Consider the following 115343-nt stretch of genomic DNA (forward strand, 5'->3'; position numbering starts at 1 on the left):
GGCAGGAAGCACAGTGCGACGTCGAGCTGATCCTCCAGCAGCTTCGTCCTGAGCGCACCGCTGGGTAGTGGCCCGATAAGGTCGAGTGCTACTTCTGGAAACCGGGTACGAAAGGCGAGTAGCAGCCTCGGTAGCAGCAGGTGGCTCGCACGGCCGCTATAACCCAGGCGCAACTGACCGATCTCACCGCGATGTGCCCGCTGGCAAGCGTCTACGGCTCGGTTCAGTTGACCCAGGAGACCTTCGACCTCAGCGTAGAACGTCTGGCCAGCGTGGGTCAGGGTAACGCGGCGGGTGTGGCGCTCGAATAGCTGAACGCCCAGTTCCTCCTCGAGTTGCCGGATGCGCTGGCTCAAGGGCGGCTGGGCCATGTGCAACCGCTCGGCGGCTCGGGTGAAGCTGAGCTCCTGCGCAACGGTGAGGAAGCTCCGTAGGTGTCGTAGTTCCATAGCGTAGAGGGCGTTTCCAATTAAGACCGCTGTGATATGAATTGATGCGAAATTCTATATTGGACAGCATAAACAACGCTACCTAGAATCGCGCCTCAACGAACGCCCTCTGCGTTCATCGACGGAGACTTATGGCGGATCTGAAGGGACGCACCGTGCTGGTAACGGGCGGAAATAGTGGCATCGGTTTGGCGATCGCCCAGCGTCTGGCTCGAGAGGGTGCGGGCATCCTTCTCAGCGGCATCGTTGCGCAGGACGAGGGCAACGCTGCCTCCGCCCAGCTCGCCGCCACTCATGGTGTGGTGGCACGCTATCTGCGCGCCGACATGCGTGTTCCGGCCGAGATCGAGCAACTGATCCGGCAGGCCGAGCAGCACGGCGGCGGCGCGATCGACATCCTCGTCAACAACGCCGGCATGCAGCACACCAGCGCGATCGAGAGCTTTCCCGTCGACATATGGAACGATATGGTGGCGGTCAATCTTTCGGCGAGTTTTCATACCATCCGCCTCTGCCTGCCCGCCATGCGCGCGCGAGGTTGGGGGCGGATCGTCAACGTGGCTTCGATCAGTGGGTTACGCGGGCGTGCCGGAAAGAGCGCCTACAACGCAACCAAGCATGGCTTGATTGGCCTGACCAAAGCGGTGGCGTTGGAGACAGCGGACACTGCCATCACCTGCAATGCGATCTGCCCGGGTTGGGCGCACACAGCGCTCGTGCAGCGCCAGGTGGAGGCGTTGGCGCAGCGGGAGCAGATCGACGTCGAGGCCGCCACTCGCATGCTGATAAGCCTGCGCCAACCTTCCGGGCGCTTCGTTCGCACGGAGGATTTAGCGGCAATGGTGGCTTTCCTGTGCGGCGAGCAGGCGCAGGAGGTGCGTGGTGCCGCATGGACCATGGACGGCGGAACGACCGCGCTCTGAGCATTTACATACAAGCAGGACGCTATGTCTAAACGCATTGACGCATGTGATCAAACGCATGACCCCGTACTCAGCAGTTGGGTGGAATCTTCCGTAGGCCACGGTGCATTTCCGATCCAGAACCTCCCGATGGGTGTGTTCTCAGAAGATGGGCGCACACGGATTGCAGTGGCCATTGGCGACGAGTTGGTGGATCTGCGCGCTGCTGCGGACGCCGGCTTTCTGGCGCAGTTGCCGGAGAGAGCTCAGCAGGCTGCCCGGGCCACTACGCTCAACGATTGGATGGCGTTGCCCGCCAGTGCGCGCACTCAGCTGCGTGCCATCGTCTCGGACCTGTTGAGCGCGAGCAGCGAAGCTGGTCACGGCGCCCGTGCCGCGCGTGCCTCACTGTTGCGACAGCAAGAAAAGGTCGAGATGTTGTTGCCCGCCGAGGTGGGTGACTACACGGACTTCTACGCTGGCATTCATCACGCTATGAACTGCGGGATGATCTTCCGCCCAGAGCAGCCGCTGCAGCCGAACTACAAGCACTTGCCGGTGGCCTACCACGGCCGGGCCTCAACGCTGCGACCTTCGGGCACGCCGGTCCGACGACCTCGCAGCCAGGTGCGCGACGAGTCAGCACACGAACCGCGTCCCCGCCTGCAGCACACCAGCCGGCTGGACTACGAGATGGAACTGGCGTTGTGGATCGGCCCTGGCAATGACCTGGCGCAGTCCATCGACATTCGCGACGCCGCAGGACATGTCGCCGGCTACGGACTGCTTAATGATTGGTCTGCGCGCGATATACAAGCCTGGGAGTCGCTTCCACTGGGACCGTTCCAGGGGAAAAACTTCATGACATCACTTTCACCCTGGGTGGTGACCAGCGATGCGATGGTGCCGTTTCGCTCCCCCCGGATGCCTCGTGACGCGCAAGATCCTCGACCGTTGGCATATCTGCACGATGACGAGGACGAGAGTCGTGGGGGTATCGACATCGCCCTTCGCGTGTATCTGCTCACACGTGCCATGCGTGAGCAAGGTGCTGAGGCCTGCCTGCTGTCAGAGGGGCGTTCGACCGCGCTGTGGTGGACGCCGGCCCAGATGGTCACTCACCACACTGTCGGCGGATGCAACCTGCGACCCGGTGACCTGTTGGGTACCGGCACGATCTCTATGGCGCAAGGAAAGGACTGTGGGTGTCTGCTGGAAATGACTGAAGGCGGGCGCAGGCCGATCCATTTGCCTAATGGCGAGGTTCGCGCATTCCTGGAGGACGGGGACGAGGTTGTCATGCGGGGTGAGTGCCGGCGTGATGGATTCGTCTCGATAGGCTTCGGCGAATGCCGAGGGACTGTTGTGGGTTGAACGGTCCACGCTCTTTCATAAAAATGGACCGGCCCATGTTGCCGGTATTCAAGGAGACTAGAACATGAAGCGAATGTTGATTGGCGTTCTTGCCGCCCTCGGGCTGACGATGGCTGGCGCACCGGCGCTAGCGCAAAGTCAGCCGGCGCGAGCCATTAAGCTCATCGTGCCTTATTCGGCTGGTGGCGTCACTGACCAGTATGGTCGGGCCTTTGCAGAATCGGTCGGCAAGAAACTTGGCCAGCCTATGGTCGTAGAGAACAAGCCTGGCGCCAACGGCACCCTGGGCGCCGTGCAGATGCTGAGCACCGACCCAGCCGGCCAGACCATCACCATGGTGCCCATCGGTGTCTTCCGCATGCCCCATATCACCGGAACACCCTACGATCCCATGAAGGATCTGACCTATCTTGGCAGCCTTGTTGGTTTCAACTTCTACATCGTCGTCAATGCCTCGTCCCCGTGGAAGTCGTTGGACGAGTTGATCGAGTATGCCCGTCGCAAGACAGGGCCCGTCTCGTACGGCACGCCAGGGGCCTACAGCAGCCAGCATATCGCGATGGCGCAACTAGGCGAGCTGGCACGCGCGGACTGGACCCACATTCCCTACAAGGGCGATGCCGATTCGATCGCCGCCCTGTTGGGCAACCATGTGCAGGCCATCGTGAGCGCTAGTACCGTTCTGCCCTATGTGGCTGCTGGCCAGATGCGTGTGTTGGCTGCGCTCGGAGATCAGCGAACGGCGGATCTGCCAGATGTACGGACTCTCAAGGAACAAGGCTACGCGGTGGTTCACACGTCACCGGTGGGCTTCGCGGGTCCCAAAGGAATGGACAAAGCGGTAGTCAAGCGATTCGACGACGCCATCACGGCCACCCATGCCGACCCTGAATTCCAGGCCGCGATCAAGAAGATGGGCTTAGTGCCCCAGCACATGAATCAAGCTGCCTACACCGACTACGCGCGCCAGATATACAACGGCGAGCGCGACGCTCTCAAGAAGCTCGCCCAGACGGTCAAGTAAGCGATAAGGTTTGCACTTGACGCGGCACCGTGAGCGCTCCACAGCCGGGGCGCTCATTGGTGTTGGGGCGCACATCCCTGGTGCCATGTCACGGCGAGAGAATCCAGGCAGGAAATTGCCGAATTAGTTTCTGAGCAGCTTGCCTGGCTTCCGCAACCCCTTGCTCCGCAATGGATGACAAGGGTGATGCCTTTCTGCGAACGATTCCCACAGAGCGGATAGGCCCATCAATGATTCGGCACATGCGCATGCCCTTGAGGTCTAGCAAGGGCAGTATTCCAAGATACGGCTGAACAATGATGCCCAAGCCTTCGCGCACGAATCCGGCCGCGGTCCCCACTTGGTCCAAAGAGAGTTTTGGTTCGAACACCAGCCCGCGCTGAAGCAACGCCGCCTTCACATATTCTTTGGCCGTGCTCGCGTCGGTTCCACTAATTAGAGGCAGGTTAACGAGGTCCTCCATCCGAGTACGGGCTTTGACGTGTTTCCACGTTTCAGGAGCCAAAAGAACAAAGCGGTCGCGCAGGATTTCCTCGTACTCAAGTTCCGCGTGTGAAGGAGCAGCAGACGCCAATGCGAAATCCACCTCATACGTCAGCAAACGCTGAATGCTGGAGGCGTTGGTTCCGTCATAGATAGTGAACTTTGGGTTGCCGAATTTCTCTTCTAGTCGAGCACAAACGGTGGGGAGCAAGCTATTGGCAACCGAAGGCAACGCTGCAATGGCAAGTTGATGGAATTCATGCTCAGCTTGGCTTTGAAGCCTTTCTATACCGCTGTCGAACTCGCCCACCACGCGTCGTGCAATAGCCGTAAGGCGCCCGCCTGCCGCCGTCAGACGTACTGAACGAGTCGATCGTTCGAAGAGCGTGATTCCAAGCTCGTCCTCCAGATCCTTCACCGCTTTGCTCAGAGACGGTTGCGTCACGAAGAATTTCTCGGCGGTTCGACTGAAGTTCAAAGACTCGGCAAGAGCCAGAAAGATGCGTAACTGGCGTGGAGTGACATTCATGCACTACCTCTATCAATGGATCAAAAAAAAGAATTTCACCAATCAATTGTGCCCGCATACATTCTGGCCATCAAACAAAACACTGGTCGCCGAGAAAAAGATCAGTGCAAGCAAGGAGAGAGAATTGTTGAAGCTTACGAACAAAGTGGCACTCATCATGGGATGTGGCTCAGTGGCGCCAGGCTGGGGAAACGGGCGAACGATGGCTGTGCTCATGGCGCGCCAGGGTGCTTCTATCTTCGGCACGGATCTGCGTTTGGAAAATGCCGATGACACTAGAACGAGAATGCACGAAGAGGGCTTTCATATTGACGTTGCTCAATGCGATTCAACCAAGGCAGATGATGTGCAACGGGCCGTCCAAGCCTGCATGGAAGTTCATGGCCGCATTGACATTCTTGTGAACAATGTTGGCCTCTCGCAACCGGGCGGCCCGGTCGATATGACAGAAGAGGTTTGGGATGCTCAGATGCAAGTCAATCTAAAGGGAGCATTCCTTGCTTGCAAGCATGTGATTCCGATCATGCAGAAAAATCGCTCAGGATCGATCATCAGTGTTTCTTCGGTGGCAGGCCTGCGTTACGTGGGCAAACCTCAAGTGGCCTATGCCGCCGCCAAGGCGGCCTTGATTCAATTCACAAAGACCACCGCCGTCATTCATGCGGCAGATGGGATTCGCCTGAACTGCGTGGTGCCAGGCCTGATGCACACGCCTCTGTTGGAGTCTTTGGTGGCGAAATATTCGCAAGGTGACCCGGAAGGATTTTTGGCCCGGCGCAACAACCAGATCCCTATGAAATACATGGGAGATGCCTGGGACACGGCGCATGCAGCCCTTTTCCTGGCCGCCGATGAAAGCCGCTACGTGACGGGCACAGAAATCGTTGTCGATGGGGGGCTGATCGCCAGTACGCCCTGACACTCTTGCCGTCCCGAAGTCATCGCCACCAGATCTTCAGAGAGGGTGGGCGTGTACAAATTTGAAATCGTTGGAGACAAAAATGAAACTCAATCCTCGCACCTTTGGTGCTCTTCTAATCGCTTCTTGCATAGGCGTCACAAGCACGATTGGTGCGCAGCCAATGCCGATCAGACTGCTCGTTCCTTTTGCCCCTGGCGGCGCTGTGGATCAGACCGCACGCACCATTAGCAACGCACTGGGTGAAAAGCTAGGGCAGACCATTGTTGTTGAAAATAAACCAGGTGCAGGTGGGTCACTTGCTGCGGCCGAACTGGTGCGGGCTAAGCCGGACGGCACCACGTTGATGTTGACATTGGATACCCAGGCCGGTAACCATCAGACGATCAAAGGGCTGCGGTATGACACGTTCAAGTCTTTCGATTACTTGAACTTGATGGTGACAACACCACAGATTCTGGTGGTGCGCCAAGACTTGCCTGTCAAGAACTTTGAGGGGCTCATCACTTACCTTCGGAGTCATCCAGGAGCGACATACGGGACTTCTGGAATCGCTTCCGCAGGTCATGTCAACAGTGCACAGATGGCATTGGCGCGCAAACTGCAGACAACGCACGTCCCCTATAAAGGTGCGGCTCCAATGATCGTCGACCTGTTGGGCGGCCATATTGACTTTGCGTTTGCCGGGGTATCTGTATTGCTACCGCATATCAATTCAGGGAAAGTTCGAGCGATCGCCGTTGGCTCATCAAAGCGCTCAGGCCTGCTTCCAGATATCCCCACCTTGAGCGAATTCATTCCAGGGCTTGAGTATCCCACTTGGGTTGGATTGTCCGCGCCAATAGGCATGCCCCCTGAAGTGCGCAACAAGATTATCAAAGCAACACAAGAGGTCTTGCGCGACCCAGAGATTGTCAAACGCTTTTCTGAGAATGCGTTTGACGTTGTGAACAGCACTCCGGAATTGTTTGCTGCACGGCTCAAGAAGGACTCGGATATCTTGGGAGAATTGATCCGTCAGAAGGTGATCTCAATTGACTAGGACGTGTTGTTTCGAAATTTATTTCATTCTCACGTCTATCTGCTAGCTGAAAAATGATCACCACCCTGAACCCCGCAACTGGCCAGCCTCTCGGCGAGTACAGTGAGCAAACTACAGAGGCGCTGGAGGCCACGCTCTCCGCTGCATTTTTAGCGCAACGGAATTGGGCAAAAGTTCCCATTCAGGAACGCACTCGGCTGCTCACAAGTGTGGCTATTGCGCTCCGGAAAAATAAGCATCACTTTGCGAACCTGATCACGCAAGAGATGGGTAAGCCAATCGTCGAGGCTGAAGCTGAAATAGAGAAGTGCGCCTGGACCTGTGATTTCTACGCAGAAGCCGCGCTAGCCTATTTGGCAGACATACCCGTCAAGAGCAATGCGAGCGAAAGCAGGGTGGTCTTCTCCCCGCTGGGCGTGGTTCTCGCTGTTATGCCCTGGAACTACCCCTTCTGGCAGTTCATTCGTTTTGCCGCACCGGCGCTTGCCGCCGGAAACGCCACTTTGCTTAAGCACGCGAACAACGTTCCGCAATGTGCTCTAGCGTTGGAGGCAGTTTTTCGCGAAGCGGGCGCTGCCGAAGGTTTGGTCAGTGCGCTTCTCATTGATGCCTCAACGGTTAGCTCCGTCTTGTCAGATAGCCGCGTTGCAGCAGTTACATTGACCGGGTCAACGGCTGTAGGCAAACTAGTTGCGTCGCAAGCAGCAAGCCTCATGAAAAAGCAGGTGTTGGAACTCGGTGGGTCCGATCCCTTCATCGTGTTGGCAGATGCCGACCTTGAAGCGGCGGCCGCGGCAGCTGTCAAAGCGCGTTTTTCCAACACGGGCCAAAGCTGCATCTCTGCAAAGCGCTTCATCGTGCAAGAAGACGTCGCGGACCGCTTCGTAGAACTTTTCTGCGAAGGAGTTCGAAAGCTGAAAGTGGGGGATCCTCTCAGCCGGGAGACCACAGTCGGGCCCATGGCGCGAGCAAGTTTGAGAGAAGAGCTGCATGCTCAGGTCTCGCGCACTCTTGAGGCTGGCGCTGTCTTGGCTCAGGGTGGCCATTTCGTGGAAGGGCCTGGGTTCTTCTACGAGCCAACTGTGCTGGATCATGTTTCTGACTCCATGCCCGCCGCGACCGAGGAGACTTTCGGGCCGGTTGCAGCAGTGATGCGAGTTCGGAGTGCGGATGACGCAGTCGCTCTAGCCAACAACACAGAGTTTGGCCTGGGTGCATCGATCTGGACTTCAAACGTGGAGCATGGCGTGCAACTGGCTCTGCAAATAGAAGCTGGGGCAGTGTTTGTCAACGGACTTGTAGCCTCGGATCCGCGACTTCCTTTTGGGGGCGTCAAGCAATCTGGCTACGGACGTGAATTGGGCGAGTTTGGGATACGTGAGTTCAGCAACATCAAAACACTCTGGATAGGCCCCGCACAGCAGTGACGATCTCGAAAACAACCTTCAATAGGAGCACCCACACATGATCACTACTAGTTCAAACTCTGTTCTTCTTCAACCCGACACCATCAAATCTCACGACCGTGGCGGTGGCGCTAGAACGACCCCCTTGGTTGGGAAATCGATCGGTGCCACAGCATTTATCACCGGATACACAGAGTTCAACGGAGGCGCGGAGATCCCCTTTCACCACCACAATACAGAAGAGAGTGTGGTTCTCATTGCAGGCGATGCCATTTTTGATATTGACGGCCAGTCCATCCCCGTCAAGCAAGGCGATGTCACCTTCATTCCGCCAAACGTTCCTCATAGATTTCGGAATGCGTCATCGACAAACCCCATGAAGATACTGTGGATTTACGGGTCGATGAACGCGAGTCGGACGCTGGTGGAAACCGGAGAAACCCGCCCCATCTCGCTTGAGCACAGCGCCTAGCGGAGCCGCGTAGCAAGATCTCCAGCCTGAACTTGCACCCCATAGCGCGCTGAATTCGGTTGCTTTTTAAGCCAACTCATCCAAGCTCACGGTCGGCGTATGGGGAGATGCCGCCGAGGTCATGCGTAAGGGCCAGCGCTTGACGCTGCACCATGGGCAATAAGCGTTCCACTGCGGCTGGCGAAAACCGGTACAAGGGAATCACCAGCGAGATAGCGCCCAGAAGCCTGGTTCCGCGTGCAAAAACCGGGCACGCAATCGCTGCGCTTTCAGGATCCCGTTCCTTGCTGGTCACCGCGTACCCTTGCTTGCGGATCTGGTCGTAGGGCTTGCCTGTCATCGCCTCATCCAACGCGAGAATCACCCGGCCTGCCGCGCCCTTGTCGAGCGGGAACATTTCACCCTCCAGCACATGTGTTCTCACAGTGCGCTGCGGCTGCACATGATGCAAGCACACGCGCCGGTCTCCCTCCCGAACATACAGCCCCGCGCATTCCTGCGAATCCGCAGCGAGTTGTCGCAGTAGCGGCAACGCGAAATCAGCCAGGCGAAACGACTGGCGATACATCTCCGCAAGTGGAAGCACCTTGGGGCCAACCACGTAACGCCCATCAGAGAGGCGCTTTACGAATCCAGCGGCGATCAAAGAATCCAGCAATCGCAAGATAGTGCTCTCGTAGAGCCCTGTGGTCGTTGCCAGGACAGCCAGAGATTGGCCCTCCGGTGCGTGCTCGAATGCCTGCAGCACTGCCAGCGCGCGGTTGACTGCAGCGACACCTTCGGCCTTTTCGGGTTTGACGCTTTTTGTCATCGTGTGAGCGTTTTAGTGGTTGACATCGGATTGATATGAAATTCTAATACTCAAAAAAATAGAAACCTCTTCTATTTATTTGAGGAATGAGATGAGCATACATGGAAGGGCGTACATCGTGGGCGCCTTTGAGCATCCCACCCGCAAGGCGCCGCACACGTCGGTGGCTCAGCTGCACGCGGAAGTCGCACACGGCGCGCTGGTGGATGCCGGGTTGACGAAGGACGACGTAGACGGGTACTTTTGCTCGGCAGATGCCCCCGGCATGGGGCCGACCTCCATGGTCGAATACCTTAACCTTCGACCTCGTCATGTCGACTCGACAGACATTGGCGGAGCGTCCTACATCACATTGGTATCCCATGCGGCCCAGGCTATCGCTGCGGGGAAATGCAACGTCGCGCTGATCACTTTGGCAGGGCGCCCTCGTAGCGAAGGAGTCGCGACAGGCACGACTCCCCGGGTGAGAAATCCCTCCCAGCCCGACTTCCAGTGGGAGTTTCCATACGGCATTGCCAATGCCAACGGGTACGCCTTGTGCGCCCGGCGACACATGTATGAGTACGGCACAACGAGTGAGCAGCTTGCCTGGATCAAGGTGGCCGCATCACATCATGCGCAACACAACCCGAACGCGATGCTTCGCAAGTTGGTGACGGTTGACGAGGTACTTCAATCACCAATGGTGGCAGACCCCTTGCACCGTTTGGATTGCTGTGTTGTGAGTGATGGTGGAGGCGCTCTCGTCATAGCCAGGCCCGAGATTGCGAGGAAGTTGAATCGCCCGCGGGTGAAGATTCTTGGGACTGGCGAGACCGTAAAACACACCAATGGAGGGGACATTGATCTCACGTACTCGGGGGCGAAGTGGTCGGGCGCCCGAGCCTTCGCTGAGGCCGGTGTCACACCGCAGGACATTCAGTACGCGTCGATCTATGACAGCTTCACCATCACCGTGTTGATGCAGCTAGAAGATTTGGGTTTTTGTGCTACAGGCAAAGGGGGGGATTTCGTCGCAGATGGCAACCTGATTTCCGGCGTAGGGCGCCTTCCGGTCAACACCGATGGTGGGGGACTATGCAACAACCATCCTGGCAACCGCGGAGGCATGACGAAAGTGATTGAGGCAGTTCGTCAACTTCGGGGTGAAGCCCATCCTGCTGTTCAAGTGGCGAACTGTTCTCTTGCGTTAGCCCAGGGTACGGGGGGTATGTTAGCCACGCGGCACGGTAGCGCCACCCTAATTTTGGAACGGGAGTGATCTCCAGATGTCTGAACCCACCAAATATTTAGCACCTTCCCCGATTCCCACGCCCGAGACCGAAAGTTTTTGGACCACTGCCCGTGAAGGCGTTTTCCTCGTGCCGCGTTGCCGAACGTGTGAGCGTGCGCATTGGTATCCACGCGCCATTTGTCCCCACTGCATGGGTAGCGATGTGACGCTGGAACCATCCACGGGTTTGGCGAAGGTGTACTCCTACACCGTGACGCGGCACGCAAGTCATCCGTTTGTATTGGCATATGTGACGTTGTCAGAGGGACCGTCGATGCTGACCCATTTGGTTGGTAAGGACCCTGACGCATGGAGCATTGGTGACGAAGTGCAAGTGCAGTTCCAGGCGACAGATGGCGACTATCCAATTCCAGTATTTGCTCCATATGTGGCGTCAACCCTTAAGGAGCGCTCTGCATGATCAATAAGATTTTTCCGAATCTGGAATCTGCTCTTGACGGCATTGGCGATGGCGCCGTCATCATGATCTCCGGGTTCGGTGGCGCCGGCCTTCCCTTCGAGCTGGTGAACGGCTTGCTCGAACGTGGACCACGCGATCTCACCATTGTGAGCAACAACGCAGGCAGTCAAGGCAAAGGAATAAGCAACCTGGTGCTTGGAGGACTGGTTAGCAAGGTCGTTTGTTCCTTTCCGCGTCAGCCCGGGTCCAACGCGTTCGACGACTTATACCGTGCTGGCAAGCTGGCCCTTGAGCTTGTACCGCAAGGCACTCTTGCAGAGCGTATTCGAGCAGCCGGTGCTGGCATCGCTGGGTTCTACACCCCCACTGGCGTGGGAACTGAACTCGCTCAGGGGAAGGAAAGCAAAGTGATCAACGGCGAAGAATTTCTTCTCGAATATCCGATTCATGCCGACTTCGCGCTGATCAAAGCAGACATGGCTGACAGGTGGGGAAATCTCACCTACAGAAGATCAGGACGCAACTTCGGCCCGCTCATGGCTGCAGCCGCACGCTGCACGATCGCGCAGGCATCGCAACTGGTGGAACTGGGCGGAATTGATCCCGAGGCGGTCATCACCCCAGGAATCTATGTGCAAAGGGTAGTGCACGTCGAAGGTAGAAAAGCATGACCTCAGCATTCACGTACACCCCTAGAACATCCGCTCAGATCGCTGAGGCCATAGTTAAAGATATCCCTGAAGGCGCGTACGTCAATTTGGGAATCGGCTTGCCGATGATGATTGCCAACTGCCTTCCCGCCGATCGAGAAATCATCATCCAAAGCGAGAACGGAATTTTGGGCATGGGTCCACTTGCGCAGGGTGATGAGGTAGATACCGAGCTTGTCAATGCTGGCAAGCAGAACGTGACATTGCTTCCGGGTGGAGCCATCTTCCACCACGGTGATTCATTCTCAATGATTCGGGGTGGCCACCTGGATATTTGCGTACTGGGCGCATTCCAGGTTTCCAGCCGCGGAGATCTCGCGAACTGGCGAACGCTTGATCGCGACGCTATCCCTGCGGTTGGGGGGGCGATGGACCTTGCCAGAGGCGCAAAGCAAGTGTTCGTCATGATGGAGCACCGCACCAAACGAGGCGAATCCAAGCTCGTGGAGCGCTGCTCGTATCCGTTGACCGGTGTCGGTGTGGTCGACCGGATCTACACCGATCTGGCCACCCTTGAGGTGACTCCCCACGGACTGAGAGTCTTAGACCGGGTACCCGGTCTGTCGCATTCAGAACTTGAAGAAATTTCCCAACTAAATCTAATGGAGACATGAAGCATGAGCAACCGCGTAACCCGTCAGCTATTTTTGCGTGCGATCTCAATCACTTTGGCCGGAGCCGCACTGAGCGTACCGCTGTCGGCGAAGGCCGCAGACTACCCAACTCGGCCCGTGCGTATCGTGGTCGGATTCACACCGGGTGGAAGCGGTGATGCCGTAGCGCGCCTCATTGCGCAGTCCTTCAGTACGATCATGGGCCAATCGTTTATCGTGGAGAACAGGGCAGGAGCGAATGGAAACCTTGCAACCGACATGGTGCGGCGCGCAGAGCCTGATGGCTATACGCTTTTCTACACGTCCATTGGTCACGCAACCAATCCATCGTTGTACAAAGACGCTCGCTACGACCCCGTCAAGGATTTCACGCCAATCGGTCAAGTGCTGAGTGCGCCTAACGTTCTCGTGGTTCCGGCCAACTCGCCGTTCAAGACGGTTCAGGACCTGATCAATTTTGCAAAGGAAAATCCTGGGAAGCTGAACTTTGCCTCCTCGGGTGTGGGTGCCTCCGTGCATCTTTCCGGTGAGATGTTCAAGTACTACGCCAAGATTGACATGATGCACATCCCTTACAAGGGATCTGGAAACCTCATGCCTGATCTGATTTCCGGTAACGTGTCGCTCGCGTTTCCCAATCTGCCAACGGCAGTTCCTCTGGTGAAGAGAGGCCAGCTGCGCGCTCTAGGCATCACTATGAACAAGCGCAGCGCAGCAGCACCTGACATCCCCACCATTGCGGAGTCAGGACTGCCCGCATATGACATGTCTACTTGGTACGGGCTGATTGCCCCGGCCAATTTACCTGCGGACATTCAAAAGAAGCTCAATGAGGCACTGCTCAAGACCTTGAACAATCCGGAGATCCGATCAAAACTCATTGCGCAAGGGATGGACCCCAAACCAAGCTCCCCTGAAGAGTTTGCGAAATTCGTTGGAGACGAAACTCAGCGCTGGGCAACCCTGCTGAAGTCTATGAACATCTCAGCCAATTGAATGCAGAGCGCTGAACTACCCCGTTGACAATCAAGACGGTGTGTTCGACGCGGTAGTATGGGGTGACTTCTCACTAGAATAAACCCTGGAGGATCTGCGCCATGGAGCATCGCGTTATCGACCTAGGGGGAGTGCGGATCACCCGTGTGGTGGAATCCGAGGGGCCGTTGCTGCGCCCCGCAGAGATCTTTCCCGATTCGACCCCGGAAATCATCCAGGCCAATCTCGATTGGCTGGTACCCCGTTTCTACGACGCGCAGACGGATCGCCTGATCATCAGCATTCAGTCGTTTCTTCTGGAGACCGAGGGCCGGCGGATCCTGGTCGATACCTGTGTCGGTGATTGCAAGGATCGCGCGCGATCCGATTTTCACCAGCAGAGCTGGGGTTGGCTAGATGGATTGCGCAGCGCTGGCGTATCGCCAGAGCAGATCGACATAGCGGTGTCCACGCACCTCCACGTGGACCATGTGGGTTGTCACACCCGCCTCGAAGGCGATCGCTGGGTGCCGACTTTCCCAAACGCCCGCTATCTGTTCACCCACCCCGAATGGGAGTACTGGAAAAACAACGAGGGGCACCCAGCGCTCGTGCGCTCGGGCGACTACATCGGAGACTCAGTCTGGCCGCTGTTCCACGCCGGCGTGGCCGATCTCGTGCCCATGGATCACGAAATCATCCCTGGCGTGCGCTTGGTGCCGCTGCCCGGCCACACACCGGGGCACGTTGGCATCGCAGTCGAAGGCACGCTCAAAGATGCGTTCCTTACAGCGGATCTGTTCCACCACCCGCTGCAATGTTGTTATCCCCACTGGAACACCCGGTTCTGCCTCGCGCCGGAGGAGTCCCGAGCCACCCGCCAAGCGGTCATGGAGCGTTGCGCGAACGAAGGTACGCTACTGATGCCCGCGCATTTTCCTGCACCTAACGCGGGTCGGCTGAAGCACGCTTCCGCGGATGATCCTAAGGGGCACACTGATCACGTGTATTGCTACACGTTCGAGGATGAGTGATTTCGGGTGTTCGGATTTTTGTCGAGGGAGCAGTGGCAGGGGCCCCGAAAGTGAGGTCTGCGATGTTCAACGGCCTTCAAAACGCGGTTGGCGCTTTTCTGCGAATGCACGGCGCCCTTCAATCCGGTCCTCGGAGTTGCGCAGGACGCCGAAAGTTTGCTGTTCTAGTTCGAGTCCGGCAGCAAGCGGTAATTGGCCTCCAACCTGCGCAAGCTTCTTCACGGCTACAACGGCGAGCGGTGCATTCGCGGCAATCTTGCCGGCCATGGAGCGCGCGACGTTCAACAGGTCCTGAGGTTCGACCACCTTGCTTATTAGGCCGATGCGAAGGGCTTCCGAGGCATCTATCCGCTCGCCTGTCAACAGCATCCACATGGCGTCGGACTGTCCAATCGCACGTACGATGCGTTGCGTACCGCCGCCACCGGGAATGCTGCCAATGCAGACTTCCGGCAACCCGAACATTGCGTTGCTTGAGGCGATGCGAATGTCGCAAAGCATGGCCAGTTCGAGCCCGCCGCCCAGCGCAAAACCATTGATAGCTGCGATCATCGGTTTTTGCGTCTGTAGCGTTGAAACGACTGGAATGCCGGTTTGGGGTCCAAAGTGGAGTTCAGCGAAACTCTCCTGTGGGGGCATGGTTTTCTTAAGATCAGCACCCGTGCAAAAAGCCCGCTCCCCCGTACCCGTGAGAATGCCCACCCGCACATCCTTGCGTGCCGAGATCTCGCACCATGCATCGTGCAATTGCTGTGCAGACTCCGGATCGATAGCATTCATCGCTTCGGGGCGATTCAGCGTCACGGTTGCGATGAAATCCTGTATTTCGATGCTTACCGGCATGTCATTTCTCCTCTCGGGCCGCTGGCAGTGATTCGCCAGGAAAACGATCCAATGAAATTCCCGCTTCTACCAATATTTCGTGTGTGTGCTCTCCGACCAGGGGCGCAGGTCGACGTGGTGGCGTTACCTCGCCCACAGCTCTCAAGGGCGTTCGTGCAAACATCAAATCTCCGGCCTCCGGATGCCGCACCGTTTCCCGCAGATTGGCGCTGATGAAAGCCGGCGAGTTGACTACTTCCGAGTAGTCGTTGATTGGCGCGCAAATAATGTCAGCTGCTTCAAAAAGAGTCAGCCAATCGCTTCGCGGGCGCTGAGTCATGCGCTCTTCCAGGAGCTGGATCAACTCCTGGCGGTGTGCGATCCTTCCCGAAAGATCGAGGAAGCGGGAGTCGACAAGAAGATCTGTACGCTCAAGCACCTTGCACAGTGCTTCCCACCGCGAGGGGTGATAGGCCGCGAGCATGACCCAGCCGTCCTCGCAGCGGACCGCTTCATTTGGTGAAGCGTAGGGTGCGGCGCTTCCTATGCGTTCTGGCGTGACGCCATCAGCGAAATAGGTGGCGAATGCCATCTGTTGCATAGCGACGGCGGAGGCGAACATGCCGATGTCGATCCATTGTCCGGACCCGTCGAGATTGCGTCGTGCCAGCGCTCCAAGCACGCCAATGCTGGCGATGTAGCCGGTCACCATATCTACGATAGGAACCTGCACCTTGCAAGGCGGCGAGCCAGGAAGACCCGTCACACTCATCAGGCCCGAGACGGCTTGCAGGACGCCATCGACACCGGGCTTGTGCTTCCATGCACCCTCTTGACCGTAAGCAGAGATAGAGCAATAGATGACGCTCGCATTGCGTTGACGAACGTCTTCGTAGCCAAGCCCGAGCCGTTGCATTACGCCTGGTCGAAAGCTTTCAACGACTATGTCCGCTTCGGCGGCCAGCTGAAGGGCAGCTGCTCGATGCTGCGGGTCTTTCAGGTCAAGTGCGATGCTGCGCTTGTTTCCGTTGAGCGCCATAAAGCCCAGGCTCTGCCCTTCCACGAAGGGGGCCAGCGCGCGGCACAGCTCCCCTTGTGGAGCTTCTATTTTCACGACATCGGCGCCGAGGTCAGCAAGCGTCTGAGTGCAAAGTGGTCCGGCCGCGACTTGCGTGAAATCGACGACCCGCATTCCGGAAAGAGAGCTCCGAAGCATGTTGTTGTCCCCTCAGCCGCCGCGGAGATTGTTCTCGCGGATCACCTTCGTCCACTTCGCCGTGTCTTCCGTCAGTGCACGCTGCGCCTCTGCCGGCGACAGAAGCAGAGGTTCAAAACCACTCTTGAGGAAGGATTCGGTCAGCGCCGGCGTACGCAGCGTCTTGTCGATCGCGACGCGCAACTGGTCGATGATCGGTTGAGGGGTCCCCGTCGGTACGGTGACATGCCACCAATAACCAGCGCTAAAGCCTGGCACACCACTCTCGCTGATGGTCGGGATTTCGGGTGCCAGCGCGGAGCGCTGGGCACTGGCGACACCAAGGATTTTCAGCTTGCCTTGACGAGCAAACGCCAAGGCGGATGGCAGGCCCAATATTGCCAGCGGCACGTGGCCGCCAATCAGATCGGTCAGCGCTTGAGAAGTACCCTTGTACGGAACATGCACCAGTGAGATGCCGGTCTTTTCGGCCAAGTAGATGCCTGCCAGGTGATGTGGGGAGGCAGTACCAGGTGATGCATAGTTGATTGGCGCCGCGCCTTTGGTTTGAGCAATGGCAAGTAACTCTCGCATCGTCTTGGCAGACAGGCTCGGACCCGCTGCCAGTACGATCGGAACTGTCGCCAGCGTGGCAACAAAGGATAGATCCGTGTTCGGGTTGAACGGGAGCTTTTCGTACAGCAATGGGAGCGTGGGGTCACTGCTTCCACCTACTCCGACTGTGTAGCCGTCTGGGCGAGAGCGAGCCAGCTCGGCAAGGCCAATGGTCGTGCCTGCACCTGCCTTGTTATCGATCACGAAGGGTTGTCCCATTGACGTGGCAACCCGTTCAAACACCGCACGCGCTACGGTGTCGGTTCCGCCGCCCGGAGGATAAGGGACGATGACCCGTACTGGCCGCACAGGGTAGCTGTCTGCCAACGCGGGGCTGAGTGGCGCAAACATTGCCGCCGCAGCGGCCATTGAGAATTCTCTTCTTTTCATGGGATGTCTCCTGAATATTGGATATCAGACAGAGGCACTGCTCAAGCTACGCCCACCGCAGACGTACATTACTTGCCCGGTGACATAGCCTGAGTCTGGCGATGCGAAGAACCGCACCGCGTTCGCGATGTCTTCAGCCTGCCCGATGCGCTGCATGGGCACGGTTTGTTTAAGCGCTTCTTTCGTCCCTGGAGTCAACGTGTCAAACAGGGGTGTTTCGACAATTCCCGGGGCGATGGCATTGGCGGTGATTCCGTTGCGCGCAAACTCTAGCGCCAGACTTCTCGTCAAGCTGACGACACCACCCTTAGATGCGGAGTAGCTGGTTTGCCCTCGATTTCCAAGCCAGGCGCGTGAAGAGATATTGATGATTCGGCCGAACTTCTGTTCCAGCATCACTGGTACCACTGCCTTACAACAGATGAACTGGGATGTCAGATTCGTCTCTATGACACGCTGCCAGAAGTCCAGCTCCATCTTCATCACAAGCTTGTCACCACCGATGCCGGCATTGTTGACCAGCACGTCGATTCGGCCGTTGCGCGCGAGGATTTCTGCGGTTGCCGCTTGCACCTCTTCCATTGAGGTCACACTGACCTGGCGTGCTGAAACGTCAGCGCCGGCACCGCGAAGCTCAGCTGCCGCAACTTGCAGCGCTTGCTCGTCGACATCCCACAGCGCAATACGGCAACCTGCTGCTGCGAGCCCGTGCGCGATGCCCAGGCCAATACCCTTTGCGCCCCCGGTCACGATGGCTGTGAGCCCGGTCAACCCGGTAGAAGTAGCGTAGTCTGTCATGAGTAAATTCTCTTTCAGACTGCGAGGATATGAATGGAGCACGCAGCGTGATCAACACCCCAGATACCTCCGCCGGTGACTTGGCTCAAGCCGATGCGGGCTCCGGAGACCTGACGCTTGCCGGCACGCTGTTGCAACTGTTCGCAAAGTTCAACAATCTGAGCGACGCCGGTGGCGCCCGGGGGGTGGCCTTTGGCGATGAGGCCACCGCTGGCGTTGACCGGAATGCGTCCGCCCAGGGTTGTCGCGCCGCTAGCCAACAATTGGGCCGCTCCGCCGCGTTCGCAAAGGCCGAGCGCTTCGTAGTACAGCAGCTCGGAGATGGTGAAGGCGTCGTGCAGTTCGATGAGGTCCAGATCGCTCGCGCCGATCCCCGCCTGCTCATAGGCCAGCCGTGCCGCGCGGCCCGTTATTTCGGCTTCGGTCATGTCGACCTGATGAACTTCGAAAAGGCCAGACTTGACCACTGAAGCCAATACACGGACCGGCTTGGCAACGCCCCGTGTCTCGCGCGTGGTGAGTACCATCGCCGCGGCACCGTCCACCACGCCCGGGCAGCATTGCAACAACGTCAGCGGGTCGGCCACCATGCGGGAGGCGAGGACCTCTTCACGAGTCACTTCGCGGCAGAACTTCGCAATCGGGTTGAGCATTCCATGGCGGCGGTTCTTAACGGACACGTCGGCGAGTACGTTGCCGGAGATGCCGTGCTCATGCAGGTAGCGTTTCGCACGCATGGCATACAACGCAGGCATGATCATCCCGCGGCGGTTGTTCCAATCTTTCTCGTTCAATGGCAAGGCGCCGCCGCCGAGGCCACTCAGGTGATCCATGCCGAAGACCAGCACGGTGTCGTATTGGCCGGCCCGGAGCGCCTGCAGCGCCAGATGAAAGGCAGTAGCGCCGCTTGAGCAGGCGTTATCGATGTTGTAGACCGCCTCGCCGCCCGTTCCTAATTCACGCAGAGCGCGTTGGCCGGGGAGATGGCCGCCCAGAGCATTGCCGCAGTAGAACGCCTGCACGTCGCGCAGGGTAACGCCTGCATCCCTTAGGGAATCGAGGATGGCCGATTGGGCAAGCGCCTCTTCGGTAAGGTCGGGAAAGCGCCCGAAGTCGGAAATCCCTACACCCGCGATCAGAGCTTCCTTCATTTTGACACTCCTTGCACCGGTTCGAACGCATAGTCTGCAGTGCCGTCTGCTAGCGTGAACGCAACCGCTCTAACGACGTCGCCAATCGCCGGCGTCGCATCGCTCGGCCACACCAGTCGACCGAATACTCTCAAGCCGTTCTCGAAATCCACCATGCCAAGCGAGTAGGAAGGTGCCTTCCCCGGATGGACGGTGGTGAAGGTATAGAGGCTGCCGGCCACACCCATTGGGGTGGGCTCAGCAGCTTGTCCGCCATGAAGAAATTCGGGCGGTGGGAACCGCATTTCTCCCGAATCGGGGTTTCGCGCCGCCATCAACGTTAAGCCGGTTGCATCGGCTCGAAAGTGCGTATCCGGGTACTTTTTGATTTCCATGGATTGCCTCGATGTGTTAGATTGACTAGAGTCCAGTGTATGAACGGACGCTCAATGGAAACAAGGCAGTTTTTCACCTCTGACTTTTTAGCCAATCTAAATTAATGAACCGTAGGCGCCTCCCCTTGCTTGGATTGCGGGCATTCGAAGCCACGGCGCGGCATCTAAGCGTTTCCCACGCCGCCGCAGAACTGTGTGTCACACCGGGAGCCGTCAGCCAGCAGGTGAAATTACTTGAGGATTTAGTGGGGGTGCCGCTGCTGAGGAGAAAGGGGCGTTCCGTCGAATTGACGGATGCAGGGCAGGTGTTGTGCCCTGCGCTTACTCAAGCTTTTCAGACCATTGAGCTGACGCTCAACGTGATTGCCCGCGGCTCTCGCCACGATACGTTGAAGTTATGCCTGCTGCCAACCCTCGCTGAGAAATGGTTGGTGCCGCGTCTGTCCCGCTTCCATGGCTCTCACTCGCATCTCGACATTCAACTCATGACCAGCTTTCGCGAGATACGTTTCGAGGCGGAGGATGTCGATATGGCGTCCTTCATGGGTAAGGATTTGCCCGATGGCCTGGAGGGCTTGCGGCTGTTCGACGACGCTTTTCAGCCAGTGTGCAGCCCGGCATACCTGCGCGATAACTGCCAACTCACCGAAACGGCCGACTTGGCGGAGGCAACGCTGCTGCACTCCGTACGTCGCATGGACGACTGGCCGCGCTGGCTGAGCTTGGCCGGCGCGCCGCAATTGCGACCTCAACGCAGCTTATCGTTTGAAAACTCCTCGCTTGCAATCCAGGCGGCCATTGATGGACTTGGCGTTGCGATGGTTCAGTGTGCATATGTCAAGGAGCCTTTGAAGGTCGGCGCTCTGGTGGCGCCTTTCGATTTGATTGGGCAAGGCGACAACGGCTACTACTTGGTCTGGTCGACCTCTCGGAGCAAGTCGCCGGCCTTCCAGTCCTTTTTGCAGTGGGTGAGGCAGGAGGTGGGTCGAGGAGCGAATTAACCTTCAATGCGGCGAGATGGTGCGGGCGATGCTAGCCAGCATCGCATCGCGGTGGTGATCTAGCTGGCGATCATGGTTCGCGTTGAAGTTCCGCAATCCAAGTTCGAGGATCTTGGCTGCGTCAACTACCGGGATACCGCAATCGTGCAGATCGGGACGCCATCCCAGCGTCTGGAAATCGCGCTCCACCTGTCGGGCAACCAAGTCGGCGAGGTTGAGGTCTGCGCCCGATAGTTTTAAACCCAGCGCCTCGCCCAGAGCCAGGGTTACATCGGGAACTGACGCACCGAGTCCTCTAATCATGGCGGGCGCAAATGCCGCATAGCCCCGGGACTGCGTCACCCCTTCGTAGTGGTTGAAAACGGCGACCGCGCACGCGTAGGCCGCACGCGCCAGCAACTGGCAAGACCACGGCCGACCACCATCTTCCTCGTCGCGGTTCTGCAGCAAGCCTGCGGCACATAGATCGATCAGGTCGGCTGCGTCGGTGTGAGTGCTCAGCCGTGGATAGGCTGTTCGGGCAAGGTGCCAAGCCTGAAGCCGGCTGCCCTTCACGAGTGGATTCGCGGTGGTGAGTGCACCCATGCACATCAGTGACCACCAATAGATCTCGAAACTTGTAGAACGCGCCAACGAGAGTGGTGCCGTCGCGAGCGCTTCGGAATCCCAGAAAACAGCCTGAGGACGAGTCTTTGGGTCGAAGAATTCCAGGTGATGCGCAGACCCGGTGTAGCGCACCGCCGAGCCGCCGCGATTCTGGGCGGACGTTGGTGAAGTCAACACGTTGAAGATCGGCATCTTTGGGGCAAAGAGACGCTGACTCGTCGGCGGCTTGCCGTCGCGATGGACGGTTGCCATGTCGAGAAGAGTCCGCTTCTCGCCGAGCAGCATCGCCACCACCCTGACCCCCTTGATCACGCTCCCCGCGCCCACTGCGATAAGTGCATCCGCACCGGTCTCGCGTGCCATTGCTGCGGCGGCCTCAACGCATTCAGCGGGGGCGCCTTCGGAGATTCCTGCAAAGACGCCTACGATACGCCCGCTAGCCAGGGACTCGATTCGCTGCGTCAGATTGGTTCGTTCATGCACACTGCGCCCACAAACGATCAGCGCGCGCGAAATCCTGCGGCCCTGTAGCTCATTGGGCAACGCTGCCAGCGCGTTCGAGCCCGAGTAGATTTTCAAGGGATAAACGCGTGCTCGGAAATTCTGGATGGTGGATTCTTCTTGGTGCATATTGAAGCGACGACCTATGGAGTTTCACAGCCCAAGAATACGGAAAGGGCGATCGCTTCACAATTCAAATTCGATCGACGTTTCGTTGAGAAAATCTATACGGAACGATTGATCGTTTACCAGAAGGGAAACTCCCCGCGCCGTCCAACCGCACTCGTTCCTCGCGGTTCGCGGGCAATGCTTCAATACGCGGCCTGACTTCGGGGTTCCACACATGGGCAGCGAGCGCTGGGGTTGATCATGGAACTGCTATGCATCGACCATGCTTTCGCAGTCACTCCGGCCAGGTACGCTTAGCCACGCCGCTCGGTAAAGAGATCCAGTAGAACGATCAGATCAATCTACACAGCCGTCCCCCTGTGCCATGCAACCGTTGCAGCTCACGATACGAGCGGGATGAGGAGCAGGCCAGTGATCAAAATTCGAACTCAGCCCGTCGATTTTCCAGGAACTCCTGCCAGCCACCCAACCCTATAAGGCCATAGACTCGATGGGATTGGCTTCGTCCAGGCGAATCGCAGAGATCAGCGCACGTAGTCCGCTGGAGACGTGTCGATGGCTCGGGTAGTAAAGACGTAGGCCAGGATACGCCGGGCACCATTCCGTCAGTACGCGTTCCAGCCGACCGTCTCGTAGCGGTGCCTCAACAAGGTGCTCAGGCACGAAGGCGATTCCCGCGCCATCGATTGCTGCGTCTACCATGAGCGGTTGATCGGTGAGTGTGATCCTCCCAGAGACATTGATCGATTCGGCCGTTCCATGCCGCTCGAACTCCCAGCGATACATGGCGCCGCTGTCGAAGCGGAACCGAATGCAGTCGTGGGCGTGAAGATCTTGTGGAACAGCGGGGCGACCCCGTGCTTTGAAATAACTCGGTGCCGCCACCGCTGCAAATCGTACGTCACCCGTCAAGCGGATCGCTACCATGTCCTGCGGGACGGCCTCTGCGAGGCGTATGCCGGCATCGAACCCGCCGGCCACGATGTCGCTGAGCTTTCCGTCAGACACGATGTCCAAATGTACCAATGGGTGATCGTGCAGGAATCGCATCAGCACAGGCCAGATAACCCAGCGAATCGCGCCCTCGCTGGCATTGATTCGCACCGTTCCGCTGGGCGTTGCGCGGAACTCGTCAACTTCTCGCATTGCTTCGGAGATGGAGGACATTGCAGGACGCAGTTTGACGGCAAGTCGCTCGCCAGCATCCGTCAAAGATACGCTGCGCGTAGTTCTATTGAATAGTCTGACTGCCAGACGCTGCTCTAGAACCTTGATTGAATGGCTGATCGCTGACGGCGTCACGTCGAGTTCGATGGCCGCTCCCCGAAAGCTGCGGTGCGCGGCCACGGCGAGAAACACGCTCAGCGCCAGGAAGTCGCTGGCCCTTGATTGGTGAGCATCTTTCATCTTTATATAAAGAATTGATGGGATTGTTTTGATATTAGGCGATATATAGACTCGCCACAACAGCAACCCAAGGACTCAACATGTCACAGGAAATTTTGATTACCGGCGCCAGTTCTGGCTTTGGCCGCGGTGCCGCTCTCGAGCTTGCGCGTCTCGGCCACAGAGTCGTGGCGACTGCAGAGACTTGGCCGCAGGTACGGACGCTACGCGCCGACGCCGCTGCCGCGGGCGTCACCCTGGAAGTGATCAAGTTGAACCTGCTCGACAAGATCGACATTGCCCGCGCAGGGTCTTTCGACCCGGACGTATTGGTGCTCAACGCCGGTGTAATGGAAGGAGGCTCTGTCGTCGACATCCCGATGCAACGCGTGCGTGAGTCGTTCGACATTAATGTGTTCGGCCATCTGGAACTGGTTCAAGCCATCGCGCCGAAGATGGTGGCCCGCAAGGCAGGCAAGATTGTGTGGACCTCCTCAATGGGGGGCATTTTGGTGGTGCCATTTCTAGGTGCATATTGTGCAACGAAGCACGCCATTGAGGCCATCGCTGGCTCCATGAGGGCCGAGCTTGCGCCCTTTGGTGTCAAGGTCGCGACTGTTAATCCCGGCGTCTTCGGGACTGGCTTCAACGACACGGGCGCAGAGAGCTACGTGCAGTGGTATGACGCCGCCACCGCGATCGTTCCAATGCCCGACTTCAGCGGAAGCTTAGTCGATCAGGCTGATCCGCAGGAGATGGTCGACGCTATGGTGGACATCATTCCCGCCAAGGACCACTTGTATCGAACCATGCGGCCACTCGCGACGATTGATGCGGCCAAGCAATGGCAAGCCACGGAGTGGTCGCAAAATGCCTAATGTCTCGCTGGACAAAGCCTTGCATATTGTGGCGCAAGGGCGCGAGGCCGCCGAAAAAAATGGCTTGAAAGCCGTCTTCGCGATTCTTGATACCGGCGCCAACCTTGTAGCGTTCTCGCGTATGGATGGCGCGTGGCTGGCATCGAACGAGCTGGCTATGGCGAAGGCGCGCACATCAGTGATGTTTCAGATGCCGAGCGAAGTGTTGAACGCGCCGTTGCAGGTGGGCCAGTCTGTGGCACATTTCGACCATATCCATGCGGGCGGTTTGTTGTTGATGGGCGGAGGCCTTCCGTTATTTGATGAAGATGGTGTGCTAGCTGGCGCGCTCGGGGTGTCCGGCGGGACGCCCGAAGAAGACGCTGCTCTGGCGCGTTCAGCCGCCGACTGAAAGGGCACAACTCCGTCCCGTCCGCGATACGCCTGGACGCTACTAACTACTGCGCTTCGACGAAGTTTTAGCGAAATATAGAAAGCACACCATTGATTGAGGGCGATGGGCTCGATTTCTTGAACGAGATTCGGTCTATTTACTCAGCGCTCGCAAGCGCCGCAACGAATATTCGTTGGCGGCGCTTTTCTTTTCAGAGCCTGGCCTTAGTGGTTTATCCTCTGTTTGTGACGGGGAGCTGAGTTTTCACCGTACCCAAAGTGGCGGGCGGGACCAGTGGCGCCAGATAGGCCTTACTCGCTCGATTGGGCGAAGCCCTTCCAATGCACGTACCCAGACGCATTCCGATGACGAATTCGACCTCGCTCATGACACAACACGCACATCTTGTCCGTATCCTGGAAAACCGCTTCGAGGCGCATCACCCCCGTCATCCGAAGGTGAAGTGGGCCAGCGTTTTGGCACGATTGAATGCTCATCCAGCCAAGATAATGACTTTGTCCGAGATGGAACGTACGGGCGGTGAGCCCGACGTGGTTGGTGGACCGGAGCATGATGGCGCCTATCGGTTCTTCGACTGCGTGGCCGAAAGCCCTCAGGGCCGCAGAAGTCTTTGTTATGACGCGGAAGCCTTGGCAGCTCGTAAGGAAAACAAGCCTGCCGGTAGCGCGTGCGAGATAGCTGTCTCCATGGGAGCCTCTCTATTGACCGAGGCGCAGTACCAGGAGTTGCAGCAGTTTGGTGAGTTTGATTTGAAGACATCGAGCTGGCTGGCCACTCCAGCCGAAGTCAGGAAGAACGGTGGTGCCCTGTTTGGAGACCGGCGCTACGGCAGGGTCTTCACTTATCACAACGGCGTTCAGTCTTACTATGCTGCTCGTGGATTTCGGGTCTTGATCAGTATTTGACAGCCACCCAGCTCAAGACGACCTGCTATTGAAAACGCCTGAGGGATTTATGAAAATTGCGATTCTTGACGACTTCCAACGCGCGGTACCTACGCTTGAATGCTACAAGCTGCTCGCGGATCACGAAGTCCACGTCTTCACCGAATCTATGGGCGAAGACGCGCTAGTAGAGGCCTTACGCGGCTTCCAGGCCATTGTGCTCATTCGTGAGCGCACAACCATTTCCGCTGGGCTTCTTAGCCGGTTACCCGATCTAAAGCTCATCTCGCAGACCGGCAAGGTTAGCGGCCATGTGGATGTCGACGCCGCCACCAGCCGAGGCGTTGCGATTGTGGAGGGTGTGGGGGACCCTACCGCTCCCGCTGAGTTGACGTGGGCATTGATCATGGCGGCCTATCGCCGGATTCCCCAGTACGCGCAACAGATGAAGGCTGGCCGCTGGCAACATTCGTCCGATGACGCTCAGTATGACCGCATTGGCCGGACACTCAAAGGCGACACACTGGGTATCTGGGGTTATGGAAAAATCGGTCGCTTGATTGCGAGCTACGGCAAAGTGTTTGGTATGCACGTTCTGGTGTGGGGGCGAGAGCCGAGCCGAGTGCAGGCCGTGCAGGATGGATATCAAGCGGCTGAGACGAAGGAGCAGTTCTTTTCTCAAGCGGATGTCTTAACCCTTCATCTGCGGCTGAATGATGCGACGAAGGGTATCGTGGGCGTGGCCGATCTGGCGTTGATGAAACCTACTTCGTTGCTGGTCAACACGAGCCGAGCTGAATTGGTGGGGCCGGGAGCGCTTCAGCAGGCATTGGCTTCCGGTCGCCCAGGGTACGGCGCGTTTGATGTCTTCGAGACGGAACCCGCAAGCACCGAAGCGCTCGGCTTGCAGGCCGATAACGTGATCGCGACGCCCCACCTTGGCTATGTCGAACAAAAAGGGTACGAGCTCTACTTTGGTTCAGCATTCCGCAACGTCGTTGATTTTTTTGCGGGTACCCCAAAGAACGTTCTGAACCCACAGAGCCTCTCGTCATGAAGAACCATTGACTGACGAAGTGGTTGAGAAGTTGCCAATGGCGCCCTGAAAATCAGGCAAGTGAAGGCAACTTTCAGGCCGTGTGCAATGTCGCTGCTGGAAAGGATTTCATATCTGGCCAGATGTGTTGTGCAGCGTCTAAAAATGCAACGATCAGCGGGTCTCCACGGCGGCTTGAAAGATGAGCGAGGGTCAACGGCATCTGGTCGGGCTCAATGGAAGACAAGGCCAAATAACCCTCTGCCTTTCCGCGCAGGGCAAATTCTTCGCGCATGAGCATCAGGCCAACCCCTTCACGCATCATGGCGTGTGCCAGCGTCGCGTTGTTGAAATGAATCATGGCGTTGACCTTCAGCCCACGAGCAGCAAAGATGCGATCCTGGATGATCGCGCCCGCCATGTCGTTGCTGGAAGGGACAACCCAGGGCAAATCCGCTAACTCTGCCATGTCAGATGCGCCCTCGAGCATGTCTTTCCAGGCTATGGGGCCCGCAATCCTGAAGCGTACGTTCTGAAGGAGATGGTATTGAAAATCCGGATGGGTGGGCTGTGCCAGACTCAGGCCAACGTCCAGCTCGCCATTCTCCAGGCCTTGCCGGACACCTGACGAGGGTCTGGCATCCAGATGCATGTCTATCAAGGAATGCTCTCTGCGCAGCCTTGCAGCTACTTCAGCTATGCGGGTGGAGGAAGGGTCTCCGCTGACGCCTATAGCCAAACTGCCTTTCACTTCACCGCGCAACTCGCGCGCAAAGGCTGTAAACACGGCAGCTTCGTTCAAAAGCGCCTTGGCCTTGGGAAACAAGTGTTGACCTGATTCGGTTAGCTCGAGACGGCGATTGGCGCGTATAAATAGCTGCGTATCGAGCCGCTCCTCAATGGCCTTGACATGCGCACTGGCCGACGACTGACTCATATTCAGTCGCTCGGCACCTCTTGTTAGGTGGCGTTCTTCAGCGACGACCACAAAAGTTCGAAGCTGCAGTAGATCAACGGGCAGGGTGCTCATGAAAAATTCTACCCTCGTAACGCTGCATGGATGGTAAAAGGCCGATAGATCGTAAAAGCAGCATACAACGATCGGAAAAAGCGCGTAGACCACACGGCGCTAGATAAATACACTCGCTAAAGCCTATTCGGCTTGAGCGTGTATTCAGGGTCCCGTGGCGGCGAGAGGCGAGTGGATCGCGCAGCGAACTGTAAGTTGTAAGGAGATTCTCGCTCCAGTATCCGTTCGGGCCGAGCCTGTCGAAGCCTTGCACAACGCTTCGACAGGCTCAGCCCAAACGGTTGGTTGTGAGTCCTACCGCATTTAAAACAGAATGAAAAGCTGTTCATTGAGAGCCGTTAGAGCAAGCTCGCCAATCAACACCAATGGTCACGACCGGGTTAAACACCGTGGTTTGTGACCAGATCCCTGGACCAAGGCCACGCACGGAAAGCTGGCTTGATATCGCTCATAGCCTTCTGAACGTGCCCCTATCGTTGAGACAAGACCTGTGAAAAAACTTCTTGAAGAAAAAACTGCCCTGGTGACTGGTGGAGGCTCCGGCATTGGCCGGGCGACCTCCCTGGCATTTGCGCGTGAGGGGGCATCTGTCTGCGTTGTCGATAGGAACATCGAGGCGGCCCAGGAAACAGTAGACGAAATCCGGCGACAGAACGGCAGAGCTCTCGCGGTACGGGCAGATGTAGCGGTTGAGAAAGACGTCAAGGCCATGATCTCTGAAGCGGCGGACGAATTCGGGCATGTGGACTGCTATTTCAACAATGCGGGCATAGGAACCGTGGAGTCAAACAGCCGTGGCAAGTCGCTCGCGCAACTAGATCTTGCGGATTGGCAGCGAATGCTGGATGTGAATCTGACGGGTGTTTTCCTTTGCATGAAATACGAATTACTGGCGATGGGCGAGAGAGGGGGGAGCATCGTCAACAACGCGTCCATTGGCGGCCTGCAGGCCCTTCGAAACGCTGCTGCGTACACCGCAACCAAGCATGGCGTGATAGGGCTGACCAAGAGCGCGGCCATCGAGTATGGAGACGTCAACGTCAGAGTCAATGCGGTATGCCCCGGCCACATATTGACGCCGCTCATCATGAAATCGTCCAACCTTAACCCGGACCTACCCCGTATGAATCCGATGAATCGTCTGGGAACGATGGAAGAAATCGCTGAACTGGTGGTCTGGCTGAGTTCTTCGAGAGCGTCCTTCAGCAATGGAGCCGTATTCGTGGCAGACGGTGGGCGCCTGGCTGCAGCCTGACGGTTCGGAAAATCCGCATAAATCCATTGAAAAAACGGCATGGACCTGATGAGCCCGCTCTTCTAGACTGCGACTTCGCGTAGTGAAATAACAGGAGACAACATGCCAACAAGAAGAATTTTTCTACAGCAGTCCGGTGTATCTGCACTCGCTTTCCCAGCAATTGCAAAGGCGCAGAATTCCAAGCGGCAGATGACCCTGGTGGTCCCCTATCCGCCGGGGGGCTCTAACGATGTCATTGGGCGTGTCATTGCCCAAGGTCTGGCGGCCCAATTGGGTGAATCGGTGGTCGTTGAAAACCGTGCTGGTGCCAACGGCACCATTGGGGCTCAATATGTGGCTCAAGCCCCTGCGGATGGCCGAACGCTTCTGTATTCACAGGGCAACCTGCTGATCAATCAGGAATTCATGATGAGAAACGGATTCAAGGTTCTTGAGTCCTTGGCCCCGGTGGCGAGAACCTGCTTCATACCCAGCATCATCTCGACGTCTGTCAATTTTCCAGCCAACAACTTGCGTGAGTTGATTGAGTTGGCTAAGAAAGCTCCTGGAAAATATTCATTCGTCTACTACGGTGATTTGGGAATCACGGCATTGACCAGTGCGGCGAAAATTGAGCTTCTGCGCATTCCCTACAAAGGTGGCAGTGCGGTCACCGACGTGATCGCCGGAACGGTGGATTTGATGACCAATTCGTTCACAGCCGGACTCCCTTTGGTGCGGGGTGGAAAGTTGAAAATCATGGCCGTCAACGCCGAGAGTCGTTTGGCGGAATTCCCGGATGTGCCCACTATCAAGGAAGTCCTGCCAGGATATCTTGAGGTGGACTACCAGGGGATTTTTGCACCCAAGAATACGCCGCGAACGGAGTTGGCCGCACTGGAAGAACAGGTGCTCAAACTATTGGCGAAACCGGAAATGAGGCAAGCCATCAGCGAGCGAAATGCGGTGCCCAACCCTATGCCATCCAAAGAGCTTGTCGCTTTCATGATGGATGACCGGGCTCGGATCTCCAAAACGATCGCAGCCGCAGGCATTCAAGCCGAATAGAAACGCGGGCGCGATGGGTGATACGGATGTCTTTGAACTCATCTGAGTTGCCCGGTCCAGCGCCCCCCAAAAACTCAGCGGAGAAATCTTCAATGGAACGTTCTTTCGGACGTGCCAGTGGAATACCTATTCCTCAATGCAAAGAGAACCGCTCCTTGCTTTAGGAAACCACTAGATTAGATGGAAATTGTTGAAATGATTGAAAAGTCCAAGGCTGCTGAAGAGAGCCCAGCGCCAGAGGTTGATGTCGATGCCCTGATTGTCGGTGCCGGTTTTGCAGGCTTGCTGGCCCTCTATAAGTTGAGGCAAGCCGGATTCACTGTACTTGCGCTGGAAGCCTCGGAGAGTATTGGGGGCGTATGGAATTGGAATCGTTACCCCGGCGCGAGATGCGATGTTGAAAGCATGCAGTATTCGTACTCGTTTTCAGAGGAGCTTCAGCAAACGTGGGAATGGAGTGAACGCTATGCCACCCAACCCGAGATCTTGCGCTATATAGAACACGTGGCTGATCGATTCGATCTGAACCGGCATATTCAGCTCAACACCAGAGTCGTCTCGGCTACCTACCAGGCGCATGAAAACGCCTGGCAAATTCAAACGAACGAAGGCCAAGAAATCAGGGCCCGTTTCTGCATCATGGCGACCGGTTGCCTGTCCGCCGCCAGAATGCCAGAGTTTCCTGGCAAGGAAAAATTCAAGGGCGACATCCTGCATACCGGCCATTGGCCCAAGTCTGGATACGACTTCACCGGTAAAAATGTCGCAGTCATAGGTACCGGTTCGTCTGGCATTCAGGCCATTCCCATGATTGCCAAGACTGCCAACAGTCTGACAGTGCTGCAACGCACGGCTACCTACAGTGTCCCCGCGAGAAATCGCATGCTGGATGAAACTGAAAAGAGGGCGTGGAAGGAAAATTACGCTCAGCTACGAGAGACAGCTCGGTACGCGCCATCGGGAACTCTCTACGAGTTTGGCGAGAGGAAGGCAGAAGAGACGCCGCTCCAGGATCAAACGGACGAGTTCGAAAAGCGATGGGCAAAGGGTGGGCCCGGGTTTCTGCGTGCGTTCAGCGACATATCTTCCAGTCAGATCGCCAACAAAGCCGCAGGGGATTTCATCCGCGCCAAGATTGCCGACATCGTGAAGGATCCTGAGAAACGAAGCTTGCTCACACCGGCGACCACGTTGCCTGTTGGATCAAAAAGAATCTGCGTCGATACGGGTTACTTCGAAACCTTCAACCGCGAAAACGTAGATCTCATTGATATCCGCAATGACCCGATCAAGGGCATTGAAGAGAACGGCCTCTCGACAAAGAAGAGAAAGCTCGACCTTGACTGCATTGTTTTTGCCACGGGGTTCGATGTGATTGTGGGCTCGTTGATGAAAATTGACATCAAGGGCCTTGCGGGAAGAACACTCAGGGAGAAGTGGAAGAACGGGCCGGGAACCTACCTGGGTCTGATGGTAGCGGGATTCCCCAATTTATTTCTGGTAACCGGGCCGGGCAGCCCATCCGTATTGACCAACATGATGGTCTCTATTGAGCAGCATATCGAATGGATCACGGCTTGCGTGGAGTCCATGCGGCGACAAGGAAATGACTACATTGATCCAGACGAAGCGGCAGAGTCCAAGTGGATGGACGATGCGAATAGTCTCGCGGAGACCATGCCATTCTTGCGTGCCAACTCCTGGTACATGGCGTCGCCTGAAAGCGGCTCGTCGCCCAGGAGATTCATGCTCTATTCCGGCGGTGTCGGTAAATATCGTGAAATCTGTGAGCAAGTCGCCCAGCAAAACTACCCTGGCTTCAACATTGGTGCCCGGCATGTCGTCTGTGATGTCCCCGCGGAGCTGTCGTGAGCCTTGCCATGAACCCTATGAATACGGACTCATTTGCCGGCAAGCATGTGTTGATCACAGGTTCAGTCGGTGGAATCGGGCACGCGACTGCCGAAAGGTTTGATGCGCTCGGTGCCACCCTGATTCTGATGGATCAGGATGAGCAGGGGTTGATGAAACAAGCTCAAACCTTGAGGGCGCCTGCTGCCTATTACGCTTTTGACATTGCAGATGAAAATCGCCTGGATGCTGCTTTCGCCGACATCAACACCAGATTCGGTCGGTTGGACGCCGCATTTTTGAATGCGGGAACGGTGGGCAAGGTGTCGCCCATCGTAGATCAGTCCCTGGATACCTTTGATCGGGTGATGGCGGTCAATCTCAGGAGCGTCTTTGTTTGCCTGAAGCATTCTATGCGCATCATGCAAGCAGGCGCTGGGGGCTCCATTGTGATTACCTCGTCCACTGGTGGGGTGCGGGGGAGCGTTGGCTTGTCGCCCTATGTGGCAAGCAAACATGCAGTCATAGGCTTGATGAAAAGTGCCGCTTTGGAGGGCGCCAAGCACGGGATTCGCGTGAACACCGTCAACCCGGGAACCATAGACACCGCGATGATCCGGGAGATTGAGGAAAACTCTGGCGTGGCTTCAGACATCCGGGCGAGAAACGTCTCTGGAATTCCGCTCAAACGATATGGTTCTCCAGCCGAGGTGGCTCAGTTGGTGACGTTCCTGGCCAGTGACCAAGCCTCGTTTATCACCGGTGCCAGCTATCTCATTGACGGTGGTGTGATGGCCGGTAGAAGCCCTTGAGCGGTTTGGTTGACCTCAACGCGTGGTTTACGTTCCCTTTCCATTCAAGCTCATTCAAGATGAAAATCGATCCACTCGCCACAGGCATTCAGCAGGTTTGTATGGTCGTCGAAAATTGTGACGAAACGATCAGGAATTTTGTAGAAAAATCGGGGATTGGGCCTTGGGCGGTATGGACCTATGGCCCGCACAATTTGAGCAATATGCGGGTCAGGGGTGTTGAAACGCCTTACAGCATGCGGCTGGCGATCGCGTGGACTAAAGGGTTTAGGTGGGAGGTCATCCAGCCGCTGGAAGGCAGGTCCATCTACCGCGAATTTCTGGAAGAGCATGGTGAAGGTGTCCACCACGTCTTGATTGATTACGATGGCCGGGATTTCGATGCTGCGGTGGAGGAGTTCCGCAAGAGAGGCTGTCCTCCCTTGATGGAAGGGCGAATGAAGGAGCGGGATATTGACTTCGTTTACGTGCAGACCGATGGCCCGCTGAAGGTGGTGATGGAGTTGAGCCGCCACGGACCAGGCTCCAAAAGGGTCCCGCCTGACTATTGGTTTCCTTATCCCTTGCCCGATTTCCCATCTGAGCCAGTCAGACGTCTGGGTGCATAGATCGCGTAAGCCTGCAGGTGGCGCCGCTCACAGTGGCTCCAGGAGAGAGGCACATTTGTGCCTCCAGCCGTCTACATCACGCGTGGCTCTTCAACAGCCTGCCACAGGCCCCGCACATAGCCGCTGCTGAACGCAGCGCACGCCTCGGGAGAGGGGTAAAAATCAAAGGGTTCGATCGACACCCAGCCCGCATAGCCCCCATCGCGCAAGGCTTGCAGCACCGGTGCGACCGACGTGTCTCCCTGACCGGGACCACGCCGATTGCGGTCATTCAACTGCACATGGGCAATGTGCCCTAGCGCCAGATGGTGTCGCAGTACTTGCTCGGGTGCTTGCGCCTCTGCTTGCTCGCTGGCGCCCAGATCAAGCATGGTGCGCAGTGCGGGCGAGCCTACGGCATCTACGATGGCGGCGGCCTGTGCCAGTGTGTTGACCACTGGGGTGGTGGCTGGTGCCAGTGGCTCGATGCAATAGATCAAGCCTGCGGTGCTCGCGCGTTCAGCCAGTGAAGCCCACAGATCTGCTGCGCGCGCGGTTGCATCGTCCACCGACTGACCGGGCTCGGGTGCTCGCTGGCGCGGTGATCCATGCACCAGCACTTGCGCACCGCATGCGGCACCTATCTCAATCATGCGTTCCAGAAAGCCAAAAGTGCGGCGGCGCACCTGTTCATTGGTGGTGGTGATCGACATGCCTTCCGGACGCGCTAGCAGCCAGTGCAAGCCGCAGATCAGCAGTCCGTGATCGGCCGCCGTTCGGGCCCATGCTTGCGCGGTGGCGGGCTCGATAGTCGCTGGATCGGGCGCCAGGGTGAAAGGCGCAATCTCCAGGCCTTGGTAACCCAACGAAGCGGCCAGCGCGCATTGTTGCTCGAAGGGCAGATGGGCCAGCACTTCGTTGCAAATCGCGAGCTTCATGCAACCCACCCAGCGGGGCGTGCCTGACGCCAGGGGCGTGCACGTTCAAACCCGCGTGCAGTTTGAAGCACCAGCAGATCGGCGTGGGCCGGACCCACGATCTGCAGGCCCACGGGCAGGCCTGCGCGAGTGAAACCACAGGGCACGCTGGCCGCAGGTTGTCGTGTGAAATTAAAGGGCGAAGTGAAGGGGTACCACTCGGGGGAGTCCGCGTAGCCGGGCGGCTGGCTCAGCTCGGCCGAAAAAGGTGCCACCGCCACCGTCGGTGTGAGCAGCAAATCGTAGGACTGATGAAACGCGTTCATGCGCGCGCCAAAAGCCGCGCGCTGCGTTTCGATCGCGAGATGATCCGTCACTGACACCGTGTTCCGGCTGTGCCGGATAGTGCGCACTATGCGCTCGTCCATCAGCGACAGGCGGTCTTCGTCGAACGACTGGAATGCGAAATGGGTCAGCGCGTCCTTGAAACGTTCGATCAGGGGGAGGGGATTTTCGAACACGGTGTCTACCGTGATGACTTGCGCGCCCAGTTCACGGAACACCGAGGCGGCCCGCTCACACATGGCTTGAACCTCGGGGTCTACTCGCGCATAGCCCAGCGTGGGACTCCACGCTACGCGAAGTCCATCGAGTGGACGTTCTAGCGACGTGTGATATGGCACCGGGTCGTGGGGGAGGGCACTCCAGTCACGTGGATCGGCTTCGCTGACCACGGTCATCATCAGCGCTGCGTCTTCTACGGTGCGGCTCATCGGGCCGATGCTGGCCAAGCTGGCGTAGGGGGTTGGCGGGTAGGCGGGTACACGGCCCCCGCTGGGCTTGAAACCGAAAACGCCGCAAAAACTGGAAGGCACCCGGATGGATCCTCCCGCATCAGTCGCCACGGCCAATGGTCCGATGCCCGCCGCCACAGCGGCTCCTGCGCCACCGCTGCTTCCACCTGGCGTGTACCCAGAGCCCCAAGGGCTGCGTGTGACACCAGTCAGCGGGCTGCGCGTCACTGCGCCTACAGCGAACTCCGGCGTGGTGGTCTTGCCGAACAGCACTGCACCATGTTCGCGCAGCCGCGCCACCGAGGGGGCATCCTCCAGCCAAGCTTGCGTTGGAGACACTGTGCGCGAGCCGCGCAGCGTAGGCCAGTTTTTTGTGAAAACGATGTCTTTAACGGAGACCGGTACGCCATCGAGCAGTCCCATGGGTTCGTTGCGTTGCCATCGTTGTTCGGAGGCTGCTGCAGCTTCAAGTGCTGCGGGCGCATCCAGCAGGCAAAAAGCATTCAGCGAGGTCTGAGAGCGTTCGGCGCGATCCAGTATGCAGCGCGTCACCTCCACCGGCGACAGCCTGTGGGAGCGGTACTGGGCTATCAACTCACCCGCAGACAACCATGGCAGGGCGGCGCTGTCGATGGCACTCGAATCATCGGGCATGGGTTTCTTTCAGGATATCGGGCCAACGAGAAGGGGGTGACGGTGGGAGCTTGTCCCAATCTGGCTCGGCGGCGCAGGCAAAGCCAGAGCAGTCCAGAGAGCTCAGCTGCACCACCCCTCCGCTCAGATTCAATCGCGCGACGTGCTCACCGTTGGGCAGAGTGTCGAACCGATAGAGATCAGGGTGGGCTTGCACGAAGCGGCGCTGTTCTGCTTCAGGGCGCCCACGCATGCCATCTACAAAATGGTGGGCGTTCTTTTCTACATGGCCTAGGCCTAATAAGCTCACCAGCGCAAGATCCTGTTGCAGAGAAATGCCCGGGAGCGTGGTCAGATCCTCGGCCGACATGAAGAGCTTGCCTGGCAAGTCAGCCGCGTTACGCACTTCACAACGAGCCCGGTTGATGAGCGATTTGTAGAGCCCTTTGCAAATCTTGCTGGACACCCCACGGTAGCCCAATGCAATGGCTGCCGGAAACGCCTGCAAATCTACATCGGACTCGTCGATGATCACCGGGCATATGGCGTCTATGGGCTTCACGCTTGACTGCAGGGCCACATGCCGGGCCAAAGGTTGTTCGATCCACAGTAGCGATTGACAGAAGCGACGCAGGCCGGGAGCCTTGGACATGGCGGACAAGAATTCCACGACGGGTTCGACGGCATGGAACTGCTCGTTGCCATCAAGAGTCACGTAGTAGGCCTGCGGCAGGGTGTCCAGCACCGCAGCGATGGCCTCGAGTCGCTCCAGGTCTGGCTTCAATTGCCCGCCGACTTTGATCTTGAAATAGCGCTGCCGGTAGGTCGCGACTACGGCCTCCAAGGTTTCCGGGAGGCCATCGTTTACCGCGCTGCCAGGCGCCTGATCAAGAGGCGTGATGGCATCAACCAACCCGACCGTGTGGCGTAGAAGAAGCTCTCGCTGCGGCGACAAGGTGCTGAGAAAACGACCAAGATCTGTGCCCGCCAGATCGCTCGCCCACTGCGTGGTCTGCATGCCCACCAGATTGCTCTGCATCAACGCCCAGAACGGCTGGCCTTGCAACTTGCCCAAGGCACCGATGACGCAGCGGTCCAGTAGCGCCGCGCCATAGCCTGCGATCAGTGGCCCCAGCGAGTGGCGACTGGCCTCTTCGATCAGGCTGCCGTGGGCCGCCATGGCGTGGCCAAACGCGGTGTTCTCCCCTTGGGCGGTGTAGTGCCGCACGGCGGACTCGATGGCCCAGCGCAATTGGTCGTGGTTGTCGTCGTCAGAGAGGCTGGGATTCTTGTCGAACCACTTCGCGCTCAAAGACTCGGCCGCGCATCCCCAGGCACTGCGCCCGCCGATTGACACCCGGGCGCGCAGCACCACCTGCCGACCATGGGTTTTGGTGACGCTACCAAAGCGGAAGGGTAAGCGCAGGCGATACGGCCACTCCCGTACCTCCACCTCGTGCACGCGCAGCCGGATTTCAGGGTTCATGTGCGTTTCCTTCGTGGGCGGAAATGACTTGCCCGAAATTCAACCAGATGGTTTCTTTTGTGCCGATACTGGCGGCATAATCGCCTTGAATGGCAACCCAACGCAACGTCAAACGCGAACCTTCCGCCCGGCGCACGGTCGACTCCCGCAAGGCGGATGCCGACCCGGCGTCGGCCAAGAACGCTATCCTCGCTGCCGCGCGGCAGGAGTTCTCGAGCAAGGGCGCCGCTGGCGCCCGGGTCAATGAGATTGCAGAGCGCTCCGGGGTTAACAAGCAGCTGATCTATTACTACTTCGGTAATAAGGAAGGTCTCTACGCTGCTGCTCTGGAGGCTGTATACAGCGACATCCGTGAGCTGGAGAAGAGCCTGCATCTTGAGGAGGAGGAACCTGAATCGGCTATGCGCTCGCTGGTGTCCTTCTCGTTTGACTACCTGGCCCTGCACCCCGAATTCATCGGTATGCTCAATCACGAGAACGCGATCGGTGCGCAGCACGTCCAGGCCTCTAAAACCATACAGGGCATGAACTCCCCGCTGATTGAGCTGATCCGCCTGGCGCTGAAACGCGGTGTGGCCCAGCAGAAGTTTCGCAAGGGAATCGATCCCTTGAACCTCTACATCTCCATTGCGGGGATGTCCTATTTCTTTTTCTCCAACCGCGCCACCTTGTCTTCGAACTTCGGACGAGATCTTTCGAGCAAGGAAGTGGAGGAGGCCTACCGCAAGCATGTGGTGGAGTTTGCGATCGCCGGCTTGAGGCCCTGAGAAACTCGGCGCAGCGCTTTGGCTGACCATCACGACACCGTTTGCGGCATGGTTTCCAGGTTCTTCTGGGTCAAGTCGTTGTAGAGCTCGAGTGTCATGCGGCCCAGCTCGGGCGAGACGCGCGTGGCCACCGTCCGCGGCCGGGGCATCTGCACTGGCTTGATGGAGGCCACACGGCCTGGACGCGGCGACATCACCACAACCCGGTCTGACAGGAAGCATGCTTCGGGAATCGAATGCGTCACGAAGATCACGGTCTTGCGCTCTGCACCGCCTTCGTTGATGCGCTGTTCGCCCCAGATGCGCAGTAACTCCAAGTTCATTTCATCGCGCGTCATGGCATCCAGCGCGCCGAAGGGTTCGTCCATCAGCAAGATGGGTGGGTCCAGGATCAACGCTCGGCACAGCGAAGCCCGCTGCTGCATGCCTCCAGACAACTCTCCAGGTCGTTTCTTGGCGAAGTCGGCGAGGCCCACGAGTTTGAGCAGGTCGTGTGCACGGTCGCGGTAGTCGGCCGGCTTCAGCCCGTACAACTCTGTGGGCAGCAGAACGTTGTCCAGAACAGTGCGCCACTTCAGCATGATGGCAGTCTGAAACACCATGCCGACCTTTGGAATCGGTTTAACCACAGGCGCGCCGTCCACGACGATGCGGCCCCCCGTCACTGGCCGCAGCCCCGCAATGCACCGCAGCAGTGTGGACTTTCCACAGCCGCTGGGCCCGACCAGTGAAACAAACTCCCCCCGGTTGATCGACAGGTTGATGCCTCGCAGGGCTTCCACGGGGCCGCTGTCAGCCTGGTAGACCATGTGGACGTCATCGATCTCGATGAAGGGGGACGGGGTGCTCGTGTGGTTCATTTGACGGACAGAGGCAGCGCAACCTTGGGCAGGAGCTTGTTGGTGTAGACGGTGGTGCAATCAACTTTACGGGCTAGTCCCATGTAGGTGTTGGCGATGTCGGTGGATTCGCACATTTTCTTTTCGTCTATCCAGCCCAGTCCGTTGTCTTTGTACCGCTGGGTGCGCATGAGGTCGATGCCCATGGCCATGTTGCGACGGACATAAGCCACATCTAGCTCTGGCACGCGCTTTTTGTAGATCTCCAGCGAAGGCTCACGCTCTGCCATGACATCGCTCCAGCCGGTGTATGCGGCTTGCAGAAACTTACGGATGGCTTCAGGTCGTTCGGCCAGCGTCTTCTCGCTCACCACGAAAGCCATGCTGTACATGTTGTACCCAAACTTCGCCCAGGGCATTTCCACCACGTCGTCAGCGCCCATAGCCTTTTCGTAGTTCGGCTTGCCGGTGATGAAGTCGGCCACGCCATCCACGCGCTTGGCAGCGAGCGCCGCTACCTTGGCTGTGGGTTCGATGTTGATCCAGGTGACCGAGGCAGGGTCAATACCGTTCTTGCGCGCGAACGCAGGCCAAGCCATGCGCTGGCCATCGCCCGGAGGCGCGCCAATTGATTTGCCGACCATGTCTTTCGGTTCGCGCAATGGTGCGTCCTTACGGCTGAAGATGTTCTGCGGTGTCTCGTCGAAAATCATGCCGACGATCTTCACCTTGGCACCACGCGCAATGGCTGCCAGCACCACTGAGGTGTCGGCAATGGCCACATCCGCCCGATCGGTGTCGGCCTTGGCCAGGGCGTCACCCGAACCTTTGGAGTTTTCGATGGACACGACCAGGCCGTGCTTGTCAAAGTAACCTTTTTCCTGGGCTACGTAATAGGCGCCGTGGTCGCCGGTAGGGAACCAGTTGATCGCGAGCTTGAGCGGTGTCTTGGCCGTTTGTGCCGCTGCCGATGCACCTATCAAGGGCAAGAGGGATGAAAGGGCCAGTGCTAGCCAACGCATCGTGAACCGGGGTTTGACAAGGTCTTTCAAGAGATCTCCTTCGGGGTGGGTTTGGAACGCGAGAAGTTCAGCGGCCGCCGTCGATCGCCCAGGGTGCGAGCACACGGGCTAACAGGGAAACGATGCCAAAGAGGGACAGGCCAATGACTGAGACGAATGCAATGGCAGCAAAGGCCACCGGCGTATTCATGCTGCTTTGCGAAGTGATGATCACGTAGCCGAGTCCGGCTTGAGAAGCCACAAACTCGCCCAGGATCGCACCCACCACGGCGGAGGTGGCTGTGATCTTGAGCGCACTCAGGATGTACGGATAGGCATTGGGAATGCGGATCTTCACGAATACTCGCCACTTGGGCGCGTTGAACACGCGGCCTAGATCAAGCATGTCCTGATCAATCTGGCTCAAGCCTGCAGCGGTGTTGATCACGACCGAGAAGAAGCCGATCAAGGCGCCTATCAAGAGGTTGGGCACGATGCCGTAGCCGAACCACAGCAGGATGAGTGGGGCGATCGCCACCTTGGGCAAGGTGTTGACGAACACTAGGAACGGCATCAATGCGCGCGCTGCGGTGTCGGACCATGCGATGGCGGTGCCCAGCAGAACACCCACTACCGCCGCCAACATGAAGCCGCCCACCACCTCAGTGGCTGTGACCAGCATATGACGACCCCAAGGGATATCGCTGCTGGTGATGGCGTTCAGTACGGAGGCAGGGCTTGGCAGGATGTACTCACGCACGCCGAACACGCTCACTACCAACTGCCAGGCCAGGAGCAGGAAAGCGAATATCAAAACGGTGGGCATGTACCGCTTGCCCATCTTCAACGACCAGTTCATTTGCTTTTCTCCTGTTCGGCTCGTTCAGCTTTTCAGAGGTGGCGCCATGCGACACCCTCAGAAGACCAAGGCTCGTTCCTCGACCCTGAAAGCCAGTTTATGAGGCCGATTATCAAAAGTCAACTATTTAGTTGAAATTTGGGTCTAGTGGCTTTCCCGGGGGCAAAGCGCTGAACCTGTTGAGAGAACCGGGGCTAGAATGAAACATCAACTGTATGGTTGATTTTTGAGAGACACCATGAAAATCGATGAACACCTGGGCGCACGAGGTGCGCTCGTGATGGCGGCGGTCGCGGAGTTCTCCCGCAAGGGATTTGCTGGCGCCCGCGTGGATGAGATCGCCAAGGAAGCAGGCGTCAACAAGCAACTGGTCTACCACTACTTCGGGAGCAAGCAGGATCTGTACGAAGCTGCGTTGGAAAAGGTTTACACCGAAATTCGCGACAGGGAGCGCACCTTATCGCTGGATGCGCTGGAGCCCCGCGAGGCGATGGAGAAGCTGGTTGGATTTTCGTTCGACCACCTGCAACAACACCCCGAGTTCATTGCGCTGCTGGCGGATGAGAACCGCCATTTGGGCAGTCACGTGAAGACTTCCAAGCGCTTCAGGAAGATGCATTCCCCACTGATCGACATGATGGGCACCACATTGGCGCGTGGGGTGCGCAGCGGGGTCTTCCGACCCCATAGCGACCCGATCCAGGTCTACATCTCGATTGCCGCCTTGTCCTATTTCTACTTCTCCAACAACCACACGCTGTCAGCCATCTTCAGCAAGTCTTTGCTTACGCGCGCGGCGTTGGCTGCACGCAGAAGCCATGTGGTCATGTTCGCAATGCACGCCTTGTGCATCGAACCGCTTCACGAGAATTCGAGGATCACATGCTGAGCGTGCTGGAGGTATTCAAAATTGGCATTGGTCCTTCCAGTTCCCACACGGTGGGGCCCATGCGCGCTGCTCACCAGTTCGCGCTGGCGCTTTCCCGCGAGCATGTGTTGATGCAGACGGACCATGTTCGTGTGGAGCTGCACGGCTCTCTCGGTGCTACGGGCAAGGGGCATGGCTCCGGTAAAGCGGTGCTGTTGGGCCTGGAAGGCGAAGAACCCGATCGTGTGGACACGGGCCGGGTGGATGCACGGATCGAAGAGATCACCCGGGACCAGAAAATCCTTGTCCTGGGAAAGCACGCGGTGCGGTTCGTGGCTTCTCAGCACCTGACCTACCATCGCAAGTCACTGCCGTTTCATCCCAATGGCATGAAATTCTTTGCCTGCACTCATGATGGCGAGGTGCTGCTGCAGCGAGACTACTACTCGGTTGGCGGCGGGTTCGTGACCGAAGGCGCTACGCCACACACCATGGCAACCCATGCACCATGCCCGTACCCGTTTCGCACTGGCGCCGAGTTGCTGGCGCTGTGCCGACAACTTGGTTCCGGTATCAGCGATCTAGTACGCACTAATGAGGCTGCACTGCGCGCACCGAAGGACACCCGTCTATCGGTTACCGGGATCTGGGAGGTCATGCAGGCCTGCGTGCGCGCGGGTTGCGCGAATGAAGGTGTTCTACCGGGCCCGCTCCGGGTGAGACGCCGCGCGCCAGATTTGTGGCGCCAACTCCAAGGTGAAGGCACTTCCAAATCGACCGATGTGCTGGCCGCGCTGGACTGGGTGAGCTTGTACGCCCTGGCCGTTAACGAAGAGAATGCCGCTGGCGGGCGCGTGGTGACCGCGCCCACCAATGGGGCTGCCGGCATTGTGCCCGCCGTCCTGCATTACTACATACGATTCGTACCCGGTGCAGACCTTGAGGGAGTCGAACGATTTTTCTTTACGGCCACGGCCATCGCGCAGTTGTACAAAGAAAACGCTTCTTTGTCAGGTGCGGAAGTGGGTTGCCAAGGCGAGGTCGGAGTTGCCTGCTCCATGGCGGCCGCAGGGCTGGCGGAGGTGCTTGGTGCATCGCCTGCACAGGTGGAGAACGCCGCAGAGATCGGCATGGAACACAACCTGGGCCTCACCTGTGACCCGGTGGGTGGGCGGGTCCAGATGCCATGCATTGAGCGCAACTCCATGGGGGCCGTGAAAGCCATTCACGCCGCCCGCATGGCATTGCGCGGCGATGGTCAGCATTTCGTCTCGCTGGATCAAGTCATCAAGACCATGCGCGAGACCGGCGCTGACATGAAGACACGATACAAGGAGACCTCCCGAGGAGGTCTCGCGGTCAATGTCATCGAGTGCTGAAGCTGCTCTTCATTTGCTCCGTCATGTGCTCCAACACACGCCATTCTGAAAAATCAACTATTTGGTTGACATCGATGAATGTCGCTTCTATCATGCCGACACGTCAGCTTTCTTAGCCATATCCATGAACTCGAATACCACGTTTTCCGGACCCCTCCTCGACGAGATGCCGTTTCCTGTAGCCTTCGAAAGTGAAGAAGCTCTGGAGAATTACCTGGCTACACCATCGAGGGCGTTGTTGCGTCATATGGAGGCTGTGGATGGTGACCTCATGATCCTGGGCGTTGGAGGCAAGATGGGCCCCACGCTGGCGCGCCTGGCGCGCAACGCCATGCCAGGGCGGCGTGTGATCGCGGTGGCCCGATTCAGCGAGCCGGGTATGCGCGAGTCCTTGGAGTCGCAAGGCATCGAAACCATTGCTTGCGATCTGTTGGACCCAGCCGCTATCGCCGCGTTGCCCGCATGCCGCAATGTGGTGTTCATGGCCGGTCGCAAGTTCGGTGCCGATGCCAACCACGCGCTGACCTGGGCTATGAACACTCATGTCCCAGCTATGGTCGCGCAAGCCTTCCCGGCTTCGCGCATCGTGGTGTTCTCCACGGCTTGCGTTTATCCCTTTGTACCGGTCAACAGCCAGGGGGCGGGAGAGCAGTTGCCTCCAGACCCGCCCGGTGAGTACGCGAACTCATGCGTTGGTCGAGAGCGCATGTTCGAATACTTCTCTCAGCAACACGGCACCCCGGGGCGCTTGTTCCGGCTGAGCTACGCCATCGATTTGCGCTATGGCGTGCTGGCTGACGTGGCGAACAAGGTTTGGCAGGGCGAGCCCGTTGATGTGACGATGGGGCACGTCAACGTCATCTGGCAAGGAGATGCGAATGCCCAGGCCTTGCGCTGTCTGGCGGAGGCCACGGTGCCTACCTCACCCATCAACATCAGCGGCCCGGAGACCACCTCCATCCGTTGGCTCGCAGAGGAATTTGCGCGGCGTTTCAATAAGCCCGCACAGATCACGGGTGAAGAAGCACCTACCGCGTGGCTGATGAACACCGGGCAGGCTGAGGGTCTCTTTGGCTACCCTCACGTGCCATTGCAGCGCCAGATCGGCTGGGTTGCGGATTGGGTTTCGCGCGCACAGCGCTCGTTCGGCAAGCCGACCAAGTTCGAAGCCCGCGATGGCAAATACTGAGCCCAACGCGCTGTCAAGCGACCACTTGGCCGAGAGGCTTGCCGCGTTGACCCCTGGCGATCTCGATATGCTCAACCGCTTGGTAATGGAGAGCCATTGGAATCAGTTGCCCGCTGACTGGCACTTCTTCTTCGAGCATGGTCATGTGCTGGTGGTGCGTAACGCGGAGTCCCGCATCATCGCCAGCGGTGCGGTGCTACCCATGGACGCCGATACAAATGGCCACCGCGTGGCGTGGATCAGCATGATCCTGGTCTTGCCGGAGGTTCGTGGGCAGGGCCTGGGACGACGCGTGTTCGAAGCCTGCCTGCGCAGCGCGCAAGCGGCGGACTACTTGCCCATGCTTGATGCAACGCCCCAAGGCGAACCGCTGTACACCCAATTCGGTTTTGTGCCGCTCTCGCACATTACTCGGTGGCGGCGTGAAGCGAGAGGTGCTCGCGCTTCCAGCGCACCTGCGCCGCAGGCAGACTTGGATCAGTTTGTGGCGTTGGATGCCCGTGCGCTGGGCTTTGGCAGGAGCGCGCTGATCAATAGCCTTCAAGGCCGGCCTACAACGCATTGTGTGAGCAGCTCGCACGGCTTCACGCTGGTTCGCGCGGGCCGCACCGCACATCACATTGGTCCTTTGCTTGCTGAGGACGAAGGCCGTGCGCTCGAGTTGCTCCAGCAGGCGGTAGATGCCTTGGAAACCCCCGTACTGATCGATGCACCACAACAACGACCGGTGCTCACAGCGGCTCTTCAGGCGGCGGGCTTTGTGCCTCAACGTGACTTTACGCGGATGGCCTGGGTTCCGCCCGGGCGAACCTTGCCGCAAGGCCAACCTCATTTCATTCACGCCATCGCCGGCCCCGAGTTCGCCTGACGAGCGAAACATGCCATGCCCGGCCGGCCCCGCGCCCCACTGTGCTCAAGGATTGATGCCATGCCATTGAAACGCTCCGACCTCCCGACCGCTGTCCTCGATCTGTTGTCGAACGGCACGGTCATTCCAGCCCATCCGCTGGCACTCGATGAAAATCGCGTATTCGATCGTCGCCGCCAACGTGCGCTGACGCGCTACTACATCGACTCAGGTGTGGGCGGCCTGGCGGTGGGGGTACACACCACTCAGTTTGCCATCCGCGAACGTGGACTGTATGAAACGGTGCTGCGTTGCGCCGCAGAAGACCGACAAGCGTGGTCCGATCGTCCGATGGTCATGGTCGCAGGCCTGTGTGGCGACACACCGCAAGCCGTGGCAGAGGCTCGTACCGCGGTGGGATTGGGCTATCACGCCGGCCTCCTGAGCCTGGCGGCGTTGGCTGACCGCTCCGAAGACGAGCTCATCGCGCACTGTGAAGCTGTGGCTGAAGAGATGCCTATCGTCGGCTTCTACCTGCAAACGGTGGTGGGTGGGCCCGTGGTCACCAGTGATTTCTGGCGCCGTTTTGCACTCATTCCCAACGCACTGGCCATCAAGGTGGCACCGTTCAATCGCTACCGGTCGATGGATGTGGTGCGCGGTGTGGTTGATGCGGGCGCGGAGGATCGCGTCTTTCTGTATACCGGCAACGATGACCATATCGTTTTAGATCTCACCTTGCCGTTTACGGCGATGCGCAACGGACGCGCCGTCACTGTGCGCTTTAGAGGGGGGTTGTTGGGGCATTGGTCGGTTTGGACCGCCAGCGCCGTGCAGCAATTTGCCCGCATTCAGCAGGCTTTATCCCAGCAGCCTGATGGCGTGAGCAACGAACTTCTGGCACTCGATGCCCGCGTCACCGACTGCAACTCTGCCTTTTTCGACGTAAAAAACAACTTCCATGGTTGCATCGCAGGCTGTCACGAAGTGCTTCGCCGCCAAGGACTGCTCGAAGGCATCTGGTGCCTGGACCCCGAAGAAGGGCTTGGAAATGGCCAGTTGAATGAAATTGACCGTGTCTACCTTCAGCACGGTGACCTGAGTGACGACAGCTTTGTTCAGAAAAACCTGGCGCGCTGGTTGACCTGATTCGGTAGCGCTCAGGTTGTCGGTGCTTGCCGAGAAGTCGCTCAATCAACAGTATTCAACGCACGCGCAGCGCACCCCCGAGGGCAGCGGCGCACAGCTCGAACAGGGCACGACCTTCATTCAAGATCGCTTTGTTTCGCGTGAGAGATCGCGGTACTCGGAAGGGGCCACTCCGAACTTCCGCTTGAACAGATAATTGAAGTGAGAGATGTCGTTGAATCCGTTGCTGTAGGCGATTTGAGAAATTGAAGCACTCTCGGCGCGCGCGAGTTGCGACTCAACGGAGCCCAGTCTTTGTTCAATGATGAACTGTGTAAAACTCGTATTCATGCCTTGCAGAAGCTGCTGCACGAGGCGCCGAGACATATTGAGCTGGGCGGCTGTCAAGTCCAGCGAGAGGGCTGGATCGCAAGCATGCTTTCTCAGGTAGCTCACCAGGGCTTGGCGTCTTAGCTCTCGTGCGTCGCAAGGCGCATTGGTTGGCCCGTGCGTGACTTTCAACAAATTGCAGACGTTCTCTACCAGCGCTTCCACATCTGATGGTGAAACGGCGAGGGCGTCCCGTGATAGCTCGTTGAGATAAGACAAAAGCGTAGGGGCGAAGGGGCCAGCGGGCTGGAACACTTCCAGGTGGGATGTCAGCAACTGAGGCATTCTCAGTTCAAGTGTTCTAGCCGGCAGCCTGGCTACGATGCGCCGCACCTCCACAGGAAACGTGACACTCGTCGGGTGCCGGGTATCCACGATGGCCACACTGCCTGCCGGTTGAATCAGTCGCTGGTTGCCATGCTCTATGTGAGCTTCGCCTTCAATCTGCCAGCTCACAAGATAACTTGGGTCACAAGGGTCTGACAACCGCGCACGGCCCCAGCGCACTCTGTGTGGTTGGCTCCAGAACAAGCCGCAAGACATGGTGTCGTGCTTTCTCACGGTCATTTCTGCTGAGAAAGAGTCCAAAACGGTGCCTGAAACCTCCACCGTATGAATCATCTTGCTGCAGATGGACCGCCATGAGTCGCGTCGTTCCTGCTTGCCCAGCGCGCCCATGTCTACTTTCACGATTTCCACAGCACTCCTCCGATATCCCAAGCCTTGACCAACAAACGGATCAGATAGAGATATACCGCAGGAGCGAGAACCTGTCCACAGGGCATTCCTGGGAGGGAGGGTGGCGCGATCAGCGCGCTTACGGAACTGGAATGCACAAAAGCCCAAGACGAAAGCCTCTGGCCCTCACAGAATGAGCCACCACATCACGGCCCATCATGAAGACGAATTTCAGCGAAGCGCAGCTCGCAGATCCCCAAATCGCGGAGGCTGACACCATCCTCAAGAGCTGCCAGCACTTTGGGTTCTGCACTTCAGGATGCCCCACTTACGTGCTTTTGCACGATGAAAACGACAGTCCCCGTGGACGGATCGACTTGATCAAGGACATGCTGGAGTCAGGGGGCGCTCCTTCGGAAAAGACCGTGGGGCACATCGATCGGTGCCTTTCCTGCATGTCTTGCATGACCACCTGCGCAGTGAAGGTGGACTATATGCACCTCGCAGACACCGCAAGGCAATATATAGAAACCCACTATCGCCGGCCATGGGCAGAACGATGGACACGAGATATCTTGTCTTACGTACTTCCTCGCCGGCCATGGTTCCGGGCTGCACTAGGCGCAGGCCGTTTGGCATCAAGGGCGAGTTTCCTGGTGCCAACCAGGTTTAAACCTGCGCTGGATCTACTTCCCAAGACACCTCCCGCTAGTGAGGACGAGCTCGTAGGTGAAGTGTTTCCTGCGGAAGGCTCCAGGCGCTGGCGGGTGGCGTTGCTTTCAGGGTGCGTGCAGCCTGAGATGGCGCCGCAGATCAACGCCGCCACGATCCGATTGCTCACCCGCTTTGGATGCGAAGTGGTGGTGCCCAAGGAAGCCGGCTGTTGCGGCTCCCTGAATCTTCATATGGGTAAGACCGCCGCCGCACGTTCATTCGCTCGGGTCAACGTGAATGCCTGGGCACGCTTGCTTGACGAAGGCCTGGATGCCATTGTCACCAATGCTTCGGGTTGCGGCACCACGGTTAAAGACTACGCGCATCTGCTAAGCGATGACCCCGAAATAGCTGAGAGCGCCGCAAAGATTGCAGCCTTGGCGCGCGACGTGTCCGAGTGGATCCTGCACATGCGCCTTCCGCTGCCACAGCACCCCAGGCGATATCGCGTGGCTTACCACGATGCCTGTTCTCTTAAAAACGTACAACACGTCACGGCTGAACCGCGCAAATTGTTGAAAGAGGCAGGTTTTGTTGTGAAAGATGTACCGGAGTCGCATTTCTGCTGCGGCTCCGCAGGCACCTACAACATTCTGCAGCCAGTCATAGCTGCCCAGCTTGGTCAGCGAAAGGCCGCCAATATCGCCGGCACGGAGCCGCAGATCGTCGCGGCGGGGAACATTGGCTGCATCACTCAAATCGGCCTGTATAGCCAGACGCCCATCACGCACACCGTGGAGTTGCTTGATTGGGCGCACGGTGGGCCTGTGCCACTGGCTTTACGAGGAATAAGCCTTCCGGAAGTGCAAGCTTCCGAGATGGCTGCCGAGAAGGTTTTGGTTAGCGAACATGTGGTGTCTTTTGTCCCGCCACCGGACAAACCTCAGGCAAAGGGACCACCTGATGTCGGAATCTGGTAATTCAATTTTGAAAGGAAATTGAGATGACAAATCTAGACGGTTTTCTGCAACAAGTTAGCCAAAAAATAGGGTCTCAATGGGTGGATACCCGGCAGGAAACACTCGCGCGTTACGGCGAGCACACCTTACCCGCGGAGGCGCGCGTGCCTGCGGCGGTGGTGTTTCCAGCGTCTACTGCGGAGGTGCGAGAGATCGTGCTGGCCGCGAACGAACACCGCGTGGCGCTATTTCCCGTGAGCACAGGCAACAACATTGGCCTGGGCTCGCGAGCCCCGGCTCGAGCAGGGCAGGTCGTGCTTGACCTTGGCCACAGGATGAACCGCATCCTCGAAGTCAACGAGGAAACCTGCTATGCCGAGCTGCAGCCAGGGGTGAGCTTCACCATGCTTCACGATGAACTGGAGCGCCGGGGCGGGAAACTCATGCTGTCCGCCACATCGGGGCCTCCGCACGGGGGTGTCATGGGCAACGCTATGGACCGAGGCGCCGGCTACGGGCCTTACTTTGACCACTTCGGCATGCTTTGCGGCATGGAGGTCGTACTGGGCAATGGCGATGTCATCCGAACCGGAGACGGCAGCCTGGATTCTGATGAGCTGGTGAACTGGCATGTGTCGAAGTTTTCCTTCGGCCCAGCCCTTGATGGGCTGTTTTCACAATCCAACTACGGCATTGTGACCCGGGTAGGCGTCTGGCTGATGCCAAGGCCTCCGGCTGCTCGATCATTTCATTTTGCCTTCCCTGACGATGAGGATATTGCAGAGATAATTGAGCTTTGCCGTCCCATGAAGTTATCCAACTTCGTGCCTTCCCTGTTTCGCGTGGCGAATGATTTGTATGCCATGGCTCCGGACGAAGTGAATGCGGAGTACGCGCCTGGCGTGAAGCGGGCCATCAGCAAGGAGGGGCGGCAGGCGTTGCAGAAGCGTCACGGCCTGGGCGCATGGCAAGTCTCTGGCATGTTCTATGGTGCTTCAGATGCGGCCATTGAACCGCTGATCCAGCGCGTGCGTGGGCATTTCGAGCGAAGCGGAAAAGCCCGTTTCATCAGCCACGACGAAGCTTTGAGCATTCCTGCTTTGAAGGTCGCGATTGACTCAATGACGGGTAGGCCCAGTGCGTCTGAACTAGGCATGCTGAAATGGCGCCCGGGGAGCGGTAACGCCTGGTTTCTGCCTGGTACCCCGATGGTGGGGGCGCAGGCGCTTGAGCTTGATCGTCTCGGGCGAGCTATCTATGAGAAACACGGAATGGACTACATCGTCATGCATGTAGCCTCCGCTCGGTTCGCACGTGGCTTGCATGTTCTCTCATGGAACAAGGATGACCCAGATGAGAATCGCCGTGCAGACGCATGTTATCGGGAGCTGAGTACAGAGTTTGCGAAACGAGGCGTTGGTGTCGGGCGTGCACCAGCGGACTATTACGACTTCCATATGGACCAGATGCTGCCTAGCCTGAAAAATGTCTACAGCAGCCTCAAGAGGGCACTGGATCCGAATGGCGTGATCAGTCCCGGCAAGTACGGTATTGATGAGGAGCAATAAGACCATGGCAGACAACTGGCTCGGCCCAGCCCCCGGCTCCCACATGGTGGTTGCAGGAGGCTGCGGGGGAATAGGCGTGGAACTCGTGCGGGAGGCTGTGGACAGAGGGCTCCGGGTAACCGTGCTCGATCTCGCACAGTCCAGAGCGGCTCTACCTGATATTGCCGGGGTTGATTACATTGACTTCGATGCCCGAAACGCTGAATCGATCTCCGAGGCGGTCAGAGCAGTCTCTGAGAGAGCAGATCGCGTAGACAGCTTCGTCTTTCTCTGTGGTTACCCCATCTTGCCGCGCAGACCTCTCGCAGAGGTGCCGCTCTCGGCGTGGCATGAGCTGATGGAGGTTAATCTCACATCCGCCTATCTGCTTGCCGGCGGCTTGCTACCTTTACTTCGAAAAAGCGATCAGGCAGCCATCGTGACCGTCGCTTCGAGTTTGGCGTATCAAGTCATGCCTGGCATGGGGGCTTACGCTGCTTCCAAGGGGGCGTTGATCAGCCTCACCAAGGCATTGGCCATGGAGTGTGCTCCGCACGTGAGAGCGAATGTCGTGGCTCCTGGCGCGGTAGACACTGAGTTCCTGGGAGGAGGCCGCGGCAGGGAATCGACAGTGGATCGCGGATGGTTCGACGATATGGCTGCAAAATACGTCTCGTCGATTCCCCTGGGGCGTGTCGCTGAACCCTCTGATGTGACAGGCCCCATCTTCTTTCTCACAGGAGCTGGTTCTAAATATATGACAGGACAAGTGTTGCACCTCAATGGCGGTCGTTTGACACCATGAGCAGCCCTGCCAAAGCGACGCACGCTTCCAGAGCAGGCGCTCCTCGTGAGGACGATTGGGAATACCAATATGTCACCGGACAGGCCAGAGCCAGTTTCCCGGCATTGCTGGAAGAGTACCGCGTTCTGAGCTCTGCAGCTGAAGCTTTGGGTGGTTGGCTCTGGGATACCAAATATGGCGAGCACCCGCGTGAAACCTTCGATTTTCGCCCTGCGAAGGGCGAGCACCGTGGAACGCTGATCTATCTTCACGCGGGCTATTGGCAGTCGCGGGACAAGTCGCAGTTTTGCTTTCTGGTGCCAGGGCTCAACGATGCTGGTTTCCACGTGGTGCTGGCCAACTACCCGCTTTGTCCTGAAGTTTCTGTTCAAGACATCATCCATTCGGTTTGCCGGATCCCACCTGCGGTTAGAGCCTTGTCAGCAGTGAATCAGATTCAGAAGCCGTTGGTCGTCGCTGGCCATTCGGCGGGTGGGCACCTTGCGGTGGAGATCGCTCTGCACCCACAAGCCGCCGGACCGATCGATGGCGTTCTTGCGATCAGCGGCATATATGACCTGACGGAACTGGTAGGCACCACGCTCAACAAAAATCTCCAGCTCACTCTGGAGTCCGCTCGCTTGGTTTCACCTCTGCATCGCTTGCCGGCGCGTGTTCCACGAGGAGCCTTTGTCGTCGGGGGAGGGGAGACCAGATCCTTCAAGCGACAGAATCTGGCCATCGCTGATGCATGGCGAGCCGTGGGTGAGTGCCGGCACGCCGAATCTGCGGAAGACGACCATTTCATGGTTTTGCAAAGTCTTTGCCAAACCGATGGTTTGTTGCGCGCCATGCTGATGGAGCTCGCGGCTTAGACCTTTGCCTTTGGTCGAGGGGGCGCGCAGTCACGGTTGATTTGGGCTCACGCCTTCACTTATTTCCAATAAGGGAAGTGCTCGGTCTATGGAAAAGCCGGCGGATGTTATTGTTCATCATGGACATTCGATCGCTCCGCTACTTCGCCACTATTGCGCAGGCTGGGTCTTTCACTCAGGCCGCTCGTGACCTGCACATCGCCCAGCCGGCGTTAAGTCAGCACATCCGCAGACTGGAAGAGGAAATAGGTGTACCCCTGCTGGTCCGGCATCCGCGAGGCGTGAAGCCCACGGCCGCCGGCGAGTTGCTCCTGGGGCATGCGCGGCGCATTGTGTTCGATGTTGAATATGCGCTCGCACAGGCAAGACAACTGGCTTCCGAGGCGGTTGGCACCGTGCACATTGGTCTTCCACAGTCGCTAGGTATGCGGATTTCTGCACTTCTTTTTCGGCGAACGAGAGAACGATTTCCCAACGTTTCACTCGCATTCCACGAGGCCGGCCTTTCCAATCTTCCTGGCATGGTAGAAAAGGGTGTGGTCGATCTGGCAGTGACCTATACGCCTGCCGCTGCCATCGAGACAAGTACGCGGCTTGTGGCTCCGGTCAGTATGTTTGCAGTAGGCTGCGCCGGTTCGTTTCCTGTTGGGGGGCGTGGCAAACGGGCACTGGCTCAGCCTTCAATTACCTTGGAGGAGTCCTTCGCATTACCGCTCGTGCTGGGGCCTCGAGGGCAATGGCACCGGGACTACCTGCAAGATCTTGCTCTCAAACGAGGCTTGACAATCAACCTGGTCGGGGAGGCTGACTCGCTGCTGCTGATGCTCGAAGCCGCCAGATCAGGGAGCGCATTCACCATACTGACCTCGACCACGGCGGACGTTGCTTTGCAAGAACGCAGTCTGTCAGGTGCGCGGATCGAAGGAGTCATAGCGGACCGGCCTCTGTATGTTTTCCAGTCCTTGATAAAGCCAGCGTCGAGAGCCGTGATGGAAATCCGGGCACTCATTCAGGAAGAGCTGGAGTCACTGGCAGTGCCTCGCGGCGGTTAGTGCGGTCACTCGGTGGCCGGTTGACCGCTGATGAGCTTTAGATCGTTACCAGATTCCTGGAGCGTGTTCACAATTTCTTCGCAGCCTTGAATCGATCATGAACACGATCTGGAGTTTCAGCCGGCAAGGCCGACAGTCAGACCACCGCACACGTGCATGAGCTGACCTGTTGTGAATCCAGCGTCTTTATCCAGGAACTGTGTCACCGCATGCGCAATCTCTCTTGGTTGCCCGAACCGCTGCATCGGTACGGTTTGCAGGATTCTCTGCGTCGTTTCGGATTCTTCCGCGTTGACGCTGCGGAACATCTCAGTTTCAATAGGCCCCGGTGCGACGCAGTTCACTGTGATGTGAGGTGCCAGCTCGAGTGCCCAGGTCCGACTGAGTCCGTGGAGTCCTGACTTGACCGCCGCATACACAGTGCGATGCGATTTACCCATGGCCGCACGGCTGGAAATGTTCACAATGCGACCGAAGTGCGCGGCCCGCATGGCAGGAAGGGAGGCCTGCGTTACCTGGATCGTGGTGCGAAGGTTCAGGTTCACGAGCCTGTTCAGGTCCTCGAAGGTCACGTCTTCCAAGGCCGCCGAGTGGGTATATCCCATGTTGTTCACCAAGCGTGTGATGGGCAGATTGGAGATTTTCGCCAGTGCGGTAGCCGTGGCTCGTGGGTCAGAAAGATCTACGCACAGAAACTCAGCGAAAGACGCGCTTTCTGTTGGTGCGGAACGGGCCATGCCGATGGCACGGTACCCCAATTCCGTGCACTTCTTAGCCACCGCCAAGCCAATGCCCTTTGAGGCGCCCGTAATGAGAACCCAATCCTGACTCATAGTTTCTCCTCATTGCCACGGACGACGCGCTTGGCCTTATGGGTGAATCGCGGCAGAGATCCAGGGGCTGCGATTTCCACTTTGAAGCGCACGTTCAGTTGTTGACGCAGAGCAATTTCAGCTTGCTCCTGGAATGCTCCCGGCTCATCGGAGCCCGACTCAATGCTGACATGCAGGCCTTCGAGGAAGCCGTGCGTTGCTCCGCGCGGGCTGCGCGTGATATCAATGGTGAACTCCTCGCCAGCACCAGGAAGTCCGCGAATGACGTTCTCGATAGCGGAAGGAAATACATTCACGCCGCGGACGATGAGCATGTCATCCGCTCGCCCTAGAACGCCACCGGCGAGACGCGCGTGTGTCCGGCCGTCGCTGGCCGGACGTGAGTCCTTGATGACGATATCGCCCGTCCACCATCTGACGAGCGGGCAGGCCTCTTTGCGAAGCTGGGTAATGACCAGTACACCAGACTTCCCATCCTCTACAGGTTGTTCGGTTTCTGGGTCCAGAACCTCCGCGTAAACGAAGTCCTCGGCAATCACCGGGCCTTCCTTGCACTCGGATTCCCATGCAATGGGCTGGCATTCGAGCGCGCCGTAGCAATCGTACATGTTGGCTCCCCAAAGCTCCTCCAGGCGCTTGCGAGTAGAGGGAATAGAGCCTCCTGGCTCGCCGCCTACGGCGAGCGATCGAACGTTCAAGGAGCGGGGATCAATGCCCATTCCCTGGGCCGTCTCAGCAAGATGAGCCAGGAAAGAGGGTGTTGCGGCTAGGATGTTCGAGTCAAAATCGCGCATTGTCAGAATTTGCCGTGAGGTGTCGCCCGCCGAAGCTGGAATCACCATGGCGCCTATCCTCTCCGCAGCATAAGTCGCGCCTAGACCTGCGACGAACCATGCATAGTTGTACATGCACTGGAACACGTCGCCTCGTCGCATGCCCTGGGCGTAGAGCGATCGTGCGTACAGGTCAGCCCATGTATTCACGTCGCCGGCGGTCCAGTAAACAGGGGTGGGTTTTCCCGTCGTGCCTGAGGAAAAATGGACTCGCACGATGTCGTCGGAAGATGCCGCACAGAGCTCACCGTAAGGCGCATTGATGTTGAGCGCTTCGACATAGTCCGGCTTGCGCGTGACGGGCAGCTTGCGGAGGTCGGTGAAGCTCGACAGGTCTCCGGCATTGAATCCGGCTTGGCGAAATACGCGCTGATAGTAAAGACTGTGCTTCTCTACATAAGCGAGTTGGGATTTGAGAAGCGCGAGTTGATGCTTCTCGATCTGCTCGCGAGGCAAGGTCTCGGCCTGATGCCAGTAGTCGGAGGAGTAGGGGGCGTACATCTTCATGCTTTGTCAACAGCGATGGTTGAAAGGTGTTGAATGGTTTGACGATTGATCATCCGGGTCAGAACCATGCGTTGGATCTCCGAGGATCCTTCGTAGATCTCGATAATTCGCTGGTCGCGGTACAACCGTTCGACAGGGGTTGGCCAACAGTAGCCTTGGCCGCCCCAGATCTGAACGGCGGAATCCACAACGTCGTGCGATACCTCTGATGCGAACAGCTTGGTCATCGCTGCCAGTGCCTCAATTGAGTCTCCACGGTCATACGCCGCTGCCGCTTCGTACAGCATGAGCCGCGCGGCACTGAGCTGAGTGGCCGCATCCGCCAACTTGAACCCAGTTCCTTGATGGTTAATGAGTGGTTTGCCGAACGCATTGCGCTCTACGGCTCGACGGCTGGCTTCAAAATAGGCGGTTCGGGCCAAACCGGTGGCCTGTGCCGACACTGTCAATCGGCCAACGTTCAATGTTTGGGAGGCCAGCCGCAAGCCCTTGCCTCGTTCGCCTATGAGTGCATCTGGCGGCACCCACACATCGAGTTCGAGATTGGAAGTTTGGGTGGCGCGCAGCCCCATTTTGTCTACGACTTCGGTGACAGCTACCCCGGGCTGATGGCCCTCTACCAGGAATGCGCTGATGCCCTGGCCCTCCAGGTGCTTAGCGAATACAACGTAGTATTTGGAGACGCCACCGTTTCCGATCCAGTATTTCTCGCCTCGAATACGCCAACCGTTGTTTTCTTCGGTTGCTGTGGTCTCAATTCCTGCGGCATCTGACCCCGCACCGCGTTCGGAGAGGGCAAAGCTGGTGGCTCGACCTTCTGCCAGTTCACCAAGATAGTGGTGCTTCTGGGACTCGGATCCCGCAAGCAGGATAGGGAACGCGCCAAGTTGGTAGACACCCATGATGGCGGCTGTCGAGGCGCAACACGCTGAGACCTCCTCTATCGCAGCAATCGTGGCAGTCAGACTCGCGCCGCGCCCGCCGTACTTCTTCGGCACGAACATAGCCGCCAGGCCACTCTTCACCAGTTCTTCTACGTTGGTATGTGAATACTCCTGGTTTAAGTCATTTTGGCTGGCGGACGGGCCAAAGAAAGTCTCCGCCGAGTTAGCCGCCGTCGCTTTCCACGCCGCTGCCGCTTCGTCCAGTTTGGGTTCCCAGAGAATCATGATTTTTTACCCGCATAGATTCCGATCTTGAGTTTTTCTATGACCGGGCCCCATGATTCGCGCTCTTTGATTGTTCGGGTCTTCATCGCAGCCGGGGTTCCGGGCAAAGCGATCATCCCCATCTCTTCTGCACGCGAAACGAATGCTGGCGAACTAAGGAGGCTGTTGAGTGCGCCGTTGAGCTTTGCGATGGCAGCAGCAGGCGTTCCTGCCGGCGCGAACATGGAGAACCAGCTTCCGCCGGCGAGTTCGGGGTATCCGATCTCAGTGATCGTCGGTACGCTCGGTAGTTTCTTCATCCGCGATTCCATGAACGAAAGAATCCGATACTTGCCCGCCAGCGCATTGCCAGCCGCGACGCTGACGCTCTCGACATTGCTGTCTACCTGGCCAGCCATAACCGCCGTGGTCGCAGGCGAAGCGCCACGGTAGTGGATGAAGGTGATGTCCAGCCCCAGGCGTTGGGCTATTCGTGCTGCGGCCAGATGAGCCATGGTGCCCTCGCCTGTAGTGGCGTGGTTGAGTTTCCCGGGGTTTTTCCTGGCGTACTCGACATACTCCTGAAAGGTCTTTGCCGGAAAATCGTTGCGGACCACGAAGGCGTAGTCGACACTGGTCACAGCGCCCACAGGTTCGAAGTCTTCCAGCTTGTAATTGACCTTCTGGAACATGAACGGGTTGAGCGAAAACGTCGTCGGCGTCGTGAAAAGGAGGGTATGACCATCCGCTTGTGCCTGCTGAACGGCACTTGTACCTATCATCGTGGCCGCACCGTCTCGGTTTTCCACTACGAAAGTCTGGCCTAAACGCTCCTGAAGACCCTGGCACACTGTCCTCGCGATAAGGTCCGTGGCACCTCCTGCGGGGAACGGAACCACCAGCTTGACCGGTTTGGTGGGATAGTCGCCTCCTTGGGCAAGCGCAAGGGACGGGGCTAGAACCGGGGCCAGAAGGCCGAGATTGAATGTGCGACGTTTCATGGGGTCTCCTATCATTTCAAATAGTTGCTATGGGGGTGGCAGGCGAGCCGGCCGCTCGCGGAAGGTGCAGCGGTGGGGCCGTCAGAAGGAATGAGGAACGGGACTCTCTGCGCAGAGCATCAGCCAGATCCTTGAAGTACCAAAGTTCACCCAAGTGCATTCCCAACTTGAACAAGCAATGTTCATGAAGAGGTAACGCTGGATACTTTTTTGTAAAACTCGGCGCGGCGGGATAGGCCTCGACGGCCAGGTTGTCCGCGCAGATCGCGACCAGAGAACTGTCACTTATCCAGTGGAGGAGCCGCTGATCACGGCCATCAAGCGCCGCGCACGCATTCTCGAGTTGAAGAGCGTCGGGCTTTCGATTCATGCGCAGAAGAAGGTCAGAGAATCCTGTGTAGATGCAAAGGAAATCTGCGGATCCGAAGGAAATTTTCTGATCATCCAGCGCTCTCATCAGTCTGTCGTATCCGACGAGAATGCGCTCCTCACCATAGATGGAATGAAGGTCGACGAGAACCGCGCGGCCCTGTACACCGGTTCGGGACATGTTCTCGATGCCCAACCGTGCGGCCCCGAGGTCGTCCTGCCTTTCAGAAGGGCCAACGATGTCCAAGCCTGCCCTGAAGCCGTTGTAATAGACCGGAACTGGTTGCCCGTTGCCTTCCACATCGAACATGGACCCATAGTGGGCAAGCCCATCCCATTGCGTCGAGTACTGGGTATAGAGCGTAACGGCCTCATCGCAGACGACATCCGTAAAGCACGCACAGGCAGCGCTTAACCTGTAGTTGTAGTTAAACGAGTCTCCACGTTCGGCAAAGCTGAAGAGCGGCGCGTGCCGCTGCTTGTGCAGGACGTTTCCTCCTGGAAAGTCCAGTGGAAGACTCAAGTTGAACGCCTTTCCCGTACGAGCTTCGGCGATTCCTTCGAGACGCGCGGAAGCCGTTAGAAGATTCAATCTTCCGACTTCGTCATTGACGCCGAAATCTCCCCAGTTGGATCCCTCCGGCCTTGTTCGCCAGCGGATCGCCGAACCTGCCTCGTGACTCATGGCGATGTCTCCTTGTTTGTGAAGGTCCCGATGCTATGCAGCGCTGCGGTGTCAGGCCAATACAGTTTTGTGTTGGCCGGTATGCGAAATCGATATACCGGAGCTCTTGTGGTGTAAGGATTCCAAATGGGAATCAACTCATGAAATTTTGTCGATTGCGAATCCAGAAGAAGTGCCACAAGATCGCGCTGCCCAGTTTGCTGGTGCCTTCGAGGATCCTCGTGGCTCGAAGGCCACAGGATGCGGTGTTCGCCGGCAATGCCTGCGAATCAAGATATCTCAAGAAGAGGGCTCCATTGAGAAGGCCCTCTTACTTGAGTCCAGAGTCATTAGAGAAAAACCAGAGATGCGCGACGAAGTAGTGAGCTCAGTTCTGGACGGCGAAGTGCTTGTCCTGACCATCAATAATCCTCCAGTCAATGCACTTTCAAACGCTGTGCGCACGCAACTTCAAGCAGCCGTTTTGGCAGCAAGGAGTGAGCACGCTGTCGCTGGCATCGTCATCACAGGCGCGGGGAAATGCTTCAGCGCTGGTGCAGACATCCGGGAACTCGGCGGTGAGCGCACCCATCCGTGGACGGGTGAAGTCGCGACCACTATCGAAACCAGTACAAAGCCTGTTGTAGTGGCTATCCACGGACACGCATTGGGCGGAGGTCTCGAGATTGCCTTGGGCGCACACTATCGAATCACGGAGCCCAGCGCCAGGTTCGCCCTGCCAGAAGTTCGCCTTGGCCTTCTTCCGGGAGGTGGCGGTACACAGCGTCTTCCGCGGTTGGTGGGGGCAGGCCAAGCCGTTCGGATGATGATGTCAGGGGACTCCATATCAGCCGGAGATGCTGCGGAGATAGGCCTTGTCGATGCTATTTCCGATAAGGGGACGCTTGTGGATCGAGCAAAGGAGCAGGTGCGAAAAATGGCTGCTGCGGGCATACTGCGGCGTACATGTGACGCAACGGCTCTTTCAGACACAGCGGCTAGTCTGAAGCAAGTAGACGAAGTCTGGAAGAAGCTTGAGGGTAAGGCGAAGAGGCAGGTCGCTCCGGCACGCATTGCCGATGCGGTCCGTGCGGCTGCACTTCATTCGTTGGATGATGGCCTGGCCGTGGAGGCCGTCGGCTTTGCGGAATGTATGGCGAGTCCGCAGAGACAAGGGCTGATTCACGCTTTCCTCGCTGAGAAGCGCGCCACGCACTCTCCTGTCAATGCTCCGGGTCGAGATATTCGCTCTGTCGCCGTGATTGGCGGTGGGACCATGGGCTCGGGCATTGTCGCCGCGCTGCTCAATGCCGGATTCGAGGTCATGATGATGGAGCGGGACGAGACTAGCCTTGCAGCTGGCAAGGAGCGGGTGTCGGCGATTTTTCAACGCTCGATCAAATCCGGGAGATTGGACGAGACTGGCGTAGCTTGTGCGCTGCGCCGATTTGCTGGAAGTACGTGCTATTCAGATATTGCCACAGCCGACTTGGTGATAGAGGCGGCCTTCGAAGACATGAATGTCAAGAAGGCGATCTTCAGCGAGTTGGATAGGGTATGCAAACAAGGGGCAATCCTTGCAACCAACACCTCCTACCTGGACGTCAATGAGATTGCTGCTTCCGTGTGTCGTTCGAGTGATGTCATCGGTTTGCATTTTTTTTCGCCCGCGCATGTCATGAAGTTGCTTGAAGTGGTCGCCGCAGAGGCGACGGCTCCAGACGTCATAGCTACTGGCTTTGAACTTGCGAAGAAGCTCGGCAAGACGCCGGTTCTTGCTGGAGTGTGTGATGGCTTCATTGGAAACCGGATTCTTTACGTGTTTCGTGAGGCTGCCAACTTCCTGATGGAGGACGGCGCGTCTCCGTACGAGATCGACGAAGCACTGGAGGAGTTTGGCTTCGCGATGGGTCCGTTTCGTACTGCAGACCTCACAGGAGGAGATATCGGTTGGGCTACCCGCCAACGCAAGGCTGCTAATCGAGATCCACATGCTCGGTATGTACGGATTGCCGATGCTCTTTGCGAACGAGGCTGGTTTGGGCAGAAGGCCGGCCGCGGTTACTACCGGTACGACGAGCCAGGACGCGGCCTTTGTGATCCAGATGTCCTAGAAATCATAGAGCGCGAGCGCAAGGAGCGCGGAGTTCGAGCTCGACGCTTTTCGGGTCAGGAAATCGTTGACCGGTACCTTGCGGCCATGGTGAATGAGGCGGCGAAGATTCTTGATGATGGCATTGCCTTGCGTCCGTCCGATATCGACGTGACCATGGTGTTGGGCTACGGGTTTCCACGTTGGAAGGGTGGGCCACTGAAGTATGCAGATATGGAGGGTCTTCCTGGGATTCTCAAGAACATCCGTACTTTCGCTACCGATGATCCCCTCTTCTGGAAGCCGGCGCCGCTGCTGCTTTTCCTGGTGGAGGAAGGGAAATGTTTTGAAGATCTGAATCGGAAGGAGAAGAAACATGCGTGAAGCAGTTTTCGTGGGAACAGCCAGGACACCAATCACCAAGTCGAGATGGGGGGAGCTCAATGCAACGCAAGGTCCGACGCTGGCCGCGAATGCAATCCGCGCTGCGGTGGAGAGATCAGGAATTGATCCTGCTTTGATCGATGACCTGGTTCTGGGTTGTGGCTATCCTGAGGGGACTACAGGCCGAAACGTGGCGCGCCAGTCTGTTTTTCGCTCCGGGTTGTCGCAGGCGGTGGCAGGCGTTACGGTCAATCGGTTTTGTGCATCTGGCCTGCAGGCCGTGGCCGATGCGGCATCGCGCATTATTCTGGGAGGCAGCATCGCCACGGTTGCGGGTGGAGTAGAGAGTTGCTCAATGCTTCGCACACGCGACGACCCCACCATCGGTGTGGATTGCTGGATCAAGGAGAATGCGCCAGAAATCTATATGCCGATGATAGAGACCGCTGACATTGTGGCAAGACGCTATGGCATTGGCAGAGAAGATCAGGACGCGTTTGCTCTGCGGAGCCAGCAGCTAACCGCGCAGGCGCAAGAAGCTGGCCGGTATGACGCGGAGATTGTCCCCGTCACCACAATGATGGCAGTTACGGAAAAACAGGCCACCGAAGTAACCTGGACGGAAGTGACGGTAACGCGTGATACCTGCAACCGGGCAGGCACCACTCTGGATCGCTTGGCAAGCTTGGCCCCTGTGCGTGGCGCTGGAAACTTTGTGACCGCGGGAAACGCGTCCCAGTTGGCAGATGGTGCGGCCGCCTGTGTGCTTATGGAGGCACAGTCTGCCGCGCGCGAGAACCTCGAAGTCCTGGGCGCCTTCCGTGGCATGGCCGTCGCCGGCTGTTCACCGGAAGAGATGGGAATTGGCCCGGTGCTTGCCGTACCTAAGCTCCTCGCGCAGCACGGCTTGACGGTGCAAGACATAGACCTGTGGGAGTTGAACGAGGCTTTCGCTTCCCAGGCCTTGTACTGCCAGCGCAAGCTGGGTATTCCGATGGATCGCCTGAATGTGAACGGTGGTGGCATCGCGATCGGTCATCCTTTTGGTGTGACGGGTGCGCGGCTGGTGGGTCACTTGTTGCTCGAGGGACGCCGGCGCAAGGCGAAGTGGGGGGTGGTCACCATGTGCGTCGGTGGCGGCATGGGCGCTGCCGGTCTCATCGAAATTTTCTGAGGCTTTTGTGGAAAGTATGATCAAACGGTAGACGGCTCCGAACCTTTGAATAGCCCCTATTTGAGGCCTTTCAGCAAGGTGTCAGATCAAGTCGCCTGAAGGGCACTCAGGCGGCTCTCAAGTGCTTCGATGAAGGCCAGTGCTGCGATCGAAAGCTTGAGTCCACGGCGACTGACCAGCGAAATCTCGTGAAGTTCATTCTGTCCCCCCTCGATCTCCAAGACTTTGAGTCCAAGTTCGGCGGCAAAATCTTTGGCATAGGACGGGATCAAGGTCACGCCCAGGTTGCCTTGAACGAGCTTCAACGCGGTCGCCAAGGTGCCGGCTTGAATTGCAGTGTGAAGCTCAAGTCCTCTTGCCTTCAATATCCGCTCTATGGTTCTGCGTGTGCTGTAGACGTTGCGCAGCGTCACATGCGTGAGGCTTGCAATGTCTTCCCAGTTCACAGATCGTTGTTGCACGAGCGTGTGCTGAGCAGGGCAAGCCAAGTACAACGGTTCCGCATAGACGACTTTCGTCAACAGTTGTGGGTCGTCAGTTGAAACGGAGATCAGGCCTAGATCGCATTTCCCTGTCCGGACGTAGTCGAGGCTCTCATCGGTTGTGAGTTCGTGCAAGTTCAGGGTGACACCCGGGTGAGCCGTATGAAAGCGCTCGATGACCGGCGTAAGCAGGCCATAGGAAACCATAGGGGATGCGGCGATGCTCACTGAACCGCGGTCCAGCGTTCTAAGAGCCGAAAGACGGCGGCCCGCTATGCGCATGGTGTTGAGCACCTCCTGCGCGTATTCGTAGAGGTCCGCTGCACCGTCGCAAGGTACTATGCGCCGGGTTGTGCGCTCAAAAAGGGATAGCCCGATTTCTGCTTCCAGTTCGGCACACAGCTTGCTGACGGCCGACTGTGTCATATGCATGTCTTCGGCCGCCAAGGTAAAGCTGCGCCTCTCGTAGACAGCGCAGAACACCCGTAGCTGCCGAAGTGTAATGTTCATTCTCATAATGCATCGCTTTTGTGCTGCAAGCCACCTCATCCAGCCACGGCTTGTTTGGCAGCAATTATGGCGGCACGGGTGCGGATGACCAGAGAGGGCGCGTCGCAGCCGCGTTGAACGGTAACTCATTCCCAAGCTCACTGACTTCATGAAATTAAGTTGATTGCCTGGAACGTTCAACTACGTGATCATTCATGCCACTTTGGCGCCAAGCGCTATTCATGGAGACAGAAAATGAACAGATCAACGCAGTGCTTCGAGGAGACGGTAAGCCATGCAGGTTGAGCGTAGCCATCTTGAATCTCAGTACGGGGCCCGCGTCGAGATGGACGTGAACGGCATCGCCCACGTCGTGATTGACTCCGGAGGCCCCTTGAACATCATCAACAGCCAGACAGCCCTGGGTGTTGCGGCGCTACTTCGCGATCTGGCCAAGGACCCTGCTATTCGCGTCGTGGTGTTATCGGGAAGCGGGAAAAAAACTTTTATTGGCGGTGCCGATATCAAGGAACTGGCGGCCTTGCACCCAGACAGCGCTCGTCACTTCATTGCAGCACTTCACTCAATGTGCGAGGCGGCCCGAGACCTTCCGGTGCCAAGCATCTGTGCACTGCCTGGATGGTGCATAGGTGTTGGCTTGGAGCTGGCGGCGTCGTGCGACATACGCATCGCTGCCGACAACGCTCAGTTCGTTATGCCGGAGGTGAAGATTGGCATACCGTCTGTGATTCAGGGGGCCTTTCTTTCCCGAATCCTGGGTGAAGGGCGTGCGCGCTGGATGATGCTGAGCGGTGAGGCCATTGATGCGCGTAAGGCAGAGCAATGGGGCTTGGTCACTGAGGTGATTGCGTTGGACGAGCTTGATGGTGCGGTTGAACGAATGGCAGTGTCGCTTTCCGAGTTGTCACCCCACGGCGTGCGCGCGCAGAAGCGAGTCCTCAGAACCAGCGAAGCACCTCATCTGGACGGATGCATGCAACATAGCATCGAGATTTTTGGGGCAGCTTACGAGTCAGACGAACCGGGGCTGATCATGCAAGCATTCCTTAACAAGAGGAAGCATGGATGAGGCGTGAACAAACCTGCTGGCTAGCCTCGCGTTTCTACACTAGAGGCGGCTCCAGATCCTGAGAGCCATGGTGTCAGACGGCACCAAGACCGGCGGTTGTTTCACTAAAGAGTTCATGCACATCAAAACGACGGGGAATAAGACCTTGCCGGAATATGCAATCAATCGCAAGCTCAAGATGCGGTGCCACCGCCTGTAATCCATAGGGTACTGAGTCAGGCTGCTTGCTGGCTGTTGGCTCATTGGAGCCCATCTGTTTGGCTTTCACCAGCATACGCCAAAGCTCTTTCACTGCATCTGGTCGTTCGGCAACTAGCTGGGACTTCACCACAATCATGTGATTGAGTTGCAGATGGCCGTGCCGGGCGTACCAGGCCGCGGCGGCTGGACCAGGTTCGTCGATGACTGGCTTCAATCTCGGATGCTCAGGGACTGGCGTCATGATCAAGGCATCTAGCTCTCCTGAAAATAGCATCGCCAAGAGATCGGAGTTTTGCGGAATCCGGCGCACGTTGGGTGGGTCCACAAAACCTGCAACATGAGGGTCTTCCTGAGCTAGCCAGGAAATCTTCCCGATGTCTACACCGTAGTCCGTAGCGAGAATTTCGCGTAGCCAGGTCGACGTGGCTGTGGTGTAGTACGCCACGCCGATTCGCTTTCCCGCCAGGTCCTGCGGCCTCATGACACCACGCTGAGAGTCATAAACCAGGTAGGGGTGCTGCATCCGGCTGAACATCACTGCCGGCAGGAGCGCGATTGGGCGACCCATCGACTTCGCGATTAGATAGGTCACCACAGACAACTCTGCCACATCGAACTCGATGTCTCTGACAACCCGTTTGAACGCATGAGCGGGCTTTGCCGCGGGGTCGAAATCGAGTGTCAACCAATTGGAACCAACCACACCGTCTTTGAGGGCTGCTGTGTTGGCGTAACGGCCGAGCAGTGTGCGCAGCGCGAGTGTCTCCGGGGTTGCATCGGAGACCTCGGAGACGCGCGGGCTTGATGCGCTGATGGTGTTCATGAGTTTGAATGGAGCTGCGAGGTGCGGGGTGCGAAGTACTCAGTTCAGTTGACTTGAATCTTCATTTTTCGAACGAAAGGAACCCAGCGCTCAAACTCAGCGCGCGTGTAGCGCAACGTTGATTCAGGTGTTTGCCCCGAGACGGGCAGCATTCCTTGATCTTCCAGTTTCGCTATGACGGCGGGTTTTTTCAGGCTGCGATCGACTGCACCGAACAGCGCATCCGTGATGGGGCGTGGTGTGCCTTTAGGTGCGAACAGGCAGTTCCAGGAATAGGCATCAAACTTCGGAAAGCCTGCTTCGGCTGCTGTCGGTACGTCCGGTAGTGCTTTGAGTCGTTTCGGGGAAACAGAGGCGAGCGCTATCAACCGACCGTCTTTCAGGAACTCCAGCACCGTGGTCGGAGACGTGAACAGGATCGAGATATTGCCGGCAAGAAGATCCACGACGGCTGCCGAAACACCCTTGTATGGCACATGGACTGCTTGTGTTCCTGTCTGCTCAAGCAGCAGGCTCAGTGCGATGTGGCTCGATGTTCCATTTCCAGCAGAGCCGTAGTTGTACTTTCCTGGGTTTGCTTTCATCAAGGCCACCAGGCCTTTGAGATCACGCACACCTAACGACGGTGACACCACTACGGCTCCGGGCACGATGGTCGTGACGGCAACAGGTACCAGATCGGTCAGGGGGTTGTGTCCCAGATTCGGGTAAACAGCCGCATTCAACGCGAAAGTGGAGAGCGACCCCGCAAGAAGGGTGTAGCCATCTGGAGGCGATTTGACGACCAGGTTGCTGCCAATGTTTCCACCCGCGCCGCCTTTGTTTTCCACGATAAAGTTCTGCCCCAGTTCCTCTTGCAGATTCTGTGCAATGAGACGGGTGATGAAGTCGGTCGTCCCTCCTGATGCATACGGAGCGATAAGACGCACTGGACGATCAGGGTACGCAGCGGCTAATGCGCGTCCTGCCGGCAAGAGCAGGCCGGCCGTGGTCGCCAACATAGCTTGAAGAGATTCGCGTCGATGGATGTTCATGTTGTCTCCGTTGGATTAGTTAAATGGTTGCGCTATGGCGCTAAGCTTTCGGACAAAGGCACTCAGGTCCGATTTCGTCGATGCTGCAAAGGCCCAGTGAGGCCATGTTCCGTTTCACTTCCTCTTTGAGAAGCGAAATGCAGTGAGTGGCACCTGCTTCACCTCCGACAGCGGCGGCGTAGAGAACCGGTCTTGCCACGAGCACGAAATCAGCTCCCAGTGCCAAGGCCTTGATCACGTCCCCGCCGCGTCGAATGCCGCCGTCGTAGAGCACCTTCATGGCGCCTGCCGCTGCGGCCACAGACGAAAGCACTTTCAAGGGCGCTACGGCACCATCCAGCTGGCGCCCACCATGGTTTGAAACGATGACAGCATCAACGCCGAGGCTTGCCGCCTTTCGTGCATCTTCCGGATGTAGGATGCCCTTGAGCACCAAGTTCCCCGGCCACGCATCTCGCATCACACGGACGTGTTCCCAGTTGAGTGAATCACGATTGAACTGGCGCGCGGCATGCCGCGAGATGATCGGAACACCTCTGTCGAGTCCGGCGTTCTCGAAACGCGGTACGCCTGTTTTGTACAGCGTTCGTGCGAACGTCCGCACCAGCCATGCGGGATGCGTTATGCCGTCCCAGGCCAGCCTCAAGCTTGGACGCAACGGTGTCGAGAATCCGGCACGAATATTGTTTTCCCGGTTGGCACGTGCTGCAGTGTCCACAGTGAGCACTAGGGTTTTGTAGCCGGCGTTGTGTGCCCTTGCTGCCATCGCTTTGATGAGTTCGCTTTCTCCCGGCAGATAGGCCTGAAACCACGAATTGCCTGGCGCAGCGGCTGCAACGTCTTCCATTCGAGTCAAGGCGGCGCCGCTTAACACCATTGGAATGCCGGCTGCGGCCGCCACGCGAGCCAGGACTCGGTCCGCGTCGTACGCCACCAACGCAGAGATGCCCATAGGGCCCAGGCCAAAGGGGGCCTCGTGGCGCACACCAAACAACGTCGTCGCCATGCTGCGGCGAGACACGTCTCTCAGAACGCGAGGCGAGAACTCATACTCGTTGAAGGAGTTCAGGTTTTCTTGTAATGAGCGGTTGTCTTCGACTCCACCGGAGACATACGCGAACAAGGGGTGAGGCAGGTGCCGCGCTGCCGCCAGCTCAAAGTCACGCAGCGATAGCATGCGGCGCAAAGCGGGGGCGAAACGCCGAGCCGCGTCAAGCGGCTGCACCTCACGAACTGGCGTGGCTTGCGCTGGCAAGGTGCTTTCGGAGAAGTCAGCAGAGAAATTTTGAGGTGTTGTGCTCACGTGATGCAGCGACATGCTCGGTCGTTAAGTGACCGAATTCTGATGACAGACGCTGCTTAGAACAAACGAGAATTTGGGCGGGGAAGCCCAACTTTTTGTTGGGCTATGAGCTCCTCCCGCTAGGGACTCAAGAGACGGGTCTTCCCGTGGCGGAAAGGGAATCGAGCAACCAGCTTCTGAATGCCCTCAAGGCGCGTGAGGTGGGTCGTGAGGTGGGGCTCACCAGGTAGTAGCCCCCTGGAATGACGTGCACGTGATCAAACGGAGCGATGAGTGCACCGGATGCGAGGAAATGCTCCACCAGTACCTTGACGCCCAAAGCGACGCCAGTGCCTTGGATGGCTGCCTCGAATGCCATGGCGGAGCTTTCGAATTTGTGTCCCTTGTTGCCGTCAATGCCGCCCATGCCCGCGCCATGGAGCCAATCATTCCAGCTGTTGGGACGAGACAGCGAATGAAGCAGTTTCACCTGCGAAAGGTTGACCTGGCGATTCGGCTGTCGTTCGAGCAATGCCGGACTCATGACGGGGATGAGTTCGATAGGCGTCAAGAAGTCAGCCTGTACTCCTCTTTCTTCAACGATGCCGGAATAAATTGCTGCATCGATATCCTGCTGCTCGAAGTTCACGCGAGTCGACGAGGCCGACAGGTGTACATCGATATCGCTGTGCAGCGCCTGAAACTCCGACAACATGCGGATCAGCCAACACTGCGCAAACGTGCTGTAAGCCTGGATGGATAAAACTTCTTGCCTTCGACGGCGACTGGCTTGCGATGTGGCAATGCTGAGGTCGTCCAGTGCCCGGCTTATCGCAGGATACAGGCGTGCACCAGCGGGCGTTAATTCGATGGTTTGCGCGTGACGCAAGAATAGCTTCTCGCCAAGGTATTGCTCCAACACGCGAACCTGACGGCTGATGGCCGTTTGTGTCACGCTGAGTTCTTCGCCGGCGGCCGTGAAACTCAATAACCGCGCTGCGGCTTCAAAAGACCGCAGCGGATTCAGCGGAACGGGGACTCGTTTCACATGTCACTCCGCTCAAGCGCCTGACGGGGCGACGTCTAATTTCATCCCTTCGTGGGTCGCTGAAAAACCCATGGACTCGTAGAACCGTTTGGCATCGGTTCTGCGTTTGTCCGTCGTAAGTTGGATCAGCCCGCACTTGTGTTCCTTCGCTATATCGATGGCGTAGGTCATCAACTCGCGGCCGATGGCTTGTCCCCGCGTGGTCGATTTAACTCTTACTCCTTCAATCTGCGCTCGACGCGTTCCTGATCTCGACAGCCCGGCGATCAGCGTCAACTGAAGTACCCCGAGCACTTCTTGCCCAACTGCGGCAATCAGTATCCAGTTTGCTGCGTCTTGATCCATGAGTGTCCAAGCCTCTTCATACGCAGCCAGTGAGCCATCCGGTGCAGCTTCGCGGGTGCGGCCAAGCTCATCGTCAGACAGCAGAGAGACGATTTGAGGCAGATCTTGGCGTGTGGCACGCCGGAAGATGAGGGATGACGTGGTTTCCATGGACATGAACGGAATTTGTGGTGCTAGGCGACTAAGTCGAAAAGCCAGGGCGTTGCTGGAACCAACTAGCGCGCCGTTGCAGCGGCCAATTGCTTAGCAGCAATTTTCTCAAGGCTATCTCGTAGCGCTAAGGATGCGTTGTAAAGCGGTACGTAGCCAGAAAGGAGGATTTGAGCGCTGCGTTGATAGGCGGCGGATTCAATCAAAAGCCCATTGCCATCATCCAAAGATGCCACTACCTTGGTAGACAGAATGCCAGCTGGATTCTCAATGTTGACGGAAATTTCATTGCGCTCGGCTGTGACACGCTTGGGCGCCAACTCATGCGCTACCGAACCGGGGATGAGGGTGGCAACGGCGAGACAGCACCCTCCGGACACCGCGAGAGACGCATGCCCGGTTTGTGGCGTGAAATACCGCGCTGACAAATCAGCGCCCATGCGAGCAGCGCTGATGATGCATACCTTGGGTATGGTTTCGCTGCTCTGAATGTCAGACTCCGACATAAGCTCACCATTCTTGCGGCGCAACTTCATCCTGAGCCCGGCTTCCACCCAGACTCGTTTCAGACGGGCCATGAAGTCGCTATCTTGCGCGAGCTCGTTGATGGACTCGTGGCCAGTCTTTCCAAAATCTTGTGCGCGTGCGATCACCATAGGTACCGCTACATCCACACAGCTCACCCGAATGCTGTCAATGATGTCTACCGGATTCCCGGTGGGCAGCAGCAAGCCGGTTTTGGCGCCTGCGGGCCTGTGCAAGAAAAGGTCCACTGCAGGGTGGTGCCCCATGACACCAGGAATTTCAGCTTGCAGAAACTGATGGTCTGCACCCACAGCCATGCGAGAGGTCGTGAGAACGCCGGTATTCGTATTGCGGATCTCGACAGAATGAAGCCCGGGCGTGGGAGTCTCCAGGAGGCCCGTATGAAGCGCCCAAAGCTGAAGCGCTGAAGACATGTTCCCGCAGTTGACGCTCCAGTCAACTCGGCTATGGTCTGCTGCCAACTGGGCAAGGGTGCTCACCAACCGTGTGCCGCCTTGAGCAGGTTCTACATCTGCGAAGAAGACCTTGTTACTCGTGGCGCTTCCTCGTCCCAGCCCCGTGATTTGCTTGTTACCCAGGGAGGTGCCACTGGTTGCCACGCCCATCATGTGGCCGAGCAGTTCTTCTCTCAGGACTTCCTCTGCGGGAGCCATGGGCTCCCAGATAAGCAGCCCGGTTGAGGTGCCACCTCGCATGTAGTGGACGGGGAATTCCCAAACGCTGTGGTGCAGACGAGGCAGATTCAGACGTGACATAGGTGCAGTATTGAAGAGGGTAATGCAGCTTGCAAGATGCTACCCTCTTCTAGCACAAATGAAGTGCGTCATCCCACTTGCAAGCAAGTAGGATGACGCACCGCGGTCGCCTACACGGCTGGTGGATCGGTTTCCCTTTCTGGATGACGATGGCGAGCCACGGCTTCAATGAACGAGTTCGTGTCTTGGTCCGCAACGATGCCGGGATCTAGTTCGCCGTTTGGCAAAACGAGACTGATGCCTTCGGATTCCAAAAGCATCTTCGCTGCGGGCGGGACAAAGATGGCTTTGCAGTGGCGGTATTGGTCCTTGATGAATTCGGATGTGTGCCCGTCTGCTGCAAGTGTTTTGACACCTTCATCTCCATCTGGCAGAGCAAGAGCATCGAACAGAAAACCGGGCTCATTTTCCATCGACGCATCCGCGTCAATGCGCACATGATCGTTTGTATTCACGGGGCCAATGCGAGGCCCAACGAAACGAGCCACGGCGCCTTGGGCAAAGAGCGCGGCGTGGAGGTTCATGGCGCTCTGTCCCACGATGCCATTAGCCACCAACAGGGCAATTTTTCGGCCTTTTATAGAGCCTTCACCGGGACGCGCCATGAGCGATAAGGCGGGCGAATAAGTCACTTCGGGCTTCGGTACCTTTTCAAGCACCCTGGGCATGGGGGAGGGGACCTTTTTCATGCCCAAGCCGGCGGCGACCCGCTGGGCTAAAGCTTCCGACGCATTGCGCAGCGAGGCCACCATGCGCTCCCGGATGGCGGGCACGGTCACCTTGGACAGCTCAAACCGGAAGGCGGCCGCAATGTGATTCTGCTCGACCTCCGTTTGGCTCTCGAAAAACAATCTCGCCTGGGTGTAGTGGTCCGCGAATTTCTCAGGTTTTGCACGGACTTTGCCTTGTTCTTCCTTCGCCTGCGCACGAGCAGGAACCGACATGAAGCCATGCCCAGAGCCTGCCTGGAAGGGGCATCCCCCTCCAAGTGAGTTGGGTTCGTAGTTCACGCGGCCACGGTGTATGGCTTGGCGGTGCATACCATCCCGTTGATTGTTGTGCACTGGGGCTAAGGGCGCGTTGATAGGGATCTCATGGAAGTTAGGACCTCCCAGCCGGCTGATCTGCGTGTCTACGTAGGAATGAATGCGACCAGCCAAGAGAGGGTCATTGGAAAAATCCAGACCGGGCACTACGTGCGCTGTGCAAAACGCCACCTGTTCAGTCTCTGCGAAGAAGTTGTCTGGATTGCGATTGAGCACCATGCGGCCCACCTTTCGCAAGGGGACGAGCTCTTCCGGGATGAGTTTGGTGGCGTCCAGTATGTCAAAGCTGAATGCTTCAGCCTCTTCTTCCGTGAAGACCTGGATAGCTAACTCCCATTCAGGAAATGCACCTGCTTCTATCCGCTCCCATAAGTCTCGGCGGTGGTAATCCGGATCCGCGCCGGATATTTTTACTGCCTCATCCCACACCAGGGAATGGGTGCCATATATCGGGTTCCAGTGGAATTTGACGAATACTGATTGACCTTGCTCATTCACCATGCGGAAGGTGTGCACACCAAAGCCTTGCATGGTGGCGTAGCTGCGCGGAATGCCTCGGTCCGACATCACCCACATCAACATGTGAGTAGACTCTGGCATAAGCGATACAAAGTCCCAAAACGTGTCATGTGCGCTTGCTGCCTGAGGCATTTGGTGGTGCGGTTCAGGCTTGACCGCGTGCACTAGGTCAGGAAATTTCATCGCGTCCTGGATGAAGAAGACGGGCATATTGTTGCCCACCAGGTCCCAATTGCCTTCATCGGTGTAGAACTTCACTGCAAAGCCACGGACGTCGCGTGCCGTGTCCTTTGAACCGCGTTCACCCTGCACGGTGGAGAATCGTACGAACACAGGGGTGATCTTCCCAGTCTCTTTGAAGGGCGCTGCGCGGGTAATGTCCGTTAAGGCTTCGTAACATTCGAAGTAGCCGTGCGCGCCAGATCCTCGCGCGTGTACGATCCGCTCAGGGATGCGCTCATGATCGAAATGCGTGAGCTTCTCGCGCAAAACGAAATCTTCCAGAAGGGCCGGGCCTCGCACTCCGAGTTTGAGCGAGTTCTGGTTGTCTGCAATCGGTACGCCCTGATTGGTGGTGAGCATCTGGCCGGAAGAATCGACTCGGACGCGATCCAAAGATTCGATGGTGCGGTTGGCGCCCTTCAATGCGCCCCGGCCGGTTTTCTCTGTAGGGTTGTCTTCCGACAACGTGCTGCCAGTCGCGAGGCGCGAAGGTTCGGCGACAGTCGCCCCCGGCTCTACAAGCAGTCCGTTGTCAAACCCATGCTCGCCTGCCTTGTTGGGGTTGAACGGCATACTTCTAACCATCTGTTCGACCTGCATGGCTTGGGCTGTAGCCGGATCGTCTGCGCCCGATGCTTTGGAAGCGGCGCTATCCGTATTCCGAGCGGTGGCTTGGGCCGTGCTTCGTTTTGGACCTGGATTACGGCGAGTTGTTTTCTTTGCGGTTGCCATGATTAGATCTTCTAGAAATGTAGGTAGCGTTGGTTCTGCCCAATTTCGCGCTGCGGCGATTCGGTGTGGAAAGGGTGAGTGTTTCGCGCACTTTTAAGCATGGGGGCGAAGTGACGTCCTGACGGCTAACGTCACCCTTCAATGCTTCGATCCCGCCTCAGTGAGTTTTTAATGCCGGCCAGGGTCTCTGGAGTTCAGAGCATGGCGTCGCGCTGTTGCTCGGCTCGTGATGCGCCGATAGCCGTTTCGACCTGCTTCACTTCCTCCGGAGGGGGCAACACCGCTGGCATGCCCAAGGCTCGAATTGAAAGCTCTCGGCACCAACCCTGTGTGTGATACAGATGGTGGTCCTCATCCTTTTCTACCCGGTCGTAGGCTTCCTTGAGGATCTTGGCGGTGGCTCCTGACGCGGCTTCGGCAACCTTGCCTAGAAGCTCCCAGTTGGCGTGATCCTTGGTTTCTGCGTGCACCACGCATTCACAGGCGACGAGTTGTGCTGCTGCAGCGTCTCCACTGGATTTGGCTAATTCCATGGCCTTCACCAGAGACGCGCCGATGTGTTTCACTACCGTACGGGAGGGGGCGGCTTCATCGGCGTCAATCCCGAGTTGTTCGCACGTGGTCCGAACAACGTTCTGGTGGTTTTTTGTTTCCTTCAAATAGCCTTGCCATTCTTCCTTCAAGTCCTCATTGATTGCGCACGAGAGCGCTGCAAGGTAGACCTGTTCACCGCCCAATTCGGTCTCCATCATTTGAAGTAATAAATCTTTTAATTGCTTCTCGTCATATCGTGGTTTGACCATCAGGTTCTCCAAGTAATAGTCACGGCTGTCAACGATCCTGTGAGTGCACTCATGCCTCTTGGGATGTGCTCCGGGGGTCCCTTTATGAACTGCCATCCGAACGCGCTGTATTACTTTGGATCGCCCCCACATGAGCGTTGGTAGGAACGTCACCACCCACTGTGTAGGCAGAAGTAGACGTTTTCGCAGGGAGAGTTTCTGACGATCTGCGGTTGAGCTTTGCACCCGCCGAGTTTGTGACCTCGCTCGTCTTGGGCAGCGTTTTCCCCCGCGCCCTTTGACCAAATTGCGATCTAAATTCTTGGACTTCGTGTGGGCTTTGGGTGCTCAAACCAGCGAGCCCTGGCGTCTTTTGTGCTGGCAAGCCAGGCCGAGGATTGGACGAGGGCGACAGGACCGAATTGATCGCGGATCCCTTTTTTCGAGGGTAGAACAGGCAGTAGCTGACACCGCCGTGAGCTACTGCACCTCAAGTCCTCACGGAAATCTCAGGAAGTCAACGACGAATGCATTTCTGAGCCCCGCTCGCGCTGACACCGTTTTATGGCAAGCAATGATCGTCCATCGGCTGTGAGTCCGAGAACCACCGCGTGAGGTGGAGCACCTTCAGGGGCGTAGAGAGTCCCGGTGACAAGGCCTTGGCTAAATAAGGACGTGAACAAACTTATCTGTTCTTCATCGCGCAAGATAAGCGCGTCTGTTGCGCAATCAACGGCTTCTAGCAGATTGAGTTCCATGCTTTGCTTTCGTTCTCTGCGCAGAGCGCAGTGATCACTGAAAATCAAAAGCGTGTTGCTAGAGCGCTTCAGACAAGAAAATACACTCTATACCCTTGTAGTAAAAAAGGTGCAACTTACAAGATTTAAGTGTGAAGTCAAGTAACGGATGCAAATTGTCCGGGCCCTGCGATTGGAGCAACGGTAGTGTCCCGGCGTTTCAGATGGTATTTACGATGTGTAAACGCTTCTAGCGTAAGTCCACCGCCATTTCTACAGTTCATTCTCGGATGCCGTAAAGGTGACAAGGATGACATTGGTAAATATGTTGGTGCGCAATTGCTGGTACGTGGCTGCGTGGAGTCACGAAGTTGCTGAGCAGCTTTTCAGCAGAACCTTGCTTGGCGATCCGGTATGTTTTTTCCGGAACTCGCTTGGAGAAGTTGTCGCGCTTGCTGATCGATGCGCTCACAGGGGCGCTCCTTTATCGAAGGGCCGGATTGAGGGCGATTCGGTCAGATGCATGTACCACGGCTTGAAGTTCGACAGTACCGGCCGGTGCCATGAAATCCCGGGGCAGGACCGCATTCCGCCACAAGCTTGCGTTCGAAGCTATCCGGTCATTGAGCGCGACAACTGGATCTGGATATGGATGGGCGACGCAGAAAATGCAGATCCCGCGCGGATTCCTCCCACGTGGTCTTTGGGGAGCGCCGAGTGGGCCTACAAGCCCGGCTACTACCGCTATGCAGCGCCCCACATGCTCATATGCGACAACCTGCTGGATTTCTCGCACCTCGGCTATGTGCACCCCACAACGCTGGGCGGAACAGAGAACATTGCGCAAAAGCGCCCAACTGTCACCCGTGGTGATGGCGTTGTTCGTGTGGAGCGATGGTTGACCAACGAGGTTCCTGCGCCGTTCCATACGAAGGTAGCCAGCTTTTCAGGCTTGGTGGATCGTTGGCACTTCTACGACTTTCATGTCCCGGGCGTTCTCGTGATGTATTCGGGTGTCCAGGCGACCGGGACAGGAGCGCCTGAAGGACATATCAAGGATGCTTTGGAATTCAGAAGCTGTCAGGCAGTGACGCCTGAATCTGAAAGCAGTTCGCATTACTTCTACGCTGTGCCTCGCAATTTTTCTATAGAAGATCAGCACATAACAGACACCATTTTTCAAGACATTGTGGATGCCTTCGAAGAGGATCGGGTCATGATTGAAGCCCAGGCCAGGAATCTTGAGCAGGCAGGGAAATGGACCATGGCGGCGATAGTCGCAGATGCAGCCTTGGGCCAATTTCGCTGGCTGATGAGCCAGGCATTGCAAAGGGAAGCGGCGACCAGCGTGACGGCTGCTTCGTGAAATTACTGGACGTTTTGTCGGGCAAAAAATAAAACTTCAATGGCGGCTTGGTGCTGAAAAATTGTACGAGCCGAAGGAGACAGAAAATGACATTTCTAAGGAATGTTTGGTATGTGGCCATGTGGTCAGAGAACCTCGGCCAAGGCAGCCTCGAACACCGAGTTCTCCTTGAAGAGCCGGTGGTTTTCTTCCGCAATGAAGAAGGCCAGCCCGTAGCACTTTTTGACCGTTGTCCTCACCGCCTCGTGCCTTTGCACATGGGCAAGCTTTGTGCGGGTGGGCGAATCGAATGCGGCTACCACGGCCTGCAGTTCGATCAAACGGGGCAATGCGTTCATAACCCGCATCGCAGCGGCCGTATTCCCTCGCAGGCGAAGGTGAAGAGCTATCCCTTGGTCGAGAAACACTCGTTGATCTGGATATGGATGGGAGACAAGCCTGCGGATGAATCCTTGATTCCGGACTTCCATGTGCTAGATGCAGATAGCTCCTTGCCGGTCAGCAAACGAGATTGCATCAAGATGGAAGTGGGGTTCGGCCTCATCATTAACAACCTCCTGGATCTGAGCCATGCCGCATTCCTTCACAAGGGGATTCTTGGCAACGAGCAAACGGCGGCTGCTGAGATCGCTGTGGAGGAGCGGGGCGACACCATTTATGTGCGTCGGGAGAACAAGAACGTTCCGCCTCCCGCGCTGTTCGATATGCTTTTTCAGAGGAACGGAGCAGCCGTTGACTTATGGAACGAGATCCGCTGCAACGCACCAGGTAACTTCCTGAACGACGTTTCTGTCCGTTCCCCCAACGCTCCGCGTGAAAGTGGCACCGGGATTTTTGGTACTCACTTCCTGACGCCCGAAACCCAGACCAGCACGTACTACCACTTTGCCGCGGCCCGGCAAAACCCGCTGCCCTTTCCTGCAGGACAAGAAGCGCAGATTCAACAAACTCTTGCGGACCTTCGCCGCTATGCATTCGAGCAGCAGGACGAACCCATGATGCTGGCGCAGCAAAAGGAGATTGAACGTGCTGGCGGAGAAGAGGCTGTCAAGCCCATGTTGCTCGAGGTTGATGCCGGCCCGGTTCGGTACCAACGTGTATTTGAGCGTCTCAAGGCAAGAGACACCGCCAATTGACCCCCACGCGTCCTACCCACGATAAAAAGGAGACCACGATGAAACACGCGAGCAACAAGTATTGGGTTCAGCTTGTCTTTGGCTTGACCTTGACCGCCACGGCCACTTTGGCTTTCTCACAGGTAAAAATTGGCGTGACGGTATCAGAGACCGGCCCCGCAGCGTCTCTGGGAATCGTTGAGAAGAGAACTCTTCAACTTCTACCCGATACGCTGGGAGGAGAAAAGGTGGAGTACATCATTCTTGACGATGCATCTGACACTACAGCCGCCGTGCGCAATGCCCGCAGGCTGACCAGTGAAGATAAGGTGGATGCGCTGATCGGGTCAACGACCACACCGAACAGCCTCGCCATGCTCGACGTGGCGGCAGAATTTGGCACGCCAATGATCGCCATGGGTGCCGGAGCCGCGATTGTTGAACCTATGGATGCACGTAGACGTTGGGCCTTCAAGGCTGTGCACAACGATGGGATGATGGTCGACGCCATTGTGGAGCATATGGTCAAGAAGGGCGTCAAGACCGTTGGCTACATTGGATTTGCAGACGCCACCGGCGAAGGCTACTGGACCAGGCTCAAATCACAGGCTGATGCCAATGGACTGAAGATTGTGGCGAACGAACGCTATGGACGGGGGGATAACAGCGTGACAGCGCAAGCGCTGAAGATCGCCAGCGCGAATCCTGATGCGGTGTTGATCGCTGCATCTGGCTCGCCCGCTGCACTCCCGCAAATCAGCCTGAAGGAAAGAGGCTACAAAGGAGTGATTTATCAAACGCACGGCGTTGCGAACAACGACTTCCTTCGAGTTGCCGGAGCCAGCGCAGAAGGTACGTATCTTCCCGTGGGACCGCTTTTGGTCGCTGATCAACTGCCTGCCGATAGCGCAGTCGGAAAGATTGGCCGGGACGTGATCAAGCGCTACGAACAGAAGCACGGCGAAGGCAGTCGCACAACCTTCATCTCCAACGCGTATGACCCCTATCTCTTGCTGGATTCGGCAGTTCGAATCGCCGTGAAGAAGGCCAAGCCAGGTACGCCAGAGTTCCGTTCCGCTCTGAGAGACGCCCTGGAAAGTACAAAGGAGTTCGCAGGATCTCAGGGCTACTACAACATGACGGCCTCTGATCATGTGGGTCTCGATAAACGATCGCGCTACATCGTCCGGATCGAGAGTGGAAAATGGAAACTGGCCCCATAGCTGCCTCCCTGGCGGACTGACATCTCCGAGCTCAAAAACGTCTGGCATCATTGATGTTAAATGTCCAAGAAACGTTCAGGAGCGCTGGGCCCGGTTACCGCTGAGCCTCAACAACGAGGCGTTGCGGCCGTGGAGAGTGCTGCCGCAATTCTCGACGTATTGCATAAAGCCCAAGTGCCCCTTGGCGTGACGTCCATCGCGAAAGCGAGCGGGTTCGCACCGGCGCGCGTACATCATTACCTCGTGAGCCTCTTGAAGACAGGCCTCGTGCACAAGGAAGAGTCTCCCGTTCGCTACGGTTTAGGTCCGTTTGCCATTCGCCTGGGCCTCACGGCCGTGGACCGGCTTGAGATTCAGCACTTCAGCGCGCCGTTTCTGCATGAACTCAGTACTGAGACGGGAGAGGCCTCGTTCTTCAGCATTTGGTCACCGGCTGGGCCGGTTATTGTTCGTTGGGAGCAAGGTATGCGGCCGCTTACGGTCTTTGCACGCCTTGGTACGGTGATGCCCTTGCTGAGGTCAGCGACCGGGCAGGTCTATTGCGCGTGGGGGCAGGGGGCCACCGTAGCAGAGGCGGTGGAAAGAGCATTGCTTCAACTTCCACCTGAGGAACGGGCGGCTGAGCGTGTGGCGTGCAGAGTGCGGACAGAGGAGGCACGCCACATGGCATGTGGAACCACCCGTGGGAGCATGCTTGCGGAAGTAAGCGCTGTGGCTGCCCCCGTGTTTGACCGCGAAGGGAACCTGGCTGGTGTCATGACAGTGCTTGGCCTACTCCAAGGATTCGACGCTTCGCCCAAGGGCGCGATGGCCAACGCCGTCCGCAGGGTTAGCCGCAGGCTTTCCGAAAAATTGGGCTACTCCATCCGCGATGAGTGAATGAGAGTTGCTGAGATCCTGAACAGGTTCTATGAACCTTTTCGCTGCTGCCTTAGCTCGCTTCCGTCGTCACTCTTCAGCGTCTTAAACGCGATGGCAGACCACGCACTCAGCAGTGCTACGCTCACGAACACAATACCAAAGTCATTGGCTTGCAAGCCTTCTACCGCGGGGTGGCGCAATTGGCCGGAGAAAGAAACGGCCCATGCTCCTACGACTACGCCCAATGCAATGGCAACTTGCTGGCCCATGGAGGCCATAGCCGTGGCGTGCCCTGCACGTTCTCGAGGTACATCCGAATAGGCCACGGTATTGAGTGTCACCATGACCATGGAGGTCGCCAATCCGCCCAGGAACAACAGGCCACAGATCAACCAGACCGGTGTGTTGGCCGCGAACAGACCATAGCTGGCGATCAGGCAAGCCATGGTCAACGATGCCGCGATGAGAAGTGTTCGAAACCCGTAGCGCTCAATCACATAGGCCATCACGGCCCGGGTGGTGAGGCTACCCAAGGCAATGCACATCGTGATGAGCCCCGATTTCAAAGGCGACATGCCCAGGCCAATCTGAAACAGCAAGGGCAGCAGGAATGGCACCGCGCCAATGACCGCTACCCGGACAGGAAAGCCCCCCAGAACAGACACTCTAAAAATGGGAAAGCGCATCACTGAGAAGTCGAGGATCGGATTGGAATGCCGACGGCAATGGGCGGCATAGAGCCAGAGGGCAATGGTGCCCACAAGGATCATTCCAGTCACCAATGCAGGCGGTAAAAGGTGTTTGCCAGACAGCTCCAGACCACCCAACAGACCCAGCAGCGCGGTGCCGAGCATGGCAAGGCCCAGGAAATCCATGCTGACCGCGGCTTCAGGTGGAAGCTTTTCGTCTGCCTCGATGAACATCATCGCAAGCACGACGCCCAAGATCCCGAATGGGATGTTCACCAGGAAGATCCAATGCCAAGAGGCAACCGTGACGATGGCACCCCCGAAGAAGGGCCCCATCATGCGCCCAATGGCCCCGGGTATGGTGAACCAGACCATCGCAGTGACCATTCGGTCAGGGGGAATGCAGCGCAAGAGGATGCTTCGGCCCACCGGCACCATCATCGAACCTCCAGCGCCCTGTAGCAAGCGGAACACGATCAACTGCGTTAGCGTTTGAGCCATACCGCAAAGCGCTGATCCCAGCGAAAAGACGATGACCGCGGCGCAAAACACGCGGCGTGCGCCAAAGCGACCGGAAAGCCAGGCGCTTGCCGGCAGAAAAATGGCGAGGCTGATCACGTAGGAAGCGATGGCCAGATTGAGATCCAGTACCGGGACCTGCATCGATTCCGCGATGGAGGGAAGCGCGGTGGCCATCACCGAGGTATCCAGGTTCTGAAGGAACAAGGGACATGCCACGATTAATGGAACGATGCGATAGCGGAAGGCTTCTGAGTTCACTTGTATTCGTGGTGTCGGCGGTGTTGGCGGCATCTGACCTGCATCCCACACGCGGATCTGGCGAATGGGCCCAAGAACGTGAACACGTTCTTGGAGATGCGTGCTTATACCGCATCGCTTTGCTTGTTGCACTGCATGACCTCGCCTGTGGAGGACCACGGGGATTTGCTATCATGGCTGTATAAAACATCAGTTTCTCGGGTGTTTCTGTGTCCGAGCCCACACTTTCGCCCCACCGCTTCTACTACCTCCACAATTTCCAGCAAGCTTTGAGCTGGATTGGTGAGCGCTATGAAGATTTGCTGGATGAGCGCGAGCAACAGTTCCTTTCGCAATTTTCTGAGCTGAGCCAGGCTTCGCAAGCGCTCATGGTGCGCTTGCTGATGCGCCGGGGCCCGTGGTTCCTGGCTGAGAAGCTCCGGTATGAAGAGATCCCGGAGATCAGTCGTGCGGCAGAACCGCTGCTGGCGCTCGGCTGGCTGGATGCAGGCTGTGGCATGGGTTTGGATGAGCTGTTTGCATTGCATACCAAACCAGAACTGCGGCGGATTTTTGCTGAGATCCCTGTTCGCGCAGACATCCGTAAACCCGAGCTCTTCAAGATCTTGCTGGCCCTGCACGAAGCACCGCGAACTTACGCGGATTGGAACCCGCAGACGGGGGATGCCGCTTGGCGCGTGACGGTGGGCGAGCTTTGCGAGCGCTTCAGGTTAATGTTCTTTGGCAATCTGCATCAGGATTGGTCGGAGTTTGTGCTGGCTGACCTGGGTGTATTCCGTTACGAGGCCGTGGTTTTCGATAAGACTTCTCGTGCATTCCAGTCGAGAAGTGATGTGGACCACTATCTCTTTTTGCACGAGTGTCGCGAGGCGCTAGAGAAGCGCGAGGAATTGGATGTGCTGCTTCAGGCCGTGTCCGCGCGTACAAGCGACAACCCATGGATCGAAAAGCGCCGTGCCAAACTCCTGCTTCGTATGGGCCAGTCTTGCGAACGTGCAGAGGACTGGGGCCGCGCGGAGCAAGCGTACGCACAATGCAGTTACCCCGGCGCACGCCATAGACGCATGCGGGTGTACGAACGTATGGGGCGTTTCTCCGAAGCGATGGCTTTAGCTTTGGAGTCTCAGGCTAAGCCAGAGAGCGATGAGGAGAGCCAGCGAGTTGCGCGTATGGTGCCCCGATTGCAGCGCAAGCTGGGCCAGGGGGTGAATACCCGGCCTGCGAATCCACAGGCCACAGTGGCCCAACTGCGTACAGATATCGAACTCGATCTGCCTGACGAGCCCACTTCGGTGGAGTATGTTTTGCGCGCTCATTGGCATAGTGATGAGGCGCCCGCTTTTTATGTAGAGAATGCACTGATCAACTCGCTTTTCGGGTTGCTCTGCTGGCCAGCTGTATTTGCGCCCTTACCGGGTGCGTTCTTTCATCCATTCCAAAGTGGCCCATCGGATTTCGGCGCTCCAGATTTCGTGCAGCGCCGTTTGACCTTGTTTGGCGCCTGCCTGGCACATCTGGAGGATGGCAGTTATCGAGAGGTGATCCGCCAGCGTTTTGAAGATAAGCACGGCGTGCAATCACCGTTCGTTTTTTGGGGCACTTTGAGCGAGGAGCTTCTGTCGCTGGCGCTGGATTGCATCCCTACAGCTCACTTGAAGCTGTTTTTCACGCGTTTGATGTTGGATGTACAGGCCAACCGCAGCGGATTTCCGGATCTTGTTCGGTTTTGGCCTTCAGAACGTCGCTATGAACTGGTTGAGGTTAAAGCTCCGGGGGACAGGCTGCAAGACAACCAGATCCGCTGGTTGCAGTATTGCGCCGGACACGGATTGCCGGTGCGTGTTTGCCATGTGCATTGGCGGGTGGAATCTGAGGGCGCTCCGTGAGCTATAGCGTGGCGGTTCGAGCGTTGTGCGAGTTCACTGCGCGAACGGGCGATCTGGATTTGCGTTACACACCGGCGCCCAGCGCGCTGGAAGGCATGGCGGGGCACCTGCTGGTTCAATCTCGCCGCAGCAAGGAATACGAGACCGAGGTCCAACTACTGGGGCAATACGAGGATTTGCTGGTGCGGGGCCGCGCCGACGGCTTTGATCCTCAGGCAGGGCAGTTGGAGGAGATCAAGACCTATCGCGGCAAGATCGAGGGCGTTCGTGAACACCACCGCGCGTTGCACCTGGCGCAAGCCAAGATCTACGGCCATTTGATGTGCGAGGCGCGCGGTCTGACACAGATTCGTGTGGCGCTTGTGTACTTCAACATAGGCACTGGGGAGGAAACCGTATTCAGCGACATGCTGGAATCGGCTGAATTGCGAACGTTTTTTGAAGACCAGTGCTCGCGCTTTCTGTCATGGGCACACAGTGAGGCTGCACACCGCCAGGAACGGAACGCCGCCCTCACGGAATTGCAGTTTCCCATGGAGCGTTTTCGCACGGGGCAACGAGAGCTGGCTGTGGCGGTGTATCGGTCAGCGCGTGCGGATGCAAGTGGGCAGTGCCTGATGGCGCAGGCCTCTACCGGCATCGGTAAGACATTGGGCACCATATTCCCCATGCTCAAGGCAGCGCCCTCGGCCGATGAAACCGAGGGGCTGGACAAGCTGTTTTTCCTGACGGCCAAGGGAACAGGGCATGCATTGGCTTTGCAGGCGCTGGACACGCTGAACAGTCAACTAGGGGGGCAGAGCCTGCCTGGCCGCTTACGTGTGCTCGATATTCAAGCGCGCGACAAGGTCTGCGAATATCCAGAGAGTGCCTGCCATGGCGATTCTTGCCCACTGGCTCGTGGCTTCTATGACCGGCTCCCGGCCGCTCGGGCGGCTGCGCTTGAGCAATCACAGCCCTGGGATGCCCAGACGCTGCGTGCAGTGGGGCTGGAGCAGCAGGTCTGCCCCTACTACCTGGCGCAGGAATTGGTGCGCTGGAGCGATGTGGTGGTGGCGGATTACCACTATTTCTATGACACCTCTGCCATGCTCTACGCATTGACTCAGGCACAGCAGTGGAAGGTGGGTGTGCTGGTAGATGAAGCACACAATTTGCTGGAGCGGGCGCGCCGTATGTACACGGCCGAACTTTCGCAGTTTGCACTGATCGATGCCCGCAAGCGGGTGGGCGCTTCTCCGCAAGAAAAGCCGGTGCGCAACGCGCTGGATCGCTTGCATCGCGTATGGAACGCCCTGAACAACTCACAGGAAGAGGACTTCAAGGCCTACGATGTCGTGCCCGCATCCTTGGTTGGTGCCTTGCAACGCACGGTGAGTGCCATTGCTGACGCTCAAGCAGACAAGCCCATGATGCCCGGAGACCCGGTGTTGGGTTTTTACTGGGAGGCACAGCATTTTGTGACGCTGGCTGAAGAGTTCGGTGTGCATGCGCTGTTCGACTTGAGCCAATCAGTTCATCCCGGGATGGAGGGACGAGCACGCACGCCCGTTTCCACCCTGTGTATTCGTAATGTGATTCCCGCGCCGTATCTTCAGGACCGTCATGCGGCAGCTCAGTCCAGCGTGCTTTTCTCTGGAACCCTCAGCCCGCCCAATTTTTATATGGATACGCTGGGTCTGCCAGAGGACACGCGCTGGATCGATGTGGAGTCCCCTTTCAAACCCGAGCAGTTAACTGTTAGAGCAACCACTCATATTTCCACGCGCTACCACGATAGGAAGCGTTCGCTGCAGCCTATTGCAGACCTCGTGGCCGAGCAGTACTTGCGGCAACCGGGCAACTATCTGTGCTTTTTTAGTAGCTTTGACTACCTTCAACGCGTGGCGGAAAGTGTGAGGCAGGTCCATCCAGACTTGCCTATCTGGCTTCAGACCCCTTCCATGGACGATGCCAGCCGAACCGCCTTCCTCTCGCGCTTCACCGAGCAGGGGCAGGGCGTCGGTTTTGCTGTCCTGGGTGGCGCGTTCTCGGAAGGGGTGGATCTTCCCGGCCAGCGCTTGATTGGCGCCTTTGTGGCGACTTTGGGCCTGCCGCAGGTCAATGCTGTCAATGAGCAGATGAAGCGTGTGATGGATAGGGTTTTTGGAAAAGACAAAGGCTACGACTACACCTACCTTTACCCGGGATTGCGTAAGGTGGTGCAGGCGGCAGGACGCGTGATCCGCAGTGAGGAAGACCGTGGGGTGGTGGTCTTGATCGATGATCGCTACCGAAGAAGAGAGGTGCGAGCGTTGCTTCCAGGGTGGTGGAAAGTAAGCAGTTAACGCGCCAGGGTGCTCATCTGCCCGCAGCCGGAAGCGAATGGGCGACGGTCACAAAGTTGTCAGCGTCCAAGACCGAACCGTGGCATGCTTACTTTTTTAACGAGGGATGTGTATAGATGACTATCAAGCGTAGAGCCTGCATAGCAGGGGCATTCGAACACCCCACGCGCAAGGCCCCAGATAAAACTGTTCCGCAACTTCATTTTGAAAGCGCGATGGGTGCGCTGGCAGATGCCGGGTTGAAATTGTCGGATGTCGACGGCTATTTCTGTGCGGGTGACGCTCCGGGTCTGGGCCCTATGAACATGGCTGAATACATGGGCTTGAAGCCACGCCATTTCGATGCCACGGATGTCGGCGGCTCCTCTTATCTGGCTCACGTTTCACACGCTACACAGGCCATCATGGCTGGCAAGTGCGACATCGCTCTTATCACCCTGGCAGGTCGTCCGCGTTCGGAGGCTTCAAGCGGCCTGCAGCCGCGAAGCTATGGCGCGAACTTGCCAGATGTTCCCTTCGAACTCCCCTACGGAGGCGTGACGGTCAATAACTACGCCATGGTCGCGGCGCGCCATATGTATGAGTTTGGCACCACGGCAGAACAACTGGCTTGGGTCAAAGTGGCTGCATCGCATCATGCTCAGCACAACCCTAATGCCATGTTGCGTGATGTGGTCACGGTAGAAGACGTGGTCAACTCACCCATGGTGTCTGATCCGCTCCACCGTATGGATTGCTGCGTTGTTTCAGACGGAGGTGGTGCGTTGATTGTGGTCAGGCCCGAGATCGCTCGATCGCTCAATCGTCCTATCGTGAATGTGCTGGGTGCAGGTGAGGCATTGAAAAATACCAACGGAGGCAAGCACGATCTTTCGTACTCCGCTGCCAGGCACTCGGGGGCCACGTGTTTCGCAGAGGCGGGCGTGCAACCGTCGGATATTCAGTACGCCTCCATCTATGACAGTTTTACCATCACGGTGATCATGCAGCTGGAAGACCTGGGCTTCTGCAAGAAAGGTGAGGGCGGAAAGTTTGTCGCTGATGGCAACTTGATCTCCGGCGTCGGCAAACTCCCCTTCAATACCGATGGTGGTGGGTTATGCAACAACCACCCCGCCAACCGCGGCGGCATCACTAAAATTATCGAAGCTGTTCGCCAGCTCCGCGGCGAGGCCCATCCTGCAGTTCAAGTCAAGAACTGCGGTTTGGCGCTTGCTCAGGGCACGGGTGGCGCATTGGGTTCACGGCACGCCAGCGCCACACTCATTCTCGAAAGGCAGTGACATGGCTACCCCCTATCAAGACCGCAAGATCCCGGCCCCCATTGTCTACCCAGACAACAAACCCTTCTGGGATGCAGCCGATGAAGGCCGATTCCTCGTCAAACATTGCACTGCCTGCAATCAGCCGCATTGGTATCCACGGCCGCTATGCCCGTTTTGCGGCAGCGACAAAACCGAGTTTCGCGAGTCTCCAGGAACCGGCACCATCTATTCACTGAGCGTGACACGTCGAGCAGGGCCCATTGCTTATGCTATTGCCTACGTTACCCTGGACGAGGGTGTGACGATGATGACCAATATCGTGGACTGCGATCTGGATTCGGTCCGCATTGGTGACAAGGTGAAGGTGGTGTTCAAGCCCAGTGATGGTGGCCCTGCCGTTCCCATGTTTACTCCGGCATGAAGCCTCTCTGAGAATCCTGAATACGCAAGTGCTCTGGCGCCAAGTTGATGGAGCGTGCTTAAGTTTGTGCTGATTGGGTGAAAATGCTGGCGGTTCTAGCCTCGGTTTGCAGCCTCAGCACTGGTTTCAGGCGCACTCCTGGCGCTCTCATCAATATGTGACCCGCCTTGAATCGGGCGGCGTAGACATCGCCAACGGCTGCGTGGGCCCTCTCCAAGGGTTGCCCCCGGCCTGGTCCGAAGGCGTTTATGCTGGCTTGGGTGCGGCCTTGCCAAAGCCCTAGAAGTCTGCGCGGCAGAAGGATCGCCGGCTGCAACGCGCGAGAAAACGGTCCATTGCGGCACTACCTCCTGCACCCATAGCCCTGCTATGGGCTTCTCGGTATCACCACACTGTCCTCGTTTTTCGCTCGTTTCGCTTCGGCGCCTTCTGCCGCGCAGACTCCTAGCGCTTTCCCGTGCTACTTTACCCATGGAGCATGTGCACCTGCTTGCGTGGACCCTTTCCCTTCTTGCTGTTACCCATGAGTGAAGTTTCCTGGATTTGGATGCCCGTCGTCCTGTTCGCCGCGATGGCTCAAACTGTGCGTAACGCGGCGCAACGTTCATTGATTGCCGAACACGGTACCTTGCCTGCCACTTTGGCGCGATTTCTGTTTGGCTTGCCGTTCGCGCTGGTGTATCTGCTGGCGCTGTACGCGCTATTTCCGGGCAGCCACGCGATGCCTAAGTTCTCGTGGACGTATTTCGGCTGGATCGCCGTGGGCGCCGCGTTCCAGATCGCCGCGACAGCCGCTCTGCTGCTGGCTATGAAAGGGCGCAACTTTGCGGTGGCAGTCACTTTGTCGAAGACCGAAGTGCTGCAGGTGGCCTTGTTTGCCAGCATTTTTCTCCACGAGTTGCCTACTGCACTTTCTTTGCTGGCCATGGTGCTAGCCACAGTGGGGGTGCTGATCCTGTCTCTGCCTGCGAGCGGCAGCCGGGCATCGCTGGCAGCCTGGGCCAGCCGTTCTGCCATGTATGGGCTGTTGTGCGGCGCCTGCTTCGCCATCGCTTCGGTGGGATTTCGCGGCGCTGCGCTGGTTCTACAGGAGCCCTCGCCCTGGTTGTCGGGTGCCTGGGGTGTGTTGTGGGCGCAGACATTTCAGTCTATCTGCCTTGGCGCCTGGGTGGCGCTACGCAACGAGGGCGGTCTGCGCCCCTTGTTCAAGGCGTGGCGCGTTTCCTTCCTCGCCGGGAGTATGGGCGCCGCTGCATCGCTTGCCTGGTTTACCGCCTATGCCATGCAGGGCGCGGCCGAGGTGCGCACTCTGGGGATGGTGGAGGTGGTATTTAGCTACCTGGTCTCACGTCGCTTGTTTCGTGAGCCGATGCGACGCAGTGAGAAGCTGGGGATGTTGCTGATGTTGCTGGGTTTGGTCCTGGTGTGCATTAGCCTGTAATGGCCAGGACATCTGATCCTGTTGGGCGAAATCTCCGGCTCAGGCTTGTAGCCGCAGAGGTTCCTGGCCCATGGCCGCCACCCCGCGCACCACATCTCCAATCACCATCACGGAAGGGCTGCCCAGCCCCTCTCTGACGATGGTGGCGTGCAACTCGCCCAAGGTAGTGACCGCATGGCGTTGCTGCGGCAAGCTGGCATGTTGGATGATGACTGCGGGTGTTGAGGCCGGCAGGCCTTGCAGCAAATTGGCCTGAATGTGGGCCGCGCCACGTACACCCATGTAGATCACCAATGTGAGTTTGCCGTCACGCGCTGTGGTCGCAATTTGATGCCAATCCGTGGTGTCTCTACCCGGTTTGGCGTGGCCTGTCAGGAAGATCACACCATGCGCGTGGTCACGATGGGTGAGTGGAGCGTCCAGCGCAGTGATTCCGGCTAGGCCCGCCGTGATGCCGTTGATCACCTGAACGTTTACTCCCGCAGCGCGAAGGTGCTCCATTTCCTCGCCGCCACGGCCAAAGATGAAGGGATCACCCCCTTTCAGGCGCACTACCTGCTCGCCTTCCGACACAGCTTGCAGCATCAGTTTTTCAATGAAGGCTTGCGGAGTGCTCGTGCATCCGCCCCGTTTGCCCACATGCACTACACGTGCGGTCGGTGAAGCGTAGGCCACGATGGCATCGCTCACCAAATCATCTACGAAGAGCACCGTGGCCGACTGAATAGCCTTGAACGCCTTGATGGTGAGCAATTCCGGGTCGCCTGGGCCAGCGCCCACAAGAGTGCAGGTTCCTGAAGATTTAGTCATGATTTCCGTGGGGAAAGTTTTTTTGGTTGGGAGTTTTTATACGCCCAGTGGCTATATTGTTGCGCTTTGTTTAGCACTTTTAGTTATAAGTTGTTTTAAGGCTGGAACGCATGAGCCGCAATTGGTGCCGCAACGCAGTTGAGCTTGCAGTTGTTGCAGGCGAGCCGTGTCATCGCCTTCAATCTGGGAGAGCGCTGAAGTGATGGCGGGTTCATCCACGTTGAAGCAGGTACAGATTTGTTTTCCTCGCGAAGCCATGGCTGCCGGTAGTTGATTCCCGGGCATGAGCAAAAGGCGCCCATACGTTTGCGCAGGCAGGCTTTCCTTGAGCAGAGTCGTGAGCCATGAGCCTGCGCTTGCGTCGCCTGCCAGCAGTAAGGCTTCCAAGGAGGCGCTTTTGCCCTGCCATGCAAGACGTACAGAACGGCTTTGCTGGCGGCGTTTGTCGGCGTACCGGAGCACCTCTGGGCCTGATAGGCCGAGCAAGGCTTCGATGCGCTGCACCAGTGCGGCGTCCGGTGCCTCATAAGCGGCCGCGCGCAGCAGCACACCATGACGTGCCTGGTGGGCATCTTCTAAAGTGGTTTGGCTGGAAAACGGCACACAGGATGCAAAGTCAAATTGCGACATCAAGGCCGCCATCGCTTCGCGCGTGGCTTGAGCCTCCGGCAGCCACGCCATGCCTAGCAATGTCCAGGGAAGCTCAGCCTTGAGTAACTTGACGGACGTGTGCTTGAACTCAGGCTGTTTGGACTGAGGGCAAAACGCGGGCGTGGTGAGCGTGTTGACGCCTGCCAAACGCTCGCCGATGGACGATTTTCCTGAGAGATATTCGCCACCCCAGTGCATAGCCATGAACACCTGAGATAACGCCAAGCCCTCGTCGGCTTGCACAGGTGCAATGATGGCGCCACGCCGGTTGGTGATATGAACGAGATCGCCTTCGCTCAGTGCACGGCGCGCCATGTCCTGGGGGTGCATTTGCAGGCAGGGCTCGGGCACGTGGCCAAACAGGCGGCCTATTTGGCCGGTGCGACTCATGCCGTGCCACTGATCGCGCAGGCGACCTGTGGTCAGACTGAAGGGGTGGCGGGCATCGCGGGGCTCGGCCACGGGTTGCCAGGGCAGGGCGCTGAAGCGTGCGCGGCCGTCAGGAGTGGGAAATTGGCCGTCTTCGTAGAGGCGGGCGAGGCCTGTGGGCGAACCCTCTTTTAGTGGCCATTGTTGAGGACCGCTTTCGTCCAGCATGGCCCATGAGAGTCCCGTGATGTCCAGATCGCGCCCACGGGTGGATTCGCGGTGTTCGCCCCAGATTTGCTCGGCATGTTCGTAAGGAAATAGGGTGGGGCGACCGGGGTGCAACAGCTTTTCAAGCCGCTGCGCGAACTGCATGGCGATCAGCCAATCATGCCGGGTGTCGCCTGGTGGCGGCACTGCAGGGCGAACGCGAGAAATGCGGCGTTCGCTATTGGTCACGGTGCCTTCCTTTTCTCCCCAGGTCGTGGCGGGCAGCAAGAGATCGGCAAAGGCGCAGGTGGCTGTGGTGGCGAAGGCCTCCTGTACTACGACGAACTCTGCTCGCTCCAGCGCACGGCGAACCATGGACTGATTAGGAAGGCTTTGAGCCGGGTTGGTGCAAGCAATCCACAATGCTTTGATTTCCCCGTCGGCGGCAGCCTGGAACATTTCCACTGCAGTCTTCCCGGGTTGAGCTGGCACTGACTCCAGGCCCCATAGCGCGGCGACTTCAGCGCGATGTGTTGGACTGCTCAAGTCGCGATGAGCCGAGAGCAGATTGGCCAGGCCACCTACTTCTCGTCCGCCCATCGCATTGGGTTGCCCGGTGAGAGAGAAGGGGCCAGCACCTGGCTTGCCGATCTGGCCGGTGGCCAGATGGAGGTTGATGAGCGCGGCATTCTTGGCGGTGCCATTGACGCTTTGATTCAGGCCTTGGCAATACAAGCTTAAGGTGGGCCCCGACTGCGCGAACCACTGTGCGGCCTGACGGATATCTTCCTTGCGCAAGCCACAGATCTGGGCCGTGTGCTCGGGGGTAGCCTCGCGTACCAAGGCCTTGAGTTCAGGAAAGCCTGTCGTGTGGCGGTCTATATATTCGGTGTTGACCCAACCTTCCCAAAGCATGGTGTGCAGCATGCCGTGAAACAGCATCACGTCCGTGCCTGGCTGCAGGGGCAGAAACAAATCGGCCATCGCCGCAGTTTCAGTGCGCCGGGGGTCAGCCACGATCACCTTCATTGCGGGGTTGGCCGCGCGTGCTTCCTCGATACGGCGGAAAAGCACGGGGTGGGCCCACGCCGTGTTGCTGCCTGCGAAGAACAAGCAACCTGCGTGGTTCACATCGTCGTAGCAGGTGGGTGGGGCGTCGGCACCAAGTGTGAGTTTGTAGCCCGCCACCGCGCTGCTCATGCACAGGCGGGAGTTGGTGTCGATGTTATTAGTACCTACCAATCCCTTCGCGAGTTTGTTGAAGACATAGTAGTCTTCGGTGAGCAATTGCCCGCTCACGTAGAAGCCCACGGCATCCGGGCCGTGCTGCGTGATGATGTGGGCGAACCGGTCGGCAGCCATGTTCAAGGCGCTGTCCCATTCCACAGCTTCTGGCGATGCGCCTCGATGCGAGCGCTGTTGCGGACGCAGCAGACGAGTCTGCGCCCTTAGCGCGTCTGTCGCCGTAAGGTGCAGCGTGCTTCCTTTGGAGCACAGCCTTCCGAAGTTGGCGGGGTGCTCCGGATCTCCGCGGACATCGGTGATGCGCGTGCCCTCTGTCTTTATGAGCACGCCGCAGCCCACGCCGCAATAAGGACAGGTGGATCGCGTTTCTGCCATGACTTTAGGAGTGGCAAGAATGGCGGCAGGGCCCTGCCGTTGGGCGGGAAAGGTCGGTCGCGTGATGCTCTAGTTCATCTGCATCCAGAAAAACTTCACCATCTTCCACCTTCACTGAAAAGCAAGGTGTGGAGCCTTCGTCGGGAGCTGTGGCGTGGCCGTCCACCAGTTGGATGGTCCAGTTATGCAAGGGGCAGGCCACGCTGGTGCCGAACACAAGCCCTTGTGACAGCGGGCCCCCCTTGTGCGGGCAGCGATCGAGCAGCGCGTGGATGGTCCCGGCGCTGGTTCGAAACAAGGCCACATCAAGGCCGCGCTCGCGTGCGACGCGGCGAGCACCGAGTTCGGGAATCTCATCAGTGCGGCAAATAGAAGTCCATTTGGTCATGACTTAAGCCTCTTGCGCCACGGTGGGCGTAGTGATGGGGGCTGCAATGGGTACGAACTGGCGTTGGTCCACGCCTGCCTTGTCGAACTCAAACCAGGGATCGGGCTCACCATCCAGCGCGTATTGCAACTGGGCCCACATGGCTTTGCGGCCTTCAGCGTCTTCGAGAATGCGCCGCTTCACATAATCCATGCCCACGCGGTTCACGTAGTGCACGGTGCGCTCCAGGTACCAAGCCTCCAGCCGATAAAGCTGCATGAACGCGCCTGTGTATTCAAGTACCTCCTCCGCCGTTTTCAGCTTGACGAAGAACTGACCCACTTCGGTCTTGATGCCGCCGTTGCCGGCGATGTGCATTTCCCAGCCGCTGTCTACGCCTATTACGCCAACGTCCTTGATGCCGCTTTCGGCGCAATTGCGTGGGCAACCACTGACAGCGAACTTCACTTTGTGCGGCGCATTCATGCCGACGAAAGCGTGCTCAAGGTCCTTGCCCAGTTGCGTGCTGTCCTGTGTTCCCATGCGGCACCACTCGCTGCCCACGCAGGTCTTCACCGTGCGGAGGGCTTTGGCGTAAGCATGGCCACTGGGCATGCCAATGTCGCGCCATACGGCTTGCAGGTCTTCCTTCTTCACCCCCAGCAGGTCGATACGTTGGCCGCCGGTCACTTTGACGGTGGGGATTTTGTATTTGTCTACCGCGTCGGCAATGCGCCTGAGTTCAGATGCCGTGGTTTCCCCGCCCCACATGCGAGGCACCACGCTATAGGTACCGTCTTTCTGGATGTTGGCGTGGCTGCGTTCATTGATCAGACGGCTTTGCGGATCATCCTTGGCTTCCTTGGGCCAAGTGCTGAGCAGGTAGTAGTTCAGGGCAGGGCGGCAGGTGGCGCAGCCATTGGGTGTACGCCATTCCATGAAGTGCTGGACCTGCGCCACGGTGAGCAGATGGTTCTTGGTAATGGCCTCGCGTATCGCCTGATGCCCATGTTCAGTGCAGCCACATATAGGTTTGGTTTTTGGCGTTGTCGAGAAATCACCGCCCGCAGTGAACATGATGATCTGTTCGACCAAGCCTGTGCAGGAGCCGCAGCTGGCACTGGCCTTGGTGTGTTTGCGCACCTCGTCGAGCGTGAACAGGCCTTTTTCCTTGATGGCCTTGCAGATCGCGCCTTTGGTCACGCCATTGCATCCGCAGACTTCATCGCTGTCTTGCATGGCGGCTGCCTTGCTGTGGCCTTCATGTCCGGCGTCGCCAATATTGGATTCCCCGAACATGAGTTTGTCTCGAATGTCCTTGACGGCTCGGCCTTCGCGCAGGAGCTTGAAGTACCAGCCTCCATCCACCGTGTCGCCATACAGGCATGCACCTACCAGCTTGTCGTCCTTGAGGACGAGCTTCTTGTAGACGCCTGCAAAAGGATCGCTGAGCACAATCTCTTCTGTGTCCGCGCCGCCTTGGAAGTTTCCCGCGCTGAACAGGTCGATGCCTGTGACCTTGAGTTTGGTGGAGGTCAATGAGCCTTGATAGCGCCCTATACCGAACTCAGCCAGGTGGTTGGCGAGCACTTTGCCTTGCTCGAACAATGGGGCAACCAAGCCGTAGGCAATGCCTCGGTGTGCGGCACATTCGCCCACCGCATAGATACGAGCGTCGGTGGTGGTTTGCAAGGTGTCACTCACCACGATGCCGCGGTTGACGTGCAGGTGCATTTTTTCGGCTAACGCAGTGTTCGGGCGTATGCCCACCGCCATCACCACCAACTGAGCGGGTACCTCGCTGCCGTCTTTGAACTTCACTGCCCGAACACGGCCTATTTTTCCGTTGTCCTCCTCGCCCAGAAGCTCCTGTGTTTGCGCATTCATGAGGAATTGCATCCCCCGCTCAACCAGCGATTTCTGCAGCAGCCTTCCGGCCACATCATCCAGTTGGCGCTCCATTAGCCATTCGCCGGCATGCACCACGGTGACTTTCATGCCGCGCTTCATCAGCCCGTTGGCAGCCTCCAACCCCAACAACCCGCCACCTATGACGACCGCGTCCTTGTATTTGGCTGCCGCATCGATCATGGCTTGCGTATCTGCGATATCGCGGTAGGCCAGCACACCGTCCAGGTCCTTGCCGGGAATTGGCAGCATGAAGGGGTTGGAACCTGTGGCGAGAATCAGCCGGTCATACTCCGCGCTGACGCCATTGACGCCATGTACCACGCGTAGTCTGCGGTCGACCTCAGTCACCATGCTGCCGGTGTGCAGTGTTATCCCGTTCTGCTCGTACCAGGCCCAATCATTGAGTACGATTTCTTCCAAGGTCTGCTCGCCCGCTAGAACGGGAGACAGAAGAATGCGGTTGTAGTTGGGATGAGGCTCCGCACCGAACACGGTGATGTCATATAAATCTGGTGCGATCTTGAGCAGCTCTTCCAGCGTGCGTACGCCGGCCATGCCGTTGCCTACCATGACGAGTCTGGGTTTTTTCATCGTGGACTCCTTTTGATTCAACGCAAAAAGGCGTCTTCATGCTGCGTGGCTTTGCCAACGCTCATGAAAGACGCCTTTGTCTGGTGCGCCGCGCCTTTGCGCCGCACCCGTGCCATGGATTAAGCAATCAACGTGCCAAGCATTGCGCACTGGGTTGGTGCGTTTTCCCTCGGCACGGGAATTGCACAGAGAAGTCATGACCTCCGCTCTGCATTTCCTTCAGCTCGCTCGTCAGTGCGAAATCACTGAACTGGAATTGCTTCAGCGCACCAGTGCACTCGTCGACACACTCGGGCGCTTGATCCATGCGCTGCAAAAAGAACGCGGTCTGAGCACGGTTTACCTGACGGGCCGCGCCGCGCCGACCGAACTGGCCGCTCAGATCAAGGAGTGCGAACAGTTGGCCGATACGGCTCGAGCGGGCTTTGACGATTTGTCTAGTCCGGCGCAAGGGGCTCGTCTTTTTAGTCGCATTGCCTATGTGCTCCAAGGATTGGATGCACTGCCGGCGTTGCGTGAGCGCATTCAGGCACGCCAGAAGACGCCCGAGACCTCAGCGGCAGCTCTCACCAAGCTGGTGACGGGTTTGCTGGCCGTGGTGTTTGAGGCCGCTGACGGTGCCGCCGACCCGAATATCTCCCGTTTGCTCGTGGCTCTGTTTCACTTCATGCAGGGAAAGGAGCTCGCGGGACAGGAGCGCGCAGCTGGCGTAGCGGCGTTTGGTGCGGGCAGTGAACAGCGTCAGCAGAATTGGTTGCATCTGATTGAGGCTCAGGAACGGTGTTTTCAGGTTTTTGCTGAGTTCGCACCACCCACGTTGTTGCCCCAGTGGCGTGCAGAGGACGCCGCACTGGAGCGCTTGCGCAGAGTTGGGTGTACTTCCGCTGCCAATAACGAGTCTGGCGCCGATCTTCGCCAGACTTGGTTTGATGTGGCCACATCCCGGATGGACGCGCTTCATGCCATTGAAACCCAACTCGCAGCCGAAGTGCTGTACCAATGTGAATGCCGGATCGCTGAAGCGCGCCAGCCTCTGCCAGTGGCCGACGCCAATGCGGACTTCTTCGATAGTTTTCCTGCACCAGCCGCCAGTCTGGGACCGCAGTTGAACCGCTCGGTGCTGGAATTGGTCCAGGATCAATCGCAGCGCCTGCAAGCCATGCAAGCCGAGTTGGAAACTACGCGTGCGGCGCTTCAAGAGCGCAAGTTGGTGGAGCGCGCCAAGGGCTTGTTGATGGCGAGGCGGCAATTTAGCGAGGGTGAGGCGCATAAGCTCCTTCGCCAGACGGCCATGAACCAAGGGCGCAAATTGTCTGAGGTAGCTGAGGCCGTTCTAGCCATGGCTGATCTGCTGCCTCCTGCACCGCATTGAATCTTTATGCTGCGGTGCAGCACCAGGCTGGTGCGGTGCGGTGCGGTAGAGCTCCAAAGTGTTGCGTCCGCTTGAGGGGAAGGACGTTCTGGATGCGTGGCGACTCGGTCGAGTTTTGACGTTCGAGGACACCAGAGGTCTTCGCGTTTCACTCTGTATAGCTGCGCTTTCCTGGTGCTTGACAACGCTGTCGATCAGTTCGCTTTGTTGGAGGCTTTTCAACCCGAACCACTAGCTGGCACGCTTCATGCGTTCACCTCAGGCAGCAAAGTCCCTCCAATGGCGGCGGGGCGTTAGCAGACAACGGTGTCCTCCTCTACGCCCACTCGTGGGTAGAGGCCGGACGCCGTTTTTGTTTTTACGTTTGAAGGAGTTCATATGTCGCCCTCTACCGTTCAACGTCGCGATTTCCTTACCCTCGCTGCTGGTGCAGCATTCAGCGTTAGTGGAGGAGCTTGGGCCGCAGGGTCAGACAAGCCTGAAAAAGAGGAGGTGAAGATAGGCTTTATTCCTCTCACCGATTGCGCGAGCGTGGTCATGGCCTCCGTGCTGGGCCTGGACAAAAAGTACGGCGTGAAGATTGTGCTCAGCAAGGAAGCCAGTTGGGCCGGCGTGCGCGACAAGCTGGTCAACGGTGAGCTGGATATGGCCCATGTGCTCTATGGGCTGATCTATGGCGTGCACCTGGGTGTGAGTGGCCCCAAGAAAGACATGGCCGTGCTCATGGGCTTGAATCACAACGGGCAGGCCATTACGCTCTCGAAGACGTTGGCCGACAAAGGCGCGGTTGATGGCCCTTCGCTCGCAGCGCTCATGGCCAAGGAAAAGCGTGAATACACATTCGCGGGTACGTTCCCCACCGGCACGCACGCCATGTGGATGCACTACTGGTTGGCTGCCGCAGGCATAAACCCTTTGAGCGGCGCCAAGCTCATCACTGTACCGCCTCCACAAATGGTGGCGAACATGCGTGTGGGCAATATGGACGGCTTTTGCGTCGGTGAGCCATGGAACCAACGCGCCATCATGGATGGCATAGGTATCACGGCCAACACCACGCAGGAGATCTGGAAAGATCATCCTGAGAAGGTCTTGGGCACCTCGGCGGATTTCATGAAGAAGTATCCCAACACCACGCGCGCCGTGATGATGGCCGTGATCGAGGCTGGGCAATGGATTGATGCCAGTCTTTCCAACAAGATGAAGATGGCCGAGACCATTGCAGGCAAAGCGTATGTGAACACCAGCGTGGACGCGATCAACCAGCGCATCTTGGGCCGTTACCAAAACGGTCGTGGCAAGAGCTGGGACGACGCGAATCACATGAAGTTCTTCAACGACGGCTTGGTGAATTTCCCATTCCTCTCAGACGGTATGTGGTTCCTTACTCAGCACAAACGGTGGGGCCTGCTTAAGCAGCACCCTGACTACCTGGCTGTCGCCAAGCAGGTGAACCAGATCGACCTGTACCGCTCCGTGGCCAGCGCCATGAAGATAAGCGTGCCCAAAGATGTCATGCGCACCAGCAAGCTCATCGACGGCGTGGTGTGGGATGGCAAAGATCCAGCCAAATATGCAGACGGCTTCAAGATCAAGGCGTGACCATGAATACCAGCGAACTCATTCCAGCTTTTCAAAGCACACATACGCCGAACGGGCAAGCCGCGTCTTCACATGCAGGCCTTGCGGTTTCCCATCCCTCGTCAGCGGGAGCATCACAAGCACCCCTTCTGGATACGCAGCCTGCCCCCATCCCAGCCGTCCCCTATGCCGGGCGCCCCCAGAAGGAGACAGTCAGAGGGCGGCGCCTGGGCGCTTTGGTGGGGTCGCTGGTTTCTGCTGTGCTGCCACCGGCCTGTGGCCTGGGTTTGCTTGTATTGATTTGGGCCATCGTTTCATCTGCCACAGGCAATACCGTGCCGGGGCCTGTGGAGACGTGGCACCAGGCGGTGGAGGTGTTCCGAGATCCGTTCTATCACAACGGACCCAACGACCAAGGCGTGGGCTGGAACGTGCTGGCTTCGCTTCAGCGGGTGGCGATAGGCTTTGGACTGGCGGCCTTGGTGGGCATTCCCGCAGGTTTCGTCATCGGCAGGTTTGACTTCCTTTCTCGTATGTTCAACCCACTGATCAGCCTGCTCCGGCCCGTATCGCCGTTGGCTTGGTTGCCCATTGGTTTGTTGGTCTTCAAAGGGGCGAACCCGGCAGCCATCTGGACCATTTTTATCTGCTCTATCTGGCCCATGATCATCAACACCGCCGTGGGCGTACAGCGTGTGCCGCAGGATTACATGAACGTGGCGCGTGTGCTGAACTTAAGCGAATGGAAAATCGCCACCACCGTTCTGTTTCCGGCGGTCTTGCCCTATATGCTGACCGGCGTGCGGCTGGCTGTGGGCACTGCATGGTTGGTCATCGTGGCTGCCGAGATGCTCACGGGGGGCGTGGGCATCGGCTTCTGGGTATGGGACGAGTGGAACAACCTGAATGTGAAGAACATCATTGTGGCCATTTTCGTGATTGGCATTGTGGGCTTGGTGCTGGAGATGGCGCTGGTCAAGATAGCCACCGCGTTTACTTTCGAAGAGGTGAAATCATGAGCGATGCCAAGTTCATTGAAGTCCAAGGCGTAGAACAAACGTTCAAGACCGCCAAGGGTTTGTTCCCTGCGCTGCGCGACATTGATCTGAATATTGCCAAAGGCGAATTCGTGGCGCTCATTGGTCACTCGGGTTGCGGCAAGAGCACGTTGCTGAACTTGATCGCAGGCCTGACCACTCCAACGGCGGGAGTGCTTCTTTGTGGCAACAAGGAAATCAATGGCCCTGGTCCTGAGCGGGCCGTTGTGTTTCAGAACCATTCGCTGCTGCCTTGGCTGACCTGCGAAGGCAATGTCTACCTGGCGGTAGAGCGGGTATTTGGCGCCAAGGAAAGCAAAGCGCGCTTGAAAGAGCGCACCGCCGCAGCCCTGGACATGGTGGGCCTGAGTCACGCCGCACACAAGCGCCCTGGTGAGATATCTGGCGGGATGAAGCAGCGCGTGGGCATTGCGCGTGCGTTGTCGATGGAGCCTCAGGTGCTGTTGATGGACGAACCCTTTGGTGCACTTGATGCACTGACGCGCGCCAAGCTGCAGGACGAACTACTGGAGATCGTCGCTCGTACGCGAAGCACCGTCGTCATGGTGACCCACGATGTGGACGAGGCGGTGCTCTTGTCAGACAAGATCGTGATGATGACCAATGGCCCCGCCGCGACAATTGGCGAAGTCCTGCGTGTCGACATCGAGCGTCCGCGCAAGCGCGTGGCGCTGGCTGAAGATCCGCGCTATCTGCAAGCGCGTAAGGCGGTGATTGATTTTCTCTACACGCGGCAGGGGCATGTGGAGAGGGTTGCTTGATTTTGTGATGGATGGCTAACCCCAGGTTCCTCGCCGATGCCAACGAACCTGGGTAGAGGCTCCTTTAACCCAGCCAAATCTGGGAGCTTGGAGTGATCAACGGACCGGGACGTGCTTTGCCGGGTCAGGAAGAATCTTCCTGTCTGCCAAAACCGTCAGCCAGTGCTTGACGCAGGATTCCGTGTCGTAGACCTGGTGGAAGCCAGCATTCTTGATTTTTACGGTGCTCACGAAAGCTGGCGCGGGAGCGGCTTTCAACCCGTACCCGAATCTGGCGTCTGCTGAGAAGTGAGATTCACCAAGTATTTGCGCCATTGTTAACGGACGCAGATCTTGGTTCGCCACGATGTTCTGCCAGACCGCTGATTGGGAGGGCAGATACTCCGCCAGTTTTTGAGGCTGGTCAGGCCCGAGCTTCACTTGCAGGAAGTCCGCCAATGCAGGCCAGAGGTCCTTCCAGCTGAACACTTCTCCGTTGGTTAGATTGAAATGTTCGTTCCAGGCTTGTCGGTTGCCCGCCGCCCAGACGCAGGCATCTCCAATCAAGCGCGTGTCTACAGCCTCGCGAGGGTAGGAGACATGGCCTGTGTATGAGAATACTTGACCCAGTTCCCGACACAACGCAGCGTAAACACCAATCACGGGGATGGTGTTCATGGCGACTCCTACATTAGGGCCCACCACAATCGTTGGCCTGAAAATATTCCAACCAAAGCCGATCTCGCTTGCTTTTTCTTTGATGTAGTCTTCTTGGAACCAGTATGAGTTGGGATGGTCGTCGCGGGCGTAACGCTCCCTGGCGGGTATGCGAATGGGGTGCAAGTGAACACCGTAGGCCTTGGTTCCCTGCAACAGTGACACGTGCTGCAGCTTTGTTCCACGGCTCAGAGGCTCCACTATGTTCTGGATCATTTTCAGATTGGTATCCATCTGATCCATGTCTTGCCAACCTTGTATCAACCCCGGCTTTTCAAAAACCGCGGCATACACCAGGTGACTGACCTCGGGCAGAGCTCCGAATGCCTTGAGGCACTCATCTGCGTTTTGCAGGTCTACAGGCAAATGCCTGAAAGGCTTGGCGCTGCTGACTTCCGGCCGCCGCCGGGAGACGGCGATGACCTCCCAGCCGGCGTTGAGAAATGAATCTACAGCAGCAGTGCCAACGAGCCCGCTAGCCCCTGCGATAAGAACAGTCTGAGTCATTGAGGTGATCAATCCATTTGCAGGTTGATGGATTTGAAGAGCTCCTTGAAACGTGCGTGTTCCGTGCTCATGCGCTTGCCAAACTCCTGGCGGCTCTCGGTGCCGGCAGCGATTCCCAAGGCGCTAAACCTCTCCTGCACTTCCGGGTTGCGCACGGCCTTGCTGATCTCTTCGCTCAGGCGAGCAAGGATTTCTGGAGGTGTTCCTGCAGGCGCAACGAGGCCATACCAGGCCGCACTTTCAGCACCTGGCAAGCCAGCTTCCGCCACGGTAGGAACGTCTGGCAAGAGAGCGGAGCGTTTGGTGTCAGCCACGGCCAGTGCGCGCAGTTGGCCTGATTTCACGAAGGGAAGAATAGGGGGGACGCCGCTGATGACCAACTGAGTGCGTCCGCCAAGGGTGTCAGTGATGGCTTCGCTATTACCCTTGTACGGCACATGCAGTACCTTGGCTTTGGAAAGATGCTGGAACATCTCGCCCGCAATATGCCCGCTGGTGCCCATACCTGCTGAGGCATAACTGACTTTTTCCGGATTGGCTTTGGCGTAGGCGATCAACTCTCGCAGATCTTTGAAAGGCTGTGAGGGATTTGCCAGGATCACATTAGGGCCTGTGGCGATCAGCGCCACGGGCACCAGATCCACCATGGAGTCGTACGGCATTTTCTTGCGGACATTGGGATTGACGGTGATTGGGCCTGCTGAGGCGAAACCAATCGTGTAGCCATCTTTTTCTGCCTTGGCAACGAAGTTGGTGCCCAGATCGCCGCCGGCGCCAGGCTTGTTGTCCACAATCACGGGTTGTCCGAGTTGCTCTGACAGGGGCTTGGCAATCAAGCGGGCGATGATGTCAATGGAGCTGCCAGGGCCGTAGGTGGCAATCAGTTTGATGGGCTTGCTTGGGTACGCAGCGGTTTGCGCGGTCGCCAGAACGGAGCATAGGCCCAAGCCCAAGCCCGCGATGAGGTGATGAAATTTCATGTCTTTGTCTCCTGGAAAAAATGATTAGGTATGAGAAAACATCACGCGGCCGGGATGAGGCAAGTGAGCTTGCAAAATGGCACCTCTTTCAGCTTCCGTGATGAAGAGCGTGCGGCGATCGGGTCCGCCAAATGCCACGTTGGTGGTGCGCAGGCCAGTACAGGATCTGATGCGGTAGAGGGGCTCACCAATGGGGCTGAAGATCCAGACAGTTCCGGCTTGCGCATGAACCACGGCGAGATTGCACGCCTCATCCATGGCCAGGCCATCGGGCCCTGCGGTGCTGCCCGAGAGTTGAATGAAGCGGCTGACCTTGCCTCTAGCCCCGTTGGGCTCTATGCGCAGGGCATAGATGGCGTTGTCATGGGTCAAGGCGACATACAACACGTTCTCCGCCTTGTTCATCACCAAACCATTGGGGCCAGGTAAACCGTCCATCAGGAGGTCTACTGTTTTTCCGTCCGCACGGAGCCGGAAAACCCGGCCTGTCGGGTTGTCCAGGGAGCTCTCGCCCTGGTCGGTGAAATACAAGTCGCCGTTGGACGCAAAGAAGAGGTCGTTCAAACCCCTCAGGCCTTCGCGTTTCACATGTTGAAGATAGGGCTGAATGGTTTTGGCCACTGGATCCAGCAGCATCAAGCCATGCAAGTGGTCCGCCACAAAAATTCGCCCATCACGATGGATCTTCAAACCGTTGGGCTCACCCGCGTAGCTCACCACCACCTCAAACTCGCCGGCAGGGCTTACGCGCAAGATGCGTCCGTGTGCCAGGTCGACGCACCAGAGGTTGCCACTGCGGTCAAAGGCAGGGCCCTCCAGGAAGGAATGCATCTTCGTATGGCGGGCGTCCAACCATGTGGATGACTGATCGGTTAAATGAAGTGATTCGGGCAGTTGCGCGAAGATTTCGGTCTGCAGGATTTCGGCTGGAGGGTACATGCGGTGCCTTATTGATCAGAGAGCTCGATGCCGAGCATCAGGGCGCTGAGCGTTTTGCCGTGAGGGTCCAATCGGAGTGATCGTGTGACGCCACCGGCCAACACATTGGGAATGACGAAGTTCAAGGCTTTGAGGCTTTCAACCTCATACCTTCGAACCGCGCCAGCGCCCAGATGAGAAAAAGCGTTTGCCACACGTTCTACCGTGAGCTCTCGGCGCAACCTTTCCCAAGCCGAATCGTTGTAGGCGAACACGGCTATGTTCGATGTATTGCCTTTGTCGCCCGCGCGGGCATGGGCCAGTTCGTGTACAAGAATTCCCATCTTTACGCTCCCACGGTGATGATTTCCGGGCTAACCCAGTGGCGCGGAATCAGCAAACCATCCACGGCGATGATTTCTTTCGCACCGTGGTTGAGGGGGCCTCCAGCGCCATAGGGCCCCTGCATGTTCAGTTGCCGAACGTGGTCTCCGATCAGGTTGGCGCTTTTCTTGTCAGGACACCTGGCGGCGACACGCAGGCGAACTTCATACGGTTCGCCGGACATCGCTTTGGCGTGGCTGCCATGCAAGCTGTTCATCCCAATCAGGTCCACCTGGATCTCACTGGCTTGACCTCCGTCCAGCCGAAATCGTTCTTTTACGATGTCCGCTGCGAGTTGGGCACGTGCCACCGCATTGGGGCCTGCATAAGCGACTTCTCCGCTTCCAATCCACCCATCGAAATAGCCCACCACCACCTTGTAGCTGTCAGTGCGTTTGGCGGCACTGGAAACCCGCACCGCCACGCGGTCAGGATTGACTTCCTCGAACTGCAGCCGATTCAATGAGAGAACGCAGTCCGGAGTGATGTAGGCATTGGGGTCATGGATCTCATACAGGGCTTGTTCGCTGCAGGTCATGCGATCCAATCGGCCACCCGATCCATCGGGCTTCCCTATGAACAACTCACCGTTTGGAAAGATATCTGCGAACGGATAGGGGAGCTCTGCCAGACGGGGGACGTCTTTCTTACCGGGGTCAGCGAAGTAGCCACCTGTGATCTGTGCCGAACATTCCAGCAGATGGCCCATGATGATCCCGGAGGCCAGCTTGGGTAGATCGTCGTAGCTCCAGCCATGGTGATGCAAAGCCACCCCGAGAAACAGAGAGGGATCTGCGACACGGCCGGTCATCACCACATGCGCGCCGGTGGCCAATGCGTCTCTGACGACATCCGCCCCCAGATAGGCATTCGCGGACGCGATTTTCGGCAGGATCTCCTCCAAGGGAAGTTGGCGATCCATTAACTGAAGTTCAGGGTGCATGCGTACGCGCTCAAGCACGTCATCGCCCACCACTGCGGCGCATTTCAAACCTTCCCATCCGAGCGAGTTCCCAATCTCCTGGGCTGCCTTTGCAGCGCCTATGGGATTGGCTGCCCCCATGTTGGAAACCAGGCGCACGCCCTTTTCCTTGCACAAAGGGAGGAAGGCGCGCATGCGCTCCCCGAGCATGGGATTGAAGCCTTTGCTTGGGTCGTTGCGAAGAGTGAGCGCTTCTCGTGCAATGGTGCGTTCAGCCAGGCATTCGCACACGAGGTAGTCCAAGTCGCATTGCTCTAGGAGTTTGAGCGCTGGGCCAATGCGGTCGTCTGCCATGCCAGCGCCAACGCCAATACGTAATCTGTTCTTTTGCCTGTCCATGCTTCGTTTCATGAGTTGCGAAGCGCAGTATCGAGCGATTGTCGCAATGCTCAAAATGTTAAATTTTCATCTCCGTGATAATAAAATCGCATTACGATGACGAGCGCACAACAAACCCTGTCTATTCCAGAGCTGGAGGCCGTACTGCTGGTAGCAGAAACGCGCAACTTCCGTATGGCGGCCGAACGTGCGTTTATTTCGCAACCCGCCTTGAGCCGCCGCGTTCAAGCTGCCGAACAGAAAATCAACGCCAGGCTTTTTGATCGCACCAAGCACAGCGTTGCATTGACCGACGCCGGGGCGGAGTTGGTTCCCATCGCGCAGCGCATGCTGTCCGAGTTCCGGCATTCGCTTAGCGATCTTTCCGAGTTCATTGCTGGGCGCCGGGGGAGCTTGACGGTGTGGGCATTGCCTTCCATTGCAGCGGCGCTGTTGCCGCCTGCAGCACGGGCTTTTCAGCGGACCCACCCCAAGGTGAGGCTCTTGATCCAGTCAGCTTCCGCTCGCCAGGTCACGCAGGCCGTGGCGGATGGCGGGGCAGATTTCGGCCTTTCGGTGGCGGTGCCGGATTCACCAGGCGGGATTCAATTCGATCCACTCCTCACTGAGAATTTCGTGATGATCTGTCCTCGCGGTGATCCCTTGGCGAAAAGGCGGCGCGTTGATTGGAGCGTCTTCGCCAGCCGTCCATTTGTGGCGAGCGGGCCCGCCAGCAGCATCCGGCTCGTGACTGATCAGGTGTTTGTGGCTACAGGGCAAACACTGGATGCCCAGTTCGTGGCAGACAATATTTCAGTCGTCGGCGCGATGGTCGCCGCGGGGGTGGGCATCGCAGCTGTTCCCGAGTTGGCGTTGCGCTTGATGGATAGGGATCGCTTGCAAAGCGTGGCTCTGCATGCTCCTACGGCGACACGTGAGATTGGGGTTCTGACCCGCCAGCAGCGTTCTCTCTCCTCTGCCGCGCAGGCTTTTCTGTCAACGCTTCAAACCACAGGGGCGTCGGCGATTGATCCCTGAAAGCGGGACGGACTACAACGCCATAATTCAAGCTCCGCCATGAATCTTTTGTCCAAGTCATGACCGTAAAGCAAGCAGCCCAGGTGCTCGATCTGCTTGAGTACTTTGCCAAGCGGCGCCAGCCCGCCACTTTGTCAGAAATATCTGAAGACCTTGGTTGGCCTCGTTCCAGCACCTTTAACCTGCTCACGACCTTGGCTGGGCGAGGCTTTATCTATGAACCCCGTCCTCGAGCTGGTTACTACCCCACCCCGATGCTGGAGGACTTGACTCTCAAGATCACTTCAGGGCAGTTCGTGCCGCCAGAGACCAATGCACTCCTGGCTGAACTCTCCGAAATGTCCGGGGAGACCGCAGTGCTGGCCGCCCAATCAGGCCAGGACGTGGTTTTTCTAGCCTCTGCAGAGTCCGCCCACGCGATGCGCTATACCGCCCCAAAAGGGAAACTGGTTCCATTGGTCAGTGCCGCCACCGGGCGGGCGCTGCTTGCACAGCGACCGCTCAAGGAGAGGTCGGTCCTGCTGAAGAAAGCTCGGTACAAAGCCTACACACCCACCTCTTTAATGAGCCCTGAGGCAGTGGAGGCCGAGATTCAAAAATCCCTGGAGCGAGGTTGGTTCGAAGGGCACCAGGAATACTCGGTGGGGATGGTGGCTGTCGCTTTTCCTGTGTTCGTGCATGGGCGAAGCTACGCGGTGCTGATTGCCGGTGCTCAGCAACGAATCGAGCACTGCCTGGCTCAGATAGCCAGTCAGGGGAGGACCATCATTGAAAAACACCTAGGTTCTGAGGGGCTGGTGAAAACCCTCGGCTAGCTTGTGTTTTTTGTTCTTGCTCATGTATATTTAATTCATGAGTGGGAAAAATGAACCGGCCCAAGCGGCACCTCGCCCGCTGGACGGAATACGGGTGGTCGATATGTCCACCGTGTTGATGGGACCGTTGGCGACCCAGATTTTTGGTGACTACGGAGCCGATGTCATCAAGGTGGAGCCGCCTGAGGGAGATGTTGCCCGACACGCCGGAACCTGCAAAGTTCCTGCGATGGGCTCCATGTACCTGGCCAGCGGGCGCAACAAGCGGAGCATTGTTCTGGATGTCAAAGCTCCGCAAGGCAAGGAGGCCCTGCTTGATCTTTGCCGCAATGCAGATGTTTTCATCCACAACGTCAGGCCCGAAGGGATGCGGCGCGCAGGCCTTGACTACGAGGATCTTCGTGCGATCAATCCCCGGTTAATTTATGTCGCTCTTGTGGGGTTTGGAAGCGGGGGATGCTATGCCAACCGGCCCGCGTTTGACGACATCATCCAGGGTGCCACAGGGCTTGCCGGGCTGTTCTTCGAACAAGGTCTGCCGCAGCCGATCTTCGTGCCATGGAATGCGGCTGATCGTCTCACGGGAACCACCGCGGTTCATGCCACACTGGCTGCGCTTTTGCTCAGAGCCAGAACCGGCGAAGGGCAGTTCATTGAAGTTCCCATGTTCGAAACCGTCGCGCAAATGGTGCTGGGCGATCATCTGGGCGGGCTGGCTTATGAGCCTCAGGTAGGTCCAGCGGGGTATTCGAGGCTGCTTAGCCCGGGAAGAAAACCCTATCGCACCGCCGAGGGGTTCATTGTGGTCACGCCCTATAACGACAAGCAGTTCAGCGCCTTGTTTGACTTACTGGAGGTACCGGAGGCCACCCGGCAACTTCCCATATTTGCATCACTAGAGGTGCGCCAGAAAAACTGGCCAGCCATTTACGAATTGCTCTCAGACGCCTTTCTTGGTAAATCAGCCAAGGATTGGGCCAAGCTTCTAAATGACGCGGCGATTCCTTCGGCTGCGGTTAGCAGCATCACGGATCTGGTTGCTGACCCGCACCTTGAGCAGGTGGAGCTTTTTGAGATTTCCGATCACCCCACGGTGGGGCGAATTCGTCAAATGCGCCCCACCACGACCTGGAGCAATGCCGATGTTTCGATCTGGCGGCATGCCCCCTTGATTGGCGAGCAAAGCGTTGAAATCCTGCAAGAGCTGGGTTATGAAGCTGAAAAAATTGACGCGATGCTGGAAGCTGGCATCACGAAGACACCGGACACCCACTTCGTTTCAAAACCAACATGAGTCCGTTCACGCTGAGCCTGTCGAAGCGCCGCGCGAGGCTTCGACAGGCTCAGCCCGAACGGTGTTTATCAATTGAACGCACTTCGGTACGAGCCACCACTTCACGCGGTGGAATGAATTCATCGAAAAGGAAAGCAGATCATGAAAAGAGACATGTTCCTTGGCGCCATCTTCAAAATGGGGCTTGTCGCACTCGTCACGCTGGGGTCGGTCGCCGCATCGGCGCAGACTAAGGCGAGCCGTCTTGTGGTGGGCAACCAGCCAGGCGGCGCAACCGACATCGTAGCCAGACTGATTGCGCCAAAGCTGGGTGCGGCTTTGGGGCAGACCTTCATTGTGGAGAACCGCGCGGGAGCGAGTGGCAACATTGCCGCTGAAGCTGTGGCCCGGGCTGCGCCAGATGGGCAAACGATCTTGCTCGTGTTCAATTCCCATCCCATGACAAGCGCTTTGTTTCCCAAGTTATCTTTTGATCCCATCAAGGATTTCACATCGATCGGACTCATTTCAGAATCGCCTTATTTGATTGTGGCTCGACCTGATATCGGGGCTGATAGCTTCAAATCTTTGATCGAGCAAAGTAAGAAATCCGGCAAGCCTCTGTCCATGGGATCGCCCGGGCCTGCCACGCCGCAGCACTTGATGATGGAGAAGCTAAAGAAGGAGGAGGGGGTTGATGTTCAAGTCGTGCATTTCAAAGGCACGGCTCCTGCGCTGACCGATGTCATGGGCGGTCACGTCGATCTCACGCTGGTCACGCCTTCTGCGGCTGCGGCTTTTGTGAAGGCTGGCAAGGCCAAACTCCTGGGGGTGACTTCAAATGCCCGTCTGCCTGATTTCCCCTCAGCACCAACTGTCAGTGAGCAGGGGATTAAAAGCCTTGCAAACTCTGGTGTATGGTTAGCCCTGTTGGCGCCTGCCAAGACACCGAAGGCGGTGATCGATAGGCTTAATCATGCTTTGACTGAAGGGCTTCGTACACCTGAGGTGACTCAGGAGCTCGCCAAGATTGGCATGACCCCTATGGGCGGGTCGCCGGAAGATCTCGACAAAAAGATGAAGGAAGAGCAGGGCATCTGGCCACCGCTGATCCGTGAATTGAATCTTGCGCCGGGAGCTTAGATCGTCAGCGATGGAGACAATATGAATCAGGCGGATACCGTGTCCAACTTGCTGTATGAGCAGGTCGACGGCATTGGAGTCATTACGATCAATCGGCCGCATCGAATGAATGCGATTGATATTGCTACGCGGAATGAGCTTCGCCGCCTGCTTGAGCGTTTGTGCGCGGACCTAAGCCTGAAAGTACTGATCCTTTCCGGAGCCGGCGGCAACTTTTGTTCGGGCGGTGATGTCCGTGATATGAGTGTCGTGGCTGAGACAGGAGCTGAAAACATTGAAGCGCGGCGTCAGCGCATGTTGAACCTCCATCCTATCGTTCACATGCTTGTGAACTTCGATCGCCCGGTGATTGCGGCGGTTCAGGGGGTGGCTGCCGGAGCTGGGTTTGGCTTGGCACTGACAGCCGATCTGGTTTTGGCCGCGACCAATGCCCGCTTTTGCGCAGCGTTTGGGCGAGTCGGGGCGGTGCCTGATCTGGGGACCTTCTACACCCTGCCGAGGGCGGTGGGTTTGCAGCGAGCCAAGGAGCTCGTTTTTTCAGCGCGCGAAGTGAATGCCCAGGAAGCGCTTCAACTCGGCATTGCCCTGGAGTTGCACCCGCCTGAGCAATTGATGGCACGCGCTCGTGCCATGGCCACCGCCATGGTGAATGCTTCCGGCACGGTTCTCAGTATTTCCAAGCGGGCTTTGAATCAGTCATTGCGTAGCGACTTGCAGGCCATGCTGAATCTGGAAGCGGAAGGCGCGGCAATCGCATTGAACACCGAGTTTCACACGGACGCGGCGAAACGTTTTGCCAGCAAGCAGCCTCCCAAGTTTCGCTGGCCCGGCAAGGACGGCACCTGACCTCTGGAATCTGGACTCCCCTCGAGTAGCGCAGAATGGCATCATGCATTTTGATGGGGCCAACTCCAGAGGATCAGAATGAAAGATGTCGAGAACGAAAGAGTCGTGATTGTGGGCGGCGGTGCGGGCGGCCTTGAACTCGCCTGCAAGCTGGGGAGAAAGCTGGGCAAAGGAAGAGTGGTTCTTGTCGAGAGGGATCTGAACCACATCTGGAAGCCCACGCTGCACGAGGTGGCTGCCGGTACGCTGGATATGAATCAAGAGGGCTTGTCATACTCCATGCTGGCCTACGAGAATAATTTCACCTTCGTATATGGGGCGTTCTCAGCTATTGATCATGAGACGAATGAAGTCGTCGTTTCTGCATCGGAAGCGATGGGCGGGCGGGTGGTTTATCCCGAACGCCGCGTTAAGTTTTCCAAGCTTTGCATAGCTGTTGGTAGCACCTCGAACTACTACAACACGCCTGGCGCCGCAGAGAACACGATTTCCTTGAACGCCACCAGTGACGCAGAGCGTTTCCGGGTGGCGATGATGAATCAGATGATCCGCGCGGAACAGAGTAAATCAGAGGGCGGCCTTGGTGCTGTGGAGGTGGTCATCATCGGAGGCGGGGCGACCGGTGTAGAGCTGGCTGCTGAACTGCGCGAAGCCAGTGGAATCTACGCAAACTACGGGTTTGAGCACTTCCGCCCTGATACAGATTTGAAGATCACTCTGCTGGAAGGCTCCGACCGCATTCTTGCGCCTCTGAGCGAGAGGATTTCCAACGGAGCCACACATCTTCTCGGGAAAAGACATGTGGAAGTGGTGACGAATTGCCGTGTCAGCCAGATAGATCAGGACTCGCTTCAAGACAGTGAAGGCAGAAAGCACAACTTCAATATCTGCGTTTGGGCGGCAGGGATCAAGGCGCCAGCGTTTCTCTCGTCCCTGGGGTTGCCAATCAATAGGTTGGGGCAACTGGAAGTGACCGACAGGCTGAATGTCAAAGGCCATGATCATATTTATGCGATTGGCGATTGCGCTTCATGCATTCAAGCTGATGGGAAGCCGGTGCCTCCCAGAGCGCAAGCCGCGCACCAACAAGCCGATTACGTCTACGAGGCTATTGTTCGCGCCGCAGAGGGGCGGGAGCCGGCCAAAAATCCGTACCGCTATCAAGATCATGGCTCCCTGGTTTCAATAGGCACCCAGACAAGCGTTGGGAGTTTGATGGGGTCTTTAACCGGTGGGACTTTGTTCGTTGATGGCTTGTTTGCGCGTTGGCTCTACATAAGCCTTCATTTGATGCACCACAAGGCTATTTTGGGCTTAGGCAGAACCGTGGGCTTGGCCATTGCCAGGGCGCTTGTGAAGCGCAGCACGGCTTTGGTGAAGCTGCACTGATGGGGTTTCAGGAGCGGCTTCTGTAATACAAATTCTGAGGGTGCTGTCCTTCTGCGAAGAAGCTCCAGCGCTCAGCCAGCAATCCAATCCACTGAACGATAAACAGCAGCGCCAGCAAGATGGCGGATGACGCGCCGTGTGTGATCAACAGAACGGAAGCCGGAATGGCGAACCCGAGAACAACAGCACTCCAGCGGATGGTCTGTACTGCCTGCGGCGTTTTACCGTGGAAAAACTCGCGGGTATTGAAAGAGCCCCCCATAGCGCCCTGCGCTTTTTGGTTGATTTTTGGGTGGCGCACGCCAATGGCGGTTTGTGTGGTCGTGGTGGGCACAAGGCGAAGATTGCGCCATAAGGTCGCCCCTCGAGTGGCGGCGCTGACAACGATGGCCCCGAGGGTGAGTTTGGCAAGCAGGGGAGTGAAGTGCGGTGCCAGCCATGCTGTCAGCGCAGTAGAGAGCAGCAAGCCGGAGGAAAGTCCGAGCAGGGCGTAGTTAACCGGTGTCATCGGGGTGGCCCATTCCTTGATGGCTTTCACCGCAGCGTAGATCATGCCGGTGCATAAATACAGCAGCAGCGCCAGTACCGCGGCGATGATCGCTGCGGCTGTACTTGGCGTACCCAGCCAATGAAGCCCGCCCCATACCGCGACTGCGGCCATGAAAGTGGGCAGCACAATCACTTCACGCGAAAGCCAGGAAGTCCGCCACATGGCTGCGGAGCGCCAGGCGCGCATTGGCCGGCCCAGGTGGAAAGTGGCGGCCACAAGACCAATTGCCGAGAGCACCAGAATCACGGCGGCGCCCACAGTGAAGAGCGCCTGTGGCGCTTGCGCCAAACGCCATTGCACTGAAAACTGAATCCCCACCAGCACCAGCAGCAATCCCTGCGCGGCGCCCGCCAAGGTAGTGAAGAAGATCATTGAGAACGGAGGATGCATATCAGTTACCCATAACGCTGCGCTCTACCCGCAGCATACAAAAATGATGAAGGTTCAGGGGGCACCCCAGCGGACGAGGAAAGAAAAAACCGAAGGCTGCGGAGCAAGCCAAGCCAGTGCCACCGCGGAGCTGGCTTTGCCAGGCCGCCAGTGGTGTCCCCCAGGGGGAAGGCGCGCAAGCGACTCAGGGGGAGCCCCACACTAGTGTTCCCAATCTGCTTCGAGTGGCCCGCCAGCGTCGTATTTGGGCTCCCTGCCTTCTACGCGCAATGGGTTTTGTTCCCGGACGATCTGCGCCGGATCTATACGCAGCTCAGCCTTACGGCGGGGCAGGTAATGATTGGCTGGCAGGGTGCCTTGTTCCGGCATCAAAGGGTAACCCCCGCGCTCTCGGATGGCCGTGGAGACTTCCGAATCCGGGTCATGCACATCACCGAACAAGCGTGCATTGGTGGGGCATGCCATCACGCAAGCCGGCTTGCGCTCGGCTTCGGGCAACTTCTCGTCATAGATGCGGTCCACGCACAGCGTGCACTTGGTCATGACCTGGCGCTTCTCGTCCAACTCTCGTACGCCGTAAGGACATGCCCAGGCGCAGTATTTGCAGCCTATGCATTTGTCGTAATCGACCAGAACGATGCCGTCTTCCTTGCGCTTGTAGCTGGCACCCGTGGGGCACACCGGTACGCAGGGCGGCTCCTCGCAATGCAGGCAGCTTTTGGGGAAATGCACGGTCTGGGTGTTAGGAAACTCCCCCACCTCAAAGGTTTGCACGCGGTTGAAGAAAGTGCCGGTGGGGTCGGAGTCATAGGGGTTCTCATCCACCAAGGCACCCGCGCTACCGGAGGTGTTCCACTGCTTGCAGCTGGTTACGCAGGCATGGCAGCCCACGCACACATTCAGATCGATCACAAGGGCCAGTTGGCTCATGGCTTGTCTCCCTGTTTTTCAACTCGGCCTGCGAACCATGCACGCCATCGCGGGACGGCCGCACGCCCGGGCGGGGCTGGCACTGCATTGAATTGAGGCCAGGTCTGCTTCGGTTCATCTGCGCCCGCCTTGCGGATTCGCACACGCACGTCGTACCAGCCGGCTTGCCCGGTGACAGGGTCGGAATTCGACGAGCGCTGGCCGTTAGCGTCTGGCGGCAGCTCTTCGCTGATGAGGTGATTCAGCAGGAAGCCAAGCTGTGATTCGTTTGCCTTGTCAGAGAGTGCCCATGCCGATTTGGCCTTTCCGATGGCGTTCCATGTCCACACGGTGCCGGGCTCAACAGCCTCACTGTGGCGGCACATGCAGCGCACCTTGCCCCACATCGATTCCACCCACATCCAATCGCCATCCTCAATGCCCTCGGCGCGAGCCGTCACGGGGTTGACGAATAGATAGTTGTGCGCGTGAATCTGCCTGAGCCATGCGTTTTGGGAGTCCCACGAGTGATACATCGCCATCGGGCGCTGAGTGATCGCCGCGAGTGGGTAACTTTTCAAGTCGGTGGTCTGCAGCTCCAGCGGGGCATACCAGATGGGCAGAGGGTCGAAATAAGTAGCGACTCGTTTGCGCAGGCGCTCGGGTGGCTTTCTCCCTGTGCCTTTGCCCTCGGCCGCTAAGCGAAAGCGTTGCATGAATTCAGAGTAGATGTGGATCACGATGGGATCAAGATCCCGTCGTATCCCAACTTTCTGAGCCCATTCAAGATAGCCACGGTTCCAGTTGCGCATGTACTGGTATTCCAGCGGCATGGTGACGTGGTGCACGCAATTGTTGGCAGCGTATTTTTCCCACTGATCAGCGTTGGGCTTGCCCCGCAGAGATTGCTTGCCGTCTTCGCCGCGCCAGCCAATGAGAAAGCCTATGCCGGAGCCAGGCGCGGTTTCATAGTTGACGATGAAGTCAGGGTAGTCCTTGTATTTACGGGAGCCATCGGCGTGGGTGAAGGCCGGCAGTTTCAGCCTGCCGCCCAGCTCGATAAGCACTTCCTGAAAGGGCTTGCATTCGCCTCGTGGCGGTAGCACCGGCACCCGTACGGAATCACACGGCCCGTCGAACTCGCTGATGGGGCGATCGAGCATGGACATCACATCGTGTCGCTCGAGATAAGTGGTGTCAGGCAGGATCAGATCGGCAAAGGCCGTCATTTCTGATTGGAATGCATCGCACACCACGATGAACGGAATGCGATATTCCTCAGTGCCCTCACGCTTGTCTGTCAGCATCTCCCTCACCTGGGATGTATTCATGCTGGAATTCCAGGCCATGTTGGCCATGAACAGCATGAGCGTGTCAACAGGGTACGGCTCGCCGCGCCACGCGTTGGTGATCACGTTGTGCATCAGGCCGTGCGCAGAGAACGGGTACTCCCAGGAGAATCCCTTGTCGATGCGAATCGCTTCACCGGCTTCGTCCACGAACAGGTCTTCTGGCGATTCGATCCATCCTAGCGGCGGTGCATCAAGCGGTTTACCTGGCTGAACCGATTGTGGTCCCTTGGGTGGCCGTGCATTGGGCGGTACGGCGCGCGGATAGGGTGCCTTGTGGCGAAATCCCCCCGGCCGGTCAATCGTGCCCAGCAATGACATAAGGATGGCAAGCGAGCGAATGGAGTGAAAGCCATTGCTGTGTGCGGCCAGCCCGCGCATGGCGTGAAAAGCCACCGGGTTGCCCTTGACGCTGGCGTGCTTGCGTCCCCACCAGTCCGTCCAGGGTATGGGCAATTCAACGGTCTGGTCCCGCGCGGTCACGCCCATCTCATGGGCCAGGCGCCGGATGGTTTCAGGGGGAATGCCTGTGATCTCAGACGCCCATTCGGGCGTGCAATCGCGAACGCGTTCTTCTAGGAGTTGGAAGGCGGGCACTGCAGGCGTGCCGTCGGGCATGCTGTACTCACCAAAGAGGGCCGGGTCCGCACCCTCTGCATGATCGGGTACCGCCTGGTTTCCATGGCGGTCCCACCACCAGAAGTTGTGTGGCCGCAGTGGGTTGACGACATCGCCTTCCTCGTTGCGCAGCATCATGCCGAAATCGTCGCTGGCTTCGTCGCGATTGACCAACTGCCCGGCGTTGGTGTAGCGGGCGACGAAATCCCGGTCATAAAGGCCCAGTGCGATCAGTTCGCGGATCAGGGCCATGAACAGTGCGCCATCGGTTCCTGGGCGGATAGGTATCCACTCATCGGCGATCGCCGCATAGCCCGTGCGTACCGGATTGATGGCAACAAAGCGCCCACCTGCTCGCTTGAACTTCGAGAGCGAAGCCTTCATGGGGTTGCTGTGATGGTCTTCGGCCGTGCCAATCATCACGAAGAGCTTGGCGCGCTCCAGATCGGGGCCGCCAAACTCCCAGAATGAACCACCGATGGTGTAGATCATGCCGGCGGCCATGTTCACCGAACAGAAGCCGCCGTGAGCCGCATAGTTGGGCGTGCCGAATTGGCGTGCAAACAGGCCTGTGAGGGCTTGCATCTGATCGCGTCCGGTAAACAGTGCGAAGCGCTTGGGATCCGTCTCGCGCAGATGGGCCAGGCGGTCTTCAAGAATCTTGAATGTTTCTTCCCATGAGATTGGTTCGAATTCGCCTGAGCCCCGCTCGCTGCCGGCCTTGCGGCGAAGTGGCTGCGTCAAGCGCGCCGGCGAGTACTGCTTCATGATGCCCGAAGAGCCTTTGGCACACAAAATGCCCTTGTTCAAGGGGTGTTCCGGGTTGCCTTCTATGTACCGGACTTCGGGGCCGTTGCCACCGTCTCGCAGATGCACGCGGATGCCGCAGCGGCAGGCGCACATATAGCAGGTGGTGGTTTTGACTTCCGTAGTGGCGCCCGGCAATGGCGGTGCCAGCGGGTTATGTAACGGAGATGTCTCGGAACTGCTCATGGCGGGGCTCCTCGTGGGCTTATAACTAATATTTTTGTACATCGTATGCCAGAGTCATAAAGAACAAAAGCGGATAATTACGCTCAAGATGATCGATAAATCAGGTCAATGAAATCGCCATGACACCTCTGAAGCTCACGCTTAGGCAACTCAGCATCTTTGTGGCCATGGCTCGTACAGGCACGACCCACGCGGCTGCGGCGCAGATGTCGCGCTCCCAGTCCGCGGCGAGCGCCTCATTGGCGGAGTTGGAAGAGGCGCTCGGCGCAGCCTTGTTTGATAGGGTGGGGCGGCGGCTGGTGCTCAATGCGAATGGCCGGGCGTTGCTCGCGCCTGCGCAAGCTGTACTTGAGCAGGCAAGCGATATCCAATCCCTTTTCACCACAGAAAGAGGCGCGCACATCCGTGTGGCGGCGAGTTTCACCATTGGCGAATACTTGCTTCCTGACAGGATTG

Annotated in this window: 103 protein-coding genes (2 of these 103 cut by a window edge); 57 read left to right on the forward strand and 46 right to left on the reverse strand. The window is 57.7% G+C overall.

Translation table 11 applies throughout. The annotated features are described in order from the left end of the window. Window positions 1–449, reverse strand: partial view of a LysR substrate-binding domain-containing protein gene (locus tag G518_RS0109965; RefSeq protein ID WP_028602409.1) — the beginning only. It extends 454 nt beyond the left edge of the window; the window shows 449 of its 903 coding nt (coding positions 1–449); the start codon lies at window positions 447–449; its stop codon lies off the left edge, out of view. Between the two features lie 131 nt (window positions 450–580). Between G518_RS0109965 and G518_RS0109970 the strand changes: the two genes are divergently transcribed. The 3 genes from G518_RS0109970 (at window position 581) to G518_RS0109980 (ending at window position 3749) form a co-directional block, all read left to right on the forward strand. Next, window positions 581–1372 (forward strand): 3-hydroxybutyrate dehydrogenase, encoded by a 792-nt coding sequence (locus tag G518_RS0109970; protein ID WP_028602410.1) that lies wholly within the window; start codon window positions 581–583, stop codon window positions 1370–1372. 24 nt (window positions 1373–1396) lie between these two features. Beyond that, the gene (fahA, locus tag G518_RS0109975; RefSeq protein WP_036594224.1) at window positions 1397–2725 is read left to right on the forward strand and encodes a fumarylacetoacetase; all 1329 of its coding nucleotides are present in this window, start codon (window positions 1397–1399) and stop codon (window positions 2723–2725) included. A gap of 64 nt (window positions 2726–2789) precedes the next feature. Then, window positions 2790–3749 carry a Bug family tripartite tricarboxylate transporter substrate binding protein gene (locus G518_RS0109980; RefSeq protein WP_036594229.1) on the forward strand — a complete coding sequence of 320 codons (960 nt, stop codon included), beginning with the start codon at window positions 2790–2792 and terminating at the stop codon, window positions 3747–3749. Between the two features lie 88 nt (window positions 3750–3837). On the opposite strand, the gene G518_RS0109985 is transcribed toward G518_RS0109980, so the two are convergent. After that, complete coding sequence (locus G518_RS0109985) at window positions 3838–4761, reverse strand: LysR family transcriptional regulator (RefSeq protein WP_028602413.1); 924 nt, start codon at window positions 4759–4761, stop codon at window positions 3838–3840. 127 nt (window positions 4762–4888) lie between these two features. Here G518_RS0109985 and G518_RS0109990 point away from each other — a divergent pair, with 127 nt between their 5' ends. From G518_RS0109990 to G518_RS0110005, 4 genes are all read left to right on the forward strand, one after another. Beyond that, window positions 4889–5680: an SDR family NAD(P)-dependent oxidoreductase gene (locus G518_RS0109990; protein ID WP_342663763.1), complete on the forward strand. Its 792-nt coding sequence runs from the start codon at window positions 4889–4891 to the stop codon at window positions 5678–5680. 70 nt (window positions 5681–5750) lie between these two features. Continuing rightward, window positions 5751–6722 carry a Bug family tripartite tricarboxylate transporter substrate binding protein gene (locus G518_RS0109995; RefSeq protein WP_245597939.1) on the forward strand — a complete coding sequence of 324 codons (972 nt, stop codon included), beginning with the start codon at window positions 5751–5753 and terminating at the stop codon, window positions 6720–6722. Between the two features lie 53 nt (window positions 6723–6775). Continuing rightward, window positions 6776–8149: an NAD-dependent succinate-semialdehyde dehydrogenase gene (locus G518_RS0110000; protein WP_028602416.1), complete on the forward strand. Its 1374-nt coding sequence runs from the start codon at window positions 6776–6778 to the stop codon at window positions 8147–8149. 37 nt (window positions 8150–8186) lie between these two features. Continuing rightward, the gene (locus G518_RS0110005) at window positions 8187–8600 is read left to right on the forward strand and encodes a cupin domain-containing protein (RefSeq protein ID WP_028602417.1); all 414 of its coding nucleotides are present in this window, start codon (window positions 8187–8189) and stop codon (window positions 8598–8600) included. Between the two features lie 76 nt (window positions 8601–8676). Here the strand turns inward: G518_RS0110005 and G518_RS0110010 are convergent, their stop codons facing one another. Continuing rightward, window positions 8677–9411, reverse strand: coding sequence for an IclR family transcriptional regulator (locus tag G518_RS0110010; RefSeq protein ID WP_028602418.1), 735 nt, complete (start codon window positions 9409–9411; stop codon window positions 8677–8679). A gap of 91 nt (window positions 9412–9502) precedes the next feature. On the opposite strand from G518_RS0110010, the gene G518_RS0110015 reads away from it, so the two are divergent. From G518_RS0110015 to G518_RS34585, 6 genes are all read left to right on the forward strand, one after another. Continuing rightward, window positions 9503–10672 (forward strand): thiolase domain-containing protein, encoded by a 1170-nt coding sequence (locus G518_RS0110015; RefSeq protein WP_028602419.1) that lies wholly within the window; start codon window positions 9503–9505, stop codon window positions 10670–10672. A 7-nt stretch (window positions 10673–10679) separates the two neighbouring features. Further along, window positions 10680–11105: a Zn-ribbon domain-containing OB-fold protein gene (locus G518_RS0110020; protein ID WP_028602420.1), complete on the forward strand. Its 426-nt coding sequence runs from the start codon at window positions 10680–10682 to the stop codon at window positions 11103–11105. After that, window positions 11102–11776, forward strand: coding sequence for a 3-oxoacid CoA-transferase subunit A (locus tag G518_RS0110025; RefSeq protein WP_028602421.1), 675 nt, complete (start codon window positions 11102–11104; stop codon window positions 11774–11776). The genes G518_RS0110020 and G518_RS0110025 overlap by 4 nt, the downstream gene beginning before the upstream one ends. Next, a complete protein-coding gene (locus G518_RS0110030) occupies window positions 11773–12429 on the forward strand; it encodes a 3-oxoacid CoA-transferase subunit B (protein WP_036594235.1) in 657 nt (218 codons plus the stop codon). The genes G518_RS0110025 and G518_RS0110030 overlap by 4 nt, the downstream gene beginning before the upstream one ends. Before the next feature lie 3 nt (window positions 12430–12432). After that, entirely contained in the window at window positions 12433–13425 is a 993-nt protein-coding gene (locus G518_RS0110035) for a Bug family tripartite tricarboxylate transporter substrate binding protein (protein WP_028602423.1), read from the forward strand. A gap of 101 nt (window positions 13426–13526) precedes the next feature. Next, a complete protein-coding gene (locus G518_RS34585; protein ID WP_036594237.1) occupies window positions 13527–14438 on the forward strand; it encodes an MBL fold metallo-hydrolase in 912 nt (303 codons plus the stop codon). 66 nt (window positions 14439–14504) lie between these two features. On the opposite strand, the gene G518_RS0110045 is transcribed toward G518_RS34585, so the two are convergent. From G518_RS0110045 to G518_RS0110070, 6 genes are read right to left on the reverse strand one after another with little or no spacing between them, the layout of a single operon-like run. Beyond that, a complete protein-coding gene (locus G518_RS0110045) occupies window positions 14505–15281 on the reverse strand; it encodes an enoyl-CoA hydratase/isomerase family protein (protein WP_028602424.1) in 777 nt (258 codons plus the stop codon). A gap of 1 nt (window position 15282) precedes the next feature. Further along, the gene (locus G518_RS0110050; RefSeq protein WP_028602425.1) at window positions 15283–16476 is read right to left on the reverse strand and encodes a CaiB/BaiF CoA transferase family protein; all 1194 of its coding nucleotides are present in this window, start codon (window positions 16474–16476) and stop codon (window positions 15283–15285) included. A gap of 12 nt (window positions 16477–16488) precedes the next feature. Further along, window positions 16489–17460: a Bug family tripartite tricarboxylate transporter substrate binding protein gene (locus G518_RS0110055; RefSeq protein WP_028602426.1), complete on the reverse strand. Its 972-nt coding sequence runs from the start codon at window positions 17458–17460 to the stop codon at window positions 16489–16491. Between the two features lie 24 nt (window positions 17461–17484). Beyond that, complete coding sequence (locus G518_RS0110060; protein ID WP_036594242.1) at window positions 17485–18258, reverse strand: SDR family NAD(P)-dependent oxidoreductase; 774 nt, start codon at window positions 18256–18258, stop codon at window positions 17485–17487. A 14-nt stretch (window positions 18259–18272) separates the two neighbouring features. Then, window positions 18273–19409 carry a thiolase family protein gene (locus tag G518_RS0110065; RefSeq protein WP_028602428.1) on the reverse strand — a complete coding sequence of 379 codons (1137 nt, stop codon included), beginning with the start codon at window positions 19407–19409 and terminating at the stop codon, window positions 18273–18275. After that, on the reverse strand, window positions 19406–19783 hold the full coding sequence (locus G518_RS0110070) for a Zn-ribbon domain-containing OB-fold protein (RefSeq protein WP_028602429.1): 378 nt from the start codon (window positions 19781–19783) through the stop codon (window positions 19406–19408). Before G518_RS0110070 ends, G518_RS0110065 begins: the two co-directional genes overlap by 4 nt. A gap of 104 nt (window positions 19784–19887) precedes the next feature. Between G518_RS0110070 and G518_RS0110075 the strand changes: the two genes are divergently transcribed. After that, a complete protein-coding gene (locus tag G518_RS0110075; RefSeq protein ID WP_028602430.1) occupies window positions 19888–20784 on the forward strand; it encodes a LysR substrate-binding domain-containing protein in 897 nt (298 codons plus the stop codon). Window positions 20785–20787: 3 nt separating this feature from the next. On the opposite strand, the gene G518_RS0110080 is transcribed toward G518_RS0110075, so the two are convergent. Together G518_RS0110080 and G518_RS0110085 are read right to left on the reverse strand one after the other, a co-directional pair. Continuing rightward, window positions 20788–22020 carry an iron-containing alcohol dehydrogenase gene (locus tag G518_RS0110080; RefSeq protein WP_028602431.1) on the reverse strand — a complete coding sequence of 411 codons (1233 nt, stop codon included), beginning with the start codon at window positions 22018–22020 and terminating at the stop codon, window positions 20788–20790. A 471-nt stretch (window positions 22021–22491) separates the two neighbouring features. After that, window positions 22492–23427 carry a LysR family transcriptional regulator gene (locus G518_RS0110085; protein ID WP_028602432.1) on the reverse strand — a complete coding sequence of 312 codons (936 nt, stop codon included), beginning with the start codon at window positions 23425–23427 and terminating at the stop codon, window positions 22492–22494. Window positions 23428–23507: 80 nt separating this feature from the next. On the opposite strand from G518_RS0110085, the gene G518_RS0110090 reads away from it, so the two are divergent. The 4 genes from G518_RS0110090 to G518_RS0110105 all read left to right on the forward strand — a co-directional run bounded on the left by G518_RS0110090 (window position 23508) and on the right by G518_RS0110105 (window position 26619). Beyond that, window positions 23508–24284 carry an SDR family oxidoreductase gene (locus tag G518_RS0110090; protein ID WP_028602433.1) on the forward strand — a complete coding sequence of 259 codons (777 nt, stop codon included), beginning with the start codon at window positions 23508–23510 and terminating at the stop codon, window positions 24282–24284. Then, a complete protein-coding gene (locus tag G518_RS0110095) occupies window positions 24277–24675 on the forward strand; it encodes a GlcG/HbpS family heme-binding protein (RefSeq protein WP_028602434.1) in 399 nt (132 codons plus the stop codon). The genes G518_RS0110090 and G518_RS0110095 overlap by 8 nt, the downstream gene beginning before the upstream one ends. A gap of 347 nt (window positions 24676–25022) precedes the next feature. Further along, window positions 25023–25583 (forward strand): DUF4256 domain-containing protein, encoded by a 561-nt coding sequence (locus G518_RS0110100; RefSeq protein WP_028602435.1) that lies wholly within the window; start codon window positions 25023–25025, stop codon window positions 25581–25583. 49 nt (window positions 25584–25632) lie between these two features. Next, window positions 25633–26619: a D-2-hydroxyacid dehydrogenase family protein gene (locus G518_RS0110105; protein WP_028602436.1), complete on the forward strand. Its 987-nt coding sequence runs from the start codon at window positions 25633–25635 to the stop codon at window positions 26617–26619. A gap of 73 nt (window positions 26620–26692) precedes the next feature. Here the strand turns inward: G518_RS0110105 and G518_RS0110110 are convergent, their stop codons facing one another. Next, complete coding sequence (locus tag G518_RS0110110) at window positions 26693–27628, reverse strand: LysR family transcriptional regulator (protein ID WP_084651650.1); 936 nt, start codon at window positions 27626–27628, stop codon at window positions 26693–26695. Window positions 27629–28118: 490 nt separating this feature from the next. On the opposite strand from G518_RS0110110, the gene G518_RS0110115 reads away from it, so the two are divergent. The 5 genes from G518_RS0110115 to G518_RS0110135 all read left to right on the forward strand — a co-directional run bounded on the left by G518_RS0110115 (window position 28119) and on the right by G518_RS0110135 (window position 33204). Next, window positions 28119–28883 (forward strand): SDR family NAD(P)-dependent oxidoreductase, encoded by a 765-nt coding sequence (locus G518_RS0110115; RefSeq protein WP_028602438.1) that lies wholly within the window; start codon window positions 28119–28121, stop codon window positions 28881–28883. Window positions 28884–28985: 102 nt separating this feature from the next. Then, entirely contained in the window at window positions 28986–29933 is a 948-nt protein-coding gene (locus G518_RS0110120; RefSeq protein WP_084651652.1) for a Bug family tripartite tricarboxylate transporter substrate binding protein, read from the forward strand. 195 nt (window positions 29934–30128) lie between these two features. Continuing rightward, entirely contained in the window at window positions 30129–31805 is a 1677-nt protein-coding gene (locus tag G518_RS34590) for a flavin-containing monooxygenase (protein ID WP_051236406.1), read from the forward strand. A gap of 17 nt (window positions 31806–31822) precedes the next feature. Continuing rightward, entirely contained in the window at window positions 31823–32596 is a 774-nt protein-coding gene (locus G518_RS0110130; RefSeq protein ID WP_028602440.1) for an SDR family NAD(P)-dependent oxidoreductase, read from the forward strand. Window positions 32597–32655: 59 nt separating this feature from the next. Further along, entirely contained in the window at window positions 32656–33204 is a 549-nt protein-coding gene (locus G518_RS0110135) for a VOC family protein (protein ID WP_028602441.1), read from the forward strand. A gap of 71 nt (window positions 33205–33275) precedes the next feature. Here G518_RS0110135 and G518_RS0110140 read toward each other — a convergent pair whose 3' ends face one another. The 3 genes from G518_RS0110140 to G518_RS0110150 are packed head-to-tail and all read right to left on the reverse strand — an operon-like array spanning window position 33276 to window position 37013. Continuing rightward, window positions 33276–34121, reverse strand: coding sequence for a sugar phosphate isomerase/epimerase family protein (locus G518_RS0110140; protein ID WP_028602442.1), 846 nt, complete (start codon window positions 34119–34121; stop codon window positions 33276–33278). After that, the gene (locus G518_RS0110145; RefSeq protein WP_051236341.1) at window positions 34118–35548 is read right to left on the reverse strand and encodes an amidase; all 1431 of its coding nucleotides are present in this window, start codon (window positions 35546–35548) and stop codon (window positions 34118–34120) included. The genes G518_RS0110140 and G518_RS0110145 overlap by 4 nt, the downstream gene beginning before the upstream one ends. Then, window positions 35538–37013: an enolase-like domain-containing protein gene (locus G518_RS0110150; RefSeq protein ID WP_028602444.1), complete on the reverse strand. Its 1476-nt coding sequence runs from the start codon at window positions 37011–37013 to the stop codon at window positions 35538–35540. Before G518_RS0110150 ends, G518_RS0110145 begins: the two co-directional genes overlap by 11 nt. Window positions 37014–37102: 89 nt before the next feature. Here G518_RS0110150 and G518_RS0110155 point away from each other — a divergent pair, with 89 nt between their 5' ends. Then, on the forward strand, window positions 37103–37780 hold the full coding sequence (locus G518_RS0110155; RefSeq protein ID WP_028602445.1) for a TetR/AcrR family transcriptional regulator: 678 nt from the start codon (window positions 37103–37105) through the stop codon (window positions 37778–37780). A 29-nt stretch (window positions 37781–37809) separates the two neighbouring features. Here the strand turns inward: G518_RS0110155 and G518_RS0110160 are convergent, their stop codons facing one another. From G518_RS0110160 to G518_RS0110170, 3 genes are read right to left on the reverse strand one after another with little or no spacing between them, the layout of a single operon-like run. Next, window positions 37810–38640: an ABC transporter ATP-binding protein gene (locus tag G518_RS0110160; protein ID WP_245597940.1), complete on the reverse strand. Its 831-nt coding sequence runs from the start codon at window positions 38638–38640 to the stop codon at window positions 37810–37812. Continuing rightward, complete coding sequence (locus tag G518_RS0110165; protein WP_245597941.1) at window positions 38637–39671, reverse strand: ABC transporter substrate-binding protein; 1035 nt, start codon at window positions 39669–39671, stop codon at window positions 38637–38639. The genes G518_RS0110160 and G518_RS0110165 overlap by 4 nt, the downstream gene beginning before the upstream one ends. Before the next feature lie 37 nt (window positions 39672–39708). Beyond that, entirely contained in the window at window positions 39709–40479 is a 771-nt protein-coding gene (locus tag G518_RS0110170) for an ABC transporter permease (protein ID WP_051236343.1), read from the reverse strand. Window positions 40480–40717: 238 nt separating this feature from the next. Here G518_RS0110170 and G518_RS34595 point away from each other — a divergent pair, with 238 nt between their 5' ends. The 5 genes from G518_RS34595 (at window position 40718) to G518_RS0110195 (ending at window position 45911) form a co-directional block, all read left to right on the forward strand. Next, window positions 40718–41368, forward strand: coding sequence for a TetR/AcrR family transcriptional regulator (locus tag G518_RS34595; protein WP_051236345.1), 651 nt, complete (start codon window positions 40718–40720; stop codon window positions 41366–41368). Then, window positions 41362–42726, forward strand: a complete 1365-nt coding sequence (locus G518_RS0110180; protein WP_028602449.1) for an L-serine ammonia-lyase — start codon at window positions 41362–41364, stop codon at window positions 42724–42726. The genes G518_RS34595 and G518_RS0110180 overlap by 7 nt, the downstream gene beginning before the upstream one ends. Before the next feature lie 124 nt (window positions 42727–42850). Further along, entirely contained in the window at window positions 42851–43915 is a 1065-nt protein-coding gene (locus tag G518_RS0110185; protein WP_084651679.1) for an NAD-dependent epimerase/dehydratase family protein, read from the forward strand. After that, the gene (locus tag G518_RS0110190) at window positions 43902–44783 is read left to right on the forward strand and encodes a GNAT family N-acetyltransferase (protein ID WP_028602451.1); all 882 of its coding nucleotides are present in this window, start codon (window positions 43902–43904) and stop codon (window positions 44781–44783) included. Before G518_RS0110185 ends, G518_RS0110190 begins: the two co-directional genes overlap by 14 nt. A gap of 60 nt (window positions 44784–44843) precedes the next feature. Beyond that, window positions 44844–45911 (forward strand): dihydrodipicolinate synthase family protein, encoded by a 1068-nt coding sequence (locus tag G518_RS0110195; protein WP_028602452.1) that lies wholly within the window; start codon window positions 44844–44846, stop codon window positions 45909–45911. A gap of 120 nt (window positions 45912–46031) precedes the next feature. On the opposite strand, the gene G518_RS38385 is transcribed toward G518_RS0110195, so the two are convergent. Next, entirely contained in the window at window positions 46032–46979 is a 948-nt protein-coding gene (locus G518_RS38385) for a helix-turn-helix domain-containing protein (RefSeq protein WP_156909335.1), read from the reverse strand. A 197-nt stretch (window positions 46980–47176) separates the two neighbouring features. Here G518_RS38385 and glcF point away from each other — a divergent pair, with 197 nt between their 5' ends. The 5 genes from glcF (at window position 47177) to G518_RS38390 (ending at window position 52829) form a co-directional block, all read left to right on the forward strand. Next, complete coding sequence (glcF, locus tag G518_RS34605) at window positions 47177–48592, forward strand: glycolate oxidase subunit GlcF (protein WP_084651656.1); 1416 nt, start codon at window positions 47177–47179, stop codon at window positions 48590–48592. Window positions 48593–48615: 23 nt separating this feature from the next. Next, complete coding sequence (locus G518_RS0110210) at window positions 48616–50139, forward strand: FAD-binding oxidoreductase (protein ID WP_028602454.1); 1524 nt, start codon at window positions 48616–48618, stop codon at window positions 50137–50139. Between the two features lie 4 nt (window positions 50140–50143). Then, window positions 50144–50923: an SDR family NAD(P)-dependent oxidoreductase gene (locus G518_RS0110215; protein WP_028602455.1), complete on the forward strand. Its 780-nt coding sequence runs from the start codon at window positions 50144–50146 to the stop codon at window positions 50921–50923. Beyond that, window positions 50920–51777 (forward strand): alpha/beta hydrolase, encoded by an 858-nt coding sequence (locus tag G518_RS34610; RefSeq protein WP_051236347.1) that lies wholly within the window; start codon window positions 50920–50922, stop codon window positions 51775–51777. Before G518_RS0110215 ends, G518_RS34610 begins: the two co-directional genes overlap by 4 nt. A 104-nt stretch (window positions 51778–51881) precedes the next feature. Beyond that, window positions 51882–52829 (forward strand): LysR family transcriptional regulator, encoded by a 948-nt coding sequence (locus G518_RS38390; protein ID WP_051236349.1) that lies wholly within the window; start codon window positions 51882–51884, stop codon window positions 52827–52829. A gap of 116 nt (window positions 52830–52945) precedes the next feature. Here the strand turns inward: G518_RS38390 and G518_RS0110230 are convergent, their stop codons facing one another. The 5 genes from G518_RS0110230 to G518_RS0110250 are packed head-to-tail and all read right to left on the reverse strand — an operon-like array spanning window position 52946 to window position 58205. After that, window positions 52946–53662, reverse strand: a complete 717-nt coding sequence (locus G518_RS0110230; RefSeq protein WP_028602456.1) for an SDR family oxidoreductase — start codon at window positions 53660–53662, stop codon at window positions 52946–52948. Continuing rightward, window positions 53659–55002, reverse strand: coding sequence for a phenylacetate--CoA ligase family protein (locus tag G518_RS0110235; protein WP_211231696.1), 1344 nt, complete (start codon window positions 55000–55002; stop codon window positions 53659–53661). Before G518_RS0110235 ends, G518_RS0110230 begins: the two co-directional genes overlap by 4 nt. Beyond that, window positions 54999–56174: an acyl-CoA dehydrogenase family protein gene (locus G518_RS0110240; protein ID WP_028602458.1), complete on the reverse strand. Its 1176-nt coding sequence runs from the start codon at window positions 56172–56174 to the stop codon at window positions 54999–55001. Before G518_RS0110240 ends, G518_RS0110235 begins: the two co-directional genes overlap by 4 nt. Then, entirely contained in the window at window positions 56168–57151 is a 984-nt protein-coding gene (locus G518_RS0110245) for a Bug family tripartite tricarboxylate transporter substrate binding protein (protein WP_028602459.1), read from the reverse strand. The genes G518_RS0110240 and G518_RS0110245 overlap by 7 nt, the downstream gene beginning before the upstream one ends. A 16-nt stretch (window positions 57152–57167) precedes the next feature. Next, the gene (locus G518_RS0110250; protein WP_028602460.1) at window positions 57168–58205 is read right to left on the reverse strand and encodes a cyclase family protein; all 1038 of its coding nucleotides are present in this window, start codon (window positions 58203–58205) and stop codon (window positions 57168–57170) included. 346 nt (window positions 58206–58551) lie between these two features. On the opposite strand from G518_RS0110250, the gene G518_RS0110255 reads away from it, so the two are divergent. Together G518_RS0110255 and G518_RS0110260 are read left to right on the forward strand one after the other, a co-directional pair. After that, on the forward strand, window positions 58552–60660 hold the full coding sequence (locus G518_RS0110255; protein ID WP_028602461.1) for a 3-hydroxyacyl-CoA dehydrogenase NAD-binding domain-containing protein: 2109 nt from the start codon (window positions 58552–58554) through the stop codon (window positions 60658–60660). After that, window positions 60653–61834, forward strand: coding sequence for an acetyl-CoA C-acyltransferase (locus tag G518_RS0110260; RefSeq protein ID WP_028602462.1), 1182 nt, complete (start codon window positions 60653–60655; stop codon window positions 61832–61834). Before G518_RS0110255 ends, G518_RS0110260 begins: the two co-directional genes overlap by 8 nt. Window positions 61835–61920: 86 nt before the next feature. On the opposite strand, the gene G518_RS0110265 is transcribed toward G518_RS0110260, so the two are convergent. Beyond that, window positions 61921–62826 (reverse strand): LysR family transcriptional regulator, encoded by a 906-nt coding sequence (locus G518_RS0110265; RefSeq protein WP_028602463.1) that lies wholly within the window; start codon window positions 62824–62826, stop codon window positions 61921–61923. A gap of 274 nt (window positions 62827–63100) precedes the next feature. Between G518_RS0110265 and G518_RS0110270 the strand changes: the two genes are divergently transcribed. After that, entirely contained in the window at window positions 63101–63895 is a 795-nt protein-coding gene (locus tag G518_RS0110270; RefSeq protein WP_028602464.1) for an enoyl-CoA hydratase, read from the forward strand. Window positions 63896–63968: 73 nt separating this feature from the next. On the opposite strand, the gene G518_RS0110275 is transcribed toward G518_RS0110270, so the two are convergent. The 8 genes from G518_RS0110275 to G518_RS0110310 all read right to left on the reverse strand — a co-directional run bounded on the left by G518_RS0110275 (window position 63969) and on the right by G518_RS0110310 (window position 73401). Beyond that, window positions 63969–64919 (reverse strand): ABC transporter substrate-binding protein, encoded by a 951-nt coding sequence (locus G518_RS0110275; RefSeq protein ID WP_051236351.1) that lies wholly within the window; start codon window positions 64917–64919, stop codon window positions 63969–63971. 44 nt (window positions 64920–64963) lie between these two features. After that, window positions 64964–65953, reverse strand: coding sequence for a Bug family tripartite tricarboxylate transporter substrate binding protein (locus tag G518_RS0110280; RefSeq protein WP_028602466.1), 990 nt, complete (start codon window positions 65951–65953; stop codon window positions 64964–64966). Between the two features lie 40 nt (window positions 65954–65993). Next, window positions 65994–67130 (reverse strand): alpha-hydroxy acid oxidase, encoded by a 1137-nt coding sequence (locus tag G518_RS34620; protein ID WP_051236411.1) that lies wholly within the window; start codon window positions 67128–67130, stop codon window positions 65994–65996. Between the two features lie 253 nt (window positions 67131–67383). Continuing rightward, a complete protein-coding gene (locus G518_RS0110290) occupies window positions 67384–68283 on the reverse strand; it encodes a LysR substrate-binding domain-containing protein (protein WP_028602467.1) in 900 nt (299 codons plus the stop codon). A 12-nt stretch (window positions 68284–68295) separates the two neighbouring features. After that, window positions 68296–68784 (reverse strand): GNAT family N-acetyltransferase, encoded by a 489-nt coding sequence (locus tag G518_RS0110295; protein ID WP_245597942.1) that lies wholly within the window; start codon window positions 68782–68784, stop codon window positions 68296–68298. A gap of 59 nt (window positions 68785–68843) precedes the next feature. Continuing rightward, a complete protein-coding gene (locus G518_RS0110300) occupies window positions 68844–70079 on the reverse strand; it encodes a PrpF domain-containing protein (RefSeq protein WP_028602469.1) in 1236 nt (411 codons plus the stop codon). A gap of 110 nt (window positions 70080–70189) precedes the next feature. Continuing rightward, window positions 70190–72598 carry a catalase gene (locus G518_RS0110305; RefSeq protein ID WP_028602470.1) on the reverse strand — a complete coding sequence of 803 codons (2409 nt, stop codon included), beginning with the start codon at window positions 72596–72598 and terminating at the stop codon, window positions 70190–70192. Window positions 72599–72792: 194 nt separating this feature from the next. Continuing rightward, on the reverse strand, window positions 72793–73401 hold the full coding sequence (locus G518_RS0110310; RefSeq protein ID WP_028602471.1) for a hypothetical protein: 609 nt from the start codon (window positions 73399–73401) through the stop codon (window positions 72793–72795). Between the two features lie 1041 nt (window positions 73402–74442). Between G518_RS0110310 and G518_RS0110315 the strand changes: the two genes are divergently transcribed. The 4 genes from G518_RS0110315 to G518_RS0110330 all read left to right on the forward strand — a co-directional run bounded on the left by G518_RS0110315 (window position 74443) and on the right by G518_RS0110330 (window position 78700). After that, window positions 74443–75483 (forward strand): aromatic ring-hydroxylating dioxygenase subunit alpha, encoded by a 1041-nt coding sequence (locus G518_RS0110315; RefSeq protein ID WP_028602472.1) that lies wholly within the window; start codon window positions 74443–74445, stop codon window positions 75481–75483. 86 nt (window positions 75484–75569) lie between these two features. Continuing rightward, on the forward strand, window positions 75570–76619 hold the full coding sequence (locus tag G518_RS0110320) for an aromatic ring-hydroxylating oxygenase subunit alpha (protein WP_028602473.1): 1050 nt from the start codon (window positions 75570–75572) through the stop codon (window positions 76617–76619). Between the two features lie 38 nt (window positions 76620–76657). Further along, window positions 76658–77821 (forward strand): ABC transporter substrate-binding protein, encoded by a 1164-nt coding sequence (locus G518_RS0110325; RefSeq protein ID WP_036594255.1) that lies wholly within the window; start codon window positions 76658–76660, stop codon window positions 77819–77821. 60 nt (window positions 77822–77881) lie between these two features. Continuing rightward, window positions 77882–78700: an IclR family transcriptional regulator gene (locus G518_RS0110330; RefSeq protein ID WP_028602475.1), complete on the forward strand. Its 819-nt coding sequence runs from the start codon at window positions 77882–77884 to the stop codon at window positions 78698–78700. 29 nt (window positions 78701–78729) lie between these two features. Here G518_RS0110330 and G518_RS0110335 read toward each other — a convergent pair whose 3' ends face one another. Further along, window positions 78730–80151 (reverse strand): MFS transporter, encoded by a 1422-nt coding sequence (locus tag G518_RS0110335; RefSeq protein WP_036594258.1) that lies wholly within the window; start codon window positions 80149–80151, stop codon window positions 78730–78732. A gap of 209 nt (window positions 80152–80360) precedes the next feature. On the opposite strand from G518_RS0110335, the gene G518_RS0110340 reads away from it, so the two are divergent. The 5 genes from G518_RS0110340 to G518_RS0110365 all read left to right on the forward strand — a co-directional run bounded on the left by G518_RS0110340 (window position 80361) and on the right by G518_RS0110365 (window position 87491). Beyond that, the gene (locus G518_RS0110340) at window positions 80361–82037 is read left to right on the forward strand and encodes a VRR-NUC domain-containing protein (protein WP_028602477.1); all 1677 of its coding nucleotides are present in this window, start codon (window positions 80361–80363) and stop codon (window positions 82035–82037) included. Next, the gene (locus tag G518_RS0110345) at window positions 82034–84364 is read left to right on the forward strand and encodes a helicase C-terminal domain-containing protein (protein ID WP_028602478.1); all 2331 of its coding nucleotides are present in this window, start codon (window positions 82034–82036) and stop codon (window positions 84362–84364) included. Before G518_RS0110340 ends, G518_RS0110345 begins: the two co-directional genes overlap by 4 nt. A 116-nt stretch (window positions 84365–84480) precedes the next feature. Then, on the forward strand, window positions 84481–85647 hold the full coding sequence (locus G518_RS0110350; protein WP_028602479.1) for a thiolase domain-containing protein: 1167 nt from the start codon (window positions 84481–84483) through the stop codon (window positions 85645–85647). Between the two features lies 1 nt (window position 85648). Further along, window positions 85649–86050, forward strand: coding sequence for a Zn-ribbon domain-containing OB-fold protein (locus G518_RS0110355; RefSeq protein ID WP_028602480.1), 402 nt, complete (start codon window positions 85649–85651; stop codon window positions 86048–86050). A 523-nt stretch (window positions 86051–86573) separates the two neighbouring features. Continuing rightward, a complete protein-coding gene (locus G518_RS0110365) occupies window positions 86574–87491 on the forward strand; it encodes an EamA family transporter (RefSeq protein ID WP_211231697.1) in 918 nt (305 codons plus the stop codon). 39 nt (window positions 87492–87530) lie between these two features. Here the strand turns inward: G518_RS0110365 and cobA are convergent, their stop codons facing one another. Genes cobA through nirB form a run of 4 tightly spaced genes read right to left on the reverse strand, consistent with a single transcriptional unit; the run spans window position 87531 to window position 94017 of the window. After that, on the reverse strand, window positions 87531–88301 hold the full coding sequence (cobA, locus tag G518_RS0110370) for a uroporphyrinogen-III C-methyltransferase (RefSeq protein WP_036594262.1): 771 nt from the start codon (window positions 88299–88301) through the stop codon (window positions 87531–87533). A gap of 51 nt (window positions 88302–88352) precedes the next feature. Next, the gene (locus G518_RS0110375; RefSeq protein WP_028602484.1) at window positions 88353–91148 is read right to left on the reverse strand and encodes a nitrate reductase; all 2796 of its coding nucleotides are present in this window, start codon (window positions 91146–91148) and stop codon (window positions 88353–88355) included. 4 nt (window positions 91149–91152) lie between these two features. Next, complete coding sequence (gene nirD / locus G518_RS0110380; RefSeq protein ID WP_028602485.1) at window positions 91153–91536, reverse strand: nitrite reductase small subunit NirD; 384 nt, start codon at window positions 91534–91536, stop codon at window positions 91153–91155. A gap of 3 nt (window positions 91537–91539) precedes the next feature. Beyond that, the gene (gene nirB, locus G518_RS0110385; protein ID WP_028602486.1) at window positions 91540–94017 is read right to left on the reverse strand and encodes a nitrite reductase large subunit NirB; all 2478 of its coding nucleotides are present in this window, start codon (window positions 94015–94017) and stop codon (window positions 91540–91542) included. 196 nt (window positions 94018–94213) lie between these two features. Here nirB and G518_RS0110395 point away from each other — a divergent pair, with 196 nt between their 5' ends. The 4 genes from G518_RS0110395 (at window position 94214) to G518_RS0110410 (ending at window position 98789) form a co-directional block, all read left to right on the forward strand. Further along, window positions 94214–95389, forward strand: coding sequence for a nitrate regulatory protein (locus G518_RS0110395; protein ID WP_028602487.1), 1176 nt, complete (start codon window positions 94214–94216; stop codon window positions 95387–95389). Between the two features lie 378 nt (window positions 95390–95767). Continuing rightward, complete coding sequence (locus tag G518_RS0110400) at window positions 95768–96991, forward strand: CmpA/NrtA family ABC transporter substrate-binding protein (RefSeq protein ID WP_028602488.1); 1224 nt, start codon at window positions 95768–95770, stop codon at window positions 96989–96991. Window positions 96992–96993: 2 nt separating this feature from the next. Further along, entirely contained in the window at window positions 96994–97989 is a 996-nt protein-coding gene (ntrB, locus tag G518_RS0110405) for a nitrate ABC transporter permease (protein ID WP_051236357.1), read from the forward strand. Further along, window positions 97986–98789: an ABC transporter ATP-binding protein gene (locus G518_RS0110410; RefSeq protein WP_036594263.1), complete on the forward strand. Its 804-nt coding sequence runs from the start codon at window positions 97986–97988 to the stop codon at window positions 98787–98789. The genes ntrB and G518_RS0110410 overlap by 4 nt, the downstream gene beginning before the upstream one ends. 96 nt (window positions 98790–98885) lie before the next feature. Here the strand turns inward: G518_RS0110410 and G518_RS0110415 are convergent, their stop codons facing one another. From G518_RS0110415 to G518_RS0110435, 5 genes are read right to left on the reverse strand one after another with little or no spacing between them, the layout of a single operon-like run. Then, window positions 98886–99992, reverse strand: coding sequence for an SDR family oxidoreductase (locus tag G518_RS0110415; RefSeq protein ID WP_028602491.1), 1107 nt, complete (start codon window positions 99990–99992; stop codon window positions 98886–98888). 8 nt (window positions 99993–100000) lie between these two features. Continuing rightward, the gene (locus G518_RS0110420; protein ID WP_028602492.1) at window positions 100001–100972 is read right to left on the reverse strand and encodes a Bug family tripartite tricarboxylate transporter substrate binding protein; all 972 of its coding nucleotides are present in this window, start codon (window positions 100970–100972) and stop codon (window positions 100001–100003) included. 24 nt (window positions 100973–100996) lie between these two features. Beyond that, window positions 100997–101911, reverse strand: a complete 915-nt coding sequence (locus G518_RS0110425) for an SMP-30/gluconolactonase/LRE family protein (protein ID WP_028602493.1) — start codon at window positions 101909–101911, stop codon at window positions 100997–100999. An 8-nt stretch (window positions 101912–101919) separates the two neighbouring features. After that, window positions 101920–102234: an AtuA-related protein gene (locus G518_RS0110430; RefSeq protein WP_028602494.1), complete on the reverse strand. Its 315-nt coding sequence runs from the start codon at window positions 102232–102234 to the stop codon at window positions 101920–101922. A gap of 2 nt (window positions 102235–102236) precedes the next feature. Further along, window positions 102237–103607, reverse strand: a complete 1371-nt coding sequence (locus G518_RS0110435) for an acyclic terpene utilization AtuA family protein (protein ID WP_425414281.1) — start codon at window positions 103605–103607, stop codon at window positions 102237–102239. Between the two features lie 84 nt (window positions 103608–103691). Between G518_RS0110435 and G518_RS0110440 the strand changes: the two genes are divergently transcribed. The 6 genes from G518_RS0110440 to G518_RS0110465 all read left to right on the forward strand — a co-directional run bounded on the left by G518_RS0110440 (window position 103692) and on the right by G518_RS0110465 (window position 110078). Beyond that, the gene (locus G518_RS0110440) at window positions 103692–104612 is read left to right on the forward strand and encodes a LysR family transcriptional regulator (RefSeq protein WP_028602496.1); all 921 of its coding nucleotides are present in this window, start codon (window positions 103692–103694) and stop codon (window positions 104610–104612) included. A 59-nt stretch (window positions 104613–104671) separates the two neighbouring features. Then, window positions 104672–105427, forward strand: a complete 756-nt coding sequence (locus tag G518_RS34625; protein ID WP_051236359.1) for an IclR family transcriptional regulator — start codon at window positions 104672–104674, stop codon at window positions 105425–105427. 37 nt (window positions 105428–105464) lie between these two features. Then, window positions 105465–106721 carry a CaiB/BaiF CoA transferase family protein gene (locus tag G518_RS34630; protein ID WP_084651664.1) on the forward strand — a complete coding sequence of 419 codons (1257 nt, stop codon included), beginning with the start codon at window positions 105465–105467 and terminating at the stop codon, window positions 106719–106721. A 141-nt stretch (window positions 106722–106862) separates the two neighbouring features. Beyond that, complete coding sequence (locus G518_RS0110455; RefSeq protein WP_084651666.1) at window positions 106863–107843, forward strand: Bug family tripartite tricarboxylate transporter substrate binding protein; 981 nt, start codon at window positions 106863–106865, stop codon at window positions 107841–107843. A gap of 21 nt (window positions 107844–107864) precedes the next feature. Next, complete coding sequence (locus G518_RS0110460; RefSeq protein ID WP_028602498.1) at window positions 107865–108689, forward strand: enoyl-CoA hydratase/isomerase family protein; 825 nt, start codon at window positions 107865–107867, stop codon at window positions 108687–108689. Window positions 108690–108767: 78 nt separating this feature from the next. Continuing rightward, a complete protein-coding gene (locus tag G518_RS0110465; RefSeq protein ID WP_028602499.1) occupies window positions 108768–110078 on the forward strand; it encodes an NAD(P)/FAD-dependent oxidoreductase in 1311 nt (436 codons plus the stop codon). Window positions 110079–110085: 7 nt separating this feature from the next. Here the strand turns inward: G518_RS0110465 and G518_RS0110470 are convergent, their stop codons facing one another. The 3 genes from G518_RS0110470 to G518_RS0110480 form a co-directional block, all read right to left on the reverse strand. Next, window positions 110086–111000, reverse strand: coding sequence for a dimethyl sulfoxide reductase anchor subunit family protein (locus tag G518_RS0110470; protein ID WP_245597943.1), 915 nt, complete (start codon window positions 110998–111000; stop codon window positions 110086–110088). A gap of 219 nt (window positions 111001–111219) precedes the next feature. Then, entirely contained in the window at window positions 111220–111948 is a 729-nt protein-coding gene (locus tag G518_RS0110475; RefSeq protein ID WP_028602501.1) for a 4Fe-4S dicluster domain-containing protein, read from the reverse strand. Further along, the gene (locus G518_RS0110480) at window positions 111945–114797 is read right to left on the reverse strand and encodes a molybdopterin oxidoreductase family protein (RefSeq protein WP_245597951.1); all 2853 of its coding nucleotides are present in this window, start codon (window positions 114795–114797) and stop codon (window positions 111945–111947) included. Before G518_RS0110480 ends, G518_RS0110475 begins: the two co-directional genes overlap by 4 nt. A 209-nt stretch (window positions 114798–115006) precedes the next feature. Between G518_RS0110480 and G518_RS0110485 the strand changes: the two genes are divergently transcribed. Beyond that, window positions 115007–115343: the 5' end (the start) of a LysR family transcriptional regulator gene (locus G518_RS0110485; protein WP_051236365.1), read on the forward strand. 560 nt of this gene lie beyond the right edge of the window; only the first 337 of its 897 coding nucleotides appear in the window; the start codon lies at window positions 115007–115009; the stop codon falls past the right edge of the window.

Source organism: Ottowia thiooxydans DSM 14619, from assembly GCF_000422885.1.
Taxonomy (GTDB): Bacteria; Pseudomonadota; Gammaproteobacteria; order Burkholderiales; family Burkholderiaceae_C; genus Ottowia; species Ottowia thiooxydans.

Excerpts from the sequence above, each read along its gene's own strand:
- G518_RS0109970 (WP_028602410.1), top strand. The coding sequence starts at position 581 with ATGGCGGATCTGAAGGGACGCACCGTGCTGGTAACGGGCGGAAATAGT.
- fahA (WP_036594224.1), top strand. The coding sequence starts at position 1,397 with ATGTCTAAACGCATTGACGCATGTGATCAAACGCATGACCCCGTACTC.
- G518_RS0109980 (WP_036594229.1), top strand. The coding sequence starts at position 2,790 with ATGAAGCGAATGTTGATTGGCGTTCTTGCCGCCCTCGGGCTGACGATG.
- G518_RS0109985 (WP_028602413.1), bottom strand. The coding sequence starts at position 4,761 with ATGAATGTCACTCCACGCCAGTTACGCATCTTTCTGGCTCTTGCCGAG.
- G518_RS0110000 (WP_028602416.1), top strand. The coding sequence starts at position 6,776 with ATGATCACCACCCTGAACCCCGCAACTGGCCAGCCTCTCGGCGAGTAC.
- G518_RS0110005 (WP_028602417.1), top strand. The coding sequence starts at position 8,187 with ATGATCACTACTAGTTCAAACTCTGTTCTTCTTCAACCCGACACCATC.
- G518_RS0110010 (WP_028602418.1), bottom strand. The coding sequence starts at position 9,411 with ATGACAAAAAGCGTCAAACCCGAAAAGGCCGAAGGTGTCGCTGCAGTC.
- G518_RS0110015 (WP_028602419.1), top strand. The coding sequence starts at position 9,503 with ATGAGCATACATGGAAGGGCGTACATCGTGGGCGCCTTTGAGCATCCC.
- G518_RS0110020 (WP_028602420.1), top strand. The coding sequence starts at position 10,680 with ATGTCTGAACCCACCAAATATTTAGCACCTTCCCCGATTCCCACGCCC.
- G518_RS0110025 (WP_028602421.1), top strand. The coding sequence starts at position 11,102 with ATGATCAATAAGATTTTTCCGAATCTGGAATCTGCTCTTGACGGCATT.
- G518_RS0110030 (WP_036594235.1), top strand. The coding sequence starts at position 11,773 with ATGACCTCAGCATTCACGTACACCCCTAGAACATCCGCTCAGATCGCT.
- G518_RS0110035 (WP_028602423.1), top strand. The coding sequence starts at position 12,433 with ATGAGCAACCGCGTAACCCGTCAGCTATTTTTGCGTGCGATCTCAATC.
- G518_RS34585 (WP_036594237.1), top strand. The coding sequence starts at position 13,527 with ATGGAGCATCGCGTTATCGACCTAGGGGGAGTGCGGATCACCCGTGTG.
- G518_RS0110045 (WP_028602424.1), bottom strand. The coding sequence starts at position 15,281 with ATGCCGGTAAGCATCGAAATACAGGATTTCATCGCAACCGTGACGCTG.
- G518_RS0110050 (WP_028602425.1), bottom strand. The coding sequence starts at position 16,476 with ATGCTTCGGAGCTCTCTTTCCGGAATGCGGGTCGTCGATTTCACGCAA.
- G518_RS0110055 (WP_028602426.1), bottom strand. The coding sequence starts at position 17,460 with ATGAAAAGAAGAGAATTCTCAATGGCCGCTGCGGCGGCAATGTTTGCG.
- G518_RS0110060 (WP_036594242.1), bottom strand. The coding sequence starts at position 18,258 with ATGACAGACTACGCTACTTCTACCGGGTTGACCGGGCTCACAGCCATC.
- G518_RS0110065 (WP_028602428.1), bottom strand. The coding sequence starts at position 19,409 with ATGAAGGAAGCTCTGATCGCGGGTGTAGGGATTTCCGACTTCGGGCGC.
- G518_RS0110070 (WP_028602429.1), bottom strand. The coding sequence starts at position 19,783 with ATGGAAATCAAAAAGTACCCGGATACGCACTTTCGAGCCGATGCAACC.
- G518_RS0110075 (WP_028602430.1), top strand. The coding sequence starts at position 19,888 with ATGAACCGTAGGCGCCTCCCCTTGCTTGGATTGCGGGCATTCGAAGCC.
- G518_RS0110080 (WP_028602431.1), bottom strand. The coding sequence starts at position 22,020 with ATGCACCAAGAAGAATCCACCATCCAGAATTTCCGAGCACGCGTTTAT.
- G518_RS0110085 (WP_028602432.1), bottom strand. The coding sequence starts at position 23,427 with ATGAAAGATGCTCACCAATCAAGGGCCAGCGACTTCCTGGCGCTGAGC.
- G518_RS0110090 (WP_028602433.1), top strand. The coding sequence starts at position 23,508 with ATGTCACAGGAAATTTTGATTACCGGCGCCAGTTCTGGCTTTGGCCGC.
- G518_RS0110095 (WP_028602434.1), top strand. The coding sequence starts at position 24,277 with ATGCCTAATGTCTCGCTGGACAAAGCCTTGCATATTGTGGCGCAAGGG.
- G518_RS0110100 (WP_028602435.1), top strand. The coding sequence starts at position 25,023 with ATGACGAATTCGACCTCGCTCATGACACAACACGCACATCTTGTCCGT.
- G518_RS0110105 (WP_028602436.1), top strand. The coding sequence starts at position 25,633 with ATGAAAATTGCGATTCTTGACGACTTCCAACGCGCGGTACCTACGCTT.
- G518_RS0110110 (WP_084651650.1), bottom strand. The coding sequence starts at position 27,628 with ATGAGCACCCTGCCCGTTGATCTACTGCAGCTTCGAACTTTTGTGGTC.
- G518_RS0110120 (WP_084651652.1), top strand. The coding sequence starts at position 28,986 with ATGCCAACAAGAAGAATTTTTCTACAGCAGTCCGGTGTATCTGCACTC.
- G518_RS34590 (WP_051236406.1), top strand. The coding sequence starts at position 30,129 with ATGATTGAAAAGTCCAAGGCTGCTGAAGAGAGCCCAGCGCCAGAGGTT.
- G518_RS0110130 (WP_028602440.1), top strand. The coding sequence starts at position 31,823 with ATGAATACGGACTCATTTGCCGGCAAGCATGTGTTGATCACAGGTTCA.
- G518_RS0110135 (WP_028602441.1), top strand. The coding sequence starts at position 32,656 with ATGAAAATCGATCCACTCGCCACAGGCATTCAGCAGGTTTGTATGGTC.
- G518_RS0110140 (WP_028602442.1), bottom strand. The coding sequence starts at position 34,121 with ATGAAGCTCGCGATTTGCAACGAAGTGCTGGCCCATCTGCCCTTCGAG.
- G518_RS0110145 (WP_051236341.1), bottom strand. The coding sequence starts at position 35,548 with ATGCCCGATGATTCGAGTGCCATCGACAGCGCCGCCCTGCCATGGTTG.
- G518_RS0110150 (WP_028602444.1), bottom strand. The coding sequence starts at position 37,013 with ATGAACCCTGAAATCCGGCTGCGCGTGCACGAGGTGGAGGTACGGGAG.
- G518_RS0110155 (WP_028602445.1), top strand. The coding sequence starts at position 37,103 with ATGGCAACCCAACGCAACGTCAAACGCGAACCTTCCGCCCGGCGCACG.
- G518_RS0110160 (WP_245597940.1), bottom strand. The coding sequence starts at position 38,640 with ATGAACCACACGAGCACCCCGTCCCCCTTCATCGAGATCGATGACGTC.
- G518_RS0110170 (WP_051236343.1), bottom strand. The coding sequence starts at position 40,479 with ATGAACTGGTCGTTGAAGATGGGCAAGCGGTACATGCCCACCGTTTTG.
- G518_RS34595 (WP_051236345.1), top strand. The coding sequence starts at position 40,718 with ATGAAAATCGATGAACACCTGGGCGCACGAGGTGCGCTCGTGATGGCG.
- G518_RS0110180 (WP_028602449.1), top strand. The coding sequence starts at position 41,362 with ATGCTGAGCGTGCTGGAGGTATTCAAAATTGGCATTGGTCCTTCCAGT.
- G518_RS0110185 (WP_084651679.1), top strand. The coding sequence starts at position 42,851 with ATGAACTCGAATACCACGTTTTCCGGACCCCTCCTCGACGAGATGCCG.
- G518_RS0110190 (WP_028602451.1), top strand. The coding sequence starts at position 43,902 with ATGGCAAATACTGAGCCCAACGCGCTGTCAAGCGACCACTTGGCCGAG.
- G518_RS0110195 (WP_028602452.1), top strand. The coding sequence starts at position 44,844 with ATGCCATTGAAACGCTCCGACCTCCCGACCGCTGTCCTCGATCTGTTG.
- glcF (WP_084651656.1), top strand. The coding sequence starts at position 47,177 with ATGAAGACGAATTTCAGCGAAGCGCAGCTCGCAGATCCCCAAATCGCG.
- G518_RS0110210 (WP_028602454.1), top strand. The coding sequence starts at position 48,616 with ATGACAAATCTAGACGGTTTTCTGCAACAAGTTAGCCAAAAAATAGGG.
- G518_RS0110215 (WP_028602455.1), top strand. The coding sequence starts at position 50,144 with ATGGCAGACAACTGGCTCGGCCCAGCCCCCGGCTCCCACATGGTGGTT.
- G518_RS34610 (WP_051236347.1), top strand. The coding sequence starts at position 50,920 with ATGAGCAGCCCTGCCAAAGCGACGCACGCTTCCAGAGCAGGCGCTCCT.
- G518_RS38390 (WP_051236349.1), top strand. The coding sequence starts at position 51,882 with ATGTTATTGTTCATCATGGACATTCGATCGCTCCGCTACTTCGCCACT.
- G518_RS0110230 (WP_028602456.1), bottom strand. The coding sequence starts at position 53,662 with ATGAGTCAGGATTGGGTTCTCATTACGGGCGCCTCAAAGGGCATTGGC.
- G518_RS0110235 (WP_211231696.1), bottom strand. The coding sequence starts at position 55,002 with ATGAAGATGTACGCCCCCTACTCCTCCGACTACTGGCATCAGGCCGAG.
- G518_RS0110245 (WP_028602459.1), bottom strand. The coding sequence starts at position 57,151 with ATGAAACGTCGCACATTCAATCTCGGCCTTCTGGCCCCGGTTCTAGCC.
- G518_RS0110250 (WP_028602460.1), bottom strand. The coding sequence starts at position 58,205 with ATGAGTCACGAGGCAGGTTCGGCGATCCGCTGGCGAACAAGGCCGGAG.
- G518_RS0110255 (WP_028602461.1), top strand. The coding sequence starts at position 58,552 with ATGCGCGACGAAGTAGTGAGCTCAGTTCTGGACGGCGAAGTGCTTGTC.
- G518_RS0110260 (WP_028602462.1), top strand. The coding sequence starts at position 60,653 with ATGCGTGAAGCAGTTTTCGTGGGAACAGCCAGGACACCAATCACCAAG.
- G518_RS0110265 (WP_028602463.1), bottom strand. The coding sequence starts at position 62,826 with ATGAACATTACACTTCGGCAGCTACGGGTGTTCTGCGCTGTCTACGAG.
- G518_RS0110270 (WP_028602464.1), top strand. The coding sequence starts at position 63,101 with ATGCAGGTTGAGCGTAGCCATCTTGAATCTCAGTACGGGGCCCGCGTC.
- G518_RS0110275 (WP_051236351.1), bottom strand. The coding sequence starts at position 64,919 with ATGAACACCATCAGCGCATCAAGCCCGCGCGTCTCCGAGGTCTCCGAT.
- G518_RS0110280 (WP_028602466.1), bottom strand. The coding sequence starts at position 65,953 with ATGAACATCCATCGACGCGAATCTCTTCAAGCTATGTTGGCGACCACG.
- G518_RS34620 (WP_051236411.1), bottom strand. The coding sequence starts at position 67,130 with ATGCTATCGCTGCGTGACTTTGAGCTGGCGGCAGCGCGGCACCTGCCT.
- G518_RS0110295 (WP_245597942.1), bottom strand. The coding sequence starts at position 68,784 with ATGTCCATGGAAACCACGTCATCCCTCATCTTCCGGCGTGCCACACGC.
- G518_RS0110300 (WP_028602469.1), bottom strand. The coding sequence starts at position 70,079 with ATGTCACGTCTGAATCTGCCTCGTCTGCACCACAGCGTTTGGGAATTC.
- G518_RS0110305 (WP_028602470.1), bottom strand. The coding sequence starts at position 72,598 with ATGGCAACCGCAAAGAAAACAACTCGCCGTAATCCAGGTCCAAAACGA.
- G518_RS0110310 (WP_028602471.1), bottom strand. The coding sequence starts at position 73,401 with ATGGTCAAACCACGATATGACGAGAAGCAATTAAAAGATTTATTACTT.
- G518_RS0110315 (WP_028602472.1), top strand. The coding sequence starts at position 74,443 with ATGTTGGTGCGCAATTGCTGGTACGTGGCTGCGTGGAGTCACGAAGTT.
- G518_RS0110320 (WP_028602473.1), top strand. The coding sequence starts at position 75,570 with ATGACATTTCTAAGGAATGTTTGGTATGTGGCCATGTGGTCAGAGAAC.
- G518_RS0110325 (WP_036594255.1), top strand. The coding sequence starts at position 76,658 with ATGAAACACGCGAGCAACAAGTATTGGGTTCAGCTTGTCTTTGGCTTG.
- G518_RS0110330 (WP_028602475.1), top strand. The coding sequence starts at position 77,882 with ATGTCCAAGAAACGTTCAGGAGCGCTGGGCCCGGTTACCGCTGAGCCT.
- G518_RS0110350 (WP_028602479.1), top strand. The coding sequence starts at position 84,481 with ATGACTATCAAGCGTAGAGCCTGCATAGCAGGGGCATTCGAACACCCC.
- G518_RS0110355 (WP_028602480.1), top strand. The coding sequence starts at position 85,649 with ATGGCTACCCCCTATCAAGACCGCAAGATCCCGGCCCCCATTGTCTAC.
- G518_RS0110365 (WP_211231697.1), top strand. The coding sequence starts at position 86,574 with ATGAGTGAAGTTTCCTGGATTTGGATGCCCGTCGTCCTGTTCGCCGCG.
- cobA (WP_036594262.1), bottom strand. The coding sequence starts at position 88,301 with ATGACTAAATCTTCAGGAACCTGCACTCTTGTGGGCGCTGGCCCAGGC.
- G518_RS0110375 (WP_028602484.1), bottom strand. The coding sequence starts at position 91,148 with ATGGCAGAAACGCGATCCACCTGTCCTTATTGCGGCGTGGGCTGCGGC.
- nirD (WP_028602485.1), bottom strand. The coding sequence starts at position 91,536 with ATGACCAAATGGACTTCTATTTGCCGCACTGATGAGATTCCCGAACTC.
- nirB (WP_028602486.1), bottom strand. The coding sequence starts at position 94,017 with ATGAAAAAACCCAGACTCGTCATGGTAGGCAACGGCATGGCCGGCGTA.
- G518_RS0110395 (WP_028602487.1), top strand. The coding sequence starts at position 94,214 with ATGACCTCCGCTCTGCATTTCCTTCAGCTCGCTCGTCAGTGCGAAATC.
- G518_RS0110400 (WP_028602488.1), top strand. The coding sequence starts at position 95,768 with ATGTCGCCCTCTACCGTTCAACGTCGCGATTTCCTTACCCTCGCTGCT.
- ntrB (WP_051236357.1), top strand. The coding sequence starts at position 96,994 with ATGAATACCAGCGAACTCATTCCAGCTTTTCAAAGCACACATACGCCG.
- G518_RS0110410 (WP_036594263.1), top strand. The coding sequence starts at position 97,986 with ATGAGCGATGCCAAGTTCATTGAAGTCCAAGGCGTAGAACAAACGTTC.
- G518_RS0110415 (WP_028602491.1), bottom strand. The coding sequence starts at position 99,992 with ATGACTCAGACTGTTCTTATCGCAGGGGCTAGCGGGCTCGTTGGCACT.
- G518_RS0110420 (WP_028602492.1), bottom strand. The coding sequence starts at position 100,972 with ATGAAATTTCATCACCTCATCGCGGGCTTGGGCTTGGGCCTATGCTCC.
- G518_RS0110425 (WP_028602493.1), bottom strand. The coding sequence starts at position 101,911 with ATGTACCCTCCAGCCGAAATCCTGCAGACCGAAATCTTCGCGCAACTG.
- G518_RS0110430 (WP_028602494.1), bottom strand. The coding sequence starts at position 102,234 with ATGGGAATTCTTGTACACGAACTGGCCCATGCCCGCGCGGGCGACAAA.
- G518_RS0110435 (WP_425414281.1), bottom strand. The coding sequence starts at position 103,607 with ATGAAACGAAGCATGGACAGGCAAAAGAACAGATTACGTATTGGCGTT.
- G518_RS0110440 (WP_028602496.1), top strand. The coding sequence starts at position 103,692 with ATGACGAGCGCACAACAAACCCTGTCTATTCCAGAGCTGGAGGCCGTA.
- G518_RS34625 (WP_051236359.1), top strand. The coding sequence starts at position 104,672 with ATGACCGTAAAGCAAGCAGCCCAGGTGCTCGATCTGCTTGAGTACTTT.
- G518_RS34630 (WP_084651664.1), top strand. The coding sequence starts at position 105,465 with ATGAGTGGGAAAAATGAACCGGCCCAAGCGGCACCTCGCCCGCTGGAC.
- G518_RS0110455 (WP_084651666.1), top strand. The coding sequence starts at position 106,863 with ATGAAAAGAGACATGTTCCTTGGCGCCATCTTCAAAATGGGGCTTGTC.
- G518_RS0110460 (WP_028602498.1), top strand. The coding sequence starts at position 107,865 with ATGAATCAGGCGGATACCGTGTCCAACTTGCTGTATGAGCAGGTCGAC.
- G518_RS0110465 (WP_028602499.1), top strand. The coding sequence starts at position 108,768 with ATGAAAGATGTCGAGAACGAAAGAGTCGTGATTGTGGGCGGCGGTGCG.
- G518_RS0110470 (WP_245597943.1), bottom strand. The coding sequence starts at position 111,000 with ATGATCTTCTTCACTACCTTGGCGGGCGCCGCGCAGGGATTGCTGCTG.
- G518_RS0110475 (WP_028602501.1), bottom strand. The coding sequence starts at position 111,948 with ATGAGCCAACTGGCCCTTGTGATCGATCTGAATGTGTGCGTGGGCTGC.
- G518_RS0110480 (WP_245597951.1), bottom strand. The coding sequence starts at position 114,797 with ATGTGCGCCTGCCGCTGCGGCATCCGCGTGCATCTGCGAGACGGTGGC.